Raw genomic sequence first — 89496 nt, forward strand, 5'->3', positions numbered from 1 at the left:
TAGAGAAGTTCACCAACGGCGCAGTGACCGGCAAAACCGGTTCCCTGACCGCACTGCCGATCATCGAAACCCAGGCTGGCGACGTTTCCGCGTTCGTTCCGACCAACGTGATTTCCATCACTGACGGTCAGATCTTCCTGGAATCGGCCATGTTCAACTCCGGGATCCGTCCTGCAGTGAACGCCGGTGTTTCGGTATCCCGTGTGGGTGGTGCCGCTCAGACCAAGATCATCAAGAAGCTCTCCGGTGGTATCCGTACCGCTCTGGCTCAGTACCGTGAACTGGCAGCATTTGCCCAGTTCGCTTCTGACCTGGACGAAGCGACCCGTAAGCAACTTGAGCATGGTCAGCGCGTTACCGAGCTGATGAAGCAGAAGCAATACGCACCAATGTCGATCGCTGACATGGCGCTGTCGCTGTATGCCGCTGAGCGTGGGTTCCTGACTGACGTCGAAATCACCAAGGTCGGTAGCTTTGAACAAGCGCTGATTGCTTACTTCAACCGCGATCACGCCGAGCTTATGGCGAAGATCAACGTTAAAGGTGACTTCAATGACGAAATCGACGCTGGCATCAAAGCCGGTATCGAGAAGTTCAAGGCCACCCAAACCTGGTAAGCCGCAGCGGGAGCCGCAAGGCTCCCGCTTGCTAACCTGATAGGTGTTACATGGCAGGCGCAAAAGAGATTCGCAGTAAGATTGCGAGCATCAAAAGCACGCAAAAGATTACCAGCGCCATGGAAAAAGTGGCGGTCAGCAAAATGCGCAAGGCACAAATGCGCATGGCTGCTAGCCGTCCTTATGCGGAGCGTATCCGCCAGGTTATTGGGCATTTGGCCAACGCCAACCCGGAATACCGCCACCCGTTCATGATCGACCGCGAAGTTAAGCGTGTGGGTTATGTGGTTGTGAGCAGTGACCGTGGTTTGTGTGGTGGTTTGAATACCAACCTGTTCAAGGCTTTGGTCAAGGACATGGCGGTAAACCGTGAAAACGGCGTCGAGATTGATCTGTGCGTGGTCGGCAGCAAAGGTGCGGCATTTTTCCGTAACTTCGGCGGTAACGTCGTCGCTGCTATCAGCCATCTGGGTGAAGAACCGTCGATCAATGATTTGATCGGCAGCGTTAAGGTGATGCTGGATGCTTACCTGGAAGGCCGTATTGACCGCCTGTCCGTGGTATCCAACAAGTTCATCAACACCATGACGCAACAGCCTACTGTGGAGCAATTGATTCCACTGGTGGCGACCCCGGATCAAGAACTCAAGCACCACTGGGACTATCTCTACGAACCGGATGCCAAAGAGCTGCTAGACGGCTTGATGGTGCGTTACGTGGAGTCGCAGGTGTACCAGGCGGTGGTCGAGAACAGTGCAGCTGAACAAGCTGCGCGGATGATCGCAATGAAGAACGCCACTGATAACGCCGGTGACTTGATCAGCGATTTGCAGCTGATCTACAACAAGGCGCGTCAGGCTGCGATCACCCAAGAGATCTCGGAAATCGTCGGCGGCGCTGCCGCGGTTTAACGGTTCAAATATTCAGAGGATCCAGCTATGAGTAGCGGACGTATCGTTCAAATCATCGGCGCCGTGATCGACGTGGAATTTCCACGCGAAAACGTACCGAGCATCTACAACGCGCTGAAAGTACAAAGCGCGGCCGGAACCACTCTGGAAGTTCAGCAACAGCTGGGCGACGGCGTGGTTCGTACCATTGCGATGGGTTCCACCGAGGGCTTGAAGCGCGGTCTGGAAGTCACCGACACTGGCGCAGCCATCTCCGTTCCAGTCGGTAAAGCGACTCTGGGCCGGATCATGGACGTTCTGGGCAACCCGATCGACGAAGCTGGCCCGATTGACACCGAAGAGCGTTGGGGCATTCACCGCCCGGCGCCGTCCTTCGCTGAGCAAGCTGGCGGCAACGACCTGCTGGAAACCGGCATCAAGGTTATCGACCTGATCTGCCCGTTTGCAAAAGGCGGTAAGGTTGGTCTGTTCGGTGGTGCCGGTGTAGGCAAAACCGTAAACATGATGGAACTGATCCGTAACATCGCCATGGAACACAGCGGTTACTCTGTGTTTGCTGGTGTGGGCGAGCGTACCCGTGAGGGTAACGACTTCTACCACGAGATGAAGGATTCCAGCGTACTGGACAAAGTGGCACTGGTTTACGGTCAGATGAACGAGCCGCCGGGTAACCGTCTGCGCGTAGCACTGACTGGCCTGACCATGGCCGAGAAGTTCCGTGACGAAGGTAACGACGTACTGTTGTTCGTTGACAACATCTACCGTTACACCTTGGCCGGTACTGAAGTATCCGCACTGCTGGGCCGTATGCCTTCGGCAGTAGGTTACCAGCCGACTCTGGCTGAAGAGATGGGTACTCTGCAAGAGCGCATCACTTCTACCAAGAACGGTTCGATCACTTCGATCCAAGCGGTATACGTACCTGCGGATGACTTGACTGACCCGTCGCCTGCGACCACGTTTGCCCACTTGGACGCTACCGTCGTTCTGTCCCGTGACATCGCTTCCCTGGGTATCTACCCAGCAGTAGATCCACTGGATTCGACTTCGCGCCAGCTGGACCCGAACGTAATCGGCCAGGAACACTACGACACCGCTCGCGGCGTTCAGTACGTGTTGCAGCGTTACAAAGAACTGAAGGACATCATTGCGATCCTGGGTATGGACGAGCTGTCGGAAACCGACAAGCAGTTGGTATCCCGCGCTCGTAAGATCCAGCGTTTCTTGTCTCAGCCGTTCTTCGTGGCAGAGGTCTTCACTGGCGCTTCGGGTAAATACGTTTCCCTGAAAGACACCATTGCTGGCTTCAAAGGCATCCTCAACGGTGACTACGACCACCTGCCAGAACAAGCGTTCTACATGGTCGGCGGCATCGAAGAAGCGATCGAGAAAGCCAAGAAACTGTAATTCCGGCGCCCGGCAACGGGCGCTAATCAGGTTGAGGCAATCAGATGGCTAATATGATGACAGTCCATTGCGATATCGTCAGTGCGGAAGGAGAAATCTTTTCCGGTCAGGTCGAGATGGTGATTGCGCACGGCAGCCTGGGTGATCTTGGTATCGCTCTGGGTCACGCTCCGCTGATCACTGAACTCAAGCCAGGTCCGATCCGCCTGATCAAATTGGGCGGTGAAGCCGAGGTGTTTTACATCTCCGGTGGTTACCTCGAGGTTCAGCCGAACATGGTCAAGGTTCTTGCCGACACCGTGCAACGTGCTGCCGACCTGGATGAAGCCTCCGCTCAGGAAGCCGTAAAGGCTGCCGAGAAGGCACTGAACGAAAAAGGCGCAGATTTCGATTACGGATCTGCTGCTGCACGTCTGGCCGAAGCCGCAGCTCAGCTGCGCACCGTCCAGCAAATCCGCAAGAAGTTCGGCGGCTAAGCCTCCTGTCTTATTGTGTGATTGATTAAAAAGGGTAGCCTCGGCTACCCTTTTTCTTTTTCCGCGAAATACTTTTTGGTCGCAACCGCTGACCACCCAGGATTGGTAGCCAGTCATGTCTCTCGATATCGTTATTCTCGCCGCAGGTCAGGGCACCCGCATGCGTTCCGCCCTGCCCAAGGTTCTGCACCCCGTGGCAGGCAACTCCATGCTCGGCCATGTTATCCACAGCGCTCGTCAGCTTGAGCCGAACCGCATTCACGTCGTCATCGGTCACGGTGCCGAACTGGTGCGTGAACGCCTGGCCGCTGACGACCTGAATTTTGTGCTGCAAGACAAGCAACTGGGTACCGGTCATGCCGTGGCTCAGGCACTGCCATTTTTGACCGCAGAAAATGTGCTGATCCTGTACGGCGATGTACCGCTGATCGAGGTCGAGACCCTGCAGCGTCTGCTCAAGCAAGTTGGCCCCGAGCAACTGGGCCTGCTGACCGTCAACCTGGCCGACCCGACTGGCTATGGCCGTATCGTGCGTGACGCCGACGGCAAGGTATGCGCGATTGTTGAGCACAAGGACGCAACCGAAGCCGAACGTGCAATCACTGAAGGCAACACCGGCATCCTCGCTTTGCCGACCCGCCGCCTGGCTGACTGGATGAGCCGTCTGTCGAACAACAACGCACAGGGCGAGTACTACCTGACCGACGTAATCGCTATGGCGGTCAGCGATGGTTTGGTCGTGGCCACCGAGCATGCGCTGGACCCGATGGAAGTGCAGGGCGCCAACGACCGTAAACAGCTTAGTGAGCTGGAGCGTCATTACCAGTTGCGCGAAGCCCGTCGTCTAATGGCATTGGGTGTGACCTTGCGTGACCCGGCGCGTTTCGATGTGCGCGGTGAAGTGACCGTTGGTCGTGATGTGCTGATCGATATCAACGTGATTCTTGAAGGCCGTGTGGTTATTGAAGATGACGTAGTCATTGGCCCTAACTGTGTGATCAAGGACAGCACCCTGCGCAAAGGTGTGGTGGTCAAGGCCAACAGCCATATCGACGGCGCCGTGATGGGTGAAAACAGTGATGCGGGTCCTTTCGCGCGTTTGCGTCCGGGTAGCGTGCTGGATGCCCGTGCCCATGTGGGTAACTTTGTCGAATTGAAAAACGCCCACCTCGGTGAAGATGCCAAGTGCGGCCACCTGACTTACCTGGGGGATGCCGAGGTCGGTCCCCGTACCAATATTGGCGCGGGCACCATCACCTGCAACTACGATGGCGCCAACAAGTGGAAGACTGTATTGGGTGCCGATGTGTTTATCGGGTCCAACAACTCGCTGGTGGCGCCTGTGGATATCTCTAGCGGTGCAACCACCGCAGCCGGCTCAACCATCAGCCAGGATGTTGCCCCGCAACAATTGGCCGTTGGTCGTGCGCGCCAGCGCAATATTGATGGATGGAAGCGCCCGGTCAAGCAGCCAAAGCCTTGATTTAGAGTTATCCACAAGCAGAAGGTAACGATTTACGGTTATTAACAAGTCATCCTATAACTGTTTTAAATCAATAAGTTACCTAAAGCCTTATCCGCTCCCTGTGGATAAGGCTTTATTTTTTGCGGGGCTAAATAAGCGTATTGGCCAATGAACACAGGCCTATATCGAGTTATTCACAGAAAATAACCCGCAACATTTTCTTGACGAAGGTTTCGAGATACGGTTTCATTGCTTTCGTTATCTTTCGAAACGAAACTTAAGCCGTTATGTCCAAACGTAATACGCCACAACGCAGACACAACATCCTGGCCATGCTTGCTGAGCAGGGCGAAGTCAGTGTGGATGAACTGGCCAAGCGCTTCGAGACCTCCGAGGTTACGATTCGCAAGGATTTGGCTGCACTCGAAAGTAACGGGCTGTTATTACGTCGTTATGGCGGTGCCATCACCATGCCGCAAGAACTGGTCAGTGATGTACCGCAGCCTGTCTCTCTTTATAAGCAAGCCATCGCCCGTGCGGCAGTGGGTCTGATTAAAGAGCACGCACGCATCATCATCGACAGTGGCAGCACCACAGCCTCGATGATTCCACAACTGGGCCTGCAACCTGGCCTGGTGGTGATGACCAACTCCCTGCACGTCGCCAATGCACTCAGCGAACTGGAACATGAGCCTGTATTGCTGATGACCGGGGGCACCTGGGATCCGCACTCCGAGTCCTTTCAGGGACAGGTTGCCGAACAGGTGTTGCGCTCATACGACTTCGATCAACTGTTCATCGGTGCTGACGGCATAGACCTGCAGCGCGGCACGACAACTTTTAACGAGTTGTTGGGTCTGAGCCGGGTCATGGCTGACGTTGCGCGTGAAGTGATCGTGATGGTCGAGTCGGACAAGATTGGTCGCAAAATACCCAACCTGGAACTGCCCTGGAGCAGCGTCCATACCCTTATTACCGATGATCGCCTGCCCCTTGAGGCGCGCGAACAGATTCAGGCCCGAGGCATAACACTGTTATGCGCGGCCCTAAGCTAGGAGAACTTTATGTGTGGGATCGTTGGCGCAGTCGCTGAACGTAATATCACGGCCATTCTGCTGGAAGGCCTGAAACGTCTTGAATACCGTGGTTACGACAGCGCAGGTGTTGCTGTCTTCACCAACAATGGCACCCTGGAGCGCATGCGCCGCAACGGTAAGGTTGCCGAGCTGGAGCAAGCCCTGGCCGGTGAACCCCTGGCCGGTCGCCTGGGTATTGCCCACACCCGTTGGGCAACTCACGGTGCGCCTTGCGAGCGTAACGCCCACCCGCACTTTTCGGGCTCCGATCTGGCTGTTGTGCACAACGGCATCATCGAAAACCATGAAGCCCTGCGTGAGCAACTCAAAGGCCTGGGCTACGCATTCACCTCGGATACCGACACCGAAGTCATTGCTCACCTGCTCAACCACAAACTCAAGGATCACAACGACCTGACTGCGGCCCTCAAGGCCACCGTGAAAGAATTGCACGGTGCCTACGGTCTGGCCGTGATCAGCGCCAAACAACCGGATCGTCTGGTTGCAGCCCGCAGCGGCAGCCCGTTGGTGATCGGCCTGGGTCTGGGGGAAAACTTCCTGGCCTCCGACCAATTGGCACTGCGTCAGGTCACTGACCGTTTCATGTACCTGGAAGAAGGCGATATCGCTGAAATCCATCGTGACAGCGTACAGATCTGGGACGTAAACGGTCAGAGCGTTCAGCGCGAAGCCGTGCAGTACAGCGATGGCGCAGAAGCGGCCGACAAGGGCGAATACCGCCACTACATGCTCAAGGAAATCCACGAGCAACCAGCAGTCGTGCAGCGCACCCTGGAAAACCGTCTGGGTCAGGACCATGTACTGGTTCAAGCCTTCGGTCCACAGGCGAAGGAATTGTTCGCCAAGGTTCGCAATGTTCAGATCGTTGCCTGTGGTACCAGCTACCACGCAGGCATGGTTGCCCGTTACTGGCTCGAAAGCCTGGCCGGTATTCCGTGCCAGGTTGAAGTGGCCAGTGAGTTCCGCTATCGCAAAGTTGTGGTGCAACCGGACACCCTGTTTGTTTCGATCTCGCAATCGGGCGAAACCGCTGACACTTTGGCAGCACTGCGCAATGCAAAAGAATTGGGCTTCCTCGGTAGCCTGGCGATTTGCAACGTAGGTATCAGCTCCTTGGTTCGTGAGTCTGATCTGACGCTGCTGACCCAAGCCGGTCGCGAAATCGGTGTCGCTTCTACCAAGGCATTCACCACCCAGCTGGTAGGCCTGTTGCTGCTGACCCTGTCCCTGGGTCAAGTGCGCGGCACCCTGGAAGAGGGCGTTGAAGCGCAGCTCGTTGAAGAGCTGCGCCGTTTGCCAGCGCGTCTGGGTGAAGCCCTGGCGATGGATTCGGTGGTCGAAAAAGTAGCTGAGTTGTTTGCCGATAAACACCACACCCTGTTCCTGGGTCGTGGCGCTCAATTCCCGGTAGCAATGGAAGGCGCACTCAAGCTCAAAGAAATTTCGTACATCCACGCTGAAGCGTATCCAGCGGGCGAGTTGAAGCACGGCCCTCTGGCACTTGTGGATAACGATATGCCGGTAGTGACCGTTGCTCCGAACAATGAGCTGTTGGAGAAACTTAAATCCAACCTGCAAGAAGTTCGTGCTCGCGGTGGCGAATTGATTGTGTTTGCCGATGAACAGGCAGGCATGAGCAATGGCGAAGGCACCCATGTGATCAACATGCCGCATATCCATGATGTGCTGGCACCGATCCTCTACACCATCCCGCTGCAATTGCTGTCGTACTACGTGGCCGTGCTTAAAGGCACTGACGTAGACCAGCCGCGTAACCTGGCTAAATCCGTGACTGTGGAATAAATCGCAGCTGCGGCATTAAGTAGCGGTTTTAGAGAATTAAAACTGTCGCAAATGAAGGGAGCCACTGACTGGCTCCCTTCGTCGACAGATCCCCTTCTTCCAGGTTGCATGTCCAACACCCTACGGACACTTTCAGATGCTCCTGCAGATTCAACCTGATGAGTCGTGAATCGTCCCTGATTGACGAGCACTGAACGAAAGACTCAATTACAGGTGGAAATGGCCCGCAGCCTCCGGCTGGTAAAGCACTTTCCTGATCTCAATCCGGCGGGTCCTGTCAGATATTCGCCAGTCAATGGAATCCCCCTCCTGATAGCCGAGGATGGCAGCGCCGATGTCGGAATACACGGAATGCTTCCCTGCGTTGCTGTCCTCATCTTCAGGGTAGACCAGAGCCACTTCGATCTCTTCGTCGTCCAGCTGCAGCAAGGCCCTGGAGTTCATCGTGACGACATTGCACGCCACCTGCTGCGGCTTGACGACAATGGCACGCTCAAGTTCATGTTCGAGCTCAACAACAGTCGGACCTTGCTCGAGAGCGATTAGACTCTCGAGCCTGGCCTTGTCGATTTCAGTGATGTAGATCCTGGCGGAGTCGCCAACGGTGCCTTCGCGCAAAAACTGGAGATAGCGCCCTGCCGTCATGGAAAACGACTTCAATGTCGGCGTTTCGCTCTCAAGCACAAAGCCGCTGCGCACAAAGGCTTTCAGCGAGCGCGCGTTGTCCGGGTGGATTTTGGCGATGAGTTTCTTGGCCCGCATGTCGAGGAAAGCCAGTTTCATGCCTTCGCGGATCGTACGGGCGCCAAGGTTTCGGCCCCATTTGTCGCTGTCTCCGATGGCCAGGACAATCTCGCAATCTGAGTCGGTCTTGATGAGACGGACAAAGCCCACCGGATCGTCATACCGGTCATAGGCCATGAAGAATCGGCCGCCCTGGTTGAACAGATGGGTCAGGATTGGTAATTGGGTTCGATCAATGGCTTGCTCGATTGAGCGGGAGACATGACGTGAATCGCTCAGATAACAGGTGACGCGCTCATCCTCCAACCAGTCCATCAACGTCAACGCATGCGCCCGAGTAATTTCAGGGCACAGCGAAATGAAAGGCTTGTTCATCTTCACCACACTTATTTTCAAGGGATGAAAGCCCTTCATGGCTTCGGCCATGACGGTTCTTTCGGCAACCGGCTATTTTAAGACATAACGCGAGTAATGCCGAACAGTCCGGAGCGTTTGAGGAAACCATCGTTTTGCCCCTTGATCCGCCACAGATTCTCCCTGCAAGCGGCTCCATCAACAGTATGTGAATTCCTTGTGATTACTGGGAGCAACAGTTTTAATTCTCTAAATTCAGCACTGACTCGGCCCGCTCTGCGGGCCGAGTGGTTTCAGGTCTGTGGATAACTTCAGCAAGGAGCTGGCATGCTGTACACCAATGCACTGAAACAATTGGATATGCAGGATATTTCGATTGTTTTGTTATTGATCGAAAACCGTAGTGCCAAGCGTGTTGCAGAAATGTTGAATCTCAGTCAGTCGAGCATTAGCTACAGCCTGAAAAAACTTCGGCATTGTTTCGACGACAAACTTTTCGAAAACAGTGACGGCGCCATGCAACCCACGACACGGGTGCTGGCGATCAAGCCTTATCTGCAAAACATCATGCAGTGCATTAACCAGTGCGCTAAAGAAGGGGCAGAGCAGGGCTCCGTGCTGCGTCAGTGGAACATTACTGCCCCTGAGTATTTTGAAATCCTCATGTTGCCCACCCTGCTGCAGCAAGTACGTGCAACAGGGCGCAATTGGTCGTTGAGTGTGAGCCGACTGGGCAAGGATTTGCCGATCAATCAGCTGCTGTCCTCGGACACTGACGTCTGCTTTGGTTTCGGTCCGGGTTATCACCAGCAGCATCCGTTGCTGGGCTATCGCAGTCTCAATGAAGATTCTTTTATGTGCCTGTCCAGCGTGCCTAAACATCAGCCAAAATCTTTTTTGGATATTGATGATTTTTGCGATGCGCAGCACGTATTTCCAACTCCTTGGCTGTCGGAAAAAAACATGGTGGATGGCTGGCTGGAGAAACAGTCTCGGCATAGAAATATTTTTACCCGGGCCAATTCTTATCACGCCGGGGTCAATATTTTATTGGCAGTACCCGCACTGATCGTGATCCCGAAAAAAATAGTGGCGACACTGAATGTGCCACCAACCCTAAAAGTGCTCGAACCACCTGCGGGTTTTCCGACTTTTACTCTGGACATGATCTGGAGCCGAGAAAGAAATATCCACAGCGACTTTCATCAGCTGGAAGCGGTGATTGAAAAAATAAAAACATGAAATAAACACGGCCGCTCAACCTGTGGGCGTCGGGGTGGGCTATACATTTCCACTGTTTCTATCGCAAAGTGGTGTGCGGCCTTGAACTGAAAAGGAAAATTCGATGTTTAAACACTTTCTAAAACCGGCGCGTGTCAGCGCGGTTTTTTTGCTGTCTTGCCTGGCCGCTTCCATTGCCTGTGCCTCTGAAAAAACCTCTTACCCGGATGCTGCTGCCAGCGACCCGGCGAAGATGGGCTGGATGGTCGGCGCGCCGCCGCCTCCTGATCGTATTGTGCGTTTTGCTGACGGCAGTTATTTCCAGTTTCCGGCCATGCGCTGGAGTGTCTCCAACTTTCGCCAATTAATGCCCACCACCAATGTGTCCCGTGGCCTGGGTGCTCCCGTACCGCTGGCCCGGGCCCTGCGCACGGATATCGACGGGTTGACCTTCGTGCCACTGGGCAGCAAGCAGCCGATGACTTGGGAACAGTCACTGGCAGCCAATTACACGGATGGCATCGTCGTACTGCATCGCGGAAAAATTATTTACGAGCGCTACTTTGGTGTCCTGAATCCTGAAGGCCAGCACGGTGCAATGTCGATGACCAAGTCGGTGGTTGGCACCATGGGCGCGATGCTGGTGGCTGATGGCACACTGGATGCCAATAAAAAAATTGCAGAGTATGTGCCGGAGCTGGCCAAGTCGGCTTTTGGCAACGCCACTTTGCGCCAGGTGCTGGACATGACCACGGGGCTCAAATACAGCGAAGATTATGCCGACCCCAATGCTGAAGTCTGGAAGCATGCACAGGCCGGTAATCCGCTGCCCAAACCCAAGGACTACACCGGCCCGCAAAGTTATATGGAATATTTGCAGACGGTCGAACCTGAGGGGGAGCACGGCGAGGCCTTCGCCTATAAAACCGTGAACACCGATGTGCTGGGGTGGGTGATTGCGCGGGCGACAGGGCGCAACGTCGCGCAATTGCTCTCGGAAAAAATCTGGCAACGTATCGGCGCTGAACAATCGGCGTATTTCACCGTCGATTCCATCGGCACTCCGTTTGCGGGCGGCGGTTTGAATACCGGGCTACGGGACATGGCCCGTTTTGGCGAGATGATCCGTAACAATGGCCAGTATCTTGGGCAGCAAATCGTACCCAAGGCGGTTGTGGATGACATTCGCGGTGGCGGCGATAAAGCAGCCTTCGCAAAAGCCGGTTACGACCTGCTCAAGGGCGCCAGTTACCGCGACATGTGGTGGGTGACGCACAACGCTGATGGTGCCTTTATGGCTCGCGGTGTTTACGGCCAACGTACCTACATCGATCCGAAAGCCGAAATGGTCATCGTGCGTTACGCCTCCAACCCGATTGCCAGTAACTCGGCGAATGATCCGGTGACCATCCCGGCCTTTGAGGCCCTGGCGAAACAGTTGATCAGCCACCCGGACTGACTACCGCAAAAAACTGTTGCTGGCATTGCCCATCCATTTGTGGGAGCGGGCTAGCCCGCGATGGCATCCCTGCGATTTAACAGACCGACCGCAGTGTCTGCATCGCAGGCAAGCCAGCCCCCCACAGTTAGTGCGGTGCCCACTAAATCTGCAATTACCCCCCGCAGCTCTTGTGGGGGCTGGCTTTCCCTCGATGGTCATTTCTGGGCTGGCTGTTACTCGCAGATAGCGTAAAGCCCGAAGCCCGGCAGGGGTTGAGGTCTGCGTGAAAGTGATTCGGACAAATGGTCGCGTCCGCTCTAGCGTCTACCTCTTGTCCGTGAAACTGACAGTTTTGGTTATTCGTCTAACCTATAGTTTTGATATCTGAAATGAAGGAGGAACAAAGATGCTCGCGCAACTTCCACCGGCCTTACAGAAACTTCAACTTCCATTACGGCTAAGGCTCTGGGACGGACACGAGTTCAATTTCGGCCCGACGCCCAGCGTCACAATCGTGGTCAAGGACCCGACCCTGGTGTCTCAATTCACCCACCCCAGCCTCGACTTGCTGGGCAGCGCTTTCGTTGAGGGCCGGCTTGAGCTGGAAGGCTCTATCAGCGAAGCGATCCGGGTCTGCGATGAACTGAGCCAGGCGCTGGTGGACGATGATGAAAACACCCCGCCACCCCGGGTCTATCACGACAAGGCGACCGACGCCGAATCCATCTCTTATCACTACGACCTGTCCAACGACTTCTATCAGCTGTGGCTCGACCACGACATGGCCTATTCCTGCGGTTATTTTGAAACCGGGGAAGAGAGCCTGGACGAAGCCCAGCAAGCCAAGTTTCGTCTGCTGTGCCGCAAGCTGCGACTCAAGCCCGGCGAATACTTGCTGGATGTTGGCTGCGGTTGGGGCGGGCTGGCGCGGTTTGCCGCACGTGAATATGGGGTCAAGGTGTTCGGGATTACCCTGAGCAAGGAACAACTCAAACTTGCCCGTGAGCGCGTTAACGCTGAAGGCCTGCAAGACAAGGTTGACCTGCAACTGCTTGATTATCGCGACTTGCCGCAGGATGGACGGTTCGACAAGATCGTCAGCGTCGGGATGTTTGAACACGTCGGCCATGCCAACCTGCGCGAATATTGCGAAATCCTCTCCAGGGCCGTACGCGAGGGCGGGCTTGTGATGAACCACGGGATAACGTCCAAGCACACCGATGGTCGTCAGGTTGGCCGGGGTGCGGGGGACTTTATCGATCGTTATGTGTTTCCCAATGGTGAGCTGCCGCATCTGTCGATGATGACAGCCGAAATCAGCGAGGCCGGGTTGGAAGTGGTCGATGTTGAAAGCCTGCGTCTGCATTACGCGCGCACGCTGGAACATTGGAGCCAGCGCCTGGAGAACAAGCTGGACGCTGCTGCCAAGCAAGTGCCGGAGCAGGCTCTACGGATCTGGCGTTTGTATCTGGCGGGTTGTGCCTACGCCTTTGCCCATGGCTGGATCAACATCGACCAGATTCTGGCGACCAAGCCCCATGCCGATGGCTCGCTGGAACTGCCACCGACCCGGGCGGATATTTATCGCTGAGTGTGGTTTTCCCAAGTGATGGGCAGGGGGTCTTGTTGGGTATTGATGTCCAGAACAAAGCGCCCGTCCTGGAGGCCAATGTTTTGATCGACCTGGGCCAGGGCTTTTTGCTCGAACGTCAGTGAGTTCTTGTTGAACACAAGATCGTGGCGGGCAACATTGCCGCCCCAGTCCGGTGAGGGGAGGGAGATGTAACTGATGCGGTAGTGGTCGTCAGTGAAATCTCCCTCCACCACATACACCCCGTAGTGGTTCTCGCCAGGTGAGATGATTTTGTAGAGACCATTGTCGTAGTAGTACAGCACCGCTTCTTCAAAGGGTTTTTCGCTGTACATCTTCTTGTAGTGCAGCCGGTGGATAAACGTTGGCTGGCCCACTTCTACGCTGATTAGCGGCGGGGAGTGAGGTGTGACCCTGGCTTGAGCTGAAGCCAGTGTGCTGATGCTGAAGAGCACGCCCATTAGCGATAATCGCATTTTTTTTATTCCTTACGCTGAACGGCCCGGGTTATTCCGGGCCGTTCAGTTTATGGAAACCTGCTTGGTGCTTTGCCTGCTCCGAGAAATTTAGATCCTTCCTACAAGCTTATAAAACTGGCGAAACCAGACGGGCCACTCGCATACCTAGCTGCTGCAAGCGGTGTGTGGCCTTGATATCCGCTTCGGTAATTTCACGGGCCAGGGCGAAGTCATCGAGCAACATGTGCTCGACCTGCCGGGCGAAGTCTTCATCGACCGTCAGCAGCATGACTTCAAAGTTAAGACGGAACGAACGGTTGTCCATATTGGCGCTGCCAATAGCGCTGATCTCATCATCAACCAACACTACTTTCTGGTGCACAAAGCCGGGTTGATAGCGGAAGATTCGCACGCCTGCGCGCACCGCTTCGAAGGCATACAGACTGGATGCGGCATACACAATTTTATGGTCCGGGCGAGACGGAATCAGGATGCGTACATCCACACCGCGCAGCACGGCGAGCCTGAGCGCGGAGAACACCGCTTCGTCAGGCACAAAATAGGGGCTGGTAATCCATACCCTGTGATTGGCTGCATGGATGGCCTCAACGAAAAACAGCGAGCAGGTTTCGTATGGATCTGCCGGGCCGCTGGCCAGGAACTGGCAAAGTACGCCACCGTCCGGGTAGCTCTGTGGCAGAAGCAGGGGAGGCAGTTTACGGGCGGCCCAGAACCAGTCTTCGGCAAAGGACTCCTGCAGGCAGGCGACTACAGGGCCGGTAACCTCTACATGAGTATCACGCCACGGCGACAGTGGCGGCTTGGCTCCAAGGTACTCGTCACCTACGTTGTGCCCGCCGACAAAACCGCGCACGCCATCCACAACTACCACTTTGCGATGGTTACGGAAGTTGACCTGGAAACGACTGATCCAGCCGCCACGGGTGGCAAACGCATAAGTTTGCACACCACCTGCGCGTAAGGTCTCGGCATAAACTTTTGGTAAGGCATGGCTGCCGATGCTGTCATACAGCAGATGCACCGCGACGCCTTGCGCGGCTTTTTCGAGCAGGAGTGCGTGCAGCTTCATGCCCAGGTCATCGTCGTGGATGATAAAAAACTGCACCAGCACCACCTCCTTGGCTGAGCGAATGGCATCGAAAATGGCGTCAAATGTCGCCGTGCCATTGATCAACAGGCGCACGCTGTTGTTGGCCAGGCATGGCATGCGGCCTAGCCTGGGCATTGCGCGCAGCGAGGCGTAGGCTTTTGAATTGCGTGCGGCCAGGGCTTCCTCGACCCATGGCCGCCAGCTCAGATGGGTGATGGCTTCACGCATTTCCTGGTTGGCATCGCGTCGGGCGCGAATGTAGTCGTCAAAAGTACTGCGGCCAAAGATCAGATACGGGATCAGCGTGAAGTAAGGAATAAAGAACAGCGACATGGCCCAGGCAATCGAGCCCTGCGCAGTCCTGACCGTAAGCACTGCATGCACGGCGGCAATCAGGCCTAAGCTGTGGATTAATAAAATCAGATAACCAAGTACGTGCGGGCCTAGATAATCCATGCGTATCCTTACTCCAAAATGTCTAATGCCAGTACTAACAGACCATGATCTGTTATGAATGTCCTATTTGTTTGCGGGCGCAACACTTGCCCTTTTTTGACGTCTAACGCTGACAATCGCGTAGGAGTTGCTTGATGAATGTTCGTCTGCTTGGGCTGTTCATGGCCTGTGGTTTGTCGATTCCTGTGGCTCAGGCCCAGATGCTGCAACCGGGGCTTTGGGAACTCAGCTCCAGCAATATGCAGGTAGATGGCCAACAGCTGCCTGAACTGCAGGTAATGTTAGGCCAATTACAGAATATGCTGACCCCGGAACAAAAAGCCCAACTGGAAAGCCAGGGGCTGACCATGGCGGGTAAAGGTGTGCGGGTGTGCCTGACGCCCGAGCAAGTGAAGTCAGACAACATTCCACTGACCGATCCCAAGTCGGGATGTAACCAGCAGATCACTGAGCGTAGTGGAAATCAGTGGAAGTTTCGCTTTAGTTGTCCAAAAGCCCAGGGCGCAGGTGTGGCAACGTTTGCCAGTGATCGTGAATTCACCACCCAAGTAAATGGCACCTTTAATGCGACCGGGATTCAGCAGAAGGGCAGCATGGATACCCGTGCTGTGTGGTTGGGACAAAACTGTGGAACAGTTAAACCGCGTACCTGATCAGAACTCGTTTTGCAGCGCTTTATAGCCGCGCACCAAATCCACATTGGTGCGCGCTACATCCTCTGAAAATTCCGATGCGCTGACACTGACCGGCGCAAACTGGCTCAGATCCGTGTTTGGTCCGATACGGGTAGTGGACGGCACATAGAAGTTAGCCGGCAGGTCGCGGCCATCGACGACCGAGTTATGCCGCACCACGCAGCCGTCACCCAGCTCGCAATTGAACAGCACACTGTTGAAGCCGATAAACACTCGATCGCCCACACGGCATGGCCCGTGAACAATGGAGCGGTGCGCAATCGAGGTGCTTTCGCCGATGGTGACCGCTGCGCCCGACTTTGAATGAATGACCACGCCGTCCTGGATATTTGAATTGGCGCCGATGCTGATCGGTTGCATGCCGCCGTCCTGGTCAACTTCATCAGCGCGGATCACCGCGTAGGGGCCGACAAATACGTTTTCGCCGATCACCACTTTGCCGCAGATGATGGCTGTTCTGTCGACATAAGCGGACTCGGCGATTTGCGGTAAATCACCTGATGGATTTTTTCGGATCATGGTGTGCTCAGCGCGTTGTGCAGAGTGTTGAGGTTGTACTCGAACAGGCCAAGAAAAGTACTGGCCGGACCTTCACTTGCTAGGGCATCGGAGTACAGCGTGCCACCGATCTGTGCGCCGCTTTCATCGGCAATTTGCTGCAGCAGGCGCGAGTCTTTGATGTTCTCCATAAACACGGCTTTGACCTTGTCGGCCCGTATCTGGCGAATCAGCGAAGCGACTTCAGCGGCCGAAGGTTCGCGCTCAGTGGACAAGCCCTGAGGAGCCATAAAGGCGATGCCATATGCCTGGCCCAAATACCCGAACGCATCATGGGAGGTCACGATACGGCGATTGCCGGCGGGCAGGTTGCCCAGCTTTGCTTTGGCTTCTGCTTGCAGCCGATCCAGTTCTTTCAGATAAGTCGCGCGGTTGCGGTTGAAGTCTGCTTCGTCGGCCGGATCAGCCTTGATCAGCGCTTGGGTAATGTTATTCACATACAGTTTGGCGTTCGTCAGGTTGTGCCAGGCGTGAGGGTCGGGGATGGTTTCGCCATCTTCCTCCATCGTGTGTGCGGCCACTCCGTGACTGGCCGTGACGATAGCACCAGGGGTTTCGGTACTGGTCACCAGGCGGTCTAGCCAAGGCTCGAACCCCAAGCCATTTTTGATAATGACCTTGGCATTGAGCAACGCCTTGGCATCGTCCGGGGTAGGTTCGTAGGTATGAGCATCTTCATCAGGACCGACCAAAGCACTGACCTGAATATGCTCGCCGCCGATGGCCCGGGTCATGTCGCCCGAGGATACTGAAGCTGGCAACCACAGGTATTTTTGCTGTTTGAGCCGCAACGCAAAGCGATGACCCCATCGCCAGACACACACTGAAAATCACGGGTAGAGCACGCATCGTGTTGCACCTCATTGGGATGACAGCAAAGGTGGTCGGCGCAGCAAGCCGTGTACCGGACCGAAAATGACAGATAACGCATAGCCACAACCCGCTACCAGCACGATGGCCGGACCGCTTGGTAGTGAGTAATAAAACGACAGCAGCAGGCCCAACCAGACTGAAGCGCAGCCAATGGCAGCCGAGATCAGGATCAGTACCGGTAGCCGACGGCTCCAGAACCGCGAGGCAATGGCGGGCAGCATCATCAAACCAACGACCATTAATGCGCCGATGGCCTGAAAGCCGATCACCAGGTTCAGGACCACCAAGGTCAGAAAGAGGCCGTGGGCCAGTGGCCCCAATCGGCTGACACTGCGAAGGAAGAGAGGGTCCAGGGTGTCCAGCAACAATGGGCGGTAGATGACTGCCATCAACAGCATGCTGAAGCCGGTTACCCAAAGCATGCCCGTCAGTGTTTGACTGTCGACCGCCAGTGCTGAACCGAACAGCAGGTGGAGCAGATCCAGACGTTTACCGGCCATGCCCAGGATCAATATGCCGCTGGCTAATGAGATCGGATAAATCGCAGCGAGACTGGCATCTTCACGTAAGCCGGTGCGCCGGGTGATCCAGGCTGACAGCCCGGCCATGCTCAAACCCGCCCCCAACCCGCCCAAGGTTAAAGCGGGCAAGCTCAAGCCAGCGAACCAAAAGCCCAGTGCGGCACCAGGCAAAATGCCGTGTGCGACTGCATCTCCAATCAGGCTCATGCGCCTCAAGATCAAAAAAACGCCCAGTGGTGCCGTGCTACACGCCAGCACCAAACCGCCCAACAAGGCTCGGCGCATAAATACAAATTCCTGGAATGGCTGCCATAACTGGCTGGCGATAACCATCAGGCGACCTGCGACGGGTTAATCAATTGCATCGTCGGCGCCAATACGGTGCCGCTGCTTTTAATCAATAGCGCTTGGGGAATATGCTTTCGAACGGCAGTGAGGTCATGGCACACAACCACTAACGTTCGCCCTTCGGTTTGCCATGTCTGGATATGCTGCCAGAGCAATTCTTGCCCCAGTTCATCGAGAGCCGCATGGGGTTCATCCAGCAGTAAGAGCGGAGCATCTGCAAGGCATAAGCGGGCCAGCAGCGAACGCTGTAATTCGCCCCCCGACAAGGCCATGAGCGGGCGATGCTCCAGGCCGTCCAAATGCCAGTCGGTTAATACCGCATTTAACTTGTCGCTTCTTTGTTGGGCTGTTTGATTCTTGCCCCAGAAACCCGCAGCCACCAACTCTTGCAAACTGATGGGAAATTGCCGGTCCATAAATTGCTGTTGCGGCATAAAGGCCACGTTACCCCGCCGTGGAACATCCAGCAGAACTTTCCCCGACAGTGGTTTTTGCAGCCCGGCAATTACTTTGAGCAAACTGCTTTTGCCACAACCATTGGCGCCGATAACGGCGGTGAGGCTGCCTTTGGCCAGGTTCATATTCAGCGCTGGAGTGAGGGGCTGACCAGGGACGCCCCAAGTAAGACCTAGGCAACTGATCATTACGTATCCCAATTCCAATAGCTTTCGGCCACGGCGTCATGGCTATGCAAACTTTCTGCGTGAACAACTTTAAGCTTGAACGCCTCCACGCCAGAAGTTTTCTGCAATACCGTGTTGAGCCGTCGGGCTGCGTCCTCACAGAACATCAAGTTTTGACCATTGGCCAGTGCGAAGGCTTGTTCGTCGGCGCGCTTTACGGCTGTTTGAACGGCAGTTCCTAGTGCGTCTTCGGCGTTGTCGATGATTTTCTCTAGCGGCAGTAGTGGGTACTGGTGCCCCAGACGAACCGATAAATGTGCGGCACTGCGTTGGCTGTGTGGTGTGGCCACGATACCTTTTGAGCTGCCGAGCCAGGCAAGAACATCTGCGTGTTGCAGTGATGTGTTGGCGAAATCATCGATGAATTGTTGCTGTATTAATTGCCGAGCGAGAGCTGCTGAGCAGGGGCATGTGGAGGAGTAACTCACTAAAATTTTTAGTTCCACGTGGAACATTCCGTTTTTCAAACTCGCTTCAATGCTTGCCGGATAGCTTTTCCAGCCTGCCAACGGGCTTACTAACGCCGGACGTTTGAGCAGCAAATCGCTGTGAATTCGCACGTAGGCCTTGGTGGATAAACCTTCATGGCTATCAATAAAGCGCTGCAGAAGTTGCCTGAGCAGGGCGGGCGTCAGGTTTTCTGTTTCCAGTTGATCCAGCGCCAGGTATAGGCGAGACATGTGAATGCCCCGAGCAGTGGCGTCTACGAGATTGACTCCGGCATCTATTTTCGCGCTGAGGCGTTGGCCGTCAATTAATACGGGGGAAGCAATGCCGCACATGCCTACCCATTCAAGCGCCATTGCTTGCTGGGATGACTGCGCGGCGACATCCGGCAAAGTCAGCGCATTCATAAGGTGAGATCCGTCGCAGAGTGTTTTGACATGTTATATTATAACTATTAAGTCGACGATGCTTTTTTTGCTGGGGCAAACACACAGCAATGTTGAGTACGGATGCTCCCTTATCTGCGGTACAGGCCATGCATAGACGTCAATTGCTCAACTGGCTGCTTGCCAGTTCCGTCTTCACATTACCGCTGGGCATTTCAGCCGCCCAAATCCAGCACGCCAGGCTATGGCGTACCGGCAAAACCTCGCGTCTTGTTCTGGATCTGAGTGGGCCGGTGCAGTACAAAACCTTCTCTTTGACGGCTCCCGAACGGCTGATTATTGATGTAAGCGGTGCCAGCCTGAGGGGAGATTTCAGCGAGCTGGCACTGGCCAATACAGGTCTGCGAGCCATTCGATCCGGGCATTTTGGCCAGGGCATTACGCGCATCGTGCTTGATCTTGATGAGCCGGTGCAGCTCAGCAGTTTTCTGCTGCCGCCCAAGGACGGGCAAGGTCACAGGCTGGTGCTTGATCTGACCAAAAGCGCGGCCCCACAACTGAACGCCGCAGCGGCAACCACCAGCCATGCACACTCTGGGCGCGACATTATTGTGGTGATTGATCCTGGGCATGGGGGCAAGGATCCGGGCGCGACGAGTGCCAAAGGCCATCGCGAGAAGGATGTTGTTTTGTCTATCGCCCAACTGCTAGCCAAGCGGCTCAAGCGTGAAAAAGGCTTTGATGCACGGCTGGTACGCAATGATGATTTCTTTGTCCCCCTTCGCAAGCGGGTGGAAGTCGCCCACAAGCACAATGCAGACCTGTTTATTTCGGTGCATGCAGATGCCGCGCCGCGTCTTACGGCGTCTGGAGCGTCCGTGTACGCGCTCTCGGAAGGTGGGGCTACATCGGCTACAGCGCGCTACATGGCACAGCGTGAAAACGGCGTGGATTTACTTGGTGCCACCAGCCTTTTGAACCTCAAAGACAAAGATCCGATGCTCGCCGGTGTGATCCTGGATATGTCCATGAATGCCACCATCGCGGCCAGTTTGCAGTTGGGCAATACCATTTTGGGCAGCCTTTCGGGCATCACCTCACTGCATCAAAAACGCGTGGAACAGGCAGGTTTTGCCGTGCTCAAGTCGCCGGATATTCCGTCGATTCTGGTAGAAACGGGCTTTATGTCCAACCCTCGCGATAGCGAGCGCTTGATCACTGCGCGTCATCAACAGGCTGTAGCCGACGGATTATTTAACGGATTAATCGCTTATTTTCAGAAAAATCCGCCCGCTAACAGCCATATGGCGTGGGTCAACGAACAGAAAAACACTACGTTCGTCACTTCGGGGTTGTCTTGAATGCATTGTTATAATGTATCATTTATCGATCCGGTATCGGATTGACTGCCAAGCGGGCGTTTTGACCTGCAGCCCTGATGAGGAAATATCCAGATGTCGAATCGTCTTCCTGTAACTGTTCTCTCAGGCTTTTTAGGTGCAGGTAAAAGCACGCTGCTCAATTATATTTTGCGTAACCGCGACAATTTGCGCGTGGCCGTGATTGTTAACGACATGAGCGAAATAAATATTGATGGCGGTGAAGTTCAGCGCGATGTGACCTTGAACCGGGCTGAAGAAAAACTGGTCGAAATGAGCAACGGCTGCATCTGTTGCACCTTGCGCGAAGACTTGCTCAAAGAGGTGAGTGCACTGGCCAGGGAGGGGAGGTTTGATTATTTACTGATCGAATCAACCGGTATTTCAGAGCCCCTGCCTGTGGCAGAAACTTTTACTTTTCGCGACGAATCAGGTCAAAGCCTGGCCGATATTGCCCGCCTGGACACGATGGTTACAGTGGTCGACGGGCTGAATTTTCTTCAGGACTATCAGGCGGCAGAGAGCCTGGATTCACGGGGTGAAACCCTCGGAGAATCAGACGAACGGTCGATTACTGATTTATTGATCGAACAAGTTGAGTTCGCGGACGTCATCTTAATCAGTAAAATTGACCTGATAAGTTCCGACGAACGGCAAGAATTGATTGCCATTCTGCAACGCCTGAACGCTCAGGCCGAAATAATTCCGATGGTCATGGGGGCAGTTGCGCTCAATAAAATTCTCGATACCGGGCGTTTTGATTTTGAACGGGCAGCGCAAGCACCTGGTTGGTTGCAAGAATTGCGCGGCGAGCATGTGCCTGAGACCGAAGAATATGGCATCGCTTCCAGTGCCTATCGCGCGCGCCGACCTTTTCACCCGCAACGTTTTTTTGATTTTATCGAGCGCCCCTGGACCAATGGCAAATTGCTGCGCTCCAAAGGTTTTTTCTGGCTGGCCAGTAAATTTCAGGAAGCGGGCAGTTGGTCCCAGGCAGGTGGGTTGATGCGCTATGGCTTTGCCGGGCGCTGGTGGCGCTTTGTGCCCCGCGACCAATGGCCGCAGGAGCCGCAAGCCAAGGCTGAAATTCTGCACAAATGGCTGCCAGAGACTGCCGATTGCCGCCAGGAGTTGGTGTTTATCGGTCAGCACATCGATTTTTCTTTGCTGGCGGATGAACTCGATGCCTGTTTGCTGACCGATCCCGAAATGGCCTTGGGCGAAGCGGGCTGGAAGCTGCTCAACGATCCTTTTGGCGATTGGCATGAAGAGGTGGCGGCATGACCAATGCGCTTGCTTGTACCGCTGAGCCCCTGATCCATCAGGTGAGCGGGGAAACACCTGAGGTCATGACGCGAATTCTGGATGAAGACGTCAACCTGGCTATCTGGCAGCGTCAGTTACCTGTGCATATCGTCGATTTCGGCGCCTTGTTGCTCTCGCTCGACGAGCCTCTGGCTGACGCCATTGTTATTGAAATGAGCAATGAAACGGCGCAACCCAACCTTCGGGGCCTGGCTTGCAGATTCAATGACCTGGAAGGCTACACAGGCTTTATTGCCGATGTTTCCTGGCTGGTCAGCGCCTATGCGTGTCTATTGGGCGCCAAACGCATTGGGCTGCGTCTCAGGGCCCTGGATAAAGCCATGTGCCCCCGGTTTCATGTAGACCACGTACCTGTACGTCTTATTACCACTTATGCGGGGATTGGTAGTCAGTGGCTGGAGGAAGGCGTAATGGAGCGTCGTCAGTTAGGGCAGGTGCAGGCCGAGCCCGCCCGGGCAGAGTTGATTCAGCAAATAAACACCGGTGAAGTTGCCTTGCTCAAGGGGGAGAAGTGGCAGGGTAACGAGGGAGCAGGGTTGATCCATCGTTCGCCGGCACTGGCACCGGACGAGCGCAGGCTGATTTTGACCCTCGATTGGCTGGCCTGAGGCATATTGCTTGCTTTGACCCTACAGAAGCTGGCGATCATGTTGCAGAACATTCCCACCCATGTGATTGCCGGGCCGCTTGGCGCCGGCAAAACCAGTCTGATTCAGCACCTGATGGCGCAAAAACCGCCACACGAACGCTGGGCGGTGCTGGTCAATGAGTTCGGTCAGATCGGCCTGGATGCGGCCCTGATGAGCCAGGGAAGCGATGACATTGCCATCGCCGAAGTGGCGGGTGGTTGTGTGTGTTGCGTCAATGGCGCGCCTTTTCAGATTGGTTTGAGCCGTCTATTACGCAAGTCCAGGCCCGACCGCCTGTTTATCGAGCCGTCCGGTTTGGGTCATCCCGCACAGATTTTAAAGCAGCTCGGCGAAGCGCCCTGGCTGGGGGTTTTGGCGCTCCAGCCGTGCGTCATGGTGCTCGATGCGCAAGCGATGACGCAGGGCAAACCTTTGCCCAAAACCCAGCAAGAGGCCCTGAAAAGTGCCGGTTTACTGGTCATGAATAAATCTAATAGTGTCCCAAATGAGCAACGTGAGCAGATTGCATGCAGCCTGCCAAAGTGCCCTGTTTTATGGGTCGAGCATGGCCGCATCCCTTTAAATACGCTGCCTGCAGCCCACATGAATATCTCTCATGCTGTGGATAACTCATTGATTTATAAGGATTTTAATCTTATTGGCAGTGTGTTTTCCGACCCGCGAACGCCGATAGTGATGACTCAACATCAGCCCGAAGGATGGAGCGCAGGTTGGCGCTGGCACCCCTCACGGCAATTTGACCTGGACCTGCTGCAACAGTGGCTCGAAAACCTGGATTGGAAGCGTGCGAAGCTGGTTATTCATGGTTCGGCGGGCTGGTTTTCGAACAATTCTGTGGATAACTCGATCGCGCCGTGGAAATCGAGTGAGTGGCGCAAGGATTCGCGGCTGGAACTGATCTTTGATCAGCCGCAAGACCTGGATTTGCTTCGCTCTGGGCTGGAAAACTGTCTTCTCAAGGAGGTTTTTTAGGTGGCTGACTTGTGCTGCGAGGCGTAAAACCCTGGGTTTTAGCGGATTCTGTGCTGGTAAAATTGTCCTACAATGCGAAGTGTGCGCATGGGATTTTCACCGTAAAAATCTCATACAGGTGTCTATCTCAAGGTTTTGGCGAGGTTTTTCGGGAAGTTATCCACAGGCGCCCGACAGGCAGGCGCTGAAAGGGGGCTCAGTGGCGGGTTTTGCTGTGTTCCTGACGCCATTGGCTGAGTTCGATCACCTGAGCGCTAGGAATTTCGCTTGGCTCAGGTTCGGTCTGGAACGGATAGGGCGGTAATTCGATTTTTGCGCTGTGCGCGCCGAACTGGGTGATGGTTCCGGTATGACGCTGGTCGCCGGTCACCGTGAATTCAAAGTTATACACACGGGCCAGACGCTTGTTGCCATTGGCATCGGGGATCAAGCCGATTTTTTTCAGCGCTACGTTTTCATCCAGCAACTCGATGTCGAGGTTTTTGCAGTGCTGCTTGACCCGCTCAAGCGCCCGCTCGCGCAAACCGTGGTTGTGCCACAGCCAGGCAGCGCCAGCAGCCAGCAGCATCAGTACGAACATATTTCCCAGGGTCAGCATTACATGTGCTCCAACAGATTGTGCTCAGCTTAACTGCGTCTTCAACCTGTCGTACAGGCCGCGTTTGGTCGCATACTGCGTGGCTTGAATCCACCCGTAGTCTGGAATCCGGCATGAAACGTACACCTCATTTACTCGCCATCCAATCCCACGTGGTTTTCGGCCATGCCGGCAACAGCGCAGCGGTTTTCCCTATGCAGCGCGTCGGGGTGAATGTCTGGCCTCTGAACACGGTGCAGTTCTCCAACCACACTCAGTATGGCCAGTGGACGGGGGAAGTGTTGGCTCCCGAGCAAATTCCTTCGCTGGTCGACGGAATCGCCGCCATTGGCGAGCTGGGTAATTGTGATGCGGTCTTGTCCGGTTACCTGGGCAGTGCGGCTCAGGGACGGGCCATTTTGAGCGGGGTGGCGCGCATCAAGGCCGTTAACCCTCATGCTCTGTACCTGTGTGACCCGGTCATGGGCCACCCGGAGAAAGGCTGCATCGTGCCCCAGGAGGTCAGTGACTTCCTGCTGGAAGAAGCGGCGGCGATGGCTGATTTCCTGTGCCCCAATCAGCTGGAACTGGACAGTTTTTGCGGTCGTCATCCGCAATCGTTGCTCGACTGCCTGGCGATGGCCCGCAGTCTGCTGGCCCGCGGCCCGAAAGCGGTGTTGGTGAAGCATTTGTCCTACCCCGGCAAACCCGCAGAGAGTTTCGAGATGCTGCTGGTTACGGCTGAGGGTAACTGGCACTTGCGCCGGCCGCTGCTGGCTTTCCCGCGTCAACCTGTGGGCGTTGGCGATCTGACCTCAGGGCTGTTTTTGGCGCGGGTACTACTGGGGGACAGCCTGGTGGCTGCATTTGAATTCACCGCGGCGGCGGTGCATGAGGTGCTGCTGGAAACCCAGGCCTGCACCAGCTATGAATTGCAGCTGGTACGGGCTCAGGACCGCATTGCTCATCCGCGGGTGCGGTTTGAGGCAGTACCGATCAGTTTGTAAGCAAACTGAACAAAACCTGTGGGAGCGGGCTTGCTCGCGATTCAGGCTACTCGGTTTATCTTTAAGACCGAGTTGATGCAATCGCCAGCAAGCCCGCTCCCACAAGTCGCTTACAGTGTTTCGTCTTTCAGTTCGCGGTAACGCTGTTCCAGTTCCTGACGGATCTGGCGACGTTGCTTGCCCTGGATAAAGCGGCGCTTGTCTTCGCTGTTCAATGGCTGCAACGGCGGAACAGCGGCCGGTTTACGGTCGTCGTCCACGGCTACCATGGTGAAGAAGCAGCTGTTGGTGTGACGCACGGAGCGCTCACGGATATTTTCAGTGACAACCTTGATGCCGACTTCCATCGAGGTATTGCCGGTGTAGTTGACCGAAGCGAGGAAGGTCACCAGCTCACCGACATGAATCGGTTCGCGAAAAATAACCTGGTCCACCGACAGGGTGACTACATACCGCCCCGCATAGCGGCTGGCGCAGGCGTAAGCGACTTCATCGAGGTATTTGAGCAGGGTTCCGCCGTGAACATTGCCAGAAAAATTGGCCATGTCCGGGGTCATCAAGACCGTCATCGACAGTTGGGCGTTTCCGGGTTCCATAGCAGCAGGCTCGTGGTTGTGTTGCAGCAGTGAAATGGGTATCTCTGTGGATACTTGTCGATTTTTGAAACAGTTATTAACGGGACGTTGCCGTTTTGGCTGCCGTCACGCTTATCTCTATCTGTTTCCATATATTGCACCGCCTTTCTGTCGCAAGTCGCGGTGTTAACCTGCAAAAGTCCGTTAGTCGGATATTTCCTATATTTAAAACAGTCGATAAGCACAGCCTGACAGCCTGTGTCTGTCGTCATGTTGCCTGGTGAACATCAAACAAGGAGTGCCACGCCATGCATGCCATCAGTTTTATTCAGGATCTGGCAGTCATCATGCTGGTTGCGGGTGTGGTGACGATTCTTTTCCACAGGTTCAAGCAGCCGGTGGTGCTGGGTTATATCGTTGCCGGTTTTATTATTGGCCCGCACACCCCGCCGTTTGGCCTGATTCACGATGAAGAAACGATAAAGACCCTGGCTGAACTGGGGGTGATCTTTTTAATGTTCTGTCTGGGGCTGGAGTTCAGCCTGCGCAAGTTGTTCAAGGTCGGGGCCACCGCTTTTATCGCAGCGTTTATGGAAATTACGCTGATGATCTGGATTGGCTACGAAATTGGCCGATGGTTCGACTGGAACACCATGGATTCGCTTTTTTTGGGCGCCATTTTGGCCATTTCGTCTACCACCATCATCGTCAAGGCTCTCAACGACCTGAAGATGAAAAACGAGCGCTTCGCCCAGCTGATTTTTGGTGTGCTGATCGTTGAAGATATTTTAGGTATCGGAATTATTGCGCTGCTGTCGAGCATTGCCGTCAGTGGCAGCGTCAGCCCCGAAGAAGTTTTTTCGACGGTCGGCAAGTTGTCATTGTTCATGATCGTGGCGTTGGTTATCGGCATTTTGCTGGTGCCGCGGGTACTGGCCTATGTGGCCAGATTCGAAAGCAATGAAATGCTGCTGATCACCGTGCTGGGGCTGTGCTTTGGTTTTTGCCTGCTGGTGGTCAAGCTGGAATACAGCATGGTGCTCGGCGCGTTCTTGATCGGTGCAATCATGGCCGAATCGCGTCAGTTGCTGAAAATCGAGCGCCTGATTGAACCGGTGCGCGATTTGTTCAGCGCGATTTTCTTTGTCGCCATCGGGCTGATGCTCGACCCGGCCATCCTGCTGGAATATGCACTGCCAATTGTGGTGATCACCATCGCCGTGGTGCTGGGCAAGATGCTGTCATGCGGGCTGGGGGCGTTTATCGCAGGTAATGATGGACGTACCTCGCTGCGGGTCGGGATGGGGCTTTCGCAGATTGGAGAGTTTTCTTTCATTATCGCGGCGCTGGGTATGACATTGCAGGTCACCAGCAGCTTCCTGTACCCCGTAGCGGTGGCCGTCTCCGTATTGACGACCCTGATGACCCCTTACCTGATTCGCGCCGCAGACCCGCTCTCGCTCAAGCTGGCACAGGTGGTGCCTGATCGCTTGTCACGGGTGTTGGGGTTATATGGCGAATGGCTGCGCAGTATTCAGCCACAGGGCGAGGGAGCGTTGCTAGCGGCCATGATTCGCAAAATCTTGCTGCAAGTTGGGGTCAATCTGGCCCTGGTGATCGCTATTTTCTTTGCCGGCGGTTATTTCGCACCGCGCATTGGCCGTTACTTGCAGGGCTGGATTCTGGAGCCGAGCTGGCAAAAAGGGATGATCTGGGGGGCTGCCTTGCTGCTGTCGTTGCCGTTTTTGATCGCGGCGTATCGCAAGCTCAAGGCGCTCTCGATGTTGCTGGCCGAGATGGGGGTCAAGCCAGAAATGGCCGGGCGCCATACGCAGCGCGTGCGCCGGGTAATCTCGGAAGTCATCCCGATTCTGTCGTTGCTGGTGATTTTTCTGCTGCTGTCGGCCCTGTCGGCGAGCATCCTGCCCACTAACGAGTTGCTGATGGTGATTGCAGTGGTGGCGGCGGGAGTTGCGGCGCTGTTGTGGCGCTGGTTTATCCGGATTCATACGCGCATGCAGGTTGCACTGCTGGAGACGCTGGATAACCACAAGGAGGGCGGGCACTGACAGCCCGCTGATCAATGGCGGAAAGCGGGCTTACCCAGGGTTTGATGACGTTTCGTTGTGGCTCACAACGAAACGTCAACAGACCCAAGAGGTATCAGCTTTCCAGCCAGACGTCGCGCGCCCAGTGCCAGACCGATTCCCAGGTTTCTTCGGTGACGAGTTCTTCTTCGCCGGACCACAGCACTACGGTGCCGTCTTCTTCCACGCAGTAGTAGTCGTCGCCGTCCTGGCAAATAGGGATCAGGCTGCGATCAACGCCAGCATCCCAGGCATTTGCCGCCACTTCCGGCAGGTAGGTGTGTGATTGTGGGTCGGTCACCGTGACCGGCTCCAGGCTGCCATACACCACGTCACTGACGGTCAGCAGAAATTCTCTGAAGACAAATGGAATATCGATGAACAGCTGTTCTTCGATTTCCACCAACTGGTCTTCTTCAGGCAGTTCCAGGGGAACCGGTACAGGCTCGTTTTTTTCGCGTAGCTCTTCAATGATCTCTTCCACGACCTCATCCTCATGCTCTATGGCGCGGTTTATATGACGCGCTTTATACAGTAGCTCGTTATAAGTGCAATCGTGAAATGCAAAGCCCCGGACAAGTCCGGGGCTTTGGTAAACGCATGTGTAACTCGCAGGATCAGCCGTTCTGGCGAATACCTGCCACCAGCCAAGGCTGGTTGTCACCTTGCTGACGTTCCATGTTCCAGCTTTCGCTGAAGGCTTCGCCCTGGTCAAAGCGCGAGTTTTTCGACACGCCGCTGAAGGTCAGGGTTGCAATGGTTTTGTCTGCACGATCGTCCAGGCCGTCCAGTTGCACGGTCAGGTTGTCGATGTAGGTGGACTGGAAGCCATCACCCAGCTCAGCGCGTTCACGCTTGAGGAAGTCGAGCATCTGCGGGGTTACGAATTCGGCAATTTTGTCCATTTCGTTGGCATCCCAGTGCTGTTGCAGGGACTGGAAATGGTTGCGCGCAGCTTCCAGGAAGTTCTGCTCGTTGAACCAGGCTGGCGCATTGATCACCGGGCGGGCCGCAGGGGCAGCCGAACCACCGAAGATCGAAGCAGCAGGCTTGGCGTCGAACGCTTCGCGTTGCATAGGGGCGTGGCCGGCAGGGGCCATCATGTCAGCCTGTTTGCGACGACGAGCCGCGATAAAGCGGAAGATCAGGAAGGCGATAACCGCCATGATCAGGATGTCGAAGAACTGCATGCCCTGGAAGCCGCCGCCCATGAACATGGACGCCAGCAGACCACCGGCAGCGAGGCCGGCCAGAGGGCCCAGCCAGCGCGAAGCACCGCCAGCCTTGGCTGCGGCGCCTGCAGCACCGGCCGCCGCAGGGGCTGCAGCTGGAGCCGCTTGACGCGTTTGGTGGCTAGGCGCTGCGCCCGCGCTTTTGCCGCCGCCGAAGCGCTTGGCGTTCGCGTCGATGCTCATCGTCAAGCCGATGCACAACGCCATGGCGATGCTAAGAAAACGTTTCATAAGGGGTTCCCATTTGTGGATATCACGCGCGCCATGTTGCACAGGTGAGCTGTGACTGGCTAGCGGTGAAGTGTTTCGGGCTTTTGCTTATTTGTTTGTAGGACTAGGATTTATTTTGCGTAGGAGAGCATGTGGGGGCGAGCCTGCTCGCGAAAGCGGTACATCAGCCAACAATAATATTCACTGATGTGCTCTCTTCGCGAGCAGGCTCGCTCCCACAGGGATTTGCCTCACCTTATCCCCTGAAAGCTGTCGGATTGCTGTCAGACCGCCTCAAGTTTGGCGTAGCCCATCATCAGCCACTTGCTGCCTTCGCTGAAGTTGACCTGTACCCGTGCCTGGGCACCTGCACCCTCGAAATTGAGGATCACGCCTTCGCCGAAGACCGCATGCTTGACCATCTGACCTAGCTTGAATTCGGTTTCCGGGATTTCCGAGCCGCCAAACAGGCTGCTGGAGCTCTGCTTTTGACCACCGCCGAAAGGGCGACTGACGCTGTTGGACAGTCGAACTTCTTGAATCAGGCCCTTTGGCACTTCGCGTACGAAACGCGAAACCTTGTTATAGGTCTCGCTGCCGTAGAGGCGTCGGGTTTCAGCGTAGGTCATCACCAGGTTTTGCATGGCACGGGTAATGCCCACGTAGGCCAGGCGTCGTTCTTCTTCGAGGCGGCCCGGCTCTTCCAGGCTCATCTTGTGCGGGAACAAACCTTCTTCCATGCCCACCAGGAACACATATGGGAACTCCAGGCCTTTGGCGCTGTGCAGCGTCATCAGCTGGATGCCGTCTTCATGTTCTTCGGCCTGGGTATCGCCCGCTTCCAGTGAGGCATGGCCAAGGAAGGCGGCCAATGGCGACAGCTCTTCGTCTTCGTCATTGTTCTCGAAGTTGCGTGCTGCGCTGACCAGTTCCTCAAGGTTTTCTACCCGGGCCTGGCCTTTTTCGCCTTTTTCCGCCTGATGGTAGGCAATCAGCCCACTCTGCTCGATCACAGTTTGGGTCATCAGATGCAAAGGCATCTCCATGACTTTTGCCGCCAGGTTGTCGATCAGTTCCATAAAGCCGGCAATGGCGCCTGAAGCGCGACCGGGCAAGGCTTTATTGGCGATCAGCTGGCGCATCGCTTCCCACATCGACACATCGCTGTGGCGTGCGTGTTCGCGAATGGCTTCGACGGTTTTTTCACCAATGCCGCGCGCCGGAACGTTGATTACCCGTTCCAGGGCCGCATCGTTTCCGCGGCCTTCCAGCAGGCGCATATAGGCCATGGCATTTTTGATTTCCGCGCGTTCGAAGAAGCGCTGGCCACCATAAATACGGTATGGAATGCGTTCACGCAGCAACGCTTCTTCAAGCACCCGCGATTGGGCGTTGGAGCGGTACAAAATGGCGATATCGCTATGGGCCAGGCCGGTTTTCAAGGCGCTCTCGATGGTCTCGACCACGTAGCGCGCTTCGTCGTGTTCATTGAACGCGGCGTACAGATTGATGGCTTCGCCTTCGCCGCCGTCAGTCCACAGCTCTTTACCCATGCGCCCGGTGTTGTTGGCGATCAGGGCGTTGGCCGCTTTGAGGATGCCGGCCGTGGAGCGATAGTTTTGCTCCAGACGAATGGTCTCGGCATCCGGGAAGTCAGTTGAGTACTGATAGATGTTTTCGATTTTTGCGCCGCGCCAGCCGTAGATCGACTGGTCGTCATCACCGACTACCATCAGGCTGTCGCCGCCCTGGGCCAGCAACCGCAGCCAGGCATATTGAACGGCGTTGGTGTCCTGGAATTCGTCTACCAGGATGTGCCGGAAGCGTTTCTGGTAGTGCGCCAGCAAGCCCGGGTTGTCGCGCCACAGGTCAAGGGCACGCAGCAGCAGCTCGGAAAAATCGATCACACCTGCGCGCTGGCACGCGACCTCATAGGCCTCGTAAATATTGCGCATGGTGGCCAGGAACAAGTCGCCGCTGGCCTGGATATGTTTGGGGCGCAGACCTTCGTCTTTTTGGCCGTTGATAAACCACTGTGCCTGACGCACCGGCCAGCGCTGTTCATCCAGGCCCAGCTCACGGATGACACGCTTGACCAAGCGTTGCTGGTCATCGCTGTCCAGGATCTGGAACGTCTGGCTCAGGCCGGCTTCTTGCCAGTGAGCCCGCAGCAGGCGGTGAGCCAGGCCGTGGAAGGTGCCGACCCACATGCCTGCCGGGTTGATACCCATCAACTGCTCGATGCGGTGGCGCATCTCGGCAGCGGCCTTGTTGGTGAACGTCACCGACAGCACAGAGTGTGGGGACGCGTTTTCGACCTGGATCAGCCAGGCGATACGGTGCACCAGCACACGGGTTTTGCCGGAACCAGCGCCGGCCAGGACCAACTGACGCCCGACACTGGCCGTGACGGCCTGACGTTGGGCATCGTTGAGAGAATTTAACAAGAGAGAGAGATCATCGCGCATCGGGGCATTTTAGGGGCTGTTGGTGTTTCATTGCTAGCTGCGTGGCAGCCTTGGGCCGAGCGGTCAAAAAGCCGGAAAGTAAAAATGCCTGGCTGATTTCATCCATTTAATAGCGCCTGTGCGTTTGGTCACGGGCATTGCTTGTGTATGCTCGGGCGACTTTTTGGCTCATCTACTGATAAGAATTTCGCCGATGGTTCAGAATTTAAATTCGCCGGGTATTTTTTTCGGCATAGGCATCGGCTTTTTCATGCTGGCGGGCGGTCTGGGGTGGCAGGTCAAGCGGATCAAGCAACGACGCATGGCGCGCCGTTTGCGTCATCAAGGTTTGCGTGAGGATTTGCTGCAAGCCAATGTCCGCAGCGAGCAACTCAATATCGAACTTGCTTATGAGGTCGAACAACGCCGTTTGAGCGAAGCGCGGGCGCGTCACCTGAGCCGTTTTGATGAGCTGACCGGGCTGGCCAACCGCCTGCTGTTCAAGGCGCGCCTGGAGGAGGCCAGTCAGCGTGTCCGTCAGGGCTCGTGCAACCTGACGTTGCTGCACATCAATCTCGATCGCTTCAAATTGCTCAATGACAATTTAGGGCATGAGCTGGCGGATCATGTGCTGCAAAAAATGGCCGAACGCATCACCAAGGCCTTGCCTGAGGCTGACACCATTGCGCGTCTGTCGGGTGATGAGTTCGCGGTGCTGTTTGATGCCTATAACAGCCTGACCAGCCTGGCGCGGGTCGCGACCCGGCTGCTGGACAAGCTCGGTCGGCCGCTGCTGGTGGATGGCCATGAGCTGGTCGTCAGTGTGTCGATGGGCATCAGCATGTTGCCCGACAGCGCGCGCGATATTGCCAGCCTGGTCCATCAGGCCAACAAGGCCATGCAGCAGGCCAAGCACCTGGGCGGCGGCAGGTTTCAGTTCTACAGTGACAGCCTGCATGACAGCACCCTTGAACGGCTGCAGCTTGAAAACCAACTGCGCAAAGCCATTAGCGAACGCCAGCTCAACGTGTTCTATCAACCCAAGCTGTGCCTGGCCACAGGGCGTCTGCACGCCGCCGAAGCGTTGGTGCGCTGGGATCACCCGCAACTGGGCAATGTACCGCCAGGCAACTTTATTGTTCTTGCCGAAGAGACCGGCCTGATCAGCGCCATCGGTGAATTTGTGCTGCGCGAAGCCTGCCGGCAAGCCTGTGAGTGGCAGCAGGCAGGGCTGGCGCCAATCCGGGTGTCGGTGAATTTGTCAGGGCATCAGTTGCGCCAGGGCAAGCTCGTCAGCCTGGTGCGCCAGGTGCTTGAAGAAACCGGGCTGGCGCCGCACTACCTGGAACTGGAACTGACAGAAAGCCAGATGCTCGACAATGTTGAATACGTCATCGCAACCTTTCAGCAATTGCATGAGCTGGGGGTAAAGCTGGCGATCGATGATTTTGGCACCGGCTATTCATCGCTCAGTTACCTCAAGCGATTTGCGGTGGATTACGTGAAAATCGATAAAACATTTATTCACGGCGTGGGCCGTTGCAGTGAAGACGAGGCTATCACCCTGGCAATCATCGCCATGGCCCACAGCCTGGACCTGAAAGTGGTAGCAGAAGGCGTCGAAAACGATGCGCAGTTGGCCTTTCTCAAGGCTCGCCAGTGTGACGAAGTGCAGGGCTACTTGATCAGTCGTCCGATAAACGCAGTGCAATTCAGCGATTTACTGCGTAACGGTGTAGTGGTCTTGTAGTGCCAAAAAGAGCTACATGGCCCTCAAGCGGCTTGAATCAAGGGAGATAACTGGTTAGTTGATGGTGTATTGGCTGGGCAGAAAACGAATTCTTGTAGTATAACTACAAGATTGCTACATCCCCGGCGCCTGCCGCTTACAGACCGAGTCCTGCCCTTTGAACCTGCTGCAACATATTGCCCAGTCACGCCACCTGTTACGTAAATCGGAACTCAAGGTCGCCGATCACGTGCTGCTTGATCCTGCGGCTGTAATGCACAGTTCCATGGCCGACCTTGCCCACAGTGTCGGTATCAGCGAGCCGACCATCGTGCGCTTTTGCCGGGCGATAGGGTGTTCCGGGTTTCAGGACCTGAAACTCAAGCTGGCGCAAAGTCTGGCGGCAGGGGCCAGTTTTGGTCAGTTCGCGATCCATGAAGATGATTCGGTTGCGGATTACAGTCTGAAAATTTTCGACACCACGCTGCACACCTTGATGGACGTGCGCGAGAAGCTCGACCCGGTAGCCCTGCAGCGTGCTGTGACGGCCATGTCGCAGGCACAGCGGGTTGAGTTCTACGGTTTCGGTGCATCGGGTGCGGTAGCGGCAGATGCCCAGCACAAGTTTTTCCGTTTATTGCTGACCGCCGCCGCGTATTCCGACCCGCACATGCAGGCAATGTCGGCCGTGACCTTGAAGCCTACCGACGTGGCGATCTGCATTTCCCAGTCGGGTCGTTCCAAAGACTTGCTGATCACCGCCAACCTGGTGCGTGAAAGCGGCGCGACCTTGATCACCTTGTGCCCGAGTCAGACGCCGTTGGCAGAACTGGCGACCGTCAATCTGGCGATCGATGTACATGAAGACACTGAAATCTACACCCCGCTGACCTCGCGTATCGCTCACCTGGTGGTGATTGACGTGTTGGCGATGGGCGTTGCGATGGCCCGTGGCCCGAGCCTGGTCAACCACCTCAAGAGCGTCAAGCGCAGCCTGCGCAGTTTGCGTCTGTCGCCTAAGTCGCTGAAAAGCCACGAAGATTAAAAGCGCCCTCACTCTAACCCTCTCCCGGAGGGAGAGGGGACTGATTGGGGGATTTTGCAGTTTTATGGCCGCCTGAAGTGACTGCGTTGAATCCGAAATTTACCCGGTTAGCTCCCTCTCCCTCCGGGAGAGGGTTGGGGTGAGGGTGCTCTTGATCGCCAAGCAATTTCATCCCCCTGTCATCCCCCTTTCGCCAATCCGTCACAAACAAAGTCCATCGTAAAGCTCCCGTACACGCCTTGGGAGACTCGAAATGGCTCAGCCTTACGAAGAACGCAATAGCGCCGTCAAAACCCGCCGCCAGCAAGAAGACCAGCGCCGCATGGCCTTCCGTCGCGCGATTGAAGACCATACGAGCCAGCGCCAACTGCGCCTGGAAACCTCCGATTACCCGGACCTGGGGTCGATCAACTACTGGCAGGCTGCGTCGGCAGGTGACCGTCGAAGCGCTCAACCAGCGCGCTGATTTGCAGGCGCTCACTGCGAATAAACCCCAGAAATGCATGCGCCACCGGTGACAGTCGCTTGGCCTTGGCCTGCACTACGCACCAGCTGCGATACAGCGGCAACTCCTCGACCGGCAGCTCGCGCAGCAGGCCGGTCGCCAGCTCCAGGCTGACGGCGTGGCGGGTCAACAACGCCACGCCCAATCCGGCCACCGCGCACTCGCGCTGTGACTCGTTGGACGATACTTCCAGCGTTTGATTGAAGTGCACGCGTTTTTCCTTGAAATACTCCTCACACGCCATGCGCGTGCCCGACCCCTGCTCACGCATCAGCAGCGTATAAGGCTCCAGATCCTGCAGGCGTAGTGGCCCTTGGGCACACAGCGGGTGATCGACGGGAGCCACTGCCACAATCGGGTTGTTCAGAAACGGCAAGAATTCCAGGCCCATGTCCTGCGGCACCATCGACATGATCACCAGATCGTCGCGGTTATCCGAAAGCCGACGAACGGCCTGCGCCCGGTTGACCACGGTCAGTTGCAAATTGACTTCCGGGTGCTGGCGCTTGAAGGCGGCAAACAGATGCGGCACAAAATATTTCGCACTCGACTCCACCGCCAGTTTTAGCTGCCCCTGCAATGACCCGAGCATGTCGGAAAGCTGCATGTCGAGGTTTTCCAGGCGTCCGAAAATATCCCGGCTGGCCAACTGAAGCGCTTCAGCGGCTTCGGTCATGTACAGCTTTTTGCCGACGTACTCGAACAATGGTTGGCCAATCAGCTCTTCAAGCTGACGAATTTGTAGACTTACGGCGGGTTGTGTCAGCGACATTTCTTCTGCTGCGCGGCTGTAAGAGCGCAGATCACAGACTTCATTGAAGACCTGTAATTGTCGAAAAGTGATACGCATCAATGACTTACGCATTTTTATAACATTATCCGAAGCGGCAAGTGCTCCGACTATAAGTTGTTACTTATGCACGACCCAAGAATTATTGATTTTTGTTTATCGCTGCGTGGGTCTAGTGTGATGACACAACGGTTCAGACACATTTGGACACGTGCCGACCTGGTCTAGCAGGTCGTTTGTTCCATAGGCTTTAGGGAAAATCCAAGTGATAAAAAAGATCCTGATCGCCAACCGCGGAGAAATCGCTGTCCGCATCGTGCGTGCCTGCGCCGAGATGGGGATTCGCTCTGTAGCGGTCTACTCCGAAGCTGATCGACATGCCTTGCACGTCAAGCGCGCCGACGAAGCGCACAACATTGGCGAAGACCCGCTGGCCGGTTATCTGAACCCGCGCAAGCTGGTTAACCTGGCCGTTGAAACCGGTTGTGATGCCTTGCATCCCGGTTACGGTTTTCTGTCAGAAAATGCTGAATTGGCTGATATCTGCGCCGAGCGCGGGATCAAGTTCATTGGCCCGGCGGCCGAAGTCATTCGTCGCATGGGCGACAAGACTGAAGCGCGCCGCAGCATGATCAAAGCCGGTGTTCCGGTTACGCCGGGCACTGAAGGCAACGTTGCCGACATCCACGAAGCCTTGATTGAAGGCGAGCGCATTGGTTACCCGGTGATGCTCAAGGCCACCTCGGGCGGCGGCGGTCGCGGCATTCGTCGTTGCAACAGCCGTGAAGAGCTGGAACAGGCGTTCCCGCGGGTGATCTCAGAAGCCACCAAGGCTTTTGGTTCGGCCGAAGTGTTTCTGGAAAAATGCATCGTAAACCCCAAGCACATCGAAGCGCAGATCCTTGGTGACAGCTTTGGCAATGTGGTGCACCTGTTTGAGCGCGACTGCTCGATCCAGCGTCGCAACCAGAAGCTGATCGAAATCGCCCCAAGCCCTCAGCTGACCCCTGAACAGCGCGCCTATATCGGCGACCTGTCTGTGCGCGCAGCCAAGGCCGTGGGTTACGAGAACGCCGGTACCGTGGAGTTCCTGCTCGCCGAGGGCGAGGTGTACTTCATGGAGATGAACACCCGGGTGCAGGTGGAGCACACCATCACCGAAGAAATCACCGGCATCGACATTGTCCGTGAGCAAATCCGTATCGCCTCCGGCCTGCCGCTGTCGATCAAGCAGGAAGACGTGCAGCACCGCGGCTTTGCCCTGCAGTTCCGGATCAATGCCGAAGACCCGAAAAACAACTTCCTGCCAAGTTTCGGCAAGATCACCCGTTACTACGCGCCCGGCGGTCCTGGTGTGCGTACCGATACGGCGATCTACACCGGCTATACCATCCCGCCGTATTACGACTCCATGTGTCTGAAGCTGGTGGTGTGGGCCCTGACCTGGGAAGAAGCGATGGACCGTGGTTTGCGCGCCCTCGACGACATGCGTCTACAAGGGGTTAAAACCACCGCCGCGTATTACCAGGAAATCCTGCGTAACCCGGAATTCCGTAGTGGCCAGTTCAATACCAGCTTTGTAGAAAGCCACCCGGAATTGACCAACTACTCGATCAAGCGCAAACCCGAAGAGCTGGCCCTGGCCATCGCTGCCGCCATCGCCGCCCACGCAGGCCTGTGAGGAAAAGAATAATGAGCAAGAAGATTTTCGTAACTGACACCATCCTGCGTGACGCCCACCAGTCGCTGCTGGCCACCCGCATGCGCACTGAAGACATGCTGCCGATTTGCGACAAGCTCGACAAAGTCGGCTACTGGTCGCTGGAAGTCTGGGGTGGTGCGACCTTTGACGCCTGTGTCCGCTTCCTCAAGGAAGACCCGTGGGAGCGTCTGCGCCAATTGCGTGCCGCACTGCCTAACACACGTCTGCAGATGTTGCTGCGCGGCCAGAACCTGCTGGGCTATCGCCATTACAGCGACGACGTGGTCAAAGCCTTTGTCGCCAAGGCGGCGGTCAACGGCATCGACGTGTTCCGTATCTTCGACGCCATGAACGACGTGCGTAACCTGCGTGTCGCCATCGAAGCGGTCAAGGCTGCCGGCAAGCATGCCCAGGGCACCATCGCGTACACCACCAGCCCGGTGCACACCACCGAGGCGTTTGTGGCGCAGGCCAAGCAAATGGAAGCCATGGGCTGCGACTCGGTCGCCATCAAGGATATGGCCGGTCTGCTGACACCGTACGCCACTGGCGAACTGGTCAAGGCGTTGAAAGCCGAAATCAGCCTGCCGATCTTTATTCACTCACACGACACCGCCGGTCTGGCTGCCATGTGCCAGCTCAAGGCGATCGAGAACGGCGCCGATCATATCGACACCGCCATCTCGAGCTTCGCGTGGGGCACCAGTCACCCGGGCACTGAGTCGATGGTTGCTGCGCTTAAAGGCAGCGAATACGACACCGGTCTCGATCTGTCGCTGCTGCAGGAAATTGGTATGTACTTCTACGCAGTGCGTAAGAAGTATCACCAGTTTGAAAGTGAATTCACCGCTGTAGATACTCGCGTTCAGGTCAATCAGGTGCCGGGCGGGATGATTTCCAACCTTGCCAACCAGCTCAAAGAGCAGGGCGCGCTGAACCGCATGAGTGAAGTGCTGGCCGAAATCCCGCGTGTGCGTGAAGACCTCGGTTACCCGCCGCTGGTGACGCCGACTTCACAAATTGTCGGCACCCAGGCGTTCTTCAACGTGCTGGCCGGCGAGCGTTACAAAACCATCACCAACGAAGTGAAACTGTACCTGCAAGGCGGCTACGGCAAGGCGCCGGGTGTGGTCAACGAGCAACTGCGTCGTCAGGCCATTGGCAACGAAGAGCTGATCGACGTACGCCCTGCAGACCTGCTCAAGCCGGAAATGGTCAAGTTGCGCGCTGAAATTGGTGCCCTGGCCAAGTCTGAAGAAGACGTGCTGACCTTCGCCATGTTCCCGGACATCGGTCGAAAATTCCTTGAGGAGCGTGCTGCCGGCACCCTGGCTCCGGAAGTGCTGCTGCCTATCCCTGAGGCGGGCGGTGTCACCAAGGCGAGTGGAGAGGGCGTGCCGACCGAGTTCGTGATCGACGTTCACGGTGAGAGCTACCGCGTTGACATCACCGGTGTCGGCGTCAAGGCAGAGGGCAAGCGTCACTTCTACCTGTCCATCGACGGCATGCCGGAAGAAGTGGTATTCGAACCGCTCAACGAATTCGTGGGTGGCTCGGCCAGCAAGCGCAAGCAGGCGAGTGAGCCAGGCCATGTCAGCACGGCAATGCCGGGCAACATCGTTGATGTACTGGTCGCTGTAGGCGATGTGGTCAAGGCTGGTCAGTCGGTACTGATCACCGAAGCGATGAAAATGGAAACTGAAGTACAGGCCGGCATCGCAGGCAAAATCGTCACCATTCATGTAATCAAGGGCGACCGCGTTAACCCGGGCGAAATTCTGATCGAAATCGAAGCCTGATACTGCCTTTGATGTAAACGCTTTAAACCTCGGGGGAGCATGTGCTCCCCTTTTTTTATGCCTGCATTTTATTGCAGGAAATATGAGCATTAAGATGCTTAATCTGCAAATTAATGCAGATTCAAAGATGAAACATCAGAGTAACTGCACTATATTGCAGGTAAATGATGGTTTCTGATTTTTATGTGCATTAGATTGCAGGTGAAAACATGTTTCAACTGACTCTCCAGCTCTACAGCGACGGACAATGGCTGGACGCCATGATTTTGAAATTTCCCGAGCCTGAAAAAAGCCTGGATGGGCCTTGTCGCTTTGCCTACACGCAGAGCTATCTAGTAGATCATCTGGAGGCTATCGACAGCCCTTTTGCTCCGTCGGTTAGTGCCTGTGTGCCCCTTGAGTGGGATGCCCGACATTTGAAAAAGGCCCCGGCTTTCCTGCATGACATCGCACCAGCTGGCGCTGCAAAAAAAATACTGATCAAACAAGTTGGCCGCGAAAAGCCCGAGCACTTGAGTGACGATTTGTTTTTACTTGGGCGAAGCACACCTGGCCCCATCGGGCATCTGCGCATAAAAGAGTCTTATGAGCGGCTGGATAAGCGTCAGGCGATGGGTTTTTCCCGCGAAGATGTGATCGTTCGCGACAACAGCTTTCTGGAATACGCCCATGAGCAGGGGGCGGCAATTGGGGGTGCAACAGGGGCCGGGGGCGAGGCTCCCAAGCTATTGATGGCAGAGGGTGTTGATGGTCTGCTTTACCCGGATGCGACCCTGGAAGATGCCCGGGTAAAGCAGCACTGGTTTATTAAGTTTGCACGCAACAAAGCGCTTGAGCGGGATCAGATAATCCTGCGCAGCGAGTTCCACTACTACAAAGCCCTGCAGGCGCTCGGGATTGAAACCGTACCGGTGCAGGGGTTGGCGTTGGAAGAAGGCCGAAAACCAAGCCTGTGGATGCAGCGTTTTGATCGTAATGTCAGCGCTCACGGTGTTGAGCGCTACGCCGTAGAGTCGATTTATTCGCTTGCTCAAGTCACTGAGCCGGGTAGCGCGATGTCCCATCTTGAAGTAGTTCAATTGCTCGCAGGCTTATGGGCGCGTGCGGGGCAACAGGATCATATTGAGGATTTGGTCGCCGAATACCTTCGTCGCGATTTGATTAACAAGATTTTGGGCAATAGCGACAACCACGGTCGCAATACGGCGATTATTCGGGGGGCTGACTCGTTTCGGCTGGCACCGATTTATGACTTGGCACCGATGGTCATGGATGACGAAGGTATAACTCGAACCACAAAATGGCCGCTGGATATAGAGCGGGCTGGTGAGGTCGATTGGCGTGCGGCGTGCAAGTCGTTAAGTGCAATTGCCAGCCCTGACACGGTCTTTGAGCGCTTGCGCAGCAATGCCGAGCAGCTGCGGGCCTTGCCTGATTTGCTTCGCGCTGAAGGTTTGCCGGAAATGACCATGAATCATCCACAAATTGCGCTTAAAAACCTCGATCAGCGATTGCGCGAGTGGGGCTTGAAATGACTCTGACCATTGATACCCGCCAGCTCATGATCGAAAGCATTGAGGCAGATTTGGCTCAGGGGAAAATCACTTTGGGTGAGGCGATAAAGCGCTTTCGGGTTGATGTGACCGGATTACAGCAAACCCAGTTTGCCCGCATGTGCAAAATCTCGGTGCGCACTTTGATTCAAATCGAGCACGACGAAGGCAACCCCACACTTAAATCCCTGAATGCAGTCTTCAAACCCTTTGGTCTGCAAATGGGCGTGGTTCGCTTGCCGCGAAAATTCTAAGCCCTTCAGGCACAAAAACGCCCAACAATCCTTGTTGGGCGTATTGATCATTTTTTATACAGCTGATGCCCTGCATTCTTCCAGAGTCTTTACTTGGCCGCTTTCTGGTTGGTTATCCAGTGCCAGCCATTTTTCGAACCCTGCCGCTACTGCGGGCCATTCCGTACTAATAATGCTGTACCACGTGGTATCACGGTTTTTGCCTTTAACCAACATATGCTGGCGGAAAACGCCTTCGTAGGTGTACCCGAGTCGTACTGCAGTACGCTTTGATCTTGCGTTGTCGTTGTTGCACTTCCATTCTAGGCGGCGGTTGCCCAGGGCGAAGGCTTCCTTGGCCAGCAGGTAGACCGCCTCGGTACTTTTTGGCGAACGCTGCATGGGCGCGCCGAAAGCGACGTGGCCGATCTCGATGCGACCGTGCTCCGGGACTATGCACATCAGGCTAAGCAGGCCTTGTGCCTCCCCGCTCGACTTGTCGATGACGCTATAAAAATGCGGATCGCGGCTGGCAGCATGGTTTTGCAACCAGGCATCAAATGCCTGCCGCTCATTGAAGGGGCCGTAGGGCAAATAGTCCCAAAGCTTTGGATCGGCCGTTGGCCCTTGTAAGGCTAGCCATAGTTCATCGCCATGACGGGCCGGGTCGAGCTTTTCCAGACGAATGAATTGCCCTTCAAGGGTGCGGGTATCCGGTGTTTTGGCCGCCAGCCAGTGTTCTAGAGAGTCGGGCATTGCGCGTTCCTTATTTATGACAAGGTTTTGCGAAACTGAATAAAGCCTGGGCGCTCGCCAATGCGCTCATACAACTGAATTGCCGTGGCGTTGGTTTCCTGGGTCAGCCAATGGACTTTGCAGCAGTCCTTGGCGCGGGCGGCGGCATATACGTGCTCGATCAATTGACGACCAACACCCATGCCGCGCGCCTCGGGGCTGACAAACAGGTCTTGAAGATAGCAGGCGTTTTTAATGCTCCAGTTGGTGCGGTGATAAACGCACTGCACCATGCCTACTGCTTGATCACCTTGCCAGGCCAGGGCCAGGGTGGTGGGTTCTGCCGGATCCAGGAACCGCAACCAGGTGGACTGGGTGATGTCGTCGTTCAACTCGGTCTTGTAGAAGTGCAGGTAGGCCTGCCAAAGCGGTAGCCACTGTTCGCGATCGGCGGCGGTGGCGGGTTTGATCTGGATTTGAGTCATTTTCAGTTATTCCTTAACCATTAAATGAGCGAGTGCGTGGTCTTGCGGGTTGCTGTTGGCCAGCAGGCCCTGGCGCACGCCGGCCTGGTCGGCAGCGTCGCGGTTCTGGCTGAGTTTGCGTTTGCCTTCAAGGCGGGTGATCGGCAGGCGAAAGCCCACAATGGCCTTGAGCATGCTGTCGATGTAATCACGCGGTGCATCTCTGACCGCCCAAGGAGCGGGGCGCCCGGCTTCATGTTTGCTGCTCAGGCGGCTGACCAGCGCCAGCAAGCGTTCGGCATCCTCGAAGACCTCTGCCGTGCCATAAGCATGTACTGCGAGGTAATTCCAGGTGGGCACGGTTTTGCCGTGCTCGGCCTTGCTTGGGTAGAAGGACGGGCTGATATAGGCCTGCTCGCCGGCAAAAATCACCAGAGTCTCGGTGCCTTGCGCCAGCGCCAAGCCATGCGGATTGGCGCGGGCAAGGTGCCCGTACAGCGTGCCGTACGGGCCTTCATCCGGGTCCAACAGCAAAGGCACATGGCTGGCGTGCAAGCCTTGACTGGCGTGTGTGACCAGCACGGGCAGGGGTGAGGCCTGCATCTGCTGGTGCAGGATTTGAATGTCGTCAACGGCGAAGGCGCGGGGTACGTACATAGAAATTATCCTTGGCGAATGGCTTCATCCTAGGCAGGCTATTGGTTGGTTGTAAGAGCCATTAATGGTCATTTTCATAGGTCCAATTTATGACGGATTCAGCGCTTTCCATTGCCTTCAACCCTGCCGGAATTGAGCTGGATCCTAAAAAAGGCCTGAGCCGCCAGCTCTATCAAGCATTGCGCCAGCGCGTCCTGGATGGTCGTCTGAGTGGCGGCTCGCGGCTGCCGGCCAGCCGTGACCTCGCCGCAGCGTTGGGTATCTCGCGCAACAGCGTGGTACGGGCCTATGACCAGTTGTATGCAGAAGGTTTTATCGAGGGGCGGGTAGGGGATGGCACCTATGTTGCGAAATTGCCTGAAAAAGCCCTGCCTCTAAAAAAGTTGTCCACCAACTTGTCCACAGGGTTTTCAACAGGCTTATCCCCAGGGTTATCCACAAAATCGACAGAAATACCTGTAATTACATCCAGTAAAGTTATCCACAGTACGGCGCTGATCAGGGTGGCAAAGCACGCACTTGACCTGCCTCCAAGCGGAGTTCCGCGAGCTTTTCGAGTGGGGGTTCCCGCGTTTGACTTATTCCCTTTCGAGGTATGGAGCAAGCTGCAGGCGGCTTTTTGGCGTAAGCCGGACTTGCAGCAATTGTGTTACGGCGATCCGGCTGGCGATCAGCGACTGCGTGGTTTGATTGCAGCTTATTTGCGTACTTCACGAGGTTTATCGTGCACGCCTGAGCAAATTTTGATCACCAGTGGTGCGCAGCAGGGAATTAGCCTTTGTGCACAGCTGCTGGTGGAGCCCGGCGAAGGGGTGGCTGTGGAAAATCCTGGCTATCGCGCTGCCGCCTATGCGTTTGCCATCGCTGGCGCGCATGTACAGGGTGTGGCGGTAGATCAGGACGGCATGGATTGTTCGGCACTGGCGCACTTGAGCAACTGCCGGCTGGCCTATGTCACGCCCTCCCATCAATACCCCAGCGGGGTCACCATGAGCCTGGCCCGGCGCCTGGAACTGCTGGCCTGGGCCGAGCGTACAGAGGGCTGGATTGTCGAAGACGACTACGATGGCGAGTACCGCTACAGCGGTGCGCCACTGGCCCCGCTGGCGGCACTGGACCGCAGCGGGCGGGTGATTTATGTCGGTACCTTCGGCAAGGTGGCGTTTCCGGCATTGCGTCTGGGGTATCTGGTGCTGCCCGAGGGCCTGACGGAGCCGTTTGCCCGGCGCCGCTCGCTGGATATGCGGCACTCAGAGGTCAGTACCCAGGCGGTGATGGCCGAGTTTATGGCGGCAGGGCATTTTCAACGGCATATCCGCCGGATGCGTCGCGCGGCTTTGAGCCGCCGTGATGTGTTGCTGGCCAACTGGCCACGGGATGTCGCGGGGGTTGGGGCGATGCCGACGATTGCGGCGGGGTTGCATGTGGCTGTGCCGGTTGCGGGGTTGGCCCGAGAGCAGGAACTGCTGGCGCAGGCCCGGGCGGTGGACGTGGAAATCAATGGGCTGAGCACTTACTGGCAGCAAGACTCGGTCGAGCCTGTGGATAACAGGGCGGGGCTGGTACTGGGGTTTGCGGCGGTGCCGCAAGTGCAAATGAAGGCGGCGCTGGAGCGGTTGGGCAAGGCTTGGCGGTAGGTCAAAAGCCCCTCTCCCAAGGGAGAGGGCTGGGGTGAGGGGGCTTTTACATCACGATAGCGCGCTCAAACCCCTCCAGCACATTCACCGCATTCACGCCGATTTCTTCAACAGCATAGCCACCTTCCATCACGAACAGTGTCGGCTTGCCCAGCCGGGCAATTCGCTCGCCCATGCGCAGGTAGTCCGGGCTGTCGAGTTTGAACTGGGAGATTGGATCGTTCTTGAATGTATCCACGCCCAGGGAAACCACGATCACGTCTGCGTCATAGTTTTGAATTTCGATACAGGCCAATTCCAGCGCTGCGCTCCAGCGGTCCCAGGCCGAGCCTGCGGGCAGTGGGTAATTGAAATTGAAGCCTTCACCGGGCCCTTCCCCCAGTTCATCTTCGTAGCCCAAAAAGAACGGAAACTCGGCTTCAGGGTGGCCGTGGATCGAGGTAAACAGCACGTCGTTGCGTTCATAGAAGATCGACTGCGTGCCATTGCCGTGGTGGTAATCCACGTCGAGGATCGCCACCTTGCTGCGGCCTTGATCGAGAAAGGCCTGGGCGGCTATGGCGGCGTTGTTCAGGTAGCAGTAACCACCCATCAGGTCGCTGGCAGCGTGATGCCCGGGCGGACGGCAAAGTGCGAAAGCGCTGTAGGCGCCGTTTTGAATTTCAGCCTGGGCAGTCAGGGCTACTTGCGCAGCACTGTAGGCCGCTTGCCAGGTGCCTGCGGTAATGGGGGCACCGCCGTCGAAGCTGTAATAACCCAATTGGCCGTGCAGGCTGGTAGGCAAAACAGCGCGCAAGGTTCGGGCTGGCCAGGTGTAGGGCAGCAAGTCGCCATCGCGGCCATGTTCGGTCCAGCGATCCCACGCACCCTGGAAAAAATCCAGATAAGCACTGCTGTGAATTCGCTCGACAGGCCCGCGGCCAAAATCTTGAGGTGCGCGTACCGGGCCGAGTTCACGAGTCTGGACGCGTTGCAGAATATGGTCGGCGCGTGAAGGCATTTCAAAGCAGGGCATCAACTGCCCGTCCATCAACTCACAACGGCCATGATGCAGGTGATGATCGTCTGAATAGATCGTCAGCATTTTCTTTTTCTCCCAAGGCTTTAGCGCTGGCTTACAGTTTTGCGGTGCAGGGAGTTTGAGAGAACGGCAGGAGCGGCCAAAAGGAGACCGTTGTGGCCAAAATCGCTGACCGCAACGGGCCCCCTGAATCAGGCTCGAAACTGGCTGGGTGCAACCCCGCTCCAGCGCACAAACGCATGGCGAAAGCTGGCGGTTTCACTGAAGCCCAGGGCCTCGGCAATCTGGTAGATGGGCCATTCAGTGTCTTTGAGCAGTAGCTTGGCCCGCTCAAAGCGCAGGTCGTCGAGCAGTGCCTGGTAACTGCAGCCCACATCATGCAAATGCCGGCGCAGGGTGCGCGGCGAGCAGTTCATTTGTTCGGCCAGGCCTTCAAGCCCGGGGGCCGCATGCAGTTGTGCAGCCAGAAGCTGGCGGATGCGTTCCAGCCAGGTTTGCCGCCCGGTGAATTCCAGATTCTGTTTGCGACAGCGCTCTGCCATCGCCTGATGAGTAACGGTGTCGGCCAGCGGCAAAGGCTGGTCGAGCCAGCTTTTGGCGAAGGCAAAACCATTGCCTTGGCCATCGAACTGGCGCGGGCAATCGAAACTTAACCCGTAGCGGGCGTGGTAGTCCGGTGCGCTGTGGGCAAAACGTGCACTCAATAGCGGCAGCGGCCTGCCCAACAAGTCTTCGCAGATGACCTTGAGCGAGACCAGGCATAACTCGGCATTGAACACTGCCATTTGCGGGGTCTCGGCATAGCCACTGGCGCAGAACCAGACCTGGTCGCCCTCGACCTCAAGGCTCAACTCAAAAAGTGTTCCCAGCAGCGCCGGGTAGCGTAAAGCAAGGCGCAATGCGTCACCTAAGGTGGCACTGGTGAGTAGGGCGTAACCGAGCATGCCGTAGGACGACACATGCATGCGTCGCCCCAGCTCCAGGCCGATTTCGCGGCGCAAGGCCACGGCGTTGGCACATACGCGCATCTCCTGGCTGGTGGTGATGCGTGTGTCTGTGCGGCTCAAGTCCGCCGCCCGTATGCCGCTGCCGGCCAGCAGCGCTTCGCTGGGCAGGCCTTCGGCGTTGAAGGTGCTAAGCACCAGCGAGACGGCATTGAGCGTTGTGAGATGGGAATGAAGCATGCTCGTTTCCTGCATTGAGGTACGGGAAACGAGCAAGTTGTGTGCCGCAGCGTTAAGCCAGTTCCCCGCACATATCCAGTTCGATCAGGCGGCGTACTTCAGCCAGCGGCAGGTCAGCGCCGAGCAAGGCATGCAGTTTGCCGAACACGGCCTCACGGGTCATGCCACCGCCCGAGAGTACGCCCGCTGCGCGCAAGCGGCTGCCAGCTTCGTACACGTCCAGTTCCACGCCACCTTCATGGCATTGGGTAATGGCCACGACCACAATGGCGTTTTCCTGCGCCCGTTGCAGGCTGGCGATAAAATCCGGGTTGCCACCCGGGCCAGTGCCACTGCCGAAGCACTCCAGTACCAGGGCTTCAATTCCGCTGTTGAGCATGGCATCGAGCTGGGCGGCGCCAATCCCCGGGACCAACGGTAATACGCCGACGCTGGCCTGATGCTTGGGGTGGCTGTAAGCCAGTTCGGCCGGGAGGGTGCTGGCTTTGGCTCCGCCGCCGTTACGTGTCAGCGTCACAAATGGATTACGGCCAAAGCTGCGCACTTTGGCGCAACGTGTGGGTGCCATCAGCTTGCCGTGGAAGTACAGCTGCACGCCATGAGGCTGGCCCTGGCCCAGCGCCTGCAAGGCGCCGCTGACGTTTTCCCAGGCATCGCTGTCAGGTACGCCTGCTGGCAGCATGGAGCCTGTGAAGAGTACCGGTGCCGGCAAACCCAGCAGTTGAAAGCACATAGCTGCAGCGCTGTAGGCCAGCGTGTCAGTGCCATGCAGGACCAGTACAGCATCGCAGCCATCCTGCTCGACCGCTTCGATGATCGCGCTGCGCAGGCGCAGCCAGTAGGCGGGCGTCATGTTGGCGCTGTCGATCAGCGGGCTCATTTCGCGAAAGGACCACTGCGGCACTCGCAACTGCGGTTGGCTGGCCAGGTGCTCGCTCATGCGTGCTTCAAAACCCGACGCAGGCGCCAGGCCGCTGGCGCTGGCCTGCATGCCGATGGTGCCGCCGGTGTAGAGCACCCTGACGCGTTGGGCGGTGTGATGAGTGGCTGCGGTCATTGTTAAGTCCCCATAAGCAAAAACGCGGCGGTTCCTGAGAACCGCCGCGTGAGTGTGTCAGCGTTTTGTTTCTTCGGCCGTGGCGGCCGGTTTTGGCGGCCAGGCCTTCAGGTCCAGATCCAGATCCGGGAATTTACTGGAATCGAACACCGGTGTCTTGATCCCCGCACGGCGCTGGTCATCGTAATCCTTGAGCACGCGCATGCAAATCTTGAACAGCATCGCCAGGGCGATCAGGTTCACGAATGCCAGCATGGTCATGGCGATGTCGGCGAAGGCGAAAACCGTTTGCAGGTTTTCAATCGAGCCCCAAAAGATCAGCACCAGTACCAGTGCGCGATAACCCATCAGCGCCTTGCGGCTTTCGCCGACCAGGAAGCGCAGGCTGTTCTCGCCCAGATAATAGTTGTAGAGCATCGAGGTGAACACAAACAGTGCCAGGGCTACGCTGATGAACACGCGGCCCCATTCGCCCACTACGGCCGCCAGGGAGTTCTGGGTCAGGGCAATGCCGTCGCCTTCAAAGCCCGGGGTGTAGAAGCCCGACAACAGAATCAGCAACGCCGTACAGGTGCAGATCACGAAGGTGTCGAGGAATACGCTGAACGCCTGTACTACGCCTTGGGCGATAGGGTGTTCAACATCAGCCACGGCGGCCACGTTCGGGGCACTGCCCAGACCGGCTTCGTTGGCAAACACGCCACGTTTGACGCCCATCACGATGGCACTGCCGATCAGGCCGCCGAACACCGGGTCCAGGCCGAAAGCGCTCTTGACGATATGACCCAGCATGGCGGGTACGTGGTCGAATTGCAGCACGATCACATACAGGGTCACTGCGATGTAGGCCAGGGTCTTGACCGGTACCAGCAGGTCGGCCACCGAAGCGATACGTTTGATACCGCCGATGAACACCAGACCCAGCAGGATGGCGATGGCCAGGCCCGAGTAGTTGACCTTGAAGCCGAAGGCGTCTTGCAACGAGTGAGTCACGGCATGGGCCTGCAGGCCCATGAAGGCAAAGCCGAAGGTGATCAGCAACAGCACGGCCATCAGTTTGCCCATCCAGGCTTTGCCCAGGCCGTACTTCATATAGAAGGACGGACCACCGCGCAGTTGACCTTCCGAGTCACGGCGCTTGTACAACTGGCCCAGGGAGCATTCGATCAGGCTGCTGGCCATGCCGACCAGCGCGGTCACCCACATCCAGAACACGGCACCGGGGCCGCCCAGGGTAACGGCAATACCGACGCCGGCAATGTTGCCTGCGCCCACACGGCCTGCCAGGCTCAGCATCAATGCCTGGAACGAGCTCAGCTCACCGGCGCTGCTGCGCAGGCTGTCCTTGAATACCGAAAACATGTGCAGGAAGTAACGAAACTGAACGAAACGCGAGCGGATCGTGAAGTAGCCACCGAGCCCGACCATGAGCACGATTAGCACTTTCCCTGAGAGGAAGTCATTGATGACTTCAAGCATGGATTATTCCTCGCTGTTTTTATCTGATGGCAACACGGCCGGATCGAAATATCGCGTTACACCTGCTTGAGCAAGGCATAAACGTAGGCGATCAATGTGACCCTGGCCATGTTGCTGCTTGGTTTACGATGCTGTTTCCGTGCTGACGATGGCCGCTGGTGCTGGGGCCGGGCACAGGAAGAGGGGCGGCACTATACCTAGGAGCGCAGGAAGCGTCTGCATAAGTGACTGAATTTTCATGTGTGAGTTGTCCGATATGGCTTTGTTTATTGTCAAATTGCCCTCACTTCAGCCCTCTTCCGGAGGGTGAGGCCGGGGTGAGGGGGCTTTGAATTCTGGCCAAAAAAAAGGGCCTGCAGACGTGTCTGCAAGCCCTCAAAAGGTGAGAGGTGTCTAGTCCCTCGACCTGGTGAGCGTTGAGCGTGTTACAGCATCAGGCCTTGAGTGGCACCAGACGCGGAGCAATCATGTTTTCCGGGCGCAGGATGTCGTCGAGCATGGCGTCGTCGAGCAAGCCTTCTTCGCGCACCAGTTCCAGTACGCCGCGGCCGCTTTCAAGAGCGATACGGGCGATACGGGTGGCGTTTTCATAACCGATGTACGGGTTAAGTGCAGTTACCAGACCAATCGAGTGCTCGACCAGTTCACGGCAGCGCGCTTCGTTGGCCGTGATGCCGGTGATGCAGTGTTCGCGCAGCATGTCCATGGCGCGTTGCAGCAGACGAATCGAGTCGAAGATCTTGAATGCGATCAGCGGCTCCATAACGTTCAGTTGCAGCTGGCCACCTTCGGCGGCGATGGTCAGGGCCAAGTCGTTACCGATGATCTGGAATGCAACCTGGTTCACGGCTTCCGGGATAACCGGGTTGACCTTGCCGGGCATGATCGAGCTGCCCGGCTGACGTGCTGGCAGATTGATTTCGTTGATGCCGGTACGTGGGCCGCTGGACAGCAGGCGCAAGTCGTTGCAGATCTTCGACAGCTTGACCGCGGTACGCTTGAGCATGCCGGAGAACAGTACGAAGGCGCCCATGTCTGAGGTGGCTTCGATCAAGTCGGCTGCCGGTACCAGCGGGTGACCGCTGATGGTGGCCAGGCGGTTGACGGCCAGCATCTGGTAGCGCGGGTCGGCGTTGATGCCGGTGCCGATGGCGGTGCCACCCAGGTTCACTTCAGTCAGCAGCTCTGGCGCCAGAGTTTTCAGGCGGGCCAGGTCTTCACTCAAAGTAGTGGCGAAAGCGCGGAACTCTTGACCCAGGGTCATTGGTACAGCGTCTTGCAGTTGGGTACGGCCCATTTTCAGGACGTGGCTGAACTCGGCGCCTTTGGCCGCGAACGACTGGATCAGGCTGTCGAGGCTGGCCAGCAACGCGTCGTGACCCAACAACAGGCCCAGACGGATAGCCGTCGGGTAGGCGTCGTTGGTCGACTGCGCCATGTTGACGTCGTTGTTTGGGTGCAGGTACTGGTATTCGCCTTTCTGATGGCCCATGGCCTCCAGCGCGATGTTGGCGATGACTTCGTTGGCATTCATGTTGGTTGAAGTGCCAGCGCCGCCTTGAATCATGTCCACCACGAACTCTTCGTGGAAATCGCCGCGGATCAGACGTGCACAAGCTTCGCTGATGGCTGCGTGCTTGGCATCGCTGAGATGACCCAACTCACGGTTGGCGTCAGCAGCGGCCTGTTTAACCATGGCCAGGCCCACAACCAGCTTCGGGTAGTGCGAAATCGGAACGCCCGAGAGACGGAAGTTATTCACCGCTCGCAGGGTCTGGATGCCGTAATACGCTTGAGCTGGTACTTCGAGTACGCCAAGCAGGTCTTTTTCGGTACGGAAAGATGCAGCGGAGGACATGATAGAAATCATCTCGATATGAACCCGGTCTGGGCCGGAACGCTGCGAATCCTAGGCCTGCAGTCTATTTTGGGCCAATGCCTTTAAACACTATCCTATGCATAAACGGCATAATAGCGACGTGACGCGACAAGCGCGTCGAGCGTGTGACCCATTTTGGTGCGCGTCCGGGAGGACTCGATGAATCTCGAAAGTAAATGGTTAGAGGACTTCAGTGCCCTGGCTGCTACTCGCAGTTTTTCCCAGGCTGCAGAGCGCCGATTCGTCACTCAGCCGGCCTTCAGCCGACGTATTCGCAGCCTTGAAGCGGCGCTGGGGCTGACCTTGGTGAATCGTTCCCGCACCCCGGTGGAGTTGACTGCGGCTGGCCAACTGTTTTTGGTCACGGCGCGCACAGTCGTCGAGCAGTTGGGTGAGGTGTTGCGACACCTTCATCACCTCGAAGGCGGGCAGGGCGAGGTCATGCAAGTGGCTGCCGCCCACTCGTTGGCACTGGGGTTTTTCCCGCGCTGGATCGCCCAGTTGCGCAATGAAGGGCTGAACATCGCGACACGACTGGTTGCGACTAACGTCGGAGACGCGGTGCATGCTTTGCGCGAAGGCGGCTGCGATTTGATGCTGGCTTTTTATGATCCGGATGCTGCCTTGCAGATGGATCCGGAAATTTTCCCCTCCCTGCACCTGGGTAATACCGAAATGCTCCCGGTCTGCGCAGCCGATGCCGATGGCAAGCCGTTGTTTGACCTGGAGGGTGACGCCAGTGTGCCGCTATTGGCTTACAGTGCCGGCGCATTCCTGGGTCGTTCGGTGAACTTGCTGCTGCGCCAGCGCAGCCTGCGCTTTACCACTATCTATGAGACCGCGATGGCCGACAGCCTTAAAAGCATGGCCCTCGAAGGGTTGGGCATTGCCTGGGTGCCGCATTTGAGCGTGCGTGCCGAGCTGGCGCGGGGCGAATTGGTGGTGTGCGGCGGCCCGCAATGGCATGTGCCGCTGGAGATTCGCCTGTACCGCTGTGCCCTGGTGCGCAAAGCCAACGTGCGGTTGTTGTGGCGCAAACTGGAAAGTGGAACTCAACCCGAGTGAATGCGGCCTCCACCCTCATCGGTCTCATGAGGCGGTTATCAATCAGGATCATGCACATATCGGCAGGCTTTGCGGCCCGCCGATATTTGGCCACGGGTGCAGCAGAAACGGTTTGAGTCGCCATGTGCAATGTTTCAACAACGGTATCAATAGGCAGTCGGCCTTCTTCTACTGCTCGGTCATCAACCTGTCGAACATTAAGTATGTTTAATGGGTGAGTGTTTTTTGAGTGGTAGCGTCATGGCAAGTGTGCAGGTGGTTATTGAAGTTGTTAGTAGTTTCAGTCTCAGGGTGCATCACTTAGAAAGGCTCTTATGTTTTCCCTGTTTTTCGGCGTAAAGCGGTAACAATTACTTCGAAGAGATGAAGACTCAGGGAACATGAAGGTCTCACATACAATTCCCCATGGATTGTAGCCGAGTGCTGCATCGTTGTGGGTGGCGTTGAAACTGTGGCCTACTTCATGGGCGATTACTTGATGATCTTTAAGGCAGGCAATTACGGCGGGTTGCCCGGGGTAGGCAACGCCCAGGACGGTCTCGTTGAGCGGAGCCTGAGTCACCAGAATATAGCGTTCGGTTTTACCCCACTTCAATCCCTGCTGGTTTTTGTATTGGATGGCCGCTAATTCCCATCGTTTAAGAACATCGTCTATATTCTGGCTTTTATAGTTGAAGTCAGTCATGCCTCGCACGTTACGAATATCCTTGAATATGAACGATCGTTTTGTAACTGCCGTGATTTCGTCGGTGAATTCTTTGAAATAAGCACGCCCCAATGTATTGATGGAGCGATTGGGGACGTCGTTGTGGATAAATATATAAAGCGTAATGGGTTGCATGAGAAATATCCTTTTAATAAGAAGCCTGCAATCCATGCAGGCCTGTTTACGATTTTGTTGTTAGCGGTTTGAATCTAAGTGAAGACGTCAACTCGACGGTCCGCCGTGGCTGGAGTTCGTCTCATCATGTGGTTTTTATCTCTGTGCAATGTAGGCGTGGCGCCAGGAGATCAGGGCAGTATCCGGTGGGCAGTGCTTGACCTGAAGGTCAATAAAACCGGGGGATTCGGGATTATCTGATGTGCAAGACAGATGGTCGCCAAAGGTGCTTTCAAGGCACATGTTTGGGGTATACTGCGCGGCCTTCGGCTGGCTTGACCGGCCTTAATTCCTATAACAAGCCACGTCGGATCCTCCACGTGGCTTGTTGTTTTTTGACGCGCCTGCGGGCGCCCAAGAGAAGAGGCGCGACGATGAGTGCACTGGTAGGCGTGATCATGGGCTCCAAGTCCGATTGGTCCACCCTCAGCCACACCGCCGATATGCTGGAAAAACTCGGCATTCCTTACGAAGTGAAAGTGGTCTCTGCCCACCGCACTCCGGATCTGCTGTTCCAGTATGCCGAAGAGGCCGAAGGCCGCGGAATCGAGGTCATCATCGCTGGTGCCGGTGGCGCAGCCCACCTGCCAGGCATGTGTGCAGCTAAAACCCATTTGCCAGTACTCGGTGTACCGGTGCAGTCGGCCATGCTGTCGGGCGTCGACTCGCTGCTGTCGATCGTGCAGATGCCTGCTGGCATCCCGGTTGCCACCCTGGCCATCGGCAAAGCGGGCGCGATCAACGCGGCCCTGCTGTCAGCGAGCATCCTGGGCGCCAAGCACCCGCAGTTCCATACCGTTTTGAAAGCATTCCGTGCTGAACAGACAGACAGCGTGCTGGACAATCCAGACCCGCGCGTAGCCTGAGGTTTCTGACGATGAAAATCGGTGTAATCGGTGGCGGCCAATTGGGTCGCATGCTGGCCCTGGCGGGCACTCCGCTGGGGATGAACTTTGCTTTCCTGGACCCGGCACCCGATGCCTGTGCCGCCTCGCTGGGTGAACACCTGCGTGCGGACTACAGCGACCCGGATCATTTGCGCCAGTTGGCTGACGAAGTCGACCTGGTGACTTTCGAGTTCGAGAGCGTTCCGGCTGAAACCGTGGCTTTCCTGTCGCAATTTGTCCCTGTGTACCCGAGCGCAGAAGCGCTGCGCATTGCGCGCGATCGCTGGTTCGAGAAGAGCATGTTCAAGGACCTGGGCATTCCGACGCCGGCATTTGCCGACATCCAGTCCCAGGCTGATCTGGACGCAGCAGTGGCCACCATTGGCCTGCCTGCCGTGCTCAAGACCCGCACCCTGGGCTATGACGGCAAGGGCCAGAAAGTGCTGCGCACCGCTGCTGATGTAGTGGATACGTTTGCTGAATTGGGCAGTGTATCGTGCTTGCTGGAAGGGTTTGTACCGTTCACCGGCGAAGTGTCGCTGATCGCCGTTCGCGGCCGTGATGGCGAAACGAAGTTCTACCCTTTAGTACACAACACGCACGACAGCGGCATTCTCAAGCTGTCGGTTGCCAGTACCGATCACCCGCTGCAAGCTCTGGCTGAAGACTACTCCAGCCGTGTGCTCAAACAGCTGGATTATGTTGGCGTGATGGCATTCGAGTTCTTTGAAGTCGACGGTGGCCTCAAGGCCAACGAAATTGCCCCGCGAGTGCACAATTCCGGGCACTGGACGACCGAAGGCGCCGAGTGCAGCCAGTTCGAAAACCACTTGCGGGCTATTGCCGGCCTGCCGCTGGGTTCGACGGCCAAGGTGGGTGAAAGCGCCATGCTCAACTTCATCGGCAGCGTGCCGCCGGTTGAGAAGGTAATCGCGATTGCCGACTGCCATCTGCATCACTACGGCAAGGCTTTCAAGGTCGGTCGTAAAGTCGGTCACGCCAACCTGCGCTGCGCAGACATGGCGACGCTGCAAGCGCAAATCCTCAAGGTTGAAGCCCTGATCGACGAAGCGTAAATCGCTTTGCACGGAACCATTGGGTTGTCGCTGCTCTCTGATGGCGTGATGCCAAAGTGCTGACTAGGCTTTGGTTGTTACGCCATTTAATTTTGAGGAAGCGTCCATGGGCATCATCGGAACCATTTTTATCGGCTTGATCGTTGGCCTGCTGGCTCGTTTCCTGAAACCGGGTGACGACAGCATGGGCTGGATCATGACCATCTTGCTGGGTATTGGCGGCTCGCTGGCGGCGACGTATGGTGGCCAGGCGCTGGGTATCTACAAGGCGGGCGAGGGTGCCGGCTTTATCGGAGCGGTAGTGGGGGCTGTAATCCTGCTGATCATCTACGGCATGGTCTCGAAAAAGTCCTGATTTAACGCGTTGGCTCTCTCTGCGCCAGCCGCAGAGAGGGCTAAACTGCGCGCGTTCAATCCTTCTTTTATCGAGCCTTGCATGCGCCGTCTTCTACTGACTTTTCTTTTGTTGGGCTCAGGCCTGGCACACGCGGCAGAACTGCCCGAAACCGACTGGCTTGAACTGATGCCCAAGTCGGATCAAATAGCCCTTGAGCAAATGCCCGAAATTGACCATGACTCGCCCGAGGCCAATGGTACGTTTACCGACAAGGGTGGTTTGAAGCAGAGCAAGGGCCTGCCTGCGGTGATGTACTCCAGCAAGACTGTGGCCAGCATGAATGGCAAGAATATCCGTTTGGGTGGCTACCCCGTGCCTCTGGAAACTGACGCCAAGGGTCGCAGCACGCTGTTTTTCCTGGTGCCGTACCCGGGTGCCTGCATTCATGTACCGCCTCCGCCGCCCAATCAGTTGGTGTTGGTGCGCTATCCAAAAGGCTTGAAGCTGGATGACATCTACACGCCGCTGTGGGTGATGGGTACGCTGAAGGTTGAGAAGGTCAGCAATGACCTGGCCGATGCGGCCTATGCGCTGGATGCGAGTAAGGTGCGGGTAGTGGTTGAGGAAGATTTGTAAGCGTTTTGCTATGCCAAAACCCTCACCCCAACCCTCTCCCAGAGGGAGAGGGAGCCGATTTATGGGGTGGCGCGAATCATGATTATCCCCCAGTCAGTCCCCTCTCCCTCCGGGAGAGGGCTAGGGTGAGGGCCGGCCTTATCCCCGCAAGCGCTCACTGCCAATACTCACACCCAGCGTATGGCTGGCGCCCGGCGCCAGGGTGATGATGTCATCCATCACATTGGCGGTTTCGATGCACAGCATGCGTTGCCAGCCGTCTGCAGCCATATCGTCGAGAGCGGCGGTCTTGTCGATCCATGGATTCCAGATGACCGCCGAGCGTGAGCCGTGGCTGGTCAGCTCGAGCGTGCGCGACCAGTCCGGGTCGACAATGCTCAACTGCTGCGGCGTATCGAGGTAGATACGGTCGGTTTCGCCGCTGAAGGTCAAATCCCCCGCTTGCTCAACACGATTCCAGCCTTCGAGGGTGTCGATGTAGGTCAGGCCGTCGACCCCTTTGACCTCAACCTTGCGCACGTCGCTGACCGCGAAATAGCTGTGCAGGGCCTGGCTGATACTGACCGGGATATCACTGCGGTTATGGCTGGTGAGGCTGATATGCAGCTGGGTGTCGAGGCGGATGCTCAGGGTCAGCGCCACGTCGTGGGGCCAGCCGGGAAGGCCGCCTTCGATGTGGGGCAACCCCAGCTCAATATGCAGCGCTTCACCGGCGTCATCGATCTCCAGCATTTCCCATTCGCGTGTACGCACCAGTCCGTGGGCCGTGGCGGGCTCATCGCTGTGGCGCATTGCCTGCACGCTTTGCGGGTTCAGTGCCAGGTTACCAAACCAGGGCCAGCACACCGGCACGCCGGTGCGGATGCCGTGGCCTTGCTTGAATTGGGCTTTTTCGTTAAGCCAGATGATCGGCGGCTCATCACCCACCTGATAACTGAGAACCTGCGCGCCTTGTTTGGCGACCAGCAGTTGTGCCTGGCCATGCTGGAAGTGCCAGCACTCCAGTTCATCCAGGGTGACTGACTCAATGTGGTGCATGGCAGGCTCTCTATTTATAGGTTTAACGACGTGGCGGAACGGAGCGGGTGCGGCCGCTGCCATCGATGGCGACAAACACAAAGACCGCTTCGGTCACTTTGCGCCATTCGCTGGACAACGGATCGTCACTCCACACTTCAACCATCATCTGGATTGAGCTGCGGCCAATCTCAAGTGCCTGGGTGTAGAACGACAATTGTGCGCCCACTGCCACCGGTACCAGAAACGCCATACGATCAATAGCGACAGTAGCTACACGGCCACCAGCAACCTTGCTGGCCATTGCGGTACCGGCCAGGTCCATCTGGGAAACCAGCCAGCCGCCAAAAATATCGCCGAAACCATTGGTCTCGCGCGGCAGGGCGGTGATTTGCAAGGCCAGGTCGCCTTGCGGGATTGGATCTTCTTGTTCGAGCTCTAGCATGCCTAAGGGCCTCTGACCCGTGATTCATCATAAGTACTGCGGGTGAAAAAGCGTCTTTAGAAAAACGATTCAGCCCGAACATACTACGTTCGTCACGTTCTTCATAAGCCGCACCAAGGAAAAACTCTGCGAAATCGGCTGAAGTGTCCAGCGGGCGTTTTCGCACAGTAACCTCAGAAGTTACCAAGTGTTTCTTACAGCGAGAGTATATCGGGGGACAGCCTGGTCGACGACCTCCTGATTCTGCTTTTTGGGTGCGCTGCACGTCTAGCTCTGTGCTTTTGCAAACAATTTGTTATCTTTCAAAACCTGCCCAGCCCTTGCCGGCGAAGTTGCAGCTTTTTGCCGCGCCTAATAAGAGAAGCAATACCCCATGATCACAGAGCCTTCCAGTGCTGCACCGCCTTCGCGGCCGTTAACCCGTAATGACTATAAAACCTTGTCGCTGTCTGCCTTGGGTGGTGCGCTGGAGTTTTACGATTTCATTATTTTTGTGTTTTTCGCCACCGTGGTCGGGAAACTGTTCTTCCCGGCAGACATGCCCGAGTGGCTACGCCTGATGCAAACCTTCGGCATTTTTGCCGCGGGTTATCTGGCGCGTCCCCTGGGCGGCATTGTCATGGCGCACTTCGGCGATCTGCTGGGGCGAAAAAAGATGTTCACCCTGAGCATCTTCATGATGGCCGTACCGACCTTGATCATGGGCTTGCTGCCAACCTATGCGCAGATTGGCATGTGGGCACCGATTCTGTTGCTGCTGATGCGCGTGATCCAAGGCGCAGCCATTGGCGGTGAAGTGCCCGGTGCCTGGGTGTTCGTGGCCGAGCATGTGCCGCCACGGCATGTGGGCTACGCCTGCGGCACTCTGACTTGCGGGCTGACGGCGGGCATCTTGCTGGGTTCGTTGATGGCTACGGCGATCAACACGATCTATACACCGGCTGAAGTGTCTGACTTTGCCTGGCGGATTCCGTTCCTGATGGGAGGTGTGTTCGGCCTGTTCTCGGTGTACCTGCGTCGCTGGTTGCACGAGACACCGGTATTTGCCGAGTTGCAGCTGCGCAAGGCACTGGCTGCGGAAGTCCCGCTCAAGACCGTGCTGCGCGACCATCGCGGGGCGATTGTGGTCTCCATGCTGCTGACCTGGTTGCTGTCTGCCGGGATCATCGTGGTCATTCTGATGACGCCCACGGTGCTGCAAACCATTTATGGTTTTTCAGCGACCACCTCGTTGCAGGCCAACAGCCTGGCGATCGTCTTTTTGAGTCTGGGCTGCATCGCCTCGGGCGCCCTGGCCGACCGCTTTGGTGCGGGCAAGGTGTTTGTGGTGGGTTGTGCCGGACTGCTGATTACATCGTGGACCTTCTACCACAGCCTGCTGCAGCATCCGGACTGGCTGTTCCCGCTGTACGCCTTGAGCGGTTTGTTTGTCGGCACCATCGGCGCCGTCCCTTATGTGATGGTCAAAGCCTTCCCGCCCGTGGTGCGTTTCAGCGGTCTGTCGTTTTCCTACAACCTGGCCTACGCCATTTTTGGCGGCCTGACCCCAATGGCCGTGACCCTGTTGCTCAAGGAAAGCCCGATGGGCCCGGCGTATTACGTGGCAATCATTTGCACGATGGGCCTGGTGGTCGGCGCTTATCTGTGGAAAAAGGGTCGCTGATCCAGACCTGACCCGCTGCAACACCTCATTCGCCTCTCCCCCGAAGGCCATCATTTGTAACGAATGATGGCCTTTCATCTAATTGTCACAATCGGTTCATAGAGTAGTCACATGGCCTGAAGATACTGGCCCCCGATTCATCTAACCCCGTTTGCTAGGAGTAAGGCATGAAACTGAAGCGTGTGATGGCGGCCCTGACTTTTGTCGCCGCAGGCGTTGCAACTGCCAATGCGGTTGCCGCTGGTGTTGACCCGGCTATTCAGCCCTACGTGAAGACCACTGGTGTGTCGGGCAACCTGTCCAGCGTTGGTTCTGACACCCTGGCGAACCTGATGACCTTGTGGGCTGAGGCGTACAAAAAAGAATATCCAAACGTAAACATCCAGATTCAAGCTGCCGGTTCTTCGACTGCGCCGCCTGCGATTACTGAAGGCACCGCTAACCTGGGCCCGATGAGCCGCAAAATGAAAGACAACGAACTGGCTGCCTTCGAGCAGAAGTACGGCTACAAGCCTACCGCTATCCCGGTAGCCGTGGATGCCCTGGCCGTGTTCGTGCACAAGGACAACCCGATCAAGCACCTGACCATGGAACAGGTTGATGCGATCTTCTCCTCGACGCGTCTGTGCGGCGCCAAAGCCGACGTTAAAACCTGGGGCGACCTGGGTGTGACCGGTGACCTGGCCAACAAGCCGGTTCAACTGTTCGGTCGTAACTCGGTATCCGGCACTTACGGCTACTTCAAGGAAGAAGCCCTGTGCAAAGGCGATTACAAGCCTAACGTGAACGAACAACCTGGCTCGGCCTCGGTTGTGCAGTCGATCAGCAGCTCGCTGAATGGCGTCGGTTACTCGGGCATCGGTTACAAAACCGCCAGCGTAAAAACCGTGCCTTTGGCTAAAAAAGGCAGCACCGAATTCATCGAAGACACCGAAGAAAACGCATTGAACGGCAAATACCCGCTGTCGCGTTTCCTCTACGTGTACGTGAACAAGGCGCCGAACAAGCCGCTGAACCCGCTGGAAGCCGAGTTCATCAAGCTGGTGCTGTCCAAGCAAGGTCAGGAAGTGGTCGTGAAGGATGGCTACATCCCGCTGCCAGCCAAGGTCGCTGCCAAAGCATTGGCTGACCTGGGTCTGAAAGAAGGTGCTGCTGACGTCGCCAAGCAGTAATGACTGTGTAGTTGCTGACGAAGGCTGCGAAAAGGATCGCGCAGCATTCAGATTAACGGGTTGCTGCGCAACCCTTCGCAGCCTGCGGCAGCGACTACAGCCGCTTCACCAAATTTTCCATTCCGCTGCCAGCACCGTCGGGCGGCGGATTTTTTGCGTCACTGCTTTGTCATCTTTCTGTCATACAGGACCGCTAGGGTGTGCGCATGAATGATCTGGCCAATTCCCCAATGACTACGACATCCGCTCCCAAGCGCATTGATTTCAATACGCCTGAACTGCAACGCAAGCGCCGCATCCGTGCGCTCAAAGATCACCTGACCCGCTGGTATGTATTTATCGGCGGGCTTGCCGTGCTCGGCGCAATCACCCTGATCTTCTTCTTCCTAGGCTATGTGGTTTATCCGTTGTTCCAGGGCGCCGACCTGAACGCTAAACAGGCGATTACGCCAGTGTGGATGCAGGACGCCGGCAAGCCGCTGATGATCTCCGTTGAGGAGCAGAACCAGGTCGGCATGCGGGTTTCCGATAAGGGCATGGTGTTGTTCTTCAACGCGAAGAACGGCGAAGAGTTGTCGCGGGTCAACCTGCCGCTGCCAGCCGGCACACAAGTGACTTCGCTGGGCGAAGACCAGCCGGGTAATCCGGTGGTGGTACTGGGTCTGTCCAACGGTCAGGCGCTGGTGTTCCGTCACAGCTATAAAGTCAGCTACCCGGATGGCAAGAAGACCATCACCCCGGCGATTGAATACCCGTATGGTGAAACGCCGATCGTGCTCGACCCGCAGGGCGGCGCGCTGGATCACGTCAACCTCAGCGTCAACGATTCAACGCTGGTGCTGGCCGGCTCCTCAGGCGCGCAACTGAATGTGCTGTCGTTGGCCCGTGAAGAAAACATGATGACCGACGAGGTCACCAACACCGAGACCCGCATCGACCTGCCGCAGATGACCAAACAGGTCAAAGCGCTGTATATCGACCCGCGTCAGCAATGGCTGTATGTGATCAACGATCGCGCCCAGGCCGATGTATTCAGCCTGCGCGACAAGAGCCTCAACGGCCGCTACAAGCTGGTTGATGACGCTACGACCGAGATCACCGCCAGCACCCAGCTGGTGGGCGGTATCTCGCTGATATTTGGCGACTCCAAGGGTGGCTTGAGCCAGTGGTTCATGGCCCGCGATCCGGATGGCGAGCAGCGCTTCAAGCATATCCGCAGCTTCCAGATGGGCACCTCGCCGATTGTAGAAATCACCGCCGAGCAACGTCGCAAGGGCTTCCTGGCCCTGGATGCGGCCGGTGAGATCGGTGTGTTCCACAGCACCGCGCATCGCACCCTGCTGGTCGAGAAAGTGGCCGAAGGTCCGGGCATCATGGCGTTGTCGCCGCGTGCCAACCGCATCATCGTGGAAGAGGGCGGCAAGCTGCTGCCACTGACCCTGAAAAACCCGCACCCGGAAGTGTCCTGGAGCGCGCTGTGGAGCAAGGTTTGGTACGAGAACTACGACGAGCCTAAATACGTCTGGCAATCAACCGCTGCCAACACTGACTTCGAACCGAAAATGAGCCTGGCGCCATTGACCTTCGGTACCTTGAAAGCTGCGTTCTATGCGATGTTGCTGGCTGCGCCACTGGCCGTAGCTGCCGCGATTTACACCGCATACTTCATGGCTCCGAGCCTGCGCCGCAAGGTCAAGCCGGTGATCGAGCTGATGGAAGCAATGCCAACGGTGATTCTGGGCTTCTTTGCCGGTCTGTTCCTGGCACCGTATGTCGAGGGGCATCTGCCGGGGATCTTCAGCCTGTTGATGTTGATGCCGATTGGTATTTTGGTTGCCGGTTTCACCTGGAGCCGTCTGCCCGAGTCCATCCGCCTGCGAGTACCGGATGGTTGGGAAAGCATAATCCTGATTCCGGTGCTGCTGTTTGTGGGCTGGTTGTCGCTGTACATGAGCCCGTATATGGAAGCCTGGTTCTTTGGCGGTGACATGCGCATGTGGATCTCCCACGACCTGGGCATTACCTACGACCAGCGCAACGCACTGGTAGTGGGCCTGGCAATGGGTTTTGCGGTTATCCCCAATATCTACTCGATTGCTGAAGACGCCGTGTTCAGCGTGCCTCGCGGCCTGACCCTGGGTTCGCTGGCGCTGGGTGCCACGCCGTGGCAAACCATGACTCGCGTGGTCATCCTGACCGCCAGCCCGGGGATCTTCTCGGCACTGATGATCGGTATGGGCCGTGCGGTCGGCGAAACGATGATTGTGTTGATGGCCACCGGTAACACCCCGGTCATGGAAATGAACCTGTTCGAAGGCCTGCGTACCCTGGCGGCGAACGTGGCGGTGGAAATGCCGGAGTCGGAAGTGGGCGGCAGTCATTACCGCGTGCTGTTCCTCTCGGCGCTGGTGCTGCTGTTGTTCACCTTCATCATGAACACTCTTGCCGAACTGATTCGTCAGCGTCTGCGCAAGAAATATTCGTCGCTTTAAGGAAGGTAGAAGTCTGTGAAACAGAACTCCCTCAAAGGCTGGTTCAAGAGCGGCGCTCCAGGCGTCTGGATCAGCGGTGGCGCAGTGTCCATCGCCGTCATCATGACCATCGGCCTGCTGTCGGTGATCGCCGTGCGTGGCCTGGGTCACTTCTGGCCTGCCGATCTGATCCACGCCGAATACAACGTGCCGGGTGATGCCAATCACCTGGTGATCGGCGAAGTGGTGCAAAAGGAAGAAGTGCCCCGCGAGCGTCTGAAAAGTGCGGGCCTGCCGGTGCCGGAACAAGGCCCGGAGTTCATGACCCGTGAGCTGATCAAGGTTGGCAACCGTGACCTGAATGGCAATGACTTTACCTGGGTGGTCGGCGAGTGGCTGACCAACCAGAGCACGCCGCCCGAGTTGATGGCCATTGAGCGTCGCGAGTGGGGCAACTTCTACGGCTACCTGGTTAACGTGAAAGAAAACGGCAAGGTGGTGGCGGAAGGCGCCGCGGCCTGGCCGGAGCTGCAAGCGCGGGTCAAGCGGGTCAATGACCTGGCGTCGCAACTGAGCCAGCTTGAGAAGAAAGACATCGGCGCGATCAACTACGGTCTGGAGCGCATCCGCCTGCACGGTCGCAAGCTGGAGCTGGAAGGCAAGCTGACGCCGCAGGCACAGGCTGACATGGAAGCCGAGCGCGCCGAGCTGAATGCACGCTACAAGGCCATTGAAGACCGCCTGGGCGAGCTGCATGCACAGTTCAACCGCGACAGCCTCACGGCCCGCGATGCCAACGGTAAAGAGCTGGAAATCGGCATCGGCAAAGTGGTCAAGGCCTACCAGCCGAACGCCATGAACAGCTGGCAGAAACTGGCGATGTACTTCAGCAATATCTGGGAGTTCCTGAGTCAGGATCCGCGCGAAGCCAACACCGAGGGCGGGATCTTCCCGGCTATTTTCGGTACGGTGATGATGACCTTGATCATGGCGGTGATCGTGACGCCGTTTGGTGTGCTGGCGGCGGTTTACCTGCGTGAATATGCCAAGCAAAACACCCTGACCCGGGTTATCCGGATTGCGGTGAACAACCTGGCGGGTGTACCGGCCATTGTGTACGGCGTATTTGGTCTGGGCTTCTTTGTGTATGTGCTGGGCGGCTCTGTGGATCGTCTGTTCTTCGCTGAAGCCTTGCCGGCGCCGACCTTTGGTACGCCGGGCCTGATGTGGGCTTCGCTGACTCTGGCGCTGTTGGCCGTGCCGGTGGTGATTGTGGCCACTGAGGAAGGGCTGGCGCGGATCCCGCGTACAGTGCGCGAAGGCTCGCTGGCGCTGGGTGCAACCAAATCGGAAACCCTGTGGAAAATCGTGTTGCCGATGGCCAGCCCGGCCATGATGACCGGCATGATCCTCGCCGTGGCCCGTGCCGCGGGTGAAGTGGCACCGCTGATGCTGGTGGGCGTGGTCAAGCTGGCGCCGTCGCTGCCGCTGGACGGCAACTATCCGTACCTGCACCTTGACCAGAAGATCATGCACCTGGGCTTCCATATTTATGACGTCGGCTTCCAGAGCCCTAACGTTGAAGCTGCCCGCCCGCTGGTATACGCCACAGCGCTGCTGCTGGTACTGGTAATCGCGACCCTGAACCTGTCGGCCGTGTGGATTCGTAACCACCTGCGCGAGAAGTACAAGGCGCTGGATAGCTGATAGACATATGACCTGTGGGAGCGGGCTTGCCCGCGATGGTATCGGTAAGGTTTCAACGTGAAACCGAGGTGCCTGAATCGCGAGCAAGCCCGCCCCCACAGAAGAAGCCCGGTTACTGAAAAACCGAAACGAATTTTTAGCGTATGGAGCAACCCATGCAGCACGAATCCTCAGCCCACGGCATCAACATGTCCGCCTTGGGTCGCACCAAACAGAGCTTGAACCTGGCCAATGAAGAAGTCGCCATTGAAGTACCGGGCCTGAATCTTTACTACGGTGAAAAACAGGCCCTGTACGACGTCTGCCTGAATATCCCGAAACAACGGGTAACGGCATTTATCGGCCCGTCGGGCTGTGGCAAGTCCACGCTGTTGCGCACTTTCAACCGCATGAACGACCTGGTGGACGGCTGCCGCGTTGAAGGCGAGATCAACCTGTACGGCAATAACATTTACCGCAAGGGCGAAGACGTGGCCGAGCTGCGTCGTCGTGTCGGCATGGTGTTCCAGAAGCCCAACCCGTTCCCCAAGACCATCTACGAAAACGTGGTTTACGGCCTGCGCATTCAGGGCATCAACAAAAAGCGCGTGCTCGACGAGGCGGTTGAGTGGGCCCTCAAGGGCGCGGCGTTGTGGGACGAAGTCAAAGACCGCCTGCACGACTCGGCACTGGGTTTGTCCGGTGGCCAGCAACAGCGTCTGGTGATTGCCCGTACCATCGCGGTAGAACCCGAAGTGTTGTTGCTCGATGAGCCTTGCTCGGCACTCGATCCGATCTCGACGTTGAAAGTCGAAGAGCTGATCTACGAACTCAAGTCCAAGTTCACCATCGTCATCGTGACCCACAACATGCAACAGGCGGCTCGTGTATCGGATTACACGGCGTTCATGTACATGGGCAAGATGGTTGAATATGGCGACACTGACACGCTGTTCACCAACCCGGCCAAAAAGCAGACCGAAGACTACATCACCGGGCGCTATGGCTAGTCTGAGCGGCATTGCCCGTTCGATGTCACGATAATTCGGCTGGCCGCTTACAGCGCGCAGCTCACAGCTTTTGCGGAGCAGAACCATGATTTCAAAGGATGGCCTCACCCATCACATTTCCGCGCAGTTCAACGCGGAGCTCGAAGACGTGCGCAGCCACCTGCTGGCGATGGGCGGTCTGGTCGAGAAGCAGGTCAATGATGCGGTTACCGCACTGATCGAGGCCGACTCGGGGCTGGCGCAACAGGTGCGCGAGATCGATGAACAGATCAATCAGATGGAACGCAATATCGACGAGGAATGCCTGCGCATTCTGGCCCGTCGTCAGCCTGCGGCGTCTGACTTGCGTTTGATCATCAGCATCTCCAAGTCGGTAATCGACCTGGAGCGCATCGGTGACGAAGCGACCAAGATCGCCCGTCGGGCCATCCAGTTGTGCGAAGAGGGTGAGGCGCCGCGCGGCTACGTTGAAGTGCGCCATATTGGCGACCAGGTACGCAACATGGTGCGTGATGCACTGGATGCGTTTGCCCGCTTCGACGCCGACCTGGCCCTGTCGGTGGCGCAGTACGACAAAATCATCGACCGCGAGTACAAGACCGCGCTGCGTGAACTGGCCACTTACATGATGGAAGACCCGCGTTCGATCTCACGCGTGCTGAGCATCATCTGGGTGCTGCGTTCGCTGGAGCGTATCGGTGACCATGCACGCAATATCTCGGAACTGGTGATTTATCTGGTGCGCGGTACGGACGTGCGGCATATGGGCCTCAAGCGCATGCGCGAAGAAGTTCAGGGCACGGGTACCGATAACGCTAATGTTGCGCCGTCGCCTGACGATAAATAAGACAGCCCGATCTAAAAAGCGCCCGGCTCAATGCCGGGCGTTTTGGTTTTCGGGCGTTCATATCCAAGGAGCAGTCGATGAGCAAGGTTAGTGTGCTGGTGGTAGATGACGCGTCGTTCATTCGTGATCTGGTTAAAAATTGCCTGCGTAACTACTTCCCGGGCATCAGGATCGAAGACGCGGTCAACGGCCGCAAAGCCCAGGCCTTGCTGTCCCGTGAAGCTTTCGACCTGGTGCTGTGCGACTGGGAAATGCCGGAGATGTCAGGCCTTGAGCTGTTGACCTGGTGCCGCGAGCAAGACCGTCTGAAAACGCTGCCCTTTATCATGGTCACCAGCCGTGGGGACAAAGAGAACGTGATCCAGGCTATCCAGGCCGGGGTTTCAGATTTCGTCAGCAAGCCTTTCACCAATGAGCAGTTGTTGTCCAAGGTGAAGAAGGCGTTCACCAAGGCGGGATTGCTGAGCGCCGTGATGGCCAGCACCCCGGTGCGGGTAAGCTCGGCGTTTGGCAATGATTCACTGAATGCGTTGACCGGCGGCAAGGCGCAAGTCGTGACCCCGACGACGCTGGTATCGGCTCCGGTTGCCCCGTCGCCCCGCCCGGCACCTGTCGCGGCACCGGCACTGACCAGCCGTGGCCAGGGGCAACTGCGGTTGCCCAGCGGTACCCAAACCTGCGTGATCAAGGCGCTGAGCCTCAAGGAGGCGCTGCTGGTGGTGCGTCGTGGCGAAGTGCTGCCTCAGGTACTGGACAGCGCCGTACTGGACCTTGAGCAGGGCGAGAACGCCGAGGTGGCGCGCTTGAACGGTTATCTGCATGCCATCGTGGCATTCGAGCCAAAACCGGACAGTGCATGGTTGCAACTGACCTTTCGCTTTGTCGACCAGGACGCCGACAAAATGAACTACCTGTCGCGGCTGATCGCCCACGGCACGGCACAGAAGCATTTTGTGCCAGGTGCCTAAGTAATCTTCGTAGTCGCAGCCTTCGTTCCTCGGCAGCGACTACGAATCATGCACAGCAGCTATCAATCTAGCAATGCCAGCTGATAGGTCTCGCGATCAATCATCACCAACTGCACATTGTTGATTCGGGTATTGGCAGGCTTGCCGTTGACGGCCACCGATGTTTCGATCCGGTAAATACCCTGTGGAGCACGTTCATCAAGGGTGATGGTGAAGGTGTTCTCGTAGCCACCACTGCCGCCTTTGGTGTTCGCAACCTTGCTGCCTTCTTTCAACGGCTTGGTTTCGTTAGGGGCAAACAGGCGGATCTCTTCCTTGATTTCGCTGATCGGCTGAGATGCACCGTTGATCGCAACAATATTGGAAACCACGGTAATTGGTTGACCCCGTTTGATGGTCATACCGGGCTGGATACTGGTGTCATAGCTAACCAGTTCTGGCTGGGCCGGTTGTTTCTTGCCCGAGGTTTTGTATTGCTGCTCAACTTCTTGAGCAGTTTTGGTCTGTACCGACTTGGCATTGATCGCGAAACAGGCAGCCATGCCGGCAACCCCGCCAATCAATACGCCTGCGCCTTTATCGTTGGCACCGCTCACAGCAGCACCCGCCGCCGCACCCGCTGCAATTGCCAGGCCGCACTTCATCCAGTCGCTGCCACTCCAATTGGTCGGGTTGACGCTGGCAGAGTCGATATTGGCGCAGCCTTGCAGACCCAGTAGCGAAGCCAGTCCCAAGGCCAATATGCGTTTATCCAAAGTGTTGGAGGGCAATTTCATCAGTAACTTCCAAGTAATAGAGGGAAAAACTTACACACCCTGATTATTCGATCCGGGTTCGATTCAGTGCTTCTTTGAGCTGTTGTTCGGCCTGGCGGATGATGTTGCGTGCCCGATTGTTGTTCGGATCCATGCCCAGTACGACCTTGGCCACGGCAATTGCGGACTGGTACTCCCCGGCGTTCAGCGCGTTTTGCGCTTGTTGCAGTGAGGCGTTAACCGCTTTGGCGGCCTGTTGCTGCTGTTGGTCACGTACCTGGCGATCGGCCGCTTCCTGGCGCTGACGCTCAAGCGCTTGCTGTTCGCGCAGGGCATCGGCTTGTCGCGCCGCCTCGGCAGACTGGGCTTTGAGCAGCTGCTGTTTTTGCGCCGCATCCTGCAATTGTTGCTGGCGCGCCTGGGCGGCCTGCGCACGTTGTAGAAGACTCAAGGCCCGAGGGTCATTGCTGTCCTGTTGCAAGGCGAGCCCGGCATTGTCCAGTGCGCAAGCAAAGTCCCTGGTGTCAAAACAACTTTGTCCGGTCTGCAAAAAGGCATCGAGCTTTTGCTGGCTTTGCCCGGCCATCATCTTTATTGCAGCGTAGCCACCCACGACCACTGCCAGAGTTGCAACTGCCATTATCAGCGCCGGTTTTCTGTTGGTGGGCGCTGGTGTTGCTGCAGGCGGCGCAGGTGGGGGAGTCGCCGGACCTGGTTCAGGTGTTGGCGCTGCAGCAGGTATGTCCCGGGGTGGTTGAGCACTGGCAGGTGTGACGGTTACTTTGGGTGCAGGCGCGGCTGGCCGTGTCTTGGGTTCAGGTGCCGGCACCGGGGTAACCGCTGCGGGCGCCTGCTGTAGCGAGACGCCGCAGAACGGGCAGTATTTAACTGGGCCGCAGAGCCCCTGACCGCAGGCGCTGTTGGCGCATGAGGTCGGGAATGCAGAGGCTTTGGCTGACGATGCGGACATAGTCTTCTCGTGTGCGCTCAAGGTGCCGGCGGTGGAGCCGGGGCTGTCAGGGGAGGGCCACCCACGGCAGGCGCAAACAGATGCGCCAGTTCCATGATTTGCCCGGCCGTCAGCCAGGCGGCCATGCCTTCACGCCACAGCAAGCTGTCGCGGGTGATTTGCCCGGACTGCACGTATTGCTGCAGTTGCTGGGTGTTGTAAGGGCCGTAATTGGTCCCGCTGACACTCAGGTGGTAGCTGTGTTGTGGTGCGGCGAACGGTGGTGGTGCGCCGTTACCTGCTGCCGGCGGTGGTGGAGCCATGCCTGCTGCCGGTGCTGCACTGGCCTGGTTGAACAGGTTTTCCAACCAGCCTTCGTTGAAGAAATATTTGTTTACTGCGATTTTTTCGCCGTGATCGGCTTCCACTTCATCGTGGTACACATCGGCTTTTGAACCTTCAATCCGCTGGCCCCACTGCTCCATAAAAGCTTCAGCGCGTTCTTTGAGCTTTTGCGCTTCAATCGGTGCCTGACGGTTAAGTCGGTCTAGATATTCGGTCTTCAGCATTTCTGCGATTTTGCAGGGGAATGCTTCAAAGTTGTGGGATCTGCCTTTTTCGTTCGTGCGCTTTTGCGCCTTGTAGGTGTGGGTATTCATATGTTCGAACACTATTGCGAGCGCGGCTACTTGCGCTGCATTCAGGCGCAAGGACTTTTCTGTTACTTGCTTCGCGATATCGTTGCGATGAATGTCGCTGAAGCCATCTTGGCGAATCGAGAACTCATCACCAATGGTGAAGTTGTCCTTGGCGATCATGAACTCATACAAGCCGTTTTTCAGTCGTTTAAGGACGCCCAAGGCAATGGCGTGCAGGTAGAGTTTGAAATCTTCAGCGAACTGGCGGTATTGCTCCTGATTGAACTGGATGGGTTGTACGAATTGACTGCTGCGTTTGTGCAAATGCAGCGGAATGGTTTCGCTTTCCTTGCGATAGCTTGGCAGGTAAGTCGAAAGTGGCATTAGCGCAGGGATCGGGAAGCCACTCAATTCGGTATAACAAATCAGTTTGCCGGGCATACCAGATTCAACAAACTGAATTTTTCCTACTGTCATGCCAGTGCCTTGCGGCAAACATTCGGCGATCTGGGCACCATAGAGGCGGCCGAACTCAGTAGCGTTGTGTACACCAATCAGGCAGGTGTAAAGGTCTTTGTGAATATCGAAATCGCCATTGAAGTTCAGCGGCACCCACGGCATGGCGCGTTGCAATAACATACGAAATTTGTCTCGCCGATCATCGGGTGGTAATGCGGCTAAGGCGGTCATCAAAGGGTCAACATCTGATTGATTTCTAGGCAACTGATGCACCGCTTTGTTACGCAGTTTTTGCAATAGCTCTTCTTGGCCCTCTTTGTTCTGTAGCTTGCCAAACAGGGTTTTCGAGCCTCCGAAGTCTTTGAACGCATCTTTGGCCCACTCGCGTACTTGCTGGCTGTCGACGGGCTGACTATTTTCGTTTTGCACCAGTTTCAACGGGATCAGCGTGGCATGTTGAGTCTCAAGGCCTGCATTGATCTTGGCGATGTTGGTGTCGATACGATGAAGTAGGTTGCCCACCGCATTGCGGCCGTCCTGCAGGCGCCCGACAAAACCATTCCATACGGGACGGCCGTTATTGTCCACCGGTCCCTTGCGACCAAGCCAGTCAGAAATCTCACGTAGTAGCTGCGCTGCTTCGCGAGCGGCAACCGAGCGGACGTAGAACAGCAAGCTGTCACGCAGGGTATCTTTGACCTGGTTAATTACTGTGTCGGCTTGTTTATCTTTGCCGCTGAGCCGGGCCATCAGGCCTTTTCCGGTAGTTTCTTTCAGGCGTTCAAACTCTCGCGCCAGCTCTGATGATTCGAGTTTTTCCGACAGTTCTTTAAAGCGCCCGGCATTTTTTTCCAGCGCGGGGATAATGCCGTTATCGTTTTCAAGGCGGTCTTTGATCATTTCGACCAGCGCCAGGGTGTAATCCAGGCCACCCCGCTCGTCATCGTCCAGACGGCGGAACAGCTGCTCTGGCAAACTATCCTCACGCGTCCATTGGGCAAAGCGTTTCTGCCGGTTTTCCTGGATGCGCACCTCATGGTTGCGCTCGGCGCTGTCGATGGAGCTGCCTTTGGTATCCCGTTCCAGCTGCTGTTGAATCTCACGAACCAATGTCAGCCATTGGTCCTTATCAGCACCGCCATTTTGCAGACGCTCGAACAAGGCTTCGACTTTCTGCTCGATTTGCGCAATGACGCTGTTGCCACCTTCGACCTGAAGCAGGTCATCGGCAATCTGATAGTGTGTGAACTCGCCGGTGGCTTGGGTCAATTCTACTCGGGACAGAAACTCGGGGAGGTCCGTGAAGGTGCGCGCGGTGATGGTGAGTTGTTCCTTGAGGAACTCGTCGCGTTCTTTATCTGTAGGGCGATTGCTAACCACTTCGTCATTGGCTACGCCAAAAAAAGCCTTGAGCATGTGTTGCACTTGTTCATTGAGGCGCACGTTCTGGCGGGCATCAATCTGGGTGTCGAGTACTGCCTGACCGACCGAGGAGTAAATGCGAGGAAATTCCAGTTTGTTACTGGCACCGTAGTCCTGAGGCAGACGGACTTCGTATTTGCGGGTCTTGAATTGGTTCTGGTTGACCGACACCGAGCGCTTTTCGTTGGCGAAGTCTTGTGAGGTGAAGTCGGTAAACAAGATGTCTGAAAGCATCTCGTAGACATCCTCCTGGTTTTCGGTTCTGGCTTGCGCGACGTTGCTGTTGTCGAGAATAAAAACATCATCGTAAGGGCGTTTATCGAGAAACAGGTTGTCAGTGGCGTCCCAATATTTAAGCAAGGGATTGCCACGCATGCAGGTCTCCATCTCCATCAAGGCGGCGTAGCCGTTTGCCTGTACACGCTCTGTATTGAAGGCTTGAAAACCTCCAGGCAATACGAGGAACAAATCCACCTTGCCCATTATGTTGTTTTCTTTAAGGATCGCCTTGGCCAGGTAGCCCATGTCCAAGAATGCTCCAGAACCGGTACCTCCGGCTGCCGAACCGGTAATGACGATGCGCAGTTTGCCGGTTTCAATTTCCAGTCCGAGTTTTTTTAGTTTGTCGGCCTGAGCCCCGATGTTGTTTAGCAATCGCCCGACTTTGTCGCGGATCTTGTCGCGGATGGTGGGGTATTTGTCGAAGAAATACAGGCGCGAAAGCGCCCGGATCTGTGCGGCCCCTTTGGATGGATCGATGCCCAATGCTTTGATTTTATCTGGGGTCAGCGGGAACCACTCGGCCACTTCGCGGTGACGATTGAGCTCATCATAGGAGTGGGTGTATTTACTGAGGTGGAGCGGCTCAATGATTTTTTCTTCTGAGGTGAATGCTACTTGCTCAGCCAGTACGTCGGTTTTCACCGATTTGCCATCTTGGGTGACTTCGCCGGTGTCGAGATCGAAGTTGATGAACTGGGCCAATGGGAAGTCCGAGATGTACTGAACCTGATTGTTGCCTCCCCAGATCGCATTAAGAATGCGCCGGCGCAGGCGAATATTGACCTTCATACCGGTGCCGCCAAGGGCGATAAACAAGGTTGGGTAGATTTTTTCGCAGACCGGAGGGGTTGCTGGGCCGGTCAGTTCTTCACTCTTGTCCATCTCAAACTCCATGAGCCCTTGGGGGCAACCGATGCTCTCGGTGTGTTAATCCAGTATTCAGGTCAGGCGGGCCAAAGACAGGTGTCTGCCAACGGCCGATTAGCTCAGCGTTTAGCCGAAAACGTCATCAGCCAAGCCACCAGCGAGATGGCAGCGACACCGCCCAGAGGTGCGATGTACAACGGTGCAAGGAACTGCCCCGAGTTGAGTACGGCAAGCACGGCCATGATGGCGATCATCAACAGGCCCAGAAACAGGAACCAGCCCGAGGCGTTTGCCCGGCTCGGTGCCACACGCTCACGCACGCGCCAATTGGCATAGGCGTTTTTGATCACGAAAAACAGGATGGCCAGTACCACCAGCACGGCGACGCCAATCAGGGCATCGCGGCTGTCGACTTTCTTCGCCCCGAGGTCCAGGCCCAACGGTTGTGGCGCGGCCAGAGTGGTGGTCGTGGGCGACGGCGCAGGGCTTTCGCTTTCGATCGGTGCTGGCAATGTGCTGGTCTGTGCCATGTGTAAAACTTCCTTGCTATGCGTGTGGGGTTACTTGAGTCGTACGGCGGTATCGGGCTGGATATTTTCCAGGCGGGCACCAAACAGGCCGCGCTTGAGGGTCGCGACCCTGTTCTGGTTTGAATCGTATACGGAGGCACTGCTGAAGGGTTTGAGCGGATAAGACTGGGGCACACCTTCGACGATCACGGTCAGGGTCTTTTTGCCTGCAATCAGCAAGGCAGCCAGCAGGGCGCCAATCAAGAGCAGAACAAACAGCCCCAGCAGCATGAGCACCGGGCCGAGCGGGTAGCTGATTTTCAGCACAACCGGCAGACGGGTCTCGGAAGTAGTGGCTTCACCGGACGGGATAAATACGTCAGGCAGGGCGTCGCCGGGGAACAGTTCGTTCATGCGCGCAATAAACCCTTGGGAGATGCGCAGTTGTTGCTCACTGAGGCTGATGTTGATGCTGCCGGCGCGTTGGTAACCACTGGAAAAAATCACATCGCTGGACCATTGCGATGGCAGAGGCGGCAGTTGCAGGCTGATCTTCAGCTCGTCGGAGCGGGCGCCGGGTTCAAGGTCTGTCAGGCGGTCCAGCGATATATTCGAGTTCAGGGCTTCGCCCGGCATGTCCAGGGTCATGCCTATTTTGGCGTCATGAATCTGGTAGGGGTTGAACTGATTTTCGAACTTGCCCAGCAGCACGGCGGTTTTCGGCGAGCTGTCGACATTGATATTGAGGATGACCGTTTGCTGGTCGGGGGCCAGTTCGGCACTCACGTCCTGAGTGTCTTCAACACCGGTGGGAATAAAGCGCACGGCAGCCTGGGTCAAAGGTTTGAGCCGTACCCGGTCATCTTTCAGCAAGCTGGCGAGGGCAGGCTGATTGAGCACTTGCTCAAGTGCGACGCTGGCTTTTTGACCATAGGCCAGAGCGTAGATCATCAACCCGTTGGCTTCGTAGTTGGGACCTTTGACCGGCATTTTCTGCGGGAAAGCGGCAATCCGGGTGATAGCGCCTTCGTTGTGCAACAGTTCGTAGAACTCGCGATTTTTGGCCTGGGTTTCGCTGCTGTTGTTAGGGCTGTTTTTATTGTTGGTGATGATCCAGACAATGCCCTCGCGGCCTTCCAGCCCGGTGGTGATAGAGGCCAGCAGGGCCTCTTTGAAATCGGCGTCGGCATAGGCGCCGCTGGCTTTGCGTTCCAGCTTCAAGCCATTGACGTAGTTGGGCAGTGCGGCGTGGTTGGCCGGGCCGCGGTAGATCCACTCGGGCGACGGGTGCTGACTGTCAGCCTGGTTAAACCCGCCAATCACGACTTCTGCGCTGCCGGCAGCCGTGCTCACCAGTTGGGTGACCATCGGCTTGAATGGCGATGACGGGTCGCTGTAGAACGGCTCCATCCAGCCTGAATTCTGTACCAGGAATACCTGGCGCAGAGGCTCTGCACTGGCCACGCTGCTGGCAAGCACGAAGGATATCAACAGGCAGCGGCGCAGCCAGAAGGTCAAGCATTCCATCGGTAAAGCGCTCCGCATGAGTCGATATACAGCCACATTGCGTTATCAAAAAAGAACCACTGGGCATTCCAGGGTTCGCTGGCGCGAGCGCGGAATACAAATGACTGATCACCGATTTGCTCGAAGCAGTAGTCGACGTCAATAGGCTGGTGGTTATCGAAAAAAGCTTCCAGCGGGCTGGACTGTTTGGCTTTCATTGATAGCAGGCGTTTTTGCCCGCTGAATTCGATAAAGGGGTAAATCACGTCGCGGGTCGTCGGCGTGAAGTTCTCGTCGTACTCTTCCCAAGGGCGTTCGAGCCGCACGTTGTATTTAAAGCTCAAGTGCCCGGTGCTCAGGCGATAGCCTTTGATGGGCATCGGCAGGTCGGTAGCGCCCGGATCCAGTTGCAGGTAATGCTGGCCGTCGGCATCGAAGATCAACTGCCACAGGCCCCTGCCATCCAGAAACGGCGGCCCTTGCTCGGGATGGGCGGTGGCGTTGTTGGGCCATGGATGCCATTGGGCCTTGAGTTCGCTGCCTTGGGTCAGGCTGAGATAGCCGTGTTCACCGATCCACAGCAGGCGCCGGGAGGCTGCGTCGAGAATCGGCGCCGAGAGCCGGGTCATACGCTCATGGTCAGCACCTTCAACCAGGCAACGAGCCCACCCGTAGAGGTTGGCAGGGTTGACGATGCAAACGTGGCCGCTCTTGAGCTGAGGCAAGTAAGACTGGCCTTCCAGTGTGCCAGGGCCGGCCAACGGACTGCCGTCGTCGCGCAAGGTTTGGTAGCGCAGCGTAAGTGGGTCAACGCTGATCAACGTGGCACCGCTGTCACTGGAAAGCAGCAGGTGCTGCGTGCCTTCGTCCTGGTGAAGGCTGACCGACCATGCCCAGTTTTCCAAGCGTGAGCGACCTATGGGCTCGCCTTTTGGCAACAGTTCAAGCCACTTTTGCGAGCCTCTCTGCCACAAGAACAAACTGCCCTCGCGGCTTAGTGCGTACAGGGCTTCGCGATGCCCGCCGAGGTTGGCAGCGAGGAAATTGAGGCCGTTTTTGCGAGGCAACTCAATAATCTGTTTACGACTGTTCAGGTCACCCTGACGGGTATCGAGCAATTGGTCGTACAAGCGCGAGCTGATATCTTCGGCCGAGGACAGTTTGCAGCGCTCATTGATGACGCGAGAGCCACTGCCATCGCCATAAGGCGGCAGCCAGCGGGTAGTCGTTTGATAGGCGACCTTTGGCAGCGGTTTGCCTGTGCTGGGGCAAAATGCGAAAGCTGCAGGCAGGTAGTTACCGGGGGATGAATCGGGCGCGGGTATTGCACCGACCAGATAATCCAGATCCACCAGCTCAGCCGTGGGCTTGATACCAGCAACCTGGTGTAGAGAGAATGTTCCGTCATCCGTTTGCAGCCACTCTTGGTCGCCTAGCGTCCAGACAGAGGTACGGTCGTTTCTGGCTATCTCCATATAATCCTGCCGATACCTGTAAACGGTGCATGCCAGTCCCTGCCAGGGTTATGGCAAGCACTTCACAAATGAGAGGGTGTGACTTGAACGATGGTGTGAGCAGCGGCTTTTATCAATGCTGACTAATGGCGCGGTGCCACTTCCCATCGCGGAATAGTGGCAGAATGATAGGGCTTGTCAACCGAACTTTAGTTCGGTCAGGGCAGCTGCAAACCGCCTGAAGCCTTGTGCAGTGCCCGCAGATGTTCACCGATCAGTTTGACGTTGGCTTCGGTGGCGGCAATTTCGGCCGCACGTGCCGGCTCCAGCAGGCTGCGCACTTCCTTGTCCAGATCAGTGGTCAGGCGCAGTAATTGCTGCTGGCGCTGGCTGCTTTCTGATTCGAGCAATTCCCATTCCTTGGCTTGCGGCAGGCCGTAGCCGCCGTTACCGAGCAATTCTGCCGGACGGCTGAGGAAGCCACTGCTGGCGAGAATCTCTTGCAGGGTTTTGTTGGCTTTGTCCATGCCGCCATCTTTGAGCCCGCGCGCGCCCAGGTACTTTTGTTTGACCTCGTCCTGGGCCAGCAGCAGTTGCCGGCGGAAGCTGGCCTGCTCCAGCAACAACAATGCCGCGCTGGCCCGCAGATCAGCCTGCTCAAGCCACGGGCGGCGCTCGTCTGCATTCAGGGCCAGCCAGTCTTCGACACTGGTTTGCTTGATCGGCAAGCGCGTTTTGAGCACGTCGAACATCGCCTGGTAGCGATCGCGGTAGGAGTCAAAGCGATAACCCAGGCGCAACGCTTCTTTGGGGTCGTCCAGCACGCTGGTATCTGCCAGCCCGCGCGCCTTGAGCACTTCAAGCAGGCCATTGGGCACGATGCTGTCCAGGCCCTTGAGCCGGGCATTGTCGCTGCCGCTGCGCAGCAGCTTGAGGGTTTCAACCGCGCAGTTATTGGAGATGAAATAGTAGTTGCCGTCATAGCTCCAGTGCATTTCGGCGGCGTGTTCTACCACTTCCTCGATTTCAGGACGGCTCAGTTTGAGCGGCACGGAAGCCAGGCTGCGCAGTTCGGTCTTGGTGTACTCGTCGATCACCTGGGCCAGCGGCAATACAAACAGGCGCGACGGGTAAGCACCGGTCAGGCCGTCCCAGCTTGAGAGTTGTACGTCATTGACGAACGCCCGGTAGGACAACACCAAATGCTCTTGAAGGTCGAGTCGGCAATCTGGCCCGCGAGGGCGGCCCGGAGCGCAGATGACCAGGCGCAGCATGCTGTGCCCCCAGCGGCTGGCCCATTCCTGGTTGGCTTCGGCCAGCAGGTAGTCGACGGCGTACACCCTCTCTGGATCGACAGTACCCAGTGGCTGCTTGGCGAAATCGTTGCCGGCATTGAGAAAGGCGAAGCTCTTGGGGCATTCGTCTTTGGCGGCAGGCGCCCATCCGAAGTGTTGCTGGTAGTAGCGATACAGTGCCGGGCGACGGCAGGCGTAGGCCGGGTCGAGGAGGAAGTACTCCATATTGACCGCGACAAACTCCTTGGGGCTGCTGACTTCGTACAGGTCGGGGCTGCGCACGATCTGGTGGTTGTCCTGCTCGCGTTCGCCGCGACGCCCCACGTATTGCTGCCAGCCGGCCAGGTCGAGCAGGCGCGGGTCGTCACTGAGGGTAAACCGGCGTTCGGATTGCCCGCGGCACTGGTCGGGTAAGCCAATCTGGCCGGTGTTGTTGTTTTGTCGGGTGCAACGCCGGATCAGGCTGCGCTCGGCGGCAGGCCAGAGGCGGGCGCGATCGTAGATGTGGGTCAGTTCGTGCAGCACGGTGGCGAGCATTTCCCGGCGCACGGTGCCGTGGGGGCGGTTGGTCTGCAGGGTGGCGGCTGAACCATCGGTCAACCCGGCCAGCAGCTTGCGATTGAGGTCCAGCTCGGATGTCAGGGATGCCTGGCCATAAGCGTTGGCGGGCATGTCATCGCTCCAGCCCACCAGAATTTGCCGGTCCAGTTGCTCGATAAAACGCGGTGGCAGGCTCTGCATGGCTTCGTCGAGCAGGGCTTGGCTGGCCTGTTGTTCGGCCGGGCTCAGGCCCTCGGTCTGGAGCTTCAGATGCAGTGCAGCCTGGGCGCCGCTGGCGATCAGCAGCAAGCCACAAGCAGCTAGCCAGCGTGTTAGCGGCCTCACAGTGCGAGGATGGCTTCGGCGAGTTCCTGGTCGCTGGCATTGCGCGCTTCAGGCACGCGATCGCGCAGTGTGCTGAAGGCTGATTCCAACTGCACACCGCGAATGTCGCCCTGGCTGGCAACGAAAGTGGCGGCGTCGTCGTGAGCTTCACGCACAACTTTGGAGTCGCGGATGGAGGTGGTGGTATCGGACGTGAAGTCGATGGTGCGGCCAAAAGCCCGCACGATGATGTTACTGGTCTGCACGACCGTTTGTGCCTGAGCCACATCGGCCAGCAGCAACAGGCCAAGGGTGGCGACAATTAGAGGGCTACGCATGAAATTTCTCCAGATAAAGCGGGTATTTATTGGACGAGAATTGTCTGTGCCAGTTCAAGGTCACTGGCATTCAATTTTGGCGAGTGTTGGCGCAAATAACGCAGGGCAGACTCCAGCTGTGCGCCTCGCGTCTGGCCATCACTGGCAATAAAGACGGCGGCATCATCCTGGGCGGCACGTATCAGTTTGTGATCAAAAGGCGCGGACGTCACTTTACTGGTGACATAACCACTGAGCACCACATTTTGTGTGGTCAGGTCGAAGGCGTTGGCTGATTGAGTCCAGCAGAGTGCAAGCAGAGCTAATAAGGAAAAACGCATGGGTCTCAAGGCTGTTTGAATGAGCGTCAAGGCTAGCGTAATGGCTGGGGCAGGGCCAGCGCAGGGGTGTTGTTGAAATTTTTTTCATGCCTGCACGGTCTATGTGGGAGCGGGCTTGCTCGCGATTGTATCGGCGCGGTTTACCTGAGAAATCAGGGCGCCTGAATCGCGAGCAAGCCCGCTCTCACAGAGTGCTGACCCCGATCATATCGTCAGGATGGCCTGGGCCAGTTGTGCATCAGTTGCCTGCAGTTGTGGCGCTTGCTGGCGGATGGCCTCGAAGGCGCTTTCCAGTTTCACGCCGCGGATGGCGCCTTCGCTGGCCACGAAACTGGCCGCGTCGTCACGGGCAGCGCGCACGATCTTGTTGTCACGAAACGAGCCGGTGGCGTCGGATGTCAGATCGGTAGTGGCCTTGAGGGTGCCCACAATGCCATCGGTGGTCGCGATGAAGCTTGTGGCGTTGGCGCTTGCAGCAACGGCCAGCAGAGCCGCCGCACTAAGTAGGCGAAGTGTGGACATGGTGAAACTCCTGAACATGAACTTATGAAAGTAGACGGTTATGGGCCGAATAGTAGGCTCAGGCTGGCTTCAGGCAAAGGATGTTTTGTCTGAAGCGCGCGTCCAGATGCTCTGGATCAGGTATTTAATAAACTGTACTTGTAATATTTAAGATAATTTAAAACTGTACCTGTTGCTTGGCAAGAGGGTAAATCCCTACTCCTTAAACGACAAAACCCGTCAGCGGTTATCCGCGACGGGTTCTGTTTTTTCAATTCAGGTTGCTGGCGGTGGACCGGTGGTCAGGGCCAGCGAGCGCTAATCAGCGCCAGAACGGCTTGCTCAGTTCTTCGTAACGCTGTGCTTCGCTAATCCCGGCATCAGCCAGAAGACGCGAGTCCAGGCGAGCCAGTTGATGGCGGCTGGAAATGCGGCGCTGCCACAACATCAGGTTGGCAAGTACGCGCAAAGGCATGGAAGCCTGGGAGTTTACAGTGTTGCTTTCGCTGAACAGTTCGGAACTGAGTGTACGTTCCATGGTGACATCCTTCCGCTTGTGGCGGCATTGGCTAGTGGTTTAACTGATGCCAATGATCCTCCTCTTTGTCCAGCCTCTCTAGATACAGTTCATCTGTATTGCGATGGGCCAGTTAACTGTTTATGCACGCTGTACTGGCACAAATAGGCGCAACTGTACCTGTCTGCACTTAAATAGTGCGAAATTGGTCAAATCGGTAGGGAGAGTGGGTGTTGCAGGCGGGAAATGACCAGTACAGTAGTACAGTTTTTTAAAATACAGTCATAAAAAAGCCGCTGACGAAACAGTGTTTACGTCAGCGGCTGTCTAGCATGCGGGTTACGGCAGCATTTTCCCGGTTTCTTCCAGGTTGATATGCCAGCTCAGTGCTTCGCGCAGGATATGCGGCGTGTGGCCGCCAATCGCGCAGGCCCTGGCGTAATAGTCATTGAGGGCTTCGCGGAAGTCCGGGTGCACACAGTTGTCGATGATCACGCGTGCGCGCTCACGCGGGGCCAGGCCGCGCAGGTCGGCCAGACCCTGTTCGGTCACCAGGATGTCGACGTCGTGTTCGGTGTGGTCAACGTGGCTGACCATGGGCACTACGCTGGAGATCGCGCCGCCCTTGGCAATGGACTTGGTCACGAAGATCGCCAGGTGCGCATTGCGGGCGAAGTCGCCCGAACCACCGATGCCGTTCATCATCCGCGTGCCGCACACGTGAGTGGAGTTGACGTTGCCGTAGATGTCGAATTCCAGCGCGGTGTTGATCCCGATAATGCCCAGGCGACGAACCACTTCAGGGTGGTTGGAGATCTCTTGCGGGCGCAGGACCAGTTTGTCCTTGTAGCGCTCCAGATTGCCGAACACGTCCGAGTTCCGGCGCTCCGATAGGGTGATGGAACTGCCCGAAGCGAAGCTCATCTTGCCTGCGTCGATCAGGTCGAAGGTCGAATCCTGCAGTACTTCGGAGTACATGGTCAGGTCTTCGAACGGCGAGTCGATCAGGCCGCACATCACCGCGTTGGCGATGTTGCCGATACCGGCTTGCAGCGGGCCGAGCTTGTTGGTCATGCGGCCCGCTTCAACTTCGGCTTTAAGGAAGTTGATCAGGTGAAAGGCGATACCGTCGGTTTCGCTGTCCGGCTCGGACACGGTGGATGGCGAGTCCGGCTTGTTGGTGATCACGATGGCGACGATTTTTTCCGCCGGAATCGGGATCGCGGTGCTGCCGATACGGTCATCGACTTTCACCAGCGGGATCGGCGTACGCGTCGGACGGTAGGTCGGGATATAGATGTCGTGCAGACCTTCCAGGTTCGGGTTGTGCGCCAGGTTGATCTCGACGATCACTTGCTTGGCGAAAATCGCGAAGCTGGCGGAGTTGCCCACGGAGGTCGTCGGAACGATATGGCCTTGCTCGGTAATGGCGACTGCTTCAATAACTGCAATGTCCGGCAGCTTGAGCTGGTTGTTGCGCAACTGCTCAACGGTTTCGGACAGATGCTGGTCGATGAACATGACTTCGCCGGCGTTGATCGCCTTGCGCAGGGTGCTGTCCACCTGGAACGGCATGCGACGGGCCAGTACGCCGGCTTCGGTCAATTGCTTGTCGAGGTCGTTGCCCAGGCTCGCGCCGGTCATCAGAGTGATTTTCAGAGGTGACTTTTTGGCCCGCTCAGCCAGGGCCTTGGGGACGGCTTTGGCTTCACCGGCACGGGTAAAACCGCTCATGCCGACGGTCATGCCGTCTTGGATAAGGGCGGCGGCTTCTTCGGCGCTCATGACCTTATCGTGCAGGGAGTTCAGGCGAATACGTTCACGGTACATGGATTGTTATCTCGGGCAACGGAAGCAAGAGGCGCAGTCTATTCATTTTCAGGGCCTTGCGTCCCGCTACCATGGTCGAATGCCAGCGGCCGATTTAGAGCCTTTGGTCGGGTTCCTTGGAAAATGAAAAACCCCGGCCAATACAGCGCCGGGGTTCTCGTTATTGCAGTGGAGCAGGATGTTACTCGACCGCTTTAACCATATCTTCAATAACTTTCTTGGCGTCACCGAAGACCATCATGGTTTTATCCAGATAAAACAGTTCGTTATCCAGCCCTGCATAGCCGCTGGCCATCGACCGTTTGTTCACGATGACGGTTTTGGCTTTATAAGCTTCGAGGATCGGCATGCCGGCAATCGGCGATTTTGGATCGTTCTTGGCCGCCGGGTTGACCACGTCGTTGGCGCCCAGTACGAGCACCACGTCGGCCTGGCCAAACTCGGAGTTGATGTCTTCCATCTCGAACACCTGGTCGTAAGGCACTTCGGCCTCGGCCAGCAATACGTTCATATGGCCAGGCATACGCCCTGCAACCGGGTGAATCGCATACTTCACGGTCACGCCGCGATGGGTCAGCTTTTCAGTCAGTTCTTTGAGGGCGTGTTGTGCCCGGGCAACAGCCAGGCCGTAACCTGGAACGATGATCACGGTATCGGCGTTCATCAACAGGAAGGTGGCATCGTCAGCCGAGCCGGATTTGACCGGACGGGCCTCTTGCGCACCGGCCGGGCCGCCGACGTCGGTTGCACCGCCAAAGCCGCCGAGGATCACGTTGAAGAACGAACGGTTCATCGCCTTGCACATGATGTACGACAGGATCGCACCCGAAGAACCTACCAGCGAACCGGCAATGATCAGCATCGAGTTGTTCAGCGAGAAACCGATACCGGCTGCCGCCCAGCCCGAATAGCTATTAAGCATCGACACCACGACCGGCATGTCGGCGCCGCCAATCGGGATGATGATCAGCACACCCAGCACGAACGCCAGAGCCAGCATCAGTGCGAAGGCATTGAGGTTGCCGGTCAGCATAAAGGTGATACCCAGGGCCAGCGTGGCCAGGCCCAGCACCAGATTGAGTTTATGCTGGCCGCTGAACTGTACCGGTGCCCCCTGGAACAGGCGGAACTTGTACTTGCCCGAGAGTTTGCCGAAAGCGATCACCGAACCGGAGAAGGTGATTGCACCAATTGCCGCGCCCAGGAACAGCTCCAGACGGTTGCCCGCAGGGATGGCGTCGCCCAGGTGTTTGACGATGCCCAGCGATTGCGGCTCAACGACGGCTGCAATGGCAATGAACACGGCTGCGAGGCCGATCATGCTGTGCATGAAGGCGACCAGCTCAGGCATTTTGGTCATTTCGACGCGCTTGGCCATGATCGAACCCGCCGTGCCGCCGACCAGCAGGCCGATTATCACGTAGCCGATACCGGCGGTGGCAATCTCGGCGCCCAGTTTATAGATCAGGCCGACCGTAGTAATGATCGCCAGGCCCATGCCGAGCATACCGAACAGGTTGCCGCGACGGGAGGTGGTGGGGTGCGACAGGCCTTTCAGGGCTTGAATGAAGCAGATTGACGCAACCAGATACAGAACAGTAACCAGGTTCATGCTCATGGCTTGCGCACCTCTTCTTTGGCTTTAGGTGCTTTCTTCTTGAACATTTCCAGCATGCGCCGGGTGACCAAAAATCCACCGAATACGTTTACGGCAGCCAGCGCGACTGCCAAGGTTCCCATGGTTTTACCCAGCGGGGTTACGGTCAGTGCGGCAGCGAGCATGGCGCCCACAATCACGATTGCAGAAATGGCGTTGGTAACGGCCATGAGCGGGGTGTGCAGCGCAGGTGTAACGTTCCAGACCACGTGATAGCCCACATAGATGGCCAGCACGAAAATGATCAGGTTGTAGATACCAGGGGAGATGAACTCTTCCATTCTTATTGTCCTCAGCCGTTTTTGCGCACGACTTGACCGTCGCGGCACATCAGGCACGCGGCGACGATGTCGTCTTCAAGGTTGATCTGGAACTGCCCTTCAGGGGTGAAGACCAGCTTGAGGAAGTCCAGCAGGTTGCGGGCGTAGAGTGCCGAGGCATCCGCAGCAACCAGGGCGGGCAGGTTGGTGTGGCCGACGATGGTGACACCGTGTTCAACCACGACCTGGTCGGCGACGGTCAGGGGGCAGTTGCCGCCTTGTGCTGCCGCCAGGTCGATGACCACCGAGCCCGGCTTCATCTGCGCGACAGTCTCTGCGCTGAGCAGAACCGGGGCTTTACGACCCGGGATCAGGGCTGTGGTAATCACGATGTCAGCCTGCTTGGCGCGCTCATGCACGGCCAGTGCCTGGCGCTGCATCCAGCTGGCAGGCATCGGGCGTGCATAGCCGCCTACGCCAACGGCGCATTCGCGCTCTTCGTCGGTCTCGTAAGGCACGTCGACAAACTTGGCACCCAGCGATTCGATCTGCTCCTTAACTGCAGGTCGCACATCACTGGCTTCGATTACTGCACCCAGGCGCTTGGCGGTGGCAATGGCCTGCAAGCCGGCAACACCGGCACCCAAAATCAGCACGCGAGCGGCTTTGACGGTCCCGGCGGCGGTCATCAGCATCGGCATAAAGCGTGGATAGTGGTGAGCGGCGATCAAGACGGCTTTATAGCCGGCGATATTGGCTTGGGATGACAGCACATCAAGACTTTGCGCACGAGAAGTGCGGGGGGCGGCTTCAAGAGAGAAGGCGGTGATCCCACGCTCGGCCAGTTTGGCAATGGTTTCATTGCTGAACGGGTTGAGCATGCCAATGAGCACGGTGCCGGTTTTGATCAGGGCCAGTTCGCTGTCGCTGGGGGCGACAACCTTGAGAATCAGCTCTGCACCGAAAGCATCTGTAGCGTTGCCAATAGTTGCGCCGGCGGCTTCATAAGCACTGTCGATAACGCTGGCATTTACGCCGGCGCCGCTTTGAACAGTCACTTTATGGCCTTGGCCGATCAGCTTCTTGATGGTTTCCGGGGTTGCAGCAACCCGCGTTTCACCCGTATGGGTCTCGAGAGGAACACCAATGTGCACGTCATATCTCCTGCGTGATCTTTTATAAGAAAGCCAGCGCACTACGGATGGTGCGACTGGGGCGGCCGATCAGCACGATCCCACCAAAGTATGGGTGGGGCGGGGCATTCTGCTGGCAATTTTTTTGCCCTTCAAGGACTTATGGAGGGTGACGAGATTTAAACTACAAGTCATGCAGTGACCGAATGTCGCAATGATAGGCTGCAGGCCCTTAACTACGTGGCTTGCAGTGGATTCATCTGTTTTTTGAGTTTTTTTCACATTTCTTTTGGTTATCCCGGCATAACTTTGAGAAATACCCTGCAGGCCGCGTGGTTACTGGTGTGCGGGTTTGTCCAGTTAGACCAAGGTACAGAGTATTTAAAGGCGACATTTCCTTATATATGTAGTGCTATTTATAGTGTCGCTACATAGTTTGTCTGGACGATGCGGTGCTTCAAATCAGGCTGTAACCCTCGGCCTGCTTGATCAGCCAGTCCCGGAACGCATGCAGTGAGGCTGACTCGATTTTGCGTTCGGGGATCATCAGGTAGTAAGCCTTGGTACTGGACAGGGTGCGATCACTGGCAACCACCAGGCGCTTTTCGGCCAGTTCCCTCTGAATCAGGAAGGGCGGGATCAGGGCGACCCCCATTTCATGCATGGCGGCCTGGGCCAGCATCGAAAAAAGCTCGTAGCGTGGTCCGGTCATGTCGCGGGGGACGTTCATGTCCTGGGCGTTGAACCATTGGCGCCAGGCGTAGGGGCGGGTGGTTTGCTGCAGCAGGGGGAGTTCGGCAATGGCTTGTGGTGTGAGGCTCTGCTGTGCACCCAGCAGTGTCGGGCTGCATACAGGTAAAGGGTTTTCGCCCATCAGTCGGTAGGACGATGTGCCTGACCAGTCTGCATCGCCGAAGTAGATGGCAGCATCGAAGTCTGTATCGGCAAACAGAAAAGGGCGTGTGCGGTTGGTCAGGTTGACCGTGACGTCCGGGTGCTGTTGCTGGAAGCCCTTGAGCCGGGGCAGTAGCCATTGCGTGCCGAAGGTGGGTACCACGGCCAGCTCGATCACGTTGGCGCCTTGTTGGCCCATGACGGACAGCGTGTCCCGCTCTACAGCATCCAGTTGGGTTGCGATACGCCGACTGTAGGAAATACCAGCTTCGGTCAGTTTCACGCCGCGTTTGGAGCGTCGGAACAGTTCTACACTCAGAAAACCTTCCAGGCTGGCTATCTGTCGGCAAATGGCCCCTTGAGTGAGGGAAAGCTCTTGTGCGGCCTTGGTAAAGCTTTCATGTCGCGCAGCCGCTTCGAAGCTGATTAGGGCGGTTGTGCTGGGGATCTTGCGGCGCATATACGGCTTCCTCACTAAATACAGTCAGAAATGGCTTTATTGCGGATCACAGAGTGAGAAATTATCACAAGAAGGTGCCGAATCCTCGTTTGTCCTTCTATATAGAAGGGGCCTAGGATCGGCTCACGACATTTGATCTATTACGCGAGGGTTCTCTCATGGCGGGTAAGGCGAGCTTCAACTGGATTGATCCACTGTTGCTGGATCAGCAGCTCACAGAAGAGGAGCGCATGGTGCGCGACAGCGCCGAGCAATTTGCTCGGGACAAGTTGGCGCCGCGTGTGCTCGAGGCTTTCCGCAATGAGAAGACCGACCCTGCGATATTCCGTGAGATGGGTGAGACCGGTTTGCTGGGTGCGATGATCCCTGAACAGTACGGCGGCAGCGGCCTTAACTACGTCAGCTACGGCCTGATTGCCCGCGAAGTGGAGCGGGTCGACTCGGGCTATCGCTCGATGATGAGTGTGCAGTCATCGCTGGTCATGGTGCCGATCAATGAGTTCGGTACCGAGGCGCAAAAACAGAAGTATCTGCCCAAGCTGGCGTCGGGTGAGTGGATTGGTTGCTTCGGACTGACAGAGCCGAACCACGGCTCCGATCCTGGCGCGATGATTACCCGTGCGCGCACGGTGGATGGCGGCTACAGCCTGACGGGCAGCAAGATGTGGATCACCAACAGCCCTATCGCCGATGTGTTTGTGGTGTGGGCGAAGGACGATGAAGGTGACATTCGTGGCTTTGTTCTGGAAAAAGGCTGGAAAGGCCTGACTACGCCTGCGATTCACGGCAAGGTTGGCTTGCGTGCGTCCATAACCGGCGAAATCGTCATGGACAACGTGTTTGTGCCGCAAGAGAACATCTTCCCTGATGTGCGCGGTTTGAAAGGTCCTTTTACTTGTCTTAATTCGGCTCGTTACGGCATCTCCTGGGGGGCGCTGGGTGCAGCCGAGTTTTGCTGGCACACCGCGCGCCAGTACACCCTGGACCGTCATCAGTTTGGCCGGCCTTTGGCGGCTACCCAATTGATTCAGAAAAAACTGGCTGACATGCAGACCGAGATTACGCTGGCCCTGCAGGGTTGCCTGCGTCTGGGGCGGATGAAAGATGAAGGCACGGCGGCGGTTGAGATCACTTCGATCATGAAGCGCAACTCGTGCGGCAAATCCCTGGATATCGCACGCATGGCTCGCGACATGCTGGGTGGCAACGGAATCTCCGACGAGTTCGGCGTGGCGCGTCATCTGGTCAACCTGGAAGTTGTGAACACCTATGAAGGCACGCATGACGTGCATGCCTTGATCCTTGGGCGTGCGCAGACCGGCCTTCAGGCTTTCTATTAACAGGAGCTCGGCTCATGGGTGCTTTATCGCATTTGCGGGTGTTGGATCTGTCTCGTGTGCTGGCGGGGCCGTGGGCGGGGCAGATTCTGGCGGACCTGGGGGCCGAGGTGATCAAGGTTGAGCGCCCCGGCAATGGTGATGACACCCGGGCCTGGGGGCCGCCCTTCCTTAAAGATGCTTATGGCGAGAGCACAGGGGAGGCTGCTTACTATTTGTCGGCCAACCGCAACAAGCAATCGGTAACTATCGACTTCACCAAGCCGCAGGGGCAGCAGTTGGTGCGTGAGCTGGCTGCCAAGTCCGACATCCTGATCGAGAACTTCAAGGTGGGTGGTCTGGAGGCGTATGGCCTGGACTATGCGTCGCTCAAGGTATTGAACCCGGAACTGATCTATTGCTCGATAACGGGGTTCGGTCAGACCGGTCCTTATGCCAAGCGGGCGGGCTATGATTTTATGGTTCAGGGCCTGGGTGGGCTGATGAGTCTTACCGGGCAGCCTGAAGGTGAGGAGGGTGCGGGGCCGGTAAAGGTTGGCGTGGCGCTGACGGACATACTGACCGGGCTTTACTCGACGGTTGCGATTCTGGCGGCCCTTGCTCACCGTCAGCATGATGGCGGTGGCCAGCACATTGATATGGCGTTGCTGGACGTGCAGGTTGCTTGTCTGGCAAATCAGGCGATGAACTACCTGACCACGGGTGTGGCTCCGCAACGCTTGGGTAATGCTCATCCGAATATCGTTCCTTATCAGGATTTTCCGACGGCAGATGGCGACTTCATCCTTACTGTGGGAAATGACAGCCAGTTTCGCAAGTTTGCTGAAGTGGCAGGGCGACCTGAGTGGGCAGATGATCCGCGCTTTGCTACCAATACGCGGCGTGTGGCAAATCGGTCAGAGCTGGTGCCGCTTATCCGGCAGGCAACGGTGTTCAAGACTACAGCTGAGTGGGTGACTCAACTGGAGGCGGTTGGCGTGCCCTGCGGGCCGATCAATGACTTGGCGCAGGTGTTTGCTGATCCACAGGTTCAGGCTCGAGGATTGGCATTGCAGTTGCCCCATGCGCTGGCGGGGTTGGTGCCGCAAGTGGCGAGTCCTATTCGGTTGTCTGAAACCCCGGTGGAGTACCGTAATGCCCCTCCTTTACTGGGTGAGCATACCCGGCAGGTGCTGGAGCAGGTGTTGGGGTTGAAAGCAGGTGCTGTGGAAGCTTTGCGGCAATCGGGGGTGGTGTAGCTATATAGAGGGGGCGTTAGCCCCCTCTATATAGCTGTGAGACGGGTGTTTTGGGTTAAGTGATAGAGTCGCTCAATTAGTCCTTGACTCAGATTTGTAACTGTCTATAATTCGCCCCACTTCCGGCGCAGTCGAAACGGAAAACTCCTTGAGTTTCAATGAGTTGGATGGTTTTTCGGCAGTGCCAGCTTCAAGTCATCGAAGCAGGAAATGAGGTGTTGACAGCAGCGTGTAACGCTGTAGAATTCGCCTCCCGC

The 89496-nt window shown here is 56.8% G+C and carries 79 protein-coding genes and 1 pseudogene (1 of these 80 cut by a window edge); 39 read left to right on the forward strand and 41 right to left on the reverse strand.

The genetic code is table 11. The features are described from left to right. From atpA to glmS, 7 genes are all read left to right on the forward strand, one after another. A protein-coding gene (gene atpA / locus CJU81_RS08670) for a F0F1 ATP synthase subunit alpha (protein ID WP_086799496.1) crosses the window boundary here: on the forward strand, positions 1–617 show its 3' end. 928 nt of this gene lie to the left of the window's left edge; the window shows 617 of its 1545 coding nt (coding positions 929–1545); its start codon lies off the left edge, out of view; its stop codon occupies positions 615–617. Between the two features lie 50 nt (positions 618–667). Beyond that, entirely contained in the window at positions 668–1528 is an 861-nt protein-coding gene (atpG, locus tag CJU81_RS08675) for a F0F1 ATP synthase subunit gamma (protein WP_003438003.1), read from the forward strand. Positions 1529–1555: 27 nt separating this feature from the next. Then, positions 1556–2935: a F0F1 ATP synthase subunit beta gene (gene atpD / locus CJU81_RS08680; protein WP_019828667.1), complete on the forward strand. Its 1380-nt coding sequence runs from the start codon at positions 1556–1558 to the stop codon at positions 2933–2935. A 56-nt stretch (positions 2936–2991) separates the two neighbouring features. Further along, positions 2992–3411: a F0F1 ATP synthase subunit epsilon gene (locus CJU81_RS08685; protein ID WP_095027836.1), complete on the forward strand. Its 420-nt coding sequence runs from the start codon at positions 2992–2994 to the stop codon at positions 3409–3411. A gap of 115 nt (positions 3412–3526) precedes the next feature. Continuing rightward, positions 3527–4894 (forward strand): bifunctional UDP-N-acetylglucosamine diphosphorylase/glucosamine-1-phosphate N-acetyltransferase GlmU, encoded by a 1368-nt coding sequence (glmU, locus tag CJU81_RS08690; RefSeq protein ID WP_095027773.1) that lies wholly within the window; start codon positions 3527–3529, stop codon positions 4892–4894. 269 nt (positions 4895–5163) lie between these two features. Then, on the forward strand, positions 5164–5931 hold the full coding sequence (locus CJU81_RS08695; RefSeq protein WP_088378585.1) for a DeoR/GlpR family DNA-binding transcription regulator: 768 nt from the start codon (positions 5164–5166) through the stop codon (positions 5929–5931). Positions 5932–5940: 9 nt separating this feature from the next. Continuing rightward, positions 5941–7776 carry a glutamine--fructose-6-phosphate transaminase (isomerizing) gene (gene glmS / locus CJU81_RS08700; RefSeq protein ID WP_095036262.1) on the forward strand — a complete coding sequence of 612 codons (1836 nt, stop codon included), beginning with the start codon at positions 5941–5943 and terminating at the stop codon, positions 7774–7776. A gap of 207 nt (positions 7777–7983) precedes the next feature. On the opposite strand, the gene CJU81_RS08705 is transcribed toward glmS, so the two are convergent. Beyond that, positions 7984–8946, reverse strand: a complete 963-nt coding sequence (locus CJU81_RS08705; RefSeq protein WP_095036263.1) for a bifunctional GNAT family N-acetyltransferase/nucleoside diphosphate kinase regulator — start codon at positions 8944–8946, stop codon at positions 7984–7986. 255 nt (positions 8947–9201) lie between these two features. On the opposite strand from CJU81_RS08705, the gene CJU81_RS08710 reads away from it, so the two are divergent. From CJU81_RS08710 to cfaB, 3 genes are all read left to right on the forward strand, one after another. Then, positions 9202–10116, forward strand: coding sequence for a LysR family transcriptional regulator (locus CJU81_RS08710; protein WP_095036264.1), 915 nt, complete (start codon positions 9202–9204; stop codon positions 10114–10116). A gap of 103 nt (positions 10117–10219) precedes the next feature. Beyond that, complete coding sequence (locus CJU81_RS08715; protein ID WP_095036265.1) at positions 10220–11554, forward strand: serine hydrolase domain-containing protein; 1335 nt, start codon at positions 10220–10222, stop codon at positions 11552–11554. A gap of 388 nt (positions 11555–11942) precedes the next feature. Beyond that, the gene (cfaB, locus tag CJU81_RS08720; protein ID WP_095036266.1) at positions 11943–13127 is read left to right on the forward strand and encodes a C17 cyclopropane fatty acid synthase CfaB; all 1185 of its coding nucleotides are present in this window, start codon (positions 11943–11945) and stop codon (positions 13125–13127) included. Here cfaB and CJU81_RS08725 read toward each other — a convergent pair. Both CJU81_RS08725 and cls read right to left on the reverse strand, forming a co-directional pair. Continuing rightward, the gene (locus CJU81_RS08725; protein WP_095036267.1) at positions 13118–13603 is read right to left on the reverse strand and encodes a hypothetical protein; all 486 of its coding nucleotides are present in this window, start codon (positions 13601–13603) and stop codon (positions 13118–13120) included. The two genes, cfaB and CJU81_RS08725, sit on opposite strands and share 10 nt — an antisense overlap. Positions 13604–13712: 109 nt before the next feature. Next, positions 13713–15152, reverse strand: coding sequence for a cardiolipin synthase (gene cls, locus CJU81_RS08730; RefSeq protein ID WP_095036268.1), 1440 nt, complete (start codon positions 15150–15152; stop codon positions 13713–13715). Between the two features lie 134 nt (positions 15153–15286). Here cls and CJU81_RS08735 point away from each other — a divergent pair, with 134 nt between their 5' ends. After that, a complete protein-coding gene (locus CJU81_RS08735; RefSeq protein WP_016782904.1) occupies positions 15287–15805 on the forward strand; it encodes a DUF3617 domain-containing protein in 519 nt (172 codons plus the stop codon). Here the strand turns inward: CJU81_RS08735 and CJU81_RS08740 are convergent, their stop codons facing one another. The 5 genes and pseudogenes from CJU81_RS08740 to folE2 all read right to left on the reverse strand — a co-directional run bounded on the left by CJU81_RS08740 (position 15806) and on the right by folE2 (position 19684). Then, positions 15806–16366, reverse strand: coding sequence for a gamma carbonic anhydrase family protein (locus CJU81_RS08740; protein WP_095036269.1), 561 nt, complete (start codon positions 16364–16366; stop codon positions 15806–15808). It abuts the gene before it with no gap. Next, positions 16363–17254, reverse strand: a pseudogene (locus CJU81_RS08745) (metal ABC transporter substrate-binding protein). The gene CJU81_RS08740 and the pseudogene CJU81_RS08745 overlap by 4 nt, the downstream one beginning before the upstream one ends. A gap of 11 nt (positions 17255–17265) precedes the next feature. Further along, positions 17266–18132 (reverse strand): metal ABC transporter permease, encoded by an 867-nt coding sequence (locus CJU81_RS08750; RefSeq protein WP_095036270.1) that lies wholly within the window; start codon positions 18130–18132, stop codon positions 17266–17268. Beyond that, positions 18132–18791 (reverse strand): metal ABC transporter ATP-binding protein, encoded by a 660-nt coding sequence (locus tag CJU81_RS08755; RefSeq protein WP_095036271.1) that lies wholly within the window; start codon positions 18789–18791, stop codon positions 18132–18134. Before CJU81_RS08755 ends, CJU81_RS08750 begins: the two co-directional genes overlap by 1 nt. Next, positions 18791–19684 carry a GTP cyclohydrolase FolE2 gene (folE2, locus tag CJU81_RS08760; RefSeq protein ID WP_095036272.1) on the reverse strand — a complete coding sequence of 298 codons (894 nt, stop codon included), beginning with the start codon at positions 19682–19684 and terminating at the stop codon, positions 18791–18793. Before folE2 ends, CJU81_RS08755 begins: the two co-directional genes overlap by 1 nt. 128 nt (positions 19685–19812) lie before the next feature. On the opposite strand from folE2, the gene CJU81_RS08765 reads away from it, so the two are divergent. From CJU81_RS08765 to CJU81_RS08780, 4 genes are all read left to right on the forward strand, one after another. Next, positions 19813–21024 (forward strand): N-acetylmuramoyl-L-alanine amidase, encoded by a 1212-nt coding sequence (locus CJU81_RS08765; protein WP_095036273.1) that lies wholly within the window; start codon positions 19813–19815, stop codon positions 21022–21024. Positions 21025–21117: 93 nt separating this feature from the next. Further along, entirely contained in the window at positions 21118–22326 is a 1209-nt protein-coding gene (gene zigA, locus CJU81_RS08770) for a zinc metallochaperone GTPase ZigA (RefSeq protein WP_095036274.1), read from the forward strand. Next, entirely contained in the window at positions 22323–22976 is a 654-nt protein-coding gene (locus tag CJU81_RS08775) for a DUF1826 domain-containing protein (RefSeq protein ID WP_095036275.1), read from the forward strand. The genes zigA and CJU81_RS08775 overlap by 4 nt, the downstream gene beginning before the upstream one ends. Before the next feature lie 39 nt (positions 22977–23015). Continuing rightward, the gene (locus CJU81_RS08780; protein ID WP_095036316.1) at positions 23016–23990 is read left to right on the forward strand and encodes a CobW family GTP-binding protein; all 975 of its coding nucleotides are present in this window, start codon (positions 23016–23018) and stop codon (positions 23988–23990) included. Between the two features lie 196 nt (positions 23991–24186). On the opposite strand, the gene CJU81_RS08785 is transcribed toward CJU81_RS08780, so the two are convergent. Continuing rightward, positions 24187–24588, reverse strand: a complete 402-nt coding sequence (locus CJU81_RS08785) for a DUF3301 domain-containing protein (RefSeq protein WP_095027798.1) — start codon at positions 24586–24588, stop codon at positions 24187–24189. A 113-nt stretch (positions 24589–24701) separates the two neighbouring features. Here CJU81_RS08785 and pdxY point away from each other — a divergent pair, with 113 nt between their 5' ends. Beyond that, the gene (pdxY, locus tag CJU81_RS08790) at positions 24702–25574 is read left to right on the forward strand and encodes a pyridoxal kinase PdxY (RefSeq protein ID WP_016782915.1); all 873 of its coding nucleotides are present in this window, start codon (positions 24702–24704) and stop codon (positions 25572–25574) included. A 110-nt stretch (positions 25575–25684) separates the two neighbouring features. On the opposite strand, the gene CJU81_RS08795 is transcribed toward pdxY, so the two are convergent. After that, positions 25685–26170, reverse strand: coding sequence for an acyl-CoA thioesterase (locus CJU81_RS08795; protein WP_029611658.1), 486 nt, complete (start codon positions 26168–26170; stop codon positions 25685–25687). Positions 26171–26457: 287 nt separating this feature from the next. Between CJU81_RS08795 and CJU81_RS08800 the strand changes: the two genes are divergently transcribed. Further along, positions 26458–28218, forward strand: coding sequence for a cation:proton antiporter (locus CJU81_RS08800; protein WP_095027800.1), 1761 nt, complete (start codon positions 26458–26460; stop codon positions 28216–28218). A gap of 94 nt (positions 28219–28312) precedes the next feature. Here the strand turns inward: CJU81_RS08800 and CJU81_RS08805 are convergent, their stop codons facing one another. The 3 genes from CJU81_RS08805 to uvrD form a co-directional block, all read right to left on the reverse strand. Further along, positions 28313–28720, reverse strand: coding sequence for an SMI1/KNR4 family protein (locus CJU81_RS08805; RefSeq protein WP_016782918.1), 408 nt, complete (start codon positions 28718–28720; stop codon positions 28313–28315). Positions 28721–28853: 133 nt separating this feature from the next. Beyond that, entirely contained in the window at positions 28854–29699 is an 846-nt protein-coding gene (locus CJU81_RS08810; RefSeq protein ID WP_094999548.1) for a Tim44 domain-containing protein, read from the reverse strand. A 263-nt stretch (positions 29700–29962) separates the two neighbouring features. Next, positions 29963–32146 (reverse strand): DNA helicase II, encoded by a 2184-nt coding sequence (uvrD, locus tag CJU81_RS08815; RefSeq protein WP_095036276.1) that lies wholly within the window; start codon positions 32144–32146, stop codon positions 29963–29965. A gap of 193 nt (positions 32147–32339) precedes the next feature. Between uvrD and CJU81_RS08820 the strand changes: the two genes are divergently transcribed. From CJU81_RS08820 to CJU81_RS08830, 3 genes are all read left to right on the forward strand, one after another. After that, positions 32340–33875, forward strand: a complete 1536-nt coding sequence (locus CJU81_RS08820; protein WP_095036277.1) for a putative bifunctional diguanylate cyclase/phosphodiesterase — start codon at positions 32340–32342, stop codon at positions 33873–33875. A 157-nt stretch (positions 33876–34032) separates the two neighbouring features. Further along, positions 34033–34899 carry a transcriptional regulator HexR gene (hexR, locus tag CJU81_RS08825; protein ID WP_016782922.1) on the forward strand — a complete coding sequence of 289 codons (867 nt, stop codon included), beginning with the start codon at positions 34033–34035 and terminating at the stop codon, positions 34897–34899. 253 nt (positions 34900–35152) lie between these two features. Further along, positions 35153–35365 (forward strand): PA3496 family putative envelope integrity protein, encoded by a 213-nt coding sequence (locus CJU81_RS08830; protein ID WP_095036278.1) that lies wholly within the window; start codon positions 35153–35155, stop codon positions 35363–35365. On the opposite strand, the gene CJU81_RS08835 is transcribed toward CJU81_RS08830, so the two are convergent. Then, entirely contained in the window at positions 35307–36269 is a 963-nt protein-coding gene (locus CJU81_RS08835) for a LysR family transcriptional regulator (protein WP_095036279.1), read from the reverse strand. The two genes, CJU81_RS08830 and CJU81_RS08835, sit on opposite strands and share 59 nt — an antisense overlap. A 190-nt stretch (positions 36270–36459) precedes the next feature. Between CJU81_RS08835 and CJU81_RS08840 the strand changes: the two genes are divergently transcribed. The 4 genes from CJU81_RS08840 to CJU81_RS08855 all read left to right on the forward strand — a co-directional run bounded on the left by CJU81_RS08840 (position 36460) and on the right by CJU81_RS08855 (position 41502). Continuing rightward, on the forward strand, positions 36460–37875 hold the full coding sequence (locus CJU81_RS08840; protein WP_016782925.1) for an acetyl-CoA carboxylase biotin carboxylase subunit: 1416 nt from the start codon (positions 36460–36462) through the stop codon (positions 37873–37875). A gap of 11 nt (positions 37876–37886) precedes the next feature. Next, a complete protein-coding gene (oadA, locus tag CJU81_RS08845) occupies positions 37887–39695 on the forward strand; it encodes a sodium-extruding oxaloacetate decarboxylase subunit alpha (RefSeq protein WP_095036280.1) in 1809 nt (602 codons plus the stop codon). 209 nt (positions 39696–39904) lie between these two features. Next, the gene (locus CJU81_RS08850; RefSeq protein ID WP_095036281.1) at positions 39905–41230 is read left to right on the forward strand and encodes a type II toxin-antitoxin system HipA family toxin; all 1326 of its coding nucleotides are present in this window, start codon (positions 39905–39907) and stop codon (positions 41228–41230) included. Then, complete coding sequence (locus CJU81_RS08855) at positions 41227–41502, forward strand: helix-turn-helix domain-containing protein (RefSeq protein WP_095027807.1); 276 nt, start codon at positions 41227–41229, stop codon at positions 41500–41502. The genes CJU81_RS08850 and CJU81_RS08855 overlap by 4 nt, the downstream gene beginning before the upstream one ends. A gap of 54 nt (positions 41503–41556) precedes the next feature. Here CJU81_RS08855 and CJU81_RS08860 read toward each other — a convergent pair whose 3' ends face one another. The 3 genes from CJU81_RS08860 to CJU81_RS08870 are packed head-to-tail and all read right to left on the reverse strand — an operon-like array spanning position 41557 to position 43337. After that, positions 41557–42237, reverse strand: a complete 681-nt coding sequence (locus CJU81_RS08860) for a GNAT family N-acetyltransferase (RefSeq protein WP_095036282.1) — start codon at positions 42235–42237, stop codon at positions 41557–41559. Between the two features lie 14 nt (positions 42238–42251). Continuing rightward, entirely contained in the window at positions 42252–42701 is a 450-nt protein-coding gene (locus CJU81_RS08865) for a GNAT family N-acetyltransferase (protein ID WP_095036283.1), read from the reverse strand. A 6-nt stretch (positions 42702–42707) separates the two neighbouring features. Continuing rightward, positions 42708–43337: an FMN-binding negative transcriptional regulator gene (locus CJU81_RS08870; protein ID WP_095036284.1), complete on the reverse strand. Its 630-nt coding sequence runs from the start codon at positions 43335–43337 to the stop codon at positions 42708–42710. Between the two features lie 89 nt (positions 43338–43426). On the opposite strand from CJU81_RS08870, the gene pdxR reads away from it, so the two are divergent. Then, positions 43427–44974: a MocR-like pyridoxine biosynthesis transcription factor PdxR gene (pdxR, locus tag CJU81_RS08875; protein ID WP_095036285.1), complete on the forward strand. Its 1548-nt coding sequence runs from the start codon at positions 43427–43429 to the stop codon at positions 44972–44974. A 46-nt stretch (positions 44975–45020) separates the two neighbouring features. On the opposite strand, the gene CJU81_RS08880 is transcribed toward pdxR, so the two are convergent. The 5 genes from CJU81_RS08880 to aspA all read right to left on the reverse strand — a co-directional run bounded on the left by CJU81_RS08880 (position 45021) and on the right by aspA (position 51573). Beyond that, complete coding sequence (locus CJU81_RS08880; RefSeq protein WP_095036286.1) at positions 45021–46058, reverse strand: histone deacetylase family protein; 1038 nt, start codon at positions 46056–46058, stop codon at positions 45021–45023. 128 nt (positions 46059–46186) lie between these two features. Further along, positions 46187–47179 carry an AraC family transcriptional regulator gene (locus CJU81_RS08885; protein ID WP_095036287.1) on the reverse strand — a complete coding sequence of 331 codons (993 nt, stop codon included), beginning with the start codon at positions 47177–47179 and terminating at the stop codon, positions 46187–46189. A 52-nt stretch (positions 47180–47231) separates the two neighbouring features. Then, positions 47232–48236 (reverse strand): asparaginase, encoded by a 1005-nt coding sequence (locus tag CJU81_RS08890; RefSeq protein WP_095036288.1) that lies wholly within the window; start codon positions 48234–48236, stop codon positions 47232–47234. A gap of 57 nt (positions 48237–48293) precedes the next feature. Beyond that, the gene (locus CJU81_RS08895; protein ID WP_095036289.1) at positions 48294–49715 is read right to left on the reverse strand and encodes an alanine/glycine:cation symporter family protein; all 1422 of its coding nucleotides are present in this window, start codon (positions 49713–49715) and stop codon (positions 48294–48296) included. A gap of 433 nt (positions 49716–50148) precedes the next feature. Continuing rightward, positions 50149–51573, reverse strand: coding sequence for an aspartate ammonia-lyase (aspA, locus tag CJU81_RS08900; protein ID WP_094999533.1), 1425 nt, complete (start codon positions 51571–51573; stop codon positions 50149–50151). A 180-nt stretch (positions 51574–51753) separates the two neighbouring features. On the opposite strand from aspA, the gene CJU81_RS08905 reads away from it, so the two are divergent. Then, the gene (locus CJU81_RS08905) at positions 51754–52659 is read left to right on the forward strand and encodes a LysR substrate-binding domain-containing protein (protein WP_095027816.1); all 906 of its coding nucleotides are present in this window, start codon (positions 51754–51756) and stop codon (positions 52657–52659) included. A gap of 286 nt (positions 52660–52945) precedes the next feature. On the opposite strand, the gene CJU81_RS08910 is transcribed toward CJU81_RS08905, so the two are convergent. Continuing rightward, positions 52946–53500 (reverse strand): hypothetical protein, encoded by a 555-nt coding sequence (locus CJU81_RS08910; RefSeq protein ID WP_095036290.1) that lies wholly within the window; start codon positions 53498–53500, stop codon positions 52946–52948. A gap of 413 nt (positions 53501–53913) precedes the next feature. Here CJU81_RS08910 and purE point away from each other — a divergent pair, with 413 nt between their 5' ends. The 4 genes from purE (at position 53914) to CJU81_RS08930 (ending at position 56475) form a co-directional block, all read left to right on the forward strand. After that, positions 53914–54405, forward strand: a complete 492-nt coding sequence (gene purE, locus CJU81_RS08915) for a 5-(carboxyamino)imidazole ribonucleotide mutase (protein WP_016782937.1) — start codon at positions 53914–53916, stop codon at positions 54403–54405. 11 nt (positions 54406–54416) lie between these two features. Next, positions 54417–55502: a 5-(carboxyamino)imidazole ribonucleotide synthase gene (locus CJU81_RS08920; protein WP_095036291.1), complete on the forward strand. Its 1086-nt coding sequence runs from the start codon at positions 54417–54419 to the stop codon at positions 55500–55502. A 106-nt stretch (positions 55503–55608) separates the two neighbouring features. Then, positions 55609–55857, forward strand: a complete 249-nt coding sequence (locus CJU81_RS08925; protein WP_088378553.1) for a GlsB/YeaQ/YmgE family stress response membrane protein — start codon at positions 55609–55611, stop codon at positions 55855–55857. Between the two features lie 81 nt (positions 55858–55938). Beyond that, positions 55939–56475 carry a DUF3299 domain-containing protein gene (locus tag CJU81_RS08930; RefSeq protein ID WP_095036292.1) on the forward strand — a complete coding sequence of 179 codons (537 nt, stop codon included), beginning with the start codon at positions 55939–55941 and terminating at the stop codon, positions 56473–56475. A 138-nt stretch (positions 56476–56613) separates the two neighbouring features. On the opposite strand, the gene CJU81_RS08935 is transcribed toward CJU81_RS08930, so the two are convergent. Both CJU81_RS08935 and CJU81_RS08940 read right to left on the reverse strand, forming a co-directional pair. Next, positions 56614–57513, reverse strand: a complete 900-nt coding sequence (locus tag CJU81_RS08935) for a D-hexose-6-phosphate mutarotase (RefSeq protein ID WP_095036293.1) — start codon at positions 57511–57513, stop codon at positions 56614–56616. Between the two features lie 22 nt (positions 57514–57535). Beyond that, complete coding sequence (locus tag CJU81_RS08940) at positions 57536–57937, reverse strand: acyl-CoA thioesterase (RefSeq protein ID WP_003438129.1); 402 nt, start codon at positions 57935–57937, stop codon at positions 57536–57538. Between the two features lie 373 nt (positions 57938–58310). Between CJU81_RS08940 and CJU81_RS08945 the strand changes: the two genes are divergently transcribed. The 7 genes from CJU81_RS08945 (at position 58311) to CJU81_RS08975 (ending at position 67754) form a co-directional block, all read left to right on the forward strand. Further along, positions 58311–59600: an MFS transporter gene (locus CJU81_RS08945; RefSeq protein ID WP_095027821.1), complete on the forward strand. Its 1290-nt coding sequence runs from the start codon at positions 58311–58313 to the stop codon at positions 59598–59600. A gap of 167 nt (positions 59601–59767) precedes the next feature. After that, positions 59768–60772, forward strand: coding sequence for a phosphate ABC transporter substrate-binding protein PstS (locus CJU81_RS08950; RefSeq protein WP_095036294.1), 1005 nt, complete (start codon positions 59768–59770; stop codon positions 60770–60772). Positions 60773–60978: 206 nt separating this feature from the next. Next, a complete protein-coding gene (locus tag CJU81_RS08955) occupies positions 60979–63264 on the forward strand; it encodes an ABC transporter permease subunit (protein WP_095036295.1) in 2286 nt (761 codons plus the stop codon). A gap of 15 nt (positions 63265–63279) precedes the next feature. Next, positions 63280–64950: a phosphate ABC transporter permease PstA gene (pstA, locus tag CJU81_RS08960; protein ID WP_095036296.1), complete on the forward strand. Its 1671-nt coding sequence runs from the start codon at positions 63280–63282 to the stop codon at positions 64948–64950. A 155-nt stretch (positions 64951–65105) separates the two neighbouring features. Then, the gene (pstB, locus tag CJU81_RS08965; RefSeq protein ID WP_095036297.1) at positions 65106–65939 is read left to right on the forward strand and encodes a phosphate ABC transporter ATP-binding protein PstB; all 834 of its coding nucleotides are present in this window, start codon (positions 65106–65108) and stop codon (positions 65937–65939) included. Between the two features lie 85 nt (positions 65940–66024). Beyond that, complete coding sequence (gene phoU, locus CJU81_RS08970; protein WP_095036298.1) at positions 66025–66786, forward strand: phosphate signaling complex protein PhoU; 762 nt, start codon at positions 66025–66027, stop codon at positions 66784–66786. Between the two features lie 77 nt (positions 66787–66863). After that, positions 66864–67754 (forward strand): response regulator, encoded by an 891-nt coding sequence (locus tag CJU81_RS08975; RefSeq protein WP_095036299.1) that lies wholly within the window; start codon positions 66864–66866, stop codon positions 67752–67754. A gap of 62 nt (positions 67755–67816) precedes the next feature. On the opposite strand, the gene CJU81_RS08980 is transcribed toward CJU81_RS08975, so the two are convergent. From CJU81_RS08980 to CJU81_RS09055, 16 genes are all read right to left on the reverse strand, one after another. Then, positions 67817–68530, reverse strand: a complete 714-nt coding sequence (locus CJU81_RS08980; protein WP_095036300.1) for a hypothetical protein — start codon at positions 68528–68530, stop codon at positions 67817–67819. A gap of 43 nt (positions 68531–68573) precedes the next feature. Then, on the reverse strand, positions 68574–69149 hold the full coding sequence (locus CJU81_RS08985; RefSeq protein WP_095036301.1) for a hypothetical protein: 576 nt from the start codon (positions 69147–69149) through the stop codon (positions 68574–68576). A 347-nt stretch (positions 69150–69496) separates the two neighbouring features. Then, a complete protein-coding gene (locus CJU81_RS08990; protein ID WP_176464816.1) occupies positions 69497–73141 on the reverse strand; it encodes a tubulin-like doman-containing protein in 3645 nt (1214 codons plus the stop codon). A 104-nt stretch (positions 73142–73245) separates the two neighbouring features. Beyond that, positions 73246–73656 carry a hypothetical protein gene (locus tag CJU81_RS08995; RefSeq protein ID WP_095036303.1) on the reverse strand — a complete coding sequence of 137 codons (411 nt, stop codon included), beginning with the start codon at positions 73654–73656 and terminating at the stop codon, positions 73246–73248. A gap of 30 nt (positions 73657–73686) precedes the next feature. Next, positions 73687–75162 carry a hypothetical protein gene (locus CJU81_RS09000; RefSeq protein ID WP_095036304.1) on the reverse strand — a complete coding sequence of 492 codons (1476 nt, stop codon included), beginning with the start codon at positions 75160–75162 and terminating at the stop codon, positions 73687–73689. After that, positions 75150–76616 carry a hypothetical protein gene (locus tag CJU81_RS09005; protein ID WP_095036305.1) on the reverse strand — a complete coding sequence of 489 codons (1467 nt, stop codon included), beginning with the start codon at positions 76614–76616 and terminating at the stop codon, positions 75150–75152. The genes CJU81_RS09000 and CJU81_RS09005 overlap by 13 nt, the downstream gene beginning before the upstream one ends. A gap of 197 nt (positions 76617–76813) precedes the next feature. Next, on the reverse strand, positions 76814–78775 hold the full coding sequence (locus tag CJU81_RS09010) for a DUF7844 domain-containing protein (protein ID WP_095036306.1): 1962 nt from the start codon (positions 78773–78775) through the stop codon (positions 76814–76816). Further along, entirely contained in the window at positions 78772–79092 is a 321-nt protein-coding gene (locus CJU81_RS09015; protein WP_095031305.1) for a DUF2388 domain-containing protein, read from the reverse strand. Before CJU81_RS09015 ends, CJU81_RS09010 begins: the two co-directional genes overlap by 4 nt. A 26-nt stretch (positions 79093–79118) precedes the next feature. Beyond that, positions 79119–79412, reverse strand: coding sequence for a DUF2388 domain-containing protein (locus CJU81_RS09020; protein WP_095036307.1), 294 nt, complete (start codon positions 79410–79412; stop codon positions 79119–79121). A gap of 204 nt (positions 79413–79616) precedes the next feature. After that, a complete protein-coding gene (locus CJU81_RS09025; RefSeq protein WP_016782953.1) occupies positions 79617–79934 on the reverse strand; it encodes a DUF2388 domain-containing protein in 318 nt (105 codons plus the stop codon). 301 nt (positions 79935–80235) lie between these two features. Next, the gene (locus tag CJU81_RS09030) at positions 80236–80451 is read right to left on the reverse strand and encodes a DUF1127 domain-containing protein (protein WP_095031303.1); all 216 of its coding nucleotides are present in this window, start codon (positions 80449–80451) and stop codon (positions 80236–80238) included. A gap of 318 nt (positions 80452–80769) precedes the next feature. Continuing rightward, positions 80770–82260 (reverse strand): acetyl-CoA hydrolase/transferase family protein, encoded by a 1491-nt coding sequence (locus CJU81_RS09035; protein WP_095036308.1) that lies wholly within the window; start codon positions 82258–82260, stop codon positions 80770–80772. 181 nt (positions 82261–82441) lie between these two features. Beyond that, on the reverse strand, positions 82442–83878 hold the full coding sequence (locus CJU81_RS09040; protein WP_095036309.1) for an NAD(P)(+) transhydrogenase (Re/Si-specific) subunit beta: 1437 nt from the start codon (positions 83876–83878) through the stop codon (positions 82442–82444). Next, positions 83875–84198 (reverse strand): NAD(P) transhydrogenase subunit alpha, encoded by a 324-nt coding sequence (locus CJU81_RS09045; protein WP_019826992.1) that lies wholly within the window; start codon positions 84196–84198, stop codon positions 83875–83877. The genes CJU81_RS09040 and CJU81_RS09045 overlap by 4 nt, the downstream gene beginning before the upstream one ends. A gap of 11 nt (positions 84199–84209) precedes the next feature. Continuing rightward, positions 84210–85331: a Re/Si-specific NAD(P)(+) transhydrogenase subunit alpha gene (locus CJU81_RS09050; RefSeq protein ID WP_095036310.1), complete on the reverse strand. Its 1122-nt coding sequence runs from the start codon at positions 85329–85331 to the stop codon at positions 84210–84212. A gap of 436 nt (positions 85332–85767) precedes the next feature. Then, positions 85768–86664: a LysR family transcriptional regulator gene (locus tag CJU81_RS09055; RefSeq protein WP_095036311.1), complete on the reverse strand. Its 897-nt coding sequence runs from the start codon at positions 86662–86664 to the stop codon at positions 85768–85770. 158 nt (positions 86665–86822) lie between these two features. On the opposite strand from CJU81_RS09055, the gene CJU81_RS09060 reads away from it, so the two are divergent. Together CJU81_RS09060 and CJU81_RS09065 are read left to right on the forward strand one after the other, a co-directional pair. Then, on the forward strand, positions 86823–88004 hold the full coding sequence (locus tag CJU81_RS09060; protein WP_095036312.1) for an acyl-CoA dehydrogenase: 1182 nt from the start codon (positions 86823–86825) through the stop codon (positions 88002–88004). Between the two features lie 14 nt (positions 88005–88018). Then, positions 88019–89239, forward strand: a complete 1221-nt coding sequence (locus CJU81_RS09065; RefSeq protein ID WP_095036313.1) for a CaiB/BaiF CoA transferase family protein — start codon at positions 88019–88021, stop codon at positions 89237–89239. Positions 89240–89496: the final 257 nt, after the last annotated feature.

Source organism: Pseudomonas fragi, assembly GCF_002269505.1.
GTDB lineage: Bacteria > Pseudomonadota > Gammaproteobacteria > Pseudomonadales > Pseudomonadaceae > Aquipseudomonas > Aquipseudomonas fragi_D.

Excerpts from the sequence above, each read along its gene's own strand:
- CJU81_RS08925 (WP_088378553.1), top strand. The coding sequence starts at position 55,609 with ATGGGCATCATCGGAACCATTTTTATCGGCTTGATCGTTGGCCTGCTG.
- CJU81_RS09000 (WP_095036304.1), bottom strand. The coding sequence starts at position 75,162 with ATGGAATGCTTGACCTTCTGGCTGCGCCGCTGCCTGTTGATATCCTTC.
- CJU81_RS08910 (WP_095036290.1), bottom strand. The coding sequence starts at position 53,500 with ATGCAACCCATTACGCTTTATATATTTATCCACAACGACGTCCCCAAT.
- CJU81_RS08705 (WP_095036263.1), bottom strand. The coding sequence starts at position 8,946 with ATGGCCGAAGCCATGAAGGGCTTTCATCCCTTGAAAATAAGTGTGGTG.
- pdxY (WP_016782915.1), top strand. The coding sequence starts at position 24,702 with ATGAAACGTACACCTCATTTACTCGCCATCCAATCCCACGTGGTTTTC.
- CJU81_RS08820 (WP_095036277.1), top strand. The coding sequence starts at position 32,340 with ATGGTTCAGAATTTAAATTCGCCGGGTATTTTTTTCGGCATAGGCATC.
- CJU81_RS08725 (WP_095036267.1), bottom strand. The coding sequence starts at position 13,603 with ATGCGATTATCGCTAATGGGCGTGCTCTTCAGCATCAGCACACTGGCT.
- CJU81_RS08755 (WP_095036271.1), bottom strand. The coding sequence starts at position 18,791 with ATGATCAGTTGCCTAGGTCTTACTTGGGGCGTCCCTGGTCAGCCCCTC.
- glmS (WP_095036262.1), top strand. The coding sequence starts at position 5,941 with ATGTGTGGGATCGTTGGCGCAGTCGCTGAACGTAATATCACGGCCATT.
- CJU81_RS08950 (WP_095036294.1), top strand. The coding sequence starts at position 59,768 with ATGAAACTGAAGCGTGTGATGGCGGCCCTGACTTTTGTCGCCGCAGGC.
- zigA (WP_095036274.1), top strand. The coding sequence starts at position 21,118 with ATGTCGAATCGTCTTCCTGTAACTGTTCTCTCAGGCTTTTTAGGTGCA.
- CJU81_RS08975 (WP_095036299.1), top strand. The coding sequence starts at position 66,864 with ATGAGCAAGGTTAGTGTGCTGGTGGTAGATGACGCGTCGTTCATTCGT.
- CJU81_RS08835 (WP_095036279.1), bottom strand. The coding sequence starts at position 36,269 with ATGCGTAAGTCATTGATGCGTATCACTTTTCGACAATTACAGGTCTTC.
- CJU81_RS08780 (WP_095036316.1), top strand. The coding sequence starts at position 23,016 with ATGTTGCAGAACATTCCCACCCATGTGATTGCCGGGCCGCTTGGCGCC.
- CJU81_RS09060 (WP_095036312.1), top strand. The coding sequence starts at position 86,823 with ATGGCGGGTAAGGCGAGCTTCAACTGGATTGATCCACTGTTGCTGGAT.
- CJU81_RS08930 (WP_095036292.1), top strand. The coding sequence starts at position 55,939 with ATGCGCCGTCTTCTACTGACTTTTCTTTTGTTGGGCTCAGGCCTGGCA.
- CJU81_RS09045 (WP_019826992.1), bottom strand. The coding sequence starts at position 84,198 with ATGGAAGAGTTCATCTCCCCTGGTATCTACAACCTGATCATTTTCGTG.
- CJU81_RS08795 (WP_029611658.1), bottom strand. The coding sequence starts at position 26,170 with ATGGAACCCGGAAACGCCCAACTGTCGATGACGGTCTTGATGACCCCG.
- CJU81_RS08890 (WP_095036288.1), bottom strand. The coding sequence starts at position 48,236 with ATGACCGCAGCCACTCATCACACCGCCCAACGCGTCAGGGTGCTCTAC.
- CJU81_RS08855 (WP_095027807.1), top strand. The coding sequence starts at position 41,227 with ATGACTCTGACCATTGATACCCGCCAGCTCATGATCGAAAGCATTGAG.
- atpD (WP_019828667.1), top strand. The coding sequence starts at position 1,556 with ATGAGTAGCGGACGTATCGTTCAAATCATCGGCGCCGTGATCGACGTG.
- CJU81_RS08740 (WP_095036269.1), bottom strand. The coding sequence starts at position 16,366 with ATGATCCGAAAAAATCCATCAGGTGATTTACCGCAAATCGCCGAGTCC.
- CJU81_RS09015 (WP_095031305.1), bottom strand. The coding sequence starts at position 79,092 with ATGCGTAGCCCTCTAATTGTCGCCACCCTTGGCCTGTTGCTGCTGGCC.
- CJU81_RS08765 (WP_095036273.1), top strand. The coding sequence starts at position 19,813 with ATGCATAGACGTCAATTGCTCAACTGGCTGCTTGCCAGTTCCGTCTTC.
- atpG (WP_003438003.1), top strand. The coding sequence starts at position 668 with ATGGCAGGCGCAAAAGAGATTCGCAGTAAGATTGCGAGCATCAAAAGC.
- CJU81_RS09035 (WP_095036308.1), bottom strand. The coding sequence starts at position 82,260 with ATGTACCGTGAACGTATTCGCCTGAACTCCCTGCACGATAAGGTCATG.
- oadA (WP_095036280.1), top strand. The coding sequence starts at position 37,887 with ATGAGCAAGAAGATTTTCGTAACTGACACCATCCTGCGTGACGCCCAC.
- CJU81_RS09030 (WP_095031303.1), bottom strand. The coding sequence starts at position 80,451 with ATGGAACGTACACTCAGTTCCGAACTGTTCAGCGAAAGCAACACTGTA.
- cfaB (WP_095036266.1), top strand. The coding sequence starts at position 11,943 with ATGCTCGCGCAACTTCCACCGGCCTTACAGAAACTTCAACTTCCATTA.
- purE (WP_016782937.1), top strand. The coding sequence starts at position 53,914 with ATGAGTGCACTGGTAGGCGTGATCATGGGCTCCAAGTCCGATTGGTCC.
- CJU81_RS08990 (WP_176464816.1), bottom strand. The coding sequence starts at position 73,141 with ATGGACAAGAGTGAAGAACTGACCGGCCCAGCAACCCCTCCGGTCTGC.
- uvrD (WP_095036276.1), bottom strand. The coding sequence starts at position 32,146 with ATGCGCGATGATCTCTCTCTCTTGTTAAATTCTCTCAACGATGCCCAA.
- CJU81_RS09020 (WP_095036307.1), bottom strand. The coding sequence starts at position 79,412 with ATGCGTTTTTCCTTATTAGCTCTGCTTGCACTCTGCTGGACTCAATCA.
- cls (WP_095036268.1), bottom strand. The coding sequence starts at position 15,152 with ATGGATTATCTAGGCCCGCACGTACTTGGTTATCTGATTTTATTAATC.
- CJU81_RS09005 (WP_095036305.1), bottom strand. The coding sequence starts at position 76,616 with ATGGAGATAGCCAGAAACGACCGTACCTCTGTCTGGACGCTAGGCGAC.
- CJU81_RS08940 (WP_003438129.1), bottom strand. The coding sequence starts at position 57,937 with ATGCTAGAGCTCGAACAAGAAGATCCAATCCCGCAAGGCGACCTGGCC.
- CJU81_RS08920 (WP_095036291.1), top strand. The coding sequence starts at position 54,417 with ATGAAAATCGGTGTAATCGGTGGCGGCCAATTGGGTCGCATGCTGGCC.
- CJU81_RS09040 (WP_095036309.1), bottom strand. The coding sequence starts at position 83,878 with ATGAGCATGAACCTGGTTACTGTTCTGTATCTGGTTGCGTCAATCTGC.
- CJU81_RS08830 (WP_095036278.1), top strand. The coding sequence starts at position 35,153 with ATGGCTCAGCCTTACGAAGAACGCAATAGCGCCGTCAAAACCCGCCGC.
- CJU81_RS08880 (WP_095036286.1), bottom strand. The coding sequence starts at position 46,058 with ATGCTGACGATCTATTCAGACGATCATCACCTGCATCATGGCCGTTGT.
- pdxR (WP_095036285.1), top strand. The coding sequence starts at position 43,427 with ATGACGGATTCAGCGCTTTCCATTGCCTTCAACCCTGCCGGAATTGAG.
- CJU81_RS08850 (WP_095036281.1), top strand. The coding sequence starts at position 39,905 with ATGTTTCAACTGACTCTCCAGCTCTACAGCGACGGACAATGGCTGGAC.
- CJU81_RS08715 (WP_095036265.1), top strand. The coding sequence starts at position 10,220 with ATGTTTAAACACTTTCTAAAACCGGCGCGTGTCAGCGCGGTTTTTTTG.
- CJU81_RS08985 (WP_095036301.1), bottom strand. The coding sequence starts at position 69,149 with ATGGCAGTTGCAACTCTGGCAGTGGTCGTGGGTGGCTACGCTGCAATA.
- CJU81_RS08935 (WP_095036293.1), bottom strand. The coding sequence starts at position 57,513 with ATGCACCACATTGAGTCAGTCACCCTGGATGAACTGGAGTGCTGGCAC.
- CJU81_RS08945 (WP_095027821.1), top strand. The coding sequence starts at position 58,311 with ATGATCACAGAGCCTTCCAGTGCTGCACCGCCTTCGCGGCCGTTAACC.
- CJU81_RS09055 (WP_095036311.1), bottom strand. The coding sequence starts at position 86,664 with ATGCGCCGCAAGATCCCCAGCACAACCGCCCTAATCAGCTTCGAAGCG.
- CJU81_RS08810 (WP_094999548.1), bottom strand. The coding sequence starts at position 29,699 with ATGAAACGTTTTCTTAGCATCGCCATGGCGTTGTGCATCGGCTTGACG.
- CJU81_RS08785 (WP_095027798.1), bottom strand. The coding sequence starts at position 24,588 with ATGCTGACCCTGGGAAATATGTTCGTACTGATGCTGCTGGCTGCTGGC.
- CJU81_RS08955 (WP_095036295.1), top strand. The coding sequence starts at position 60,979 with ATGAATGATCTGGCCAATTCCCCAATGACTACGACATCCGCTCCCAAG.
- CJU81_RS08865 (WP_095036283.1), bottom strand. The coding sequence starts at position 42,701 with ATGACTCAAATCCAGATCAAACCCGCCACCGCCGCCGATCGCGAACAG.
- phoU (WP_095036298.1), top strand. The coding sequence starts at position 66,025 with ATGATTTCAAAGGATGGCCTCACCCATCACATTTCCGCGCAGTTCAAC.
- CJU81_RS08870 (WP_095036284.1), bottom strand. The coding sequence starts at position 43,337 with ATGTACGTACCCCGCGCCTTCGCCGTTGACGACATTCAAATCCTGCAC.
- CJU81_RS08695 (WP_088378585.1), top strand. The coding sequence starts at position 5,164 with ATGTCCAAACGTAATACGCCACAACGCAGACACAACATCCTGGCCATG.
- CJU81_RS08885 (WP_095036287.1), bottom strand. The coding sequence starts at position 47,179 with ATGCTTCATTCCCATCTCACAACGCTCAATGCCGTCTCGCTGGTGCTT.
- CJU81_RS08735 (WP_016782904.1), top strand. The coding sequence starts at position 15,287 with ATGAATGTTCGTCTGCTTGGGCTGTTCATGGCCTGTGGTTTGTCGATT.
- CJU81_RS08710 (WP_095036264.1), top strand. The coding sequence starts at position 9,202 with ATGCTGTACACCAATGCACTGAAACAATTGGATATGCAGGATATTTCG.
- CJU81_RS09025 (WP_016782953.1), bottom strand. The coding sequence starts at position 79,934 with ATGTCCACACTTCGCCTACTTAGTGCGGCGGCTCTGCTGGCCGTTGCT.
- pstB (WP_095036297.1), top strand. The coding sequence starts at position 65,106 with ATGCAGCACGAATCCTCAGCCCACGGCATCAACATGTCCGCCTTGGGT.
- CJU81_RS09065 (WP_095036313.1), top strand. The coding sequence starts at position 88,019 with ATGGGTGCTTTATCGCATTTGCGGGTGTTGGATCTGTCTCGTGTGCTG.
- CJU81_RS08995 (WP_095036303.1), bottom strand. The coding sequence starts at position 73,656 with ATGGCACAGACCAGCACATTGCCAGCACCGATCGAAAGCGAAAGCCCT.
- CJU81_RS08775 (WP_095036275.1), top strand. The coding sequence starts at position 22,323 with ATGACCAATGCGCTTGCTTGTACCGCTGAGCCCCTGATCCATCAGGTG.
- CJU81_RS08860 (WP_095036282.1), bottom strand. The coding sequence starts at position 42,237 with ATGCCCGACTCTCTAGAACACTGGCTGGCGGCCAAAACACCGGATACC.
- folE2 (WP_095036272.1), bottom strand. The coding sequence starts at position 19,684 with ATGAATGCGCTGACTTTGCCGGATGTCGCCGCGCAGTCATCCCAGCAA.
- CJU81_RS08895 (WP_095036289.1), bottom strand. The coding sequence starts at position 49,715 with ATGCTTGAAGTCATCAATGACTTCCTCTCAGGGAAAGTGCTAATCGTG.
- CJU81_RS08980 (WP_095036300.1), bottom strand. The coding sequence starts at position 68,530 with ATGAAATTGCCCTCCAACACTTTGGATAAACGCATATTGGCCTTGGGA.
- CJU81_RS08750 (WP_095036270.1), bottom strand. The coding sequence starts at position 18,132 with ATGGTTATCGCCAGCCAGTTATGGCAGCCATTCCAGGAATTTGTATTT.
- CJU81_RS08905 (WP_095027816.1), top strand. The coding sequence starts at position 51,754 with ATGAATCTCGAAAGTAAATGGTTAGAGGACTTCAGTGCCCTGGCTGCT.
- aspA (WP_094999533.1), bottom strand. The coding sequence starts at position 51,573 with ATGTCCTCCGCTGCATCTTTCCGTACCGAAAAAGACCTGCTTGGCGTA.
- CJU81_RS08685 (WP_095027836.1), top strand. The coding sequence starts at position 2,992 with ATGACAGTCCATTGCGATATCGTCAGTGCGGAAGGAGAAATCTTTTCC.
- glmU (WP_095027773.1), top strand. The coding sequence starts at position 3,527 with ATGTCTCTCGATATCGTTATTCTCGCCGCAGGTCAGGGCACCCGCATG.
- CJU81_RS08800 (WP_095027800.1), top strand. The coding sequence starts at position 26,458 with ATGCATGCCATCAGTTTTATTCAGGATCTGGCAGTCATCATGCTGGTT.